Raw genomic sequence first — 115,343 nt, 5'->3', positions numbered from 1 at the left:
ATCTCAATGTTTTCCGTGTTTTTCACACGCTCCTGCATGATGGTGGAGGCCCGCATCTCATCACGGCGCACTATCATGTACACTTTCTTGCACAGGTTGGAAAGGTAAGTCGCCTCTTCCGCAGCCGTATCACCGGCTCCTATGATAGCTACATCCTGCCCACGGTAAAAGAAACCATCGCAAACGGCACAGGCAGAGACGCCGCTACCGTTTAGCCTTGCCTCAGACTCCAGCCCGAGCCATTTGGCGGAAGCACCAGTCGATATGATCACCGTATGCGCTTCAATCACTTTCTGGTCGTCGATGGTTACTTTGTGTGGCTTGGAAGAAAAATCTACCGCTGTGGCAATACCATAACGTATATCGGTACCAAAACGCTCTGCCTGGGATTTGAAGTCTTCCATCATCTGAGGGCCATTAATTCCCTGAGGGTAACCCGGGTAGTTCTCTACGTCGTTGGTGATGGTCAGCTGACCTCCTGGCTGAAGGCCCTGGTATAAAACGGGGTTAAGACCGGCTCTGGAGGCATAGATGGCTGCAGTATATCCTGCAGGCCCGGAACCGATTATCAAACATTTTACTTTTTCTATTTCCATTACGAATATGTTTCAAAAGAAATCAGGATGCAAACATACAAAATTTCTGTGCCTCTGCCTGCATAGCGTCCTGATTTTGCCTTGCTTGTTGGGATAAAAAAAGCCCCGGCATTTGGGCCAGGGCTATTACTTTTCATGTGAACGAGCCTTTAGCCTAAGTAAGGCTTCAATGCTTTGCTCCTGGATGTATGGCGAAGTCTTCTGATGGCCTTTTCTTTAATCTGGCGCACACGCTCGCGTGTCAGGTTAAACTTTTCTCCAATTTCCTCCAGTGTAAGTGAATGCTCTCCATTTAAACCAAAGTACAGGGAAATTACGTCAGCTTCGCGTTTAGTTAAAGTTGAAAGGGCACGCTGTACCTCTTTGCGAAGCGAGTCGTTCATCAGCCCCATATCCGGTGACTCCTCGTCTTCGTTCTCGAGCACGTCCAGCAGGCGGTTTTCCTCACCTTGCACGAAAGGCGCATCCACAGACACATGGCGACCAGATATTTTAAGAGTATCTACGACCTCAGCAGTTGTCAATTCAAGTACCTCGGCGATCTCTTCAGGTGATGGCTCACGCTCGAACTTCTGCTCAAGCTCTGAGAAAGATTTAGAAATCTTGTTAAGGGAACCTACACGGTTAAGCGGAAGGCGCACGATACGCGACTGCTCAGCTAAAGCCTGCAGAATAGACTGGCGGATCCACCAAACAGCATAAGAGATAAATTTAAAGCCTCGTGTTTCATCAAATCGCTTGGCTGCCTTTATCAAACCTAAGTTACCCTCGTTGATAAGGTCGCCCAAAGAAAGGCCCTGGTTCTGATACTGCTTTGCCACCGACACAACAAATCGTAAGTTGGCTTTTGTTAACTTCTCAAGCGCAAACTGATCTCCCTCTCTGATTCTCTGAGCCAGCGACACCTCTTCGTCTGGAGTAAGCAAATCAACTTTACCAATCTCCTGCAGGTATTTATCAAGCGATTGGCTTTCGCGGTTTGTTATCTGTTTGCTTATCTTGAGTTGTCTCATCAGAGTATATTGTTATTGCAAAAATGGTGTGAAAATTAAAAATTAGCTTGGTGTCTGAACACTCGATAATCGCGCAAAGTTCTTTCATCTATTAAATTAAATCAAGATGTGAGGCTTTGGTGACTAAAGAAACTCTTGGCACCATGTACTTAACCAAAGTGAGGCACCAAGAGTTCTGTTATGTGATAATATTACTATTGATTTTATTCAGGAGCACCTGGTTTAGGTATGATAGCCTTACGTGACAGCTTAAACTTGCCGGTCTTCTTATCTACATCAATCAATTTGACTTTCACTTCTTCTCCAATTTCCAGTACACCTTCCATTGTCTCGAGGCGTTCGTGCTTGATCTCAGAAATGTGCAATAAACCGTCTTTACCGGACATAAACTCTACGAAAGCACCGTAAGGCTGAATAGACTTTACTTTACCGATGTAAGTATCACCAATTTCCGGCTGAGCAACGATGGCTTTGATTCTGGAAATCGCATTGCTCATGGCTTCCTCGTCGGTGGCGAAGATATTCACATGGCCTTTCTCATTCTTCTCCTCGATGATGACAGTGGCACCAGTGTCTTTCTGAATCTGCTGTATTACCTTTCCACCTGGTCCGATTACGGCACCAATAAATTCTTTATCAATCACGATGTTGAAAGAACGTGGCGTATGCGGCTTATAGTCAGCATTAGGTTCAGCAAGTGTCTTGGACATCTCGTTCAGGATGTGCGCACGACCTGCATTTGCCTGAGCCAATGCCTGGCTCAGCACCTCGTAAGACAATCCTTGTACCTTGATATCCATTTGGCAGGCGGTGATACCATTTTTAGTACCAGCAACTTTAAAGTCCATGTCTCCTAAATGGTCTTCATCACCTAAGATATCTGACAACACTGCGAATTTGCCTGTCTTCTCATCTGTGATAAGGCCCATCGCGATACCGGAAACGCCGCCCTTCACAGGTATACCGGCATCCATCAGCGCCAGTGAACCAGCACATACAGTAGCCATAGAAGAAGAACCGTTTGACTCCAAGATATCGGAAACAATACGGATTGTGTACGGATTCTGATCTTCCGGCGGAAGCACTTTTTTAAGGGCACGCAAGGCCAGGTTACCGTGGCCTACCTCACGTCGGCCAGGGCCTCTGTTTGGTTTTACCTCACCGGTAGAGTAAGCCGGGAAGTTGTAGTGCAGCAAAAATTTATTTGTACCGGACACCATGGCGCTGTCAATCAGCTGCTCATCCATTTTAGTACCCAGTGTTACTGTAGTCAGAGACTGTGTTTCGCCACGGGTAAAGATTGCAGAACCGTGCGTAGCTGGCAGGTAATTCACCTCCGACCAGATAGGGCGTATTTCATCTAACTGACGGCCATCCAGACGAACACGCTCATTTAGTACCAGGTTGCGTACTGCGTCTTTCTCTGTGTCGTGGAAATAAGTCTTAATCAGACCCATATCATAGGTATGATCCTCTGGCAGAGTAGAAACAAATTCTTCCAGCACTGCAGCAAAGCCTACTTTACGCTCTGATTTGGATACGCCTTTTCTGGCAACATCGTATGCTTTCTGGTAAGTAGCTTCATACATACGCTGGCGCAACTCTTCGTCGTGCGTTTCATGCGAATACTCGCGCTTCACGGTTTTGCCGACCTCTTCAGTTAACTCCATCTGCGCCTGGCACTGCACCTTGATCGCTTCGTGCGCAAATTTGATTGCCTCCAGCATTTCTGCTTCAGACACTTCATTCATTTCTCCCTCAACCATGGCCACGCTGTCGAAAGAGGCACCAACCATCAGGTCGATGTCAGCACGCTGTAGCTGGGTAACAGTTGGGTTAATCACCAGCTGGCCATCTACACGGGCTACGCGCACTTCGGAGATAGGGCCGTTAAAAGGAATGTCAGACACTGCCAGGGCAGCAGAAGCTGCAAGCGCGGCAAGTGCATCCGGCATGATCTCTTTATCAGCAGAGATTAGATTTATCGATACTTGTGTTTCAGAATGGTAGTCAGATGGGAAAATCGGGCGAAGAATACGGTCTACTAGGCGAGACACGAGGATTTCATAGTCAGATAATCGGGCTTCTCTTTTAAGGAAACCTCCTGGAATTTTACCGGATGAGGCAAATTTCTCCTGGTAGTCTACTGAAAGAGGCAAAAAGTCTACTCCTTCACGGGCACCCTGGCTAGAAACAACTGCCGCGAGTAGCATGGTGTTACCCATTCTTACTACTACAGAGCCATCTGCTTGCTTGGCAAGTTTTCCTGTTTCAATTGTTATCTCCCGGCCATCCGGAAGGGTTATGGTTTTGGTTATTGCGTTGTAAGGCATCATCATTTTTTCTTTTACATCAAAAAGACAGGGCTACCCATTGTGGCCGCTGTCGGTACTGGCAATTGAGGAAGGAAGGGGGTGGTATAAAAAAGATTAGGGAATTCCTGTAGAAGAAATTCCCTAACACTCGAAAGCTTACTTACGGATACCTAGTTCCGCAATGATTGCTCTGTATCTTTCAATGTCGTTTTTCTGCAGGTAGTTCAGAAGTCTTCTTCTTTTACCTACAAGTTTTAAAAGTCCCAGGCGTGTGCTGAAATCCTTCTTGTGGATTTTCAGGTGCTCTGTAAGGTCAGCGATGCGTGTAGTGAACAGCGCTATCTGCGACTCGGCAGAACCTGTGTCAGTCTTAGACTTGCTAAAACCATGCTTTTCGAAAATGTCTTGTTTCGCTTCAGTGGTTAATCTCATTGCGTAAATATATCAATCTGTTTTTATCTTGCAAAGACTATTATACAAGCCACAAAGGTATATAATTTACTTATACAAAAAAAACTTTTGTAGCATCTTTATATACCAAACCTGCTATAGTTTATTGCGGCGAAAGCGTGTCATCAGCTTGCGCCAGAAGTCTAGCTCCAGTAAACTGGAGTCGTTGCGCGCCTGGTAGAGGAAGAATAAGCCCATTGGAAGCAAAATAAAATTGCCAGCCCACAAACCTGCTCCTATAGATACCATTCCCTCTCGTGCCCACTTCTCTCCTAGTATCGCCATCACATACATCAAAATAAAGAAGATAATGGATATAAGCACCGGCACGCCAAGCCCCCCTTTCTTGATGATGGCTCCCAAAGGGGCACCAATCAAGAACATGATAATGATGGCGGTGGACTGGGTGTACTTTTTCCAAATCTCAATCTCGTAGTTGTTCGCTTCGCGCAACGTGTTCTTTATGCGCTCCTGATAGCTACTGGTAAAACTCTTCACGTTGCGGGCCTTATTCGTAGCCATACGCAGCACATCAGCGCTTGGTGCTGACAATTCACGGTCAATAGCTTTCCCCTGCAAGCGGTAACCATTCTTCACCTGCCCGGTATCTGCCTTAAAATAAGAGTAAAAAGGATCTACGTTGGGCGCGTAGAAGCTTACTTCCCTTTCACTATACCTTCTTAAAGAATCTGTTACTATGTTTAGCTGCGCGATATTCTTCATCATTTTATTATCAGAAAACAGCTCTTCACGGGTACGGTCTAGGTTAAAAGAAGCCATACTCAGGATAATTTTGCTTTCATCAAACTGCTGACGCACAAACTGATCATTGGAGGCCCGAAAGGAGGCATTGCCCTGCGCCACATAGGTGTTGCCCCTGAACAACTCCATAATCAGGTAGCTGTCGTTGTAGGCCATATACATTTCACCGGAGTCAGCCAGAATCACGGTGGTGTTTGAACCACCTTTGGAGTGGTCGTAAATCATCACGTCGCCCAATGTCTGGCCATCGTTAAACTTTCTGTTCACCTTGATGCTATAGCCCGGTATACCGTTGTAAAACGCCCCCTCCTTAAAGTTCATGGCAGGCTTTTTCTGGCGTATATCCCAGAGCAAGCTATACGCTTTCAGATTGGCTTTAGGCACAATGTTATTATTGAAGAAGAAAGCGCCAATGGTAATAAGTATGACAACTATAAAAACAGGTCGCAAAATGCGGGTGAGGGTAATGCCGGAAGTTTTAATGGCCGTGAGCTCATTATGCTCGCCCAGGGTCCCGAAGGTCATAAGCGACGACAGCAGTACTGCCAGCGGAAGCGCCACAGGCGCCATGTTGATGCTGAAATAGAAAAGAAGCTCCCCAAAAACCTCGGCACCCAAATCTTTACCCACAAGTTCGTCGAGGTACTTGAGCATATACTGTGTGAGCAGAATAAACTCCACCACAGCAAATGTTAATATAAATGGCCCAAAAAAGGCCTTTAGAATAAGCTTGTCTAATTTTTTCATGGGCAACAAAGGGCAAAATGGCTAGGCGCCACAGAGCCCAAGCCTTCTAAAAGGCTCTCAAATATCGTGCAAAGATAAGCAGATGCAGTGGTAAACCTGCTACCCCCCTACTAATTCACGAAGATTTTGCATCAGGTTATCCCACATCTCATCTAGTTCCTCCTGGTCCTCTTCGTCTGAGTAGTCCGTCACTTTTAGAAACTGCTCCTGTGTCAGTTCGCTTGACTCTATTGAAAAATCTACATAGGACGGATCTGCTACATGCATTTTCCTTTCGTTCAGGAAGAGAAAACGAATAGAACGGTTGGAGCGGAAGCCGGTAAGTTCTGCAAAGTGGTTGACACCATCCCAGTAAAAATTGTAAACTTTGTCTTCGTCTACAGTCACATCGTCACAAAACCACTGCGACAAGCCGCTCGGGGTCGATAAATAAGGGTAAAGAAGCTTTGCTGAAGCATTGATCGGGTACTCGCGAACAAATTTAGTCTTCGTAGCTTTGGTCATAATGAATCATATAAGAATCTGAGTAAGTATAAGATTAATTTCCCAATCTACGTATATCTTAAAAATAAAATATTTTTTTTTAGTGAGGCAACTTGCTTAATTAAGAAACAATGCCCTATATTTGCACCACAATTCGGCGGGGTAGCTCAGATGGTTAGAGCGCAGGATTCATAACCCTGAGGTCGGCAGTTCGATTCTGCTCCCCGCTACTAGAAAAGCCGCACTATCTCCTGATGGTGCGGCTTTTTCTGTTTACAGCATTTACAGCAGCAAAAAACTTCAAACCTCCTCTTACTGCTTTCATTTCTCATTTAGTTAGCGGCTGCAGGTCTTACAGGGCTTCTTAACCTGTTATAGATAAAGCTTTATCGGCTTCTTTACTTTTTTTTAAGGAAGGCAAAGTAAATTTTTCTGTTACAGGCGCGTGACTTCATACGCTGCATTTCATGCTGACGGTTTAATAACTTTGCTAAAGTAGAATTCACCTGATCGCTAGCATTAGGTTTGTAACTATTCTCTAAGTAATACCTCCTAAGCAATCCAGTCCTTCTCCCTCTCCTTACATATAGCTGGGCTAATCTTTTTACCTGTTGTTCCGTAAAAACCTGGTATAAAGAAATTAGAATAGCTCTATATAAAGTTTTCCTGAAAAAGATCCTGCTATGCACTTCAAAAGCAAGTTTCCTGTAGCCACCCTTGTGTCGCTGGTGCTAATCATTTTAACAGTGTATCATCCTGGAGAGGCGGAAAAAGTAGCTAGTGTGCTGTTCCCAATTATATGGCCGCTAATATTTATAGCAGGATTTGCTGCCATCGGCACACTCCTTTATAAGAGCAAACAGCTCAAGAGCATTCAAAAAGAAACTGTTAATACTGAAACATACCAGCACTATTCCCGCAGACTTCAGCAAACAAACGAGCCTTCCTAACATCATTATTTTATAGAGCATGTGTCAGCGTAATAAAGCTCTTTTGTAAAATCCCTTCCTCCTGCCCCTGATCTCCGATGCATTATATCCCCTTCCGCTCCGCTTCGTACATACGAAACAGAAAATAAGATATAATCAATTATAATAGATACGCTGAACAATATGGCAAATAAGCAGGAACAAGAGCATTTATGGTGGCACGAGGGTGTTATTTATCAGATATACCCCCGTTCGTTTCAGGACAGTGACGGTGATGGTATAGGCGACCTGAAAGGCATTATCAGCCGGTTAGACTATCTGAAGTGGCTGGGTGTAACCGCTATCTGGGTCTCTCCTATTTACCCCTCGCCCATGGCAGACTTTGGTTATGACATCTCTGACTATTGCGGCATTCATCCTATGTTCGGCACCATGGGTGACTTTGATGACCTGCTGCAGCAGGTGCATACCCGCGACATGAAACTTATACTGGACCTTGTGCCAAACCATACTTCCAATGAGCATCCATGGTTCCAGGAGTCAAAATCGTCGCGCGACAACCCGAAGCGTGACTGGTACATCTGGAAAGACCCGGCAGAAGACGGCAGCGAGCCTAATAACTGGCTGAGTGTGTTTGGCGGCAGCGGCTGGGAGTGGGATGAAAACACACAACAGTACTACTACCATGCCTTCCTGAAAGAGCAGCCAGACCTGAACTGGCGAAACCCGGAGGTGCAGGAAGCCATATTTGATGTGATGCGCTTCTGGTTAGACAAAGGCATAGATGGATTCAGGGTAGATGTGATGTGGCATATGATCAAAGACGACAAGTTCCGCGACAACCCACCTAACCCTGACTACAAGGAGCACATGTCTACCTACGAAAAAGTGGTTCCTGCATACTCTACTGACCAACCGGAAGTACATGACATAGTAGCTAAAATGCGGAAGGTGACAAATGATTATGACGCGCGCGTATTAATCGGAGAGATATACCTGCCAATCCACCGCCTTGTAACTTACTATGGCCACGATAACACAGGAGTACACCTGCCCTTTAACTTTATGCTCGTAAGTGAGGACTGGGATGCCCGGAAATTATCTATGAAAATTGATGAATATGAAGGTGCCATACCTCCCGGAGGCTGGCCGAATTGGGTAATCGGGAACCACGACCAGCCGAGAATATCCAGCCGCGTGGGACATTCGCAGTCGAAAGTGGCTGGTATGCTCCTTCTTACGCTACGGGGTACTCCAACCATGTATTATGGAGACGAGATAGGTATGCGCGATGTACCTATTCCGCCTGAGGAGGTGCAGGACCCACAAGGGCTGAACATGCCGGATAAAGACCTGAGCCGAGACCCGGAGCGCACGCCCATGCAATGGGATAACAGCGAAAATGCAGGCTTTACAGAAGGAAAGCCCTGGCTTCGCCTACCAGATAACTTCCGCCGGGTAAACGTGGAGGTGCAGCGCGACGATAACTTCTCTATGCTTACCTATTATCGCCGGCTGATAAAATTACGCCAGGAAGAGCCTGCACTGCATATCGGAGACTATGCCCCTGTTGTCTCAAAGGATTCACTGCTCTCCTTTATTCGCAAATACGAGGATCGGCAATTCCTTATCATTTTGAACCTGACGCATAAGCCATGCCTCTTCCGGGCTGAACACCATACTTACAAAGGCAAAATCGTGTTGGCAACAGATCCCGAACGCGAAGGCATGCAGATAGAGAAAAATATCAGCATCTCAGGAGATGAGGGCATTGTGGTGTTATTAGACTAGCCTGAGCAGCATCCTACTCTTATATGTGCTCGTTTATCAGAGCATACCTTAACAAACGTTAAGGTTATGGTAATAAATGCAGCAAAGGCCCCGGTGTTTTACTTCGGGGCCTTTGCTGTTCTGTAGTTGAATTAAAATAAAGAATATCTGTATCAACTATAATTACTTTCCTATACTTACTCCGCAATCTTTGTTTCTATTTCCTCTATTTCCAGCATTATTTCTTCCCACTTCTCCTGGGCCACATGTGTTTTCTGCTGTACCGCTTCAAACTTCTGGGTAACTTCCTGGAGCAGGTCTATATTTCCGAAAACTTTTGGATCAGCCAATTGCTTCTCATAGTCATGCTTCTCCCTTTCTAAATCCTGCACTTCTTTCTCTACCTCACTCAGTTGTCGGTTTACCTGCTTTAACTGGTTCGTGAGGAGCAAGAAATCGCTTTTCTCTTTCGGCTGCTTATCCTGCTGCTTTGGCTCCGGATTGGCAGCCTCCACTTTCTTTTGCTCCTTTTCGCGCTTCTCCTGCCATTGTTCGAATTCACGGTAAGTACCCGGGTAGGTTTTCAATTCATAGTCTTCGATGTACCATATTTTTGTGGCCACATTCTCTACAAAGAAGCGGTCGTGCGAGATAATAACAAAGGTACCCTCATACTGATCCAGGGCCTGAATGAGGATGTTCACCGACTGCATGTCCAGGTGGTTGGTCGGCTCATCCAGCATCAGGAAGTTGGCCTCAGAAATAAGTGTTTTGGCCAGGGCTACCCGGCTCTTCTCCCCTCCCGACAACACTTTGATTTTCTTGAAAACGGTTTCACCGGTAAACAGAAAAGAGCCAAGTAAGGTACGCAGTTCTACTTCTGTTTTCTTAGAACCTGCCTGCTGCATTTCCTGCAGAATCTCATTCTCCACGTTCAGCGCTTCCAGCTGGTGCTGCGCATAGAACGCCATGATGACATTATGGCCCAGCTCCCGGTTACCCTTTATAGGCTCTGTACCTGCAATAATACGCAGCAGCGTAGACTTGCCTTTGCCATTAGCCCCTATCAAAGCAATCTTATCGCCCCGCTCAATGTGTGCATGGGTGTCTTTAAATATCACTTTATCACCAAAGCTCTTGCTCATATGCTCCAGCCGGAAAATATGGCGGCCAGGCTGTATGTTAAACTTAAAGCTGAAGTTCACCTTTGCCGCATCTGGAGCCACATCTTCAATGCGGTCCATGCGCTCGAGCTGCTTCATGCGGCTCTGCGCTTGTTTGGCTTTAGAGGCTTTGGCTTTGAAGCGCTCAATAAAGCGTTCTGCCTGTCGTATCTGTGACTGCTGGTTTTCAAAAGCTCCCTTCTGTATTTCATCGCGCAGCACCTTCTCCTCCATATAGAAGCTGTAGTTCCCCGCATACAGATTCAGCTTGCTATTAGAAACCTCTACCGTTAGATTGGTTGTGCGGTCAAGGAATTCCCGGTCGTGAGACACAATCACCACAGCCCCCTCATAGCGTTCCAGGTAGGACTCCAGCCATTTAATGGACGGAAGGTCGAGGTGGTTCGTAGGCTCATCCAGCAAAAGAAGCGAGGGTTTCTGGAGCAGGATTTTCGCCAGCATCACCCGCATGCGCCAGCCTCCTGAGAAAGTAGCGAGCGGCTGCTGCAGTTCTGCAGTACTAAAGCCGAGTCCTTCCAGAATGGCCTCCGCACTGGCTTGCATGGTATAACCACCCAAGGCTTCAAAACGCTCCTGCAGGTGCGCCAGTTTATCTACCAAGTCGTCATGGAAGTTGTTCTCGAACTCCACCAGCACTTTATCAATCTCCTGCTGCAGACTCATGGCCTCTTCAAAAGCCTGCATCGCTACAGACAAAATACTTTCATGCGTCTCATAGCTCAGCAGGTCCTGGTTCAGAAAGCCGATAGTAGTTTCCTTGCTCATCTGTATGCTGCCTCCGTCAGGTGTATACTCCCCGACAATGATGCGCAACAGCGTAGACTTTCCTGTACCGTTTAAACCGATTAGGCCTATTTTGTCTTTTGGTTTTATGTGCAGACTGGCATCCTCGTACATGGGGCGGCTGCCAAAATGGAAACTGAGGTTATTGATCGAAATCATGTGATAGCTTATGCTGAAAAAACAAAGGTACTTAATTTTGTGCTTCTCTGAAAAACACAGCAACGCCTCTGAAGGTGCAATAAGGCTTTGATTCATAAAAAGAAAACCTGAGCGGCAACGTAATGGGGCTGAAACAGAAAGAAGGCACTTTTAGTGAGACGCATCTGAGGCTATTGCAATTACTGAAATAAATAAGTAAATTTTAATCTTCTAAACCATTAACAGGAATGGCTGAAACAATTTGCAACTTATACAGTGACACGGGGGTAATTAAACCTATGCCTCCTGCTGCTCACCCACCGCCACCTAAACAATAATGAATTAGGTACGTTTCATATCTTTGTGCTATGGTACAAGCATCTTTTGCCAATAGTTAGAATGTACTAAAAGCTATACCTTTATGATTGCGATAACTTCGCTCTTAGATAGTGTCACTTCAGCGCGCGTGTCGGAAATGACATCAAAACTGGAGAATAAATTTGGTTTAACTGGTGTAAATATTACGCCTTACCCCCACCTGACAGCACTTACTGCTGAAGTTCCGGACATGGAGGAACTAAAAGAATACCTCGAGTTAACCTGCCTGGAGACACGTAAAATTACCGTCCGGACTACGGGCTTAGGAATTTTCCCTGGGAAGAATCCTGTCATTTTTATACCTGTGCTGCGCACGCCGCCACTAAACGATTTACACAGCCGCCTGCACCGCGATATTGCTGAGATGAGTACAGAAATGGGGGTCTATTATAACCCAAACTTGTGGCTGCCTCATATTACATTAGCACTAGGCGATACGACTCCTGAATTGCTGGGACCTGTTCTTAATTTCCTGGGCGAAAATAATTTCAATTGGGAGATTACGCTGAATAATCTAACTATCATGCAAAAGTGCGGGAATTATTACCTAAAAGATGATGAATTCCAATTTGGCAAAAGAGAGTTGATAAGCTAATTTGCATATTGACTTTTTCTTTATTTTCACACTGGAACCTCAAGAACTTCCTTGAAACAGTTCTGCTCCTTCCTGTTTTGTCCTCCTTATCAAATCAGCATACTAGGCTATATTTTATATACCCCAATGTAGTTTCCAAACTAGGTTAGCACTAATTATTCTATTCCTGTGCCTATACAACATCCAGTATTCACTTCATACCTGTAGGTATTCTGCTTTTTTTGGCATCCTGAATATAGCATAGGAGATAACCAGTGCTTTATTTCTCCTTTCCATTCCTAACTATGCAAAGCTCCTGCTGCTGAACGTGCCTTGTACAAAAAGGAGAAAAACTAATTTGTAATGAAATAGCTATAGCCTTATTTTGATATTGTTTTAATTCAACCTAATTATCAAAGTATCCAACAAACTTCCTTACAAACCCGTAGTTTCATCATACAATTTAGAGTCAAAATCAACCTGGTTGTACGCTATGCCAAATAACGATCAAACCTCACATGTCTTATGACCTAAGAAACAAATTACTATTCCTAATAACCTCCTGACCAAATTAAATCATGAAAGAGCAAGAAAACGAAGGTAAAATGAAAGCATACAAACCCAAAGTAAACCAACATTCTAAGGATAAGCAGTTGGAAGACTTCCGAGAAAATCCGCAGGACCAGTATATGACTACCGACCAGGGGGTTCGTGTAAACCACACGGATGATCATCTCAAGGCAGGTCCACGGGGCCCACTCCTGATGGAGGACTTTCACTTCAGGGAGAAAATGACACACTTTGACCATGAGTCTATACCAGAGCGTGTGGTACATGCCAGAGGTTCGGGTGCACACGGTTACTTTCAGGCTTATGATGATTCGATGAAAGAATTCACGAAGGCGAAGTTCCTGACAGAGCCTAACACCCGTACACCTGTGTTCGTGCGTTTCTCTACCGTAGTAGGCTCCAAAGGCTCTGCTGATACGGTGCGGGATGTGCGGGGCTTTGCCACGAAGTTTTATACAGAAGAAGGAAACTATGACCTGGTAGGAAACAATATACCTGTTTTCTTTATTCAGGATGCTAATAAGTTTGCTGACTTGGTGCATGCTATTAAACCCGACCCGGACAATGAGATGCCACAGGCATCTGCCGCACACGACACCTTCTGGGACTTTGCTTCCCTGATGCCGGAGATTAACCACATGATTATGTGGGTTCTTTCTGACCGTGCGATTCCGCGCAGCTTCCGGATGATGGACGGCTTTGGCGTGCATACCTTCCGCTTTATTAACGAAGCCGGCAAAGCCCGTTTCATAAAGTTCCACTGGAGGTCAAAACTTGGCTCCCACTCCCTTGTGTGGGATGAAGCCCAGAAATTGGCTGGAAAAGACCCTGACTGGCTGCGCCGTGACCTTTGGGAAGCCATTGAAATGGGCGACTTTCCGGAATTCGAACTAAGTGTTCAGATTGTAGAGGAAGAGGATGAGTTTAAGTTTGACTTCGATTTGCTGGACGCCACTAAGATTATACCAGAAGAACTGGTGCCACTGAGGCCAATTGGTAAGATGGTCCTGAACCGCAACCCTGACAACTTCTTTGCCGAAACGGAGCAGGTGGCTTTCCACCCGGGTAACCTGGTGCCAGGTATTGATGTAACGAATGATCCGCTGCTACAAGGCCGCCTCTTCTCATACATTGATACGCAGCTGAACCGATTTAACAGCGCGAACTTTGGAGAGGTGCCGATAAACCGACCTGTCACTACTGTACATAACCACCAGGGAGCTGGCTTTATGCGCCAAACCATCAACAAGGGCAAGGCGAACTACTGGCCAAACTCTATCGGCGGCGGTTGCCCGATGATGGCGCCGGAAAATCAGGGTGCTTACGTGCATTATATGGAGAAAGTGTCAGGGCATAAAATTCGTGCCCGCAGCGAAAGCTTCAACGACCATTACACCCAGGCTACTTTGTTCTGGAATTCCATGACAGAGCCGGAGAAGAATCATATTGTAAAAGCCGCTCACTTTGAGTTAGGTAAAGTGATGTCGAAAGAAATACGCCAGCGCATGGTGGGGCACTTCTCCAAAGTATCCATGGACTTTGCCCAGCGTGTGGCAGAAGGAGTTGGCGTAGAAGTTCCCCAAAATTTCAATCAGGAGTCAACCGGAAACTATGAAGCCGATGATGCTTCGAAGAAAATGAAAAACGGTAAGTCCGTTAAAGAGACGAAATTTGTCAGCATGGAGAAAGACAAAGTCAGAACTGCTAAGTCGAGAATGGTCGGCATATTGATAGAAGATGGGTATGATTACTGCGAATTAATGCAGGTAAAACAGGCGCTAAAAGAAGCCGGAGCTAACGCCAAACTCATTTCTAAATTCCATGGTATGATCAAATCCAGCACGGGAGAAGAGCTGGAAACAGACAAGAGCCATATCACAACAGGCTCTATTATGTACGATGCTATCTACATTCCGGACGGTGCGAAGAGTATAGAAGCGATGATAAAGGAAGGTGATGCCCTGCATTTTATCAATGAAGCCTTTAAACACGGCAAAGCCATTGCCACCTCCGGAGAAGGTATTGCGCTTTTTGAGAAGGCTGATATACCTGGAGTAGACTTTGCTAATAAAACTTCAGGTAAAGTAAAATCTGATAAAGGCGTTGTAACAGCAGGTAATGACGCAGAAGCAAGAGAGTTTGCAACTAAATTCATAGATGCCATTAAAGAGCATCGCCACTGGGACCGCGAAGAGAAAATGATGGTTCCAGCTTAATGATGAACACTATAAATGAAAAGCGGCTGCATTATAACTTGCAGCCGCTTTTCATTTATAGTGCTATCAGATAGGAATTACATATCCAATACAATCGCGAAGATGAGTGGCGCCACAATCGTAGCATCAGACTCAACCATGAATTTCGGAGTGTCTTTCCCTAACTTCCCCCAGGTAATTTTCTCGTTCGGCACAGCGCCAGAATAAGAACCATAGCTGGTAGTGGAGTCAGAGATCTGGGCGAAGTAACCCCAAAGCGGGACTCCCCCACGTTGTAAGTCCTGGTGCAGCATTGGTACTACACAAATCGGGAAGTCACCGGCAATACCACCACCAATCTGGAAGAAACCAATTGTTGATTCTTCTTTGGCAGTTTCTGTATACCAGTCCGCTAGCTGCATCATGTATTGTATACCTGTTTTCATGGTATGCACATTCTTGATGTCACCGCTGATAACATGACCGGCATAAATGTTACCTAAAGTAGAGTCTTCCCAGCCTGGGCAGATGATTGGAAGATTCTTTTTTGCTGCTTCCAGCATCCAGCTGTTCTTCGGGTCGATCTGGTAATACTGCTCCAGATCACCGGATAATAGCATCTGGTAAAAGAATTCGTGCGGGAAATAAGATTCACCAGCCTTATCTGCCTTTTCCCAATACTTCAACACAACGTGCTCCAGGCGGCGCATGGCTTCTTCTTCCGGAATGCAAGTATCAGTTACACGGTTCAGGTGGCGGCTCAAAAGCTCCTCTTCATCGGCAGCAGAAAGCTCTCGGTAATGTGGTACGCGCTCATAAAAGTCGTGCGCCACCAGGTTGAAAATATCTTCTTCGAGGTTAGCACCTGTACAGGAGATGGCATGCACTTTATCCTGCCGAATCATTTCAGCCAGGATTATACCTAATTCAGCTGTAGACATAGCACCTGCCAATGTCACCAGCATTTTACCACCGTTATTCAGGTGTGTTTTATAACCTTCGGCAGCATCAATTAAAGAAGCTGCGTTAAAATGTTTGTAATGTTTCTTTAAAAAATCTGTTACCTGCATAGTTAATTATTTTGCACCAATCTCTGTTCTATTTGGCAGCTTGGCTCGGCAATTTATGAATTATTTAATGATTTATACCTTACGGCATATAAACAGCAGCTGTTCGAACACCAAAGGTATGAGGGTGGAATGATAGCTGGGTTTATAACCTCCGGATTCAGATGCATAACACAAATTGCATAGAAAAATTCATGAAATCTTAAATTTTCCTTCTTTATCAGAAGGTGGTAAAAAAGGATTATTTAGCCGGCTTCTCTACCACCAGGTTGTGGTTAGTATAGATACAAATATCAGCTGCAATGTTCAGCGCTTCGCGCACCATTTCTTCTGCCGATAAATGCGGCGCATGTTTTTTAAGTGCCAAAGCGGCAGCGTGCGCATACATACTCCCAGATCCAATGGCTGCAATCTGGTTATCCGGCTCCAGCACGTCCCCCGTTCCTGAAATAATCAGCAGTTCATCTTTGTTGGCCACCACCATCATGGCTTCCAGTTTTCGCAGGTACTGGTCTTTACGCCAGTCTTTTGCCAACTCAATGGCAGCGCGCTTCATGTTGCTCTGATAGGCGCCTAGCTTCTCTTCAAATCGTTCCAGCAAAGTAAAAGCATCTGCAGTAGAGCCGGCAAAGCCTGTTACTATTTTACCATCCAACAACTTGCGGATTTTCTTTACATTGCTTTTGGCGATGTGCTTGTCCATTGTAGCTTGTCCGTCGGCTCCAAGTGCTACTTCGCCATTGTGGAAAATACCACACACAGTAGTTGATCTTATTTTAGTCATGGTTCTATTTTATGCCAGGATCCCCGCAGGTAGTTCCTGGCGTTGTAGTTCATATTATTAAGCTACGCTGTCATCAAACAAGAAGCCAATGCCATAAAAGCAGCCAAATTGTCTGCCTTTCATATAAATTAGAAGATACTACTGCTACGAACATTCAAATGCAAATAAACGAAAGGCCTATTCACCTTTCTTATCAAAATAATTCATTCCATGATCATGAATATTATTGCTACAACCCAATCAATTTGGACAACTACTACAGATGGAAAGAGAAATGATAAGCAAGGAAGATATCCGATTTTACTAGAAGGATATTACCACTACATCAGTTATTGCTATACGGCCACGACGCGCATCACTTTATTATCAGTGTGACTGGCTTATATTTTTATTTATCTTCTTCGGTGCCAGATTTGGCAGATAAGTCAATCAAGCTAACGTTAACGTTATTAATATGAAGAGTATCAATTTCTTTGCCCATAGCCGATATCTTTTGGTGGATCAGTGAACCAGCTCTGACACCGTCTTCATAGTACCAGTCAGGTTTATTTATAAAGTCCCCGATAGCTATGTTCTTATGGTTGTCGCGTATTACCCAGACACGCCTGCTTTTTGTAATGGTCTCAAAGTCCGGGGCTAACTTTCTGACATAATCATCCGCATTTCTTGAAGCTTTCCTTGCATCACTCCCTACGATTGCATTAAATTTTAAGTCGGACACCTGTTTATAGAACCGGTAAGCATACATAAAATTCCAATACACATACACAGCGTCACCTTCCTGATAATGATCATTTATATAAAGAAGGGCCTCCCTGTAAGCTGCTTTCTTATATCCACCAAAGTCATCTGTATGTATAACCTGTTTTGCGGAACTAGCCAGCGGACTAACAAGCAGCAGCGCAGGAATAACATAGCGCCAAGACGCACGGGAAGGAAAGAAGGAAACAACTCTTTCGCAACCTAGGGCCACAAACAAGACCAGCAAAGGCGCCAGAAACAAAATGAGCCGGTCGTAGAAAGGATACATTTTCAATCCTGATGCAAGCAGGGCCAACAGCAAGGGAAAAGTCAGCACCATCAACACCTTTTTGTCTTTTCTGAAGAAAAGGTAAATGCCAATAACCATCAGCAAGTTGGACAGTGGGGATATCCTTACAATAACATGCCATAACCTGTTGTCGAACTTAACGTCGCTGAAGTAAGACAGGCCTAGCGGGTATTGCTGCAAAGAGCCTATTGCACGGGCAAACCACTTAAGATCAGACAAAGAATCGGGAGGAAAAGGCATGAAACTCTTCATGTGCTGAAAGAAATAAACCAGCCATTCAGAGTGTGCATGTTTATAGGTAAAAAAATAATAATTAACGACAAAGCTGAGCATCCACATAGAGAAGGGCACTAATACCCGGAATAAGAGCGCCCACTTTTTCCTTACAACATAGGAAAGACAAATACCAAAAGCCATCCCCGCCAGTACAAATATAGAAGAGTAGGAGAACCATAAAATAATACTCCCCCATATCCCCCACAGCACCAGAGACCGTAAAGACGACTGCTGATTATATCGTACATAAAGCCACAGAATTACAGCAGTGGTCAGCACTTCAGTGGCATATTGCTTTGCCTCGACTGCATGGTATACCAGGGGTGGTGCAAGTGCCATAATTCCTATCGCAACCACTACCCCTAACGGCCGAAGAAAGTAGCGGGCGACCGGCAGGAAGACGAAGAGCAATAAGATACCGGAAACCAACGGTACCAGCCGGAGCGCCATTTCGTTCTTTCCAAAGAATAGCACAGAAACCTTAGACAGCCAAAGAAAACCAATCGGGGCCTTTTGCTCATAGTCCAGAGGGAGGGTCATCAGATCTGTAAATCCCATTCGTATCAGGCTGCTCGATAAGTACACCTCATCTATCCAAAACGACCTATTATCGAAGTAGTGGAAAAGCCTTAGAAATATGCCTGTTATAATAAGCGCCCAAACAATAACATTCCATACACGATTTTCATCACGATACTGTAACGAAGCAGAATTGCCTTCAAGTTGAGAAGGCACTACTCTGGTAGGTATCATCTGCATATGCTATTGTGAAATGTGGGAGTCATTTTCTTCAGTTTTAGCCAAAAAGTTTAAATTATATTCCTAATAAAAGTTCAGAGCTCAAAACCATTACGGGATTTACAAAAAAAGTTTTTATTGAACTTTTAAACATATATATAAGAGTAAGGCAATACCATAAAAAGGTACTTTAAATTCAAAGTAATATAGCTTAATCATTATTCACCATATATATCTTTTGCCAAATTTATTGAAAAGACTCCTCCACTTCCTGAATAGCAGTTGTAACCATTCATACTTGAAACATGTACCCACTATCTATGTAAGCTGCTCTTAAGGTCAGGCAACCATACCATGCTCAGCAAAAAAAAAATGGGAAAAACTATTAAATTCTTTTTATATAGTTGCTCTACAGCGTTCTGTTCCTGTTTTTCATACATATGCTTAGCAGTTGTAACATTGTGGTTGATGTATTTGAGTTCGGCTTCTAAACTATTCTTATCCCTATCGGCATTATTTTACTCATCATTAACTTTATCGCTAAGATGTTTAGAGGAAGGTAAAACGTCGCCTTTGCAAATGTATCAGTTTGTTGCCTATACAACTGACGAGTACTATGCTGATGGTTTTCTTTTTCCGACTGTTCACGTTTTAAATAAAATACCTAACATATGGGTTTACTGATTCTTTACCTGGCTATCGCGCTGGTTTTCTCTTTTCTATGTTCCTTGCTGGAGGCTTCCCTGCTTAGCATCAACCCCTCACATGCAAGCGTAGTAGGGCAACAGAATCCTTCCCTGGGGAAAGACCTGCAAGATTTCAAAGACAACATTGACCGGCCGCTTGCAGCCATACTCACACTCAACACCTTTGCCCATACAATTGGAGCTGCAGGCGTGGGGGCGCAGGCACAAATCATATGGGGCGAAGAAGCCCTGACCATAATTTCAGTGGTGCTCACTATTATAATCCTCATCCTCACCGAAATAATACCTAAAACACTCGGGGCAAATTACTGGCGCCAACTCACCCCCTTTACCGTACGCACGCTGAAGATCCTGATATACTCCCCGCTTTACCCCATCATCCTCTTCTCCCAGTTCATCACCAAGCGCATGAAGCAGGATAAGGGTAAAAGCGTACTGAGCCGTGCTGACTTCACGGCTATGGCAGAAATAGGAGCAAAAGAGGGTGTTCTGCACCAAAATGAGTCAAGGGTTATAAACAATGTGCTGCGTTTTAATATCATCCTGGCAAGCCATATTATGACGCCCCGTACTGTAATCAGAGCAGCACTGGAAACGGAATCCATTCAGGCGCTTTATGAAGAAACGGAAAACTTACCTTTCTCCAGGATACCTGTCTATGATACCTCTATCGATCATATTACGGGTTATGTTCTTAAAAATGAAGTGCAGCATCACATCATCGAAGGAAAAGGAAATCTAGAACTAACAGCTATTAAGCGCCAGATAAAGGCTGTCAGTGAACACACACCAGTCCCCACCCTATTCACTAACCTGATGGAAAACAAAGAACACATCGCGCTTGTAGTGGACGAATACGGCGGCACAGCAGGTATTGTAACGATGGAAGATATTATAGAGACACTGTTGGGGCTGGAAATAACGGATGAATTTGATACAGTAGAAGACCTCCAGAAATGGGCACGGGATAAGTGGGAAAGTCGGTCCAGCCGATTTGGCATAGATGACAATGACAAGGGTAAGGAAGCATCCACTAATGTTTAAGAGCTACTTGCTGCAAGTATTATTCGGAGTAAATTATTATTTTCTGCTTGTATAGCACACAACAGGTAAAGATTTAAGCCGTACAAATTCGCAAACATCATTGACTTAGCAACAAGTGCTATGCATGGAAAACTAATTAAAGAGGGAGAATACAAATTTTTCTAAACTACAAAATAACATTTAATACTTTTAGTGGATGAAATAGAGTGTTATGCGGTGGTGGAAACAAGCCAAGGTCAGATATTAATGGCGTCTGATTTAGACCAGGAATAAGCAAAAACGGTAGAAAAGGACAAGTACTATATGGCTGATTTTAAGGATGACCAGAATTCAGTGACATGCCCCACCTTTTCCTGAAGGATACAAAATTGCCTTTACATGAAAAAGAACTTTATTAAACGGCTACCTAGCCTTATATTATTATTCATCTCCCTATTACTCGGAGGCTGCGACTATGACGATGATGCTGTTATGCCCCCGAGTTCGTGGGCAGCTATTTTCGTTATTGCAGCCATTCTGCTGTTCTTCTACTACATTAAGATATACAGGAGAAAATAGTAAGGCGCAGCTTAGCCTGATATTTAAAGAACTTTGAAAGACTATTTACTTTAGTAGCAGGCAGGGTTTCAGCAAATATGTGTGCTGCTCTTGCACCACAGGTTGCAGACTTTTATAATTAAATCAAATGCCACAACTGAAGCACTATATCTCCTGAAATTAATCCTGGGTATCATTACGGCTGCTGCCACACGTTTTGAAAACTTTCAGAATAATATCCTAGTGTTTTATAATAATTTAAAAAAATTTTTAATTCAAGTGATAAGGGCCTTTTAACAATTAGTCGCAGCGAATAATAAATTCTTACAGCTACAGGCAGAACAATTTTAAAAAATTTATTATTTATATGTTGCTATACCTATAAAAGAGAAGCCTCTACCGCGTTAGCAGAAGAGGCTTCTCTTTTATAGGTATTTACTTTGTCTTCTATACCAGAATTCGAACCGGGTTCTCCAACAGGTTCTTGAATGTCTGCAGGAAGGCAGAACCAACAGCACCGTCTACTACTCGGTGGTCGCAGGACAAGGTGACTTTCATTACATTGCCAATCTTGATCTCCCCGTTCTTCACAACCGGTACCTGTGAGATACCACCTACAGCCATAATACAAGCATTCGGCGGATTGATGATAGCGGTGAATTCATCAATGCCGAACATACCCAGGTTAGAAATCGAGAATGTGCTGCCTTCCATTTGAGCTGGCTGCAGCTTTTTGCTCTTCGCTTTGCCTCCAAGGTCTTTCACCTCAGCAGAAATAGCAGAAATAGTTTTGAAGTCGGCGTTACGCACCACTGGTACCAGCAGACCTTCTTCTACCGCTACGGCCACACCAATGTTGATGTGCTTGTTGTAACGGATCTTATCTCCTAACCAGGAGGAGTTAACCGCTGGATGCTGGCGCAACGCTGCAGCAGCAGCTTTGATAACTAAGTCGTTGAACGAAATTTTAACCGGAGACACCTCGTTCATGCTAACACGTGCTTCCATCGCATTGTCCATATCAATAGACATGGTCAAAAAGAAATGCGGTGCTGTGAAAAGGCTTTCTGACAGACGACGGGCAATCACTTTGCGCATCTGCGATACATTCACCTCTTCGTATTCCTCTGTTGGAAGACCCGGCATAGCAGCAATTTGTGGAGCAGCAGCTTTGTCTTTCGAGGCAGCTTCCTGCGGCGCAGCAGATTGGCTATAGTTCTCAATGTCGCGCATTACAATGCGGCCACCTTCGCCTGTTCCTTTTATCTGGGATATTTTGTAACCTTTTTCCTCTGCCATTTTCTTGGCAAGCGGAGAAGCTTTGATACGTCCATTTTCAGAGGAGGCATCGTCTTCTGACGGTGCAGCAGACTCCGGGCCTGGTACTTGAGTTTCTTCTACCTTATCTGAAGTTACAGCGTCTGCACGGGCTTCAGTGTCTTCTTCCGTTTTTGCATTCTCTTCGCGCGACTGGTTGTTTGAAGAAGCCGCTTCCAGTAAAGCTTTAAAGTTGGCACCTTCTTCACCTATGATGGCGATAATGGCATCTACAGCTACTGATTCACCTTCTTTTACACCTGTATAGAGCAGGGTGCCGTCTTCGTAAGATTCCAGTTCCATCGTAGCTTTGTCGGTTTCTACCTCAGCTAATATATCACCGGACTTTACTTTATCACCTTGTTTTTTCTGCCAGCTCACAAGCACACCTTCAGTCATGGTGTCGCTCATTTTAGGCATTCTGATGATGTTTGCTTTAATGCTGCTGACATCTACAGCGGGCTTGGCAGGAGCTTCTTCTTTAGAGGCAGCAGGCTTTGTTTCAACCGGCTTCTCCTCCTTCTCATCCTTTGGTTGCTCCTCTTTTGCTGCAGGCTTACCACCACCTTTTATTTCTTCAAGCAAGTCTGAGATATCCTCACCGTCTTTGCCAATGACAGCGAGCACCCCATCCACTGGTATAGTGTCTCCTTTTTTTGGCCCTATATAAAGCAGGGTGCCATCTTCGTAAGACTCCAGCTCCATCGTTGCCTTGTCTGTTTCAACCTCGGCCAGGATGTCGCCGGAGCTTACCTTATCGCCTTCTTTCTTAAGCCAAGATGCAATCACCCCCTCAGTCATCGTGTCACTCATCTTGGGCATTCTTATAACTTCAGCCATAAATTTTGTCTTATATTATTCGCCCAGTTGGTCTGTTTGTCTGTATATATCAGCCCAAATTTAGATTTAAAAATATTTTATTCAAACTATATGCTTCTTATTTGTTAAAAGCCTTTAAACAGGTTGCTCCTCCACCAGATGCGACACATCACAATGCTTCTTTACAGTGAACATAGTACCTGTATATTCAAGTTGGTATAGGCACAGGTTTAGGTGCTCAAACTGGTCCATGCAACGCAGCGGGTAGCGCAGCAGGTTGCATAACATAATACGCATCGCGCGCCCGTGCATACAGATAAGAATTGTTTTTTCCTCCGGCCGGCTAAGCATTAGGTCAATAAATGGCTTCTGCCTTGCTGCCACCACCTCAGGGCTCTCCCCTCCTTCTATACATACATCGCAGTTCCCCTCGCGCCAGGTCAGCAGCATATCGGCATAGTAATGATCTTCTTCCGGTGTCATACGTGTACCCTCACGGGTGCCCCAGTGAATCTCGTTCAGGCCGGCGTGCTGCTCGTGCGGCAGGCCCAGATCCAGAAAACCCTGCACCGACTGAATGGTGCGCTGTAAGGTGGAGGTATACACCTTGTCAAAAGGAATGTCTTTATACTTCTGATAAAACAGCCTGGCCTGCGCTTGTCCTGTCTCGTTAAGAGAGGAGTTAATGCCACTACCCTGCACAATACTTTTCAGGTTATAATCCGTCTGTCCGTGACGAATAATGTATACTTTCTTAATACTCAAAATTCTTCTACTTTTGCCTTTTATACATATGAAGCCCTAATTTAGGCATACATGTCTACACACGAAAATTATAGTACGTTAGAACAGGTAAAGCAGTGGTGCAAAAATACAATGATGGAATATCTTGGCATCGAAATAACAGAAGTAGGCGATGACTACATCTGTGGGAAAATGCCGGTAGACCACCGCACACACCAGCCAATGGGGCTCTTACACGGGGGAGCGTCCGTGGTACTGGCCGAGTCGCTGGCAAGTATGGGAGCCGCCCTTCAGGTAGATCTAACAAAGAAGGCCTGTGTCGGTTTAGAAATTAATGCAAACCACATCAGGGGTGTGCGTGAAGGCTGGGTTTATGCCAAAGCCACGGCCATACATAACGGGCGCAGCACCCAGATATGGGAAACAAAAATCATAAACGAAGCAGGCGATCTGCTTTGCATCAGCCGCATGACAGTGGCCGTAATCGATAAGAAATAATAAAAATGGAACAAGCTACTGCTTCAGAAAGTGATGCAACTGGTGCAGAGGCATATAGCAACACCTTAGCTCCTGTTATTTATACGGCTATCAGGAAGAGTAAAGCAGTAGCAGCCTGGCGGTTGCCTCATTCACATGAAGCACATGTCGCTGTGTCGCTTCAGGATAGCTTTACGCCAACGCCACCGGCACTGGAAAACAGCCCTTTCGGCTTCCTCTTCTGCCCTTTTCAGGAAAGCGAGCCAACACCAAATCTTTTTATCAAATCAGATCTGTATGTTACCCAGGCAACAGGTAAACTTACGGCGGCAGCTGATGCGCCCGCACCCGAGGTGGCTGATTTTATGCAAGCCCTGGAACCTGGTGCAGACCTACCACACAGGAGTTGGCATACTTCAAATGCTGGTATACAACAACAGCAGCAGTCGGATCTGCATTTTCAGAATGCAGTAGCAGCGGCTGTAGCCGCAATAAAGGAGGAGCAAATGGAGAAGGTGGTACTATCCCGCAACAGCGTCCTTTCATTGCCTTTGCACCTAGACCTGGCAGCTGTATTTGAAATGATGTGCCAGAAGCACCCACGTGCATTTGTTTCGGTGGTTTCAATTCCGGGCGTGGGAACATGGGCTGGAGCCTCTCCTGAGATACTGGTAAGTATAAATGAGCAACAGGTTTTCCATACAGTGGCGCTGGCAGGCACACAGCCTGCTACCGAGAGTGTAGCTGACGCTATCTGGCGACAAAAAGAAATCGAAGAGCAAGCCATGGTGGAACGCTATATTCTGCTCTGCTTCAAAAGCCTGCGCTTACGCGAGTATACTGAAATAGGTCCTCGCACGGTGGTGGCAGGCAACCTGATGCACCTGCGCACGGATTTCAAAGTTGATCTGAAAGAGGTAGACTTTCCGACCTTGGGAACAGACATGCTGCGCTTGCTGCACCCTACTTCTGCTGTTTGCGGATTACCCAAAGCACCCGCACTGCAGTTTATACTGGAGCACGAGGATTATAACCGTGGTTACTACAGCGGGTTCTTGGGTCCTGTAAACAGCAAAGCAGGTACTCATTTATTCGTGAACCTGCGCTGCATGCAATTATTAAAAGACAAAGCCATCATCTACGCTGGCGCTGGCATTACTGCTGAGTCTGACCCGGTAAAAGAATGGATGGAAACGCAGCACAAAATGGTTGCCATGCAGCGGATTCTTCAACAATTCTAATTAGGTTGTTTGTTATTAGTTGCTGGACTAAAATCAATATGTCTGCAAGATGAGAAAGGCTGTATGCCGAATGGATATCAAATCAATTCTTCATCAAGTACTTTAGTTTCTGAAAAATTGCGGCTTTAGGTAAAACTGCAACCATCAACGAATAACAAATAGCGATGATAATTCAACCTGTCGTAAACATAGCGGAGATTTGTGCCCGCAAAGGCGTAGAACAAGTGATCCTCTCCCCTGGCTCCCGCTGCGCACCGCTTACAATTGCTTTTGCCCGCCACCCGAAACTGACAGTGCGCACGGTAAGCGATGAGCGTGCAGCGGCTTTCATTGCCATAGGTATGGCAATGACAACAGGTAAGCCTACAGTATTGGTATGCACCTCTGGCACGGCAGCTTTAAATTATGCGCCTGCAGTAGCAGAAGCTTTCTTTCAGCAGGTACCGCTGCTGGTGCTCACCGCCGATCGGCCTCCTGAATGGATTGATCAGTTAGACGGTCAAACTATCCGGCAGCAGAACATATATGAACAACACATCAAGCAGAGCTATACCTTTCCCGCAGACTTTTCTCATCCCGATGCTGTGTGGCACAGCGAACGCATGGTTTCGGACGCACTGAACACGGCCGTTGCCTTCCCGGCAGGACCAGTACACATTAATGTGCCGCTACGCGAGCCGTTTTATCCTGCCCCGGATGAAAAAGTAACCTTCAGTGACAGGCTTAAGGTAATTGAGGAAGAGCACAATGCCTTTGAGCTAAACCATCAACAGGCACAGCGACTGCAGAAGGAATTGCAGCAGCATCAGCGTGTGCTCATAGTGGCAGGCCAGGATACCTATGACCTACAACTGCTGCAAAGCCTGGAAGCGTTTGTTAGAAAAAGAGGTGCTGTTGTAGTTGGAGACATAATCAGTAATGTGCAGCAAAGTAAAGAGGTGGTTCGTTACCAGGATGCCATCTTCTCCTGCCCTAATGAGGAGAAGCTTAAAGCCTTGCAACCAGACCTGCTGATTACACTTGGAAAGTCCATCATTTCGAAAAGTCTGAAGCTTTACCTCCGGAAATATAAGCCACAGGCACACTGGCACCTGCAGGCAGCAGGAGATGTGGCAGACACCTTTCAAACTTTAACCAGAATCATACGCTGTAAACCTGCTCATTTCTTCACTAGTCTGGCTGGTGCCGAAGAAACAGGTGCTACTGTTTTTGCCAGAGTGTGGCAAAACATGAATGAAATGGCCGGAAAATTTATACAGCAGCATGTTTCTGAAGCAAACTATGGCGAATTGGCTGTAGTGGCACGAGTACTGCAGCACTTACCGCAACAGAGCAACCTCCATCTGGCAAACAGCATGTCGGTGCGCTATGCCAACATACTGGCGCTGCACCCAGCGCAAAATGTACAGGTATATGCCAACCGCGGCACAAGTGGCATCGATGGCAGCACCAGCACCGCTGTAGGCTGCGCCCTCGTCAGTTCCGGTATCACCACCCTGCTCACCGGCGACCTAGCTTTCTTCTACGACCGGAATGGGCTGTGGCACAATTACCTTCCCCAGAACCTGCGCATCGTGCTGCTTAACAACCACGCCGGCGGCATCTTCAGGTTGATTGATGGCCCAAAACAGCAGCCGGAACTGGAGCCTTATTTTGAAACACATCAGGCACTCAATGCGGAAAATACGGCGCGGGATTTCAACATGGGTTATACTCCTGTACATAGTATAAAAGAGCTGGAAGAAGTGCTTCCAGCCTTCTTCTCGATAGAAGCAGGAGCTGGTATACTGGAGGTTTTCACGGATAGCCCCGCCAATGCAGAGGCATTTACCCGGTACCGTCAGGCTATCAGAAAGGTTATTTACTAAATAAATCAAGGCTGAAAAAATTTGAGATGATTTGAAAGCTTTTTCAGTATTATGATACCATAAAGCTGAAGCATTCTAATCTTATGGGTGCTGCCTTTTTATGGCAGGACTCCATCTGAAAATCAACTCTTTAGCTGCACAACCAGTTAGGAGGCAGGAGACGTATATATAAATATAGCACCTGTTATATTAAATTTCTGCCCATGAGTTTAACACAGGAGGTAAACAGTTCTGCCCGCGTAAATAGCGCCAACAATCCTATCTGGATGGATGGTTTGCGCATTCTACTGGGTCTATTTTTATTCTTCAAAGGAATTATGTTCCTGGAGCATACCAGTGATGTATTCTATATCTTCAGCCAAAGTCAGGATATTCTTGATATAAAAAAAGCTTCCATACTAACCAGTGTAGTGCATATAGTGGGAGGATTGATGATAGCCTTTGGTTGCTTAACCCGTCTTGCCCTGCTTTGCCAGTTCCCCATCCTGATTGGCGCTGTACTTATTGTAAATCCACAGCGCGGTGTTCAGGTAGGAAACACGGAACTTTGGTTATCTATACTAGTAACGTGCCTGCTCCTGTTCTTTATGATTGTAGGCCCTGGCCGCTATTCTGTAGACAACAAGCTCCTGCGTCAGAAGTACCCAGAGCCGGATGATGCAGAATAGAGTCCCCGAAGTGTAAACCGTTGTAGCAGTAGATGCTTTTTTGCTCCGAATTCATGTAGCAGCATTTGCTTACCCATGATGGTATGAAAATAAGGCGCTTCCCATTTCCCGCTCTTTCTATGTCCCGAAGCCTGTATTTAGAATCACTAAAACTGGCTTTGTCCAAAAAATAACAGAAATCGTTTAAGTAATTATAAACCAATTGTTTACTTAAACACTTACTGACATGAACCTAACACAAAACATGTATCGTATGGAGCGCTGGTCAGACACACACCACCCGCTCTGGCTCGACTTTATCCGCGTAGGGCTCGGAGTTTTCCTGTTTATCAAGGGCGTCATGTTTATACAGGACACAGAAGCCTTGATGAGTATTCTTCAGAAAAGCGAGTTTCCCTGGGTTTCTGTAGGTCTGGCACATTATGTTGCCATGGCGCATTTAGCAGGTGGGGTACTTATTGCTATAGGACTTATCACACGCGCCGCCATTCTTTTCCAGCTTCCAATTCTGATAGGTGCCGTCTTCTTTATAAACCCTGATAGGGGCTTTTACTCTGAAAATACAGAATTATGGTCTTCAATCATAGTGCTCCTCCTACTTGTTTTCTTCCTGGTTTTTGGCTCAGGACGCTTTTCAGTAGACCATTTGATACGGGAAAAGAAAAAAGACACCGTTGACTGATAAACTCAGGTTACGAGTTGAATTCATACTTATTTTATCACCCAATAAGCTTATCAAAAATCTGATTAAAGTATAAAGACTTAAATCAGATTTTATTCCTATTTATTTCTAATTTATAATCCAAATCGAGAAAACAAGCAGAGCAGGCAAAGCATTATTTCTTTGCCTGCTCTGCTTGTTTTAAAGCTGCTTAACGTTCATTTTTGTAAGGAAATGTAATCATTGAAATAATGATTCTCCTCACCAATCATCAACTTTGTATACTGTTAATTGACTGATACATGAACGAAAAATATCTTCTGCTTAACGGCAGAAAATTCTATTACGACGAAATAGCAGCCTATTCTTTCCGGAACAGCATACCCCTGGACGGCTACGAGAGCAAAACGCTTGAATTCTGCCGCAATTGGTTAACCGGTGTACAGGAATTTCCTATCATGACCTCTGGCTCTACGGGAGTTCCCAAAACTATTTACCTGACGCGCCAGCAAATGGAGGCCAGTGCACGCAGAACAATTAAGCTGCTGCGCCTGGAAAAAGGAGACTGTGCTTTAGTGTGTCTGAACACGGAATATATTGCTGGTATGATGATGCTGGTCAGGGCTTTCAAGGCTGATTTGAACATCATTATTGTAGACCCTGTCAGCAACCCGCTTTCGCTCGTGAACCGGGAAGAGCAGCTGGACTTTGCCTCCTTTGTACCTCTGCAGCTGCAAACTATTTTGCAGGAAATGCCGGAGGCCCTGCCGCAGCTTAACCGAATGAAGGGAATTCTGGTGGGCGGTGCCCCAATATCCGCTACCTTGCAAAGGGAGCTTCAGCAAATAAAACCACCTGTCTGCCTCACTTACGGCATGACAGAAACAGCATCGCATATAGCCATTCGCCGCCTGAACGGTTCTGAAGCCACAGATTATTATCAGGTGCTGGATGATATCCAGATAGGGATAGATAAACGCGGCTGCCTGACCATAAAAGGGGATATAACAAACAATGAGTTGCTTGTAACAAACGATATCGTCGAGCTCCTCACCCCAAGTCGCTTCCGCTGGATAGGGCGCGCTGACAACACCATCAACACAGGGGGCGTGAAAGTACAGGTTGAGAGTGTAGAAACAGCAATTTCAGAAGCCTTAGCAGGTATTGAGAACGCTCCACGCTTTTTTGTAGCAGCGCAACCCGATGAACTGCTTGGTGATAAAATTGTGCTGCTATTGGAAGGGAAACCTTTAAGTGAGGCTGCGGAAAAGGAACTGTTCAGCCGCCTTCAGATGCGCCTTAAAAAGTATGAAGTACCGAAAGAAATCATCTACAGTCCAACATTTTCAGGTACAGCCACAGGTAAAGTTTCGCGTCAGAATACCCTGCGGAAGCTTGGCTTACACTCAGACTAATGCTCATTTTTACAACAGCAGGAAATTAGAACCGTAAAATATATAAATCAACAATATTATATATTATGCGAATTTTACTTCAGAATGCATTTTTTGTTTTCCTGCTCGTGGGCCTTAACAGTTGTATCGGCAGGCTATTTTCGTCCGGGGCTCCAGTAGAACTGGAGCAGGCTTGGGCCTCTGATAATACTTTGCGTACTCCGGAATCGGTTGTACACGACCCGGTGCGTAACACCATATATGTTTCTAATATTAACAAACAATCAGGTACCCGCAAAGACGGAGATGGCTTTATCTCCCGCCTGAGCACAACCGGGCAAATAGAAGAATTGTACTGGGTGTCCGGACTAAATGACCCTAAAGGCACTGCCTTGCATAATAATGTGCTGTATGTAGCCGATGTAGATGAAATTGTAGCAATTTCTACGCAAACTGGCTCAGTACTTGGAAAGTACAAAGCCGAAAACGCCCGGAATTTGAATGGTATAACCGTGGATAACAATGGCACCGTGTTTGTCACAGACTCAGACCAGAAACGTATTTATCAGCTCAATAATGGCCGCGTGAGCGTTTGGGTAGATAACACCAGGCGTGATAACCCTAATGGCATCTACAAAGAAGGCAACCGCATGATAGTAGCTTTTAAGAACAGCGGTAAGATTAGATTTTTAGATCCGGAAACAAAAAATTTTACTGACTGGACCGATGGTATAGACGCTGCGGACGGTATTGCGGAAGCAGGAGATGGGAATTACCTCATTTCGAGCTGGGACGGTGAAATATACTATGTAAATAGCAATGGCAAGAACTGGAGTGTTTTGAATACGAAAGGCCAGAACATGAACACCGCTGACATCAGCTACGCTGAAAGATTGGGGCTTTTATTAGTACCCACATTTAAAGATAACAGAGTGGTGGCTTACAGAGTCAAACAACAATAAGCCATTACTAACATAACGTTGAAAATTAAAAAGGCAGCTGCACGAATGGTGTTAGCTGGCTTTTTAAATATTGCTATAGGAAAGTAAAATTAAGATAGCATGAAAAAGCTACCCACCTTACATATCATCAATGGTGATGCCTCTCTTACAGCCTTTGAAGCTGCCAAGTTACCTGGGCAGGTACTGGTATGGCGTGAAATTCTTTCAGAAGGGCCTACTGTAGCAAGCCTGCCTGAGCACGCGTTCTGGCAGAAGCGACAGGAGTACATAACTAAGACTTATAAGGAAACAGCAGCTGACTATAAAAAGAAAGTATTGGATGAGCTGCCAAAATTAAGTGCGGCTAGCGGTTTCTTTGAGGTAGTGCTTTGGTTTGATGCTGACCTCATGTGCCAGGTAAACCTCCTGTACCTGCTGCACCGCATGTACCTGCTTCAGCCAACCTCTGTTTCTATCTGCACACCTCCCCCGCCTGAAAATATTGCCCTTTTTAAACTAGAAGAACTGCAACAGCTTTTCGAGACGCGGCAAAGACAGATTATTTCTCAGCTACAAGAAGCCAACAAGATCTGGCATTTATATGCAGGCCCGGATCCCATGAAGCTACAGCTCTATTTACAGCAGCATCAAGAAGTTCAACCATCGCTTCGTAAGGCCATGTCGCTGCATCTGAGTCGCTTTCCAAGTTGTGAAACCGGCTTAGGCCACCCTGAACGTGCACTGCTGGAGCTTATACAGCAAGGCGCTGATACAATGGAGCAACTTATGCAACAGTTTTGGCATCACCATCTGGGCTATGGCTTTGGCGATTGGCAGCTACAGCAACTAATTCAGCGCCTGCAGCCACAACTTGTACACGATAACGGAGTTCTAACCATAAGCTCATTGGGGAAACTGGTATTACAAGGCCATGCCACTGTTACACCCGAAGACTACTGGCTTGGAGGCCTCAAAATAAAAGGCGCTACTAACAACCTGTGCTACAACTCTCTACTTCAGGAGTTGAAAATTTCTTCTTCACTATAGAATAAGTTTATACATTCTGGCCTCAAATATGTATACTTCCTGCTGTACCTATACTTTTCCCAAAGAGAAATATGAAGACGAAGCAAAAGTATACCCTAGCGCTTGCCACTGCGTTACCACTGGCAACTGCTCTTTGCTTGAGCACCAACGCACAGAGCCCTAAAACAGTATTACCAGCACAACAGCACCAGCATGTACTGGTAAGTACTGCGAATAATAGCAGCAATAATTACGAATCGCTTACAGGTATAAACCTCTATCATACCGGCAAGGGCACCTATCAACTGGATTTCTCTCAGCATCTTAAAGAGAACGCAGTACTAAGCATTAAGAATATTGCCCAAAAAGTGGTTTACCAGAAGCCGGTAAGTATAAAAAATAATAGCTCTTCCTGGCGCTATAAATTAGGCAAAATGAAACCAGGTATCTATCTGGTAGAAGTAATTACAAGCGATACTACATACTGGACTAAATTCAAAATAGGGCGTTAAGAGAAAATAAGCCACACAGACTCTTCAATCTGTGCGGCTTATTTTCTATATAATAATGCAGCCGTGCCATACGGAGCTAATAGCACTTCAGGCAGTTATACATTAGCCCATTCGCTTACGGCATGATACAGCAATGCTGCGCCAAGTTTAGCGGTACGGTTATCGGAGTCAAAAGCAGGGTTAAGCTCCGCCACATCGAGGCTCAGCAACTTACCACTTGCTATTACCTGCTGTAGCAGTTGCAGCACGACTCCGGGTTGCAGCCCCAACGCATTTACAGCACTTACTCCGGGAGCATAGGCAGCAGAAAATACATCCATGTCAATTGTCAGGTATATAGCTTCTACCTGATCTATCCATACCTGCAACTGCTCCTGCAGAACAGGCAATGTATGCCCCTGCACTTGTTCCGCGAACGTATACTGTACCTGTAGCTTTTCCGCTATATGGAAGAGGATACGCGTATTGCCCTGCTGCTGTATTCCAATGCAATTGTATATAAATTCTCTTTCCTGTGCATGCAGCTTATCAGCTATTTGTAAGAAGGGAGTACCTGAACTTGAGTGCCGGGCATAAGAACGCAAATCAAAATGCGCATCGAAGTTAAGAATGCCGAGTTTTTGCTTTACGGTTGCCCGATCCAACCCTAAAAAATGACCAAAGGCAATCTCGTGTCCGCCACCCAGCACCAGTGGCTTGTATCCCTGCTGCAACAAAACCGCCACTTTTCTTCCTAATTGTTCCTGTGCCTCCTCCAGGTTCTGATTCGTGCACAGCACATCTCCGGCATCGTAAAGCATGACATTGGACGATAGGTGATGCGCAAAAGGTGCCATAGCGCTACGCAGGCTTGAAGGACCGTCAACGGCCCCTGTTCTGCCCTGGTTCCGGCGCACCCCTTCGTCACAGCAGAAACCTAAAAAAACAAAAGCAACTTCTCCGTCAGGTACGGGAGTTACTTCTCCTGACAAATCCAGAAATTTGATTACCTGATGCCACCGAAACTCCAGTTCATCATCATGTGCGTCAGTCCTGCCCTTCCAGGCTTGTTTAGAAGCGGGTTTATACATGTGACTAGTTGCTATTGATAAATCATTTGATACTTATATTAAGGCCTGAGTTTTCTATCTCTTTAGAAAAGGTAGCGCAGAATTTTTAATAGAAATGTATGCTTTATATGACTTTTTCATTAGCTAACCCGAACACCGTTCTTCCAAATGATAGCAGGTTTTAGCTTACCTTGCTGGTACAGAATTTCTCTGTAATCTGCTGTTGGGAACGCAATCATGTCAGCTAAACATCCTTTTCCCACTTCGCCCCTGTCAGATAATTTCAGGGCTTGAGCGGCACGGGTTGTGATTGCGGCAAATGTTTCGGCAGTTGAAAGTTTTTCAGCAGCTCCTAAAAGAGCCGCCTGCGTTAGCAAATCCCCCATCGGCGCTGAACCCGGGTTCCAGTCGGTGGCAATGGCAAGGCATAGGCCACTATCTAGCATCCTCCGTGCCGGGGCATAGCTCATCCCTAGGCCGAGAGAAGCACCCGGTAATACGGTAGCCACTACTCCTGCTTCCTTCAGAAGCGCGACTGAAGCCTCGTCACTGGCTTCTAAATGATCGGCACTTAGTGCTCCTGCCTCAGCTGCCACTCTGCTTCCACCGGTACTGAACTGGTCTGCATGTACCGTGATTTCGAACCCCATCTCCTTCGCTTTCAACAGGTATTCAAGAGATTCGTGCTCAGAAAAAGCAGATTCTTCTACAAAAATATCAATTCGGCTGGCCAGTCCCTGTTCCTGCACCTGTGGCAATAACTTGGCCAGCAGATACTGCAGATAGAGACCTGAATCTGTGAATTCCGGTGGTCGGGTGTGGGCAGCCAGGCAGGTTGGTACCAGGTCCAGCGTATGATGCTTGTGCACGAGCGCTATCGTCTCCAGCATCTTCAGTTCATCATCCACCGTAAGGCCGTAACCACTTTTCACTTCACAAGTTGTTACTCCCTCAGATAAGTGCCGGTCGCAGCGCTTTTTTAGCAGGTCTACCAATTCAATGAGCGTGGCATCCCTAGTTTTGCGCACCGTATCCAGAATGCCGCCGCCACTGTGTGCTATCTCCAAATACGATTTGCCGGCCAGACGGAGCGCATAATCATTCGCGCGGGAGCCGGCGAAGCAAAGGTGGGTATGCGCATCAATCAGACCTGGTAACAGTACCATCGGCTGCGATATCTTTTCAACATGATATGCTTTGGCCTTCGCCTCCTGTTTCAACTTCTGGTAAGCATCCACCTTTACAATCTGCTCTCCCTGTACCAGCACACCGGCATTATTTAGCACCTGCAGCTGCGCATCTTTGATAGGACCTGCCTTGGGCAAACCTGTCATAGGTAAGAGCTGACTGAAAGGGCCGATTAAAGTAATTTCAGAATGACTTGATTTCATTGATAAGATTGTGTTTGCTGTATGGCACTGCAATTATTCCGCACTAATGCTTCAACCTCTTGAGGTTTGTACTATAAAGTTAACCCAAACTTCTCCGCATTATCCTGCGCTGTTCCATACCCTGCATCTGCGTGGCGGAAAATCCCCAAGGCCGGATCATTGTATAGCACACGGCGCAGGCAACGTTCAGCTCTATCAGTACCATCCGCTACTATAACCATACCTGCATGCTGCGAATAGCCGATACCTACGCCGCCGCCGTGATGGAACGATACCCAGGTGGCGCCCCCGCCGGTGTTGGCCATCAGGTTAAGCAGTGGCCAGTCAGAAACGGCATCTGAGCCATCTTTCATGCCCTCCGTCTCACGGTATGGCGAAGCAACAGAACCGCAATCAAGGTGATCCCGCCCTATCACCAGAGGTGCTTTCACTTTCCCTTCCCGCACAAGCTGATTAAACAGGATTCCAGCCTTTTCCCGCTCGCCCATTCCCAACCAGCAGATGCGGCAGGGCAACCCCTGAAAAGCCACCTTTTCTTCTGCCTCATTCAACCAGTGAATCATATGCTTATTCTCAGGAAACAGTGCTTTTAATGCTTCATCGGTCACGCGTATATCTTCCCGGTCTCCTGACAACGCCGCCCAGCGGAACGGACCTTTGCCCTCGCAAAAAAGCGGACGGATATACTCCGGTACAAAGCCCGGAATTTGAAAGGCATTTGTTTCGCCGCCTTGCTGCGCAAATTCACGGAGGTTATTGCCATAGTCAAACACTTTGCTGCCGCGGTTTTGCATCTCCAGCATAAAACGCACATGGCGGGCCATGCTTTTCAATGAGTGCACTTTGTACGTATCAGGAGCAGTTACACGAAGTGCTTGCGCCTCTTTCAAAGTGAAGCCATCAGGCACGTAGCCATTCAGCGGATCATGAGCGGAGGTTTGGTCTGTGAGTATATCGGGGATGATATTGTCCTGCAGAAGGCGCTCCAAAACATCTCCTATGTTGCCGACTAATCCAACTGAAACAGCTTCGCCCTTGTTCTTTGCCTCCAGCACCCACTGCTTTGCCTCTTCGTAATTATCCGTCATTTTGTGAAGATAGCGGGTTTCCAGGCGCTTCCGTATACGCTCCGGGTCAACATCCACACCCAAAAAAGTAGCTCCAGCCATGGTTGCAGCCAAAGGCTGCGCGCCACCCATTCCGCCTAAACCTCCAGTTACCAGCAGCCTGTGGCGCAGGTCCCCATTGAAATACTTTTTCCCGCAGGCCACAAAAGTTTCATAAGTGCCCTGTAGAATACCCTGCGTTCCGATGTAGATCCAGCTGCCAGCCGTCATTTGGCCATACATCATCAGGCCACGCTTGCGAAGGTCATTGAAATGCTCCCACGTGGCCCAGTGTGGCACCAGGTTACTGTTAGCAATCATTACCCGTGGCGCCTCCGGATGGGTGCGCACCTTCCCTACCGGCTTCCCTGATTGCACAAGCAAGCTCTCATCCTCCTCCAGTTCCAGCAGGACTTCTATTATTTTCCGGGCATCTTCCGGGGTGCGTGCTGCCTGCCCTGTTCCGCCATATACAACCAACTCAGCGGGTGCTTCCGCTACTTCATCTGTCAGGTTATTAAGAAACATACGAAGCGCCGCCTCTGCCTGCCAGTTCTTAGCGTTAAGCTCAGGTCCGCGTGGAGGATTGTAGGTAGGATGGTTCGCATATTTCTTCAGGAATTGTGCTGTTGTGAGTCCTGAATTTTGTGGAGATGCTGGTGCAGGAATTGAATTCATAGTTTGTAGGTTTAAACAAGCGTCTATTCAATTATGCGAATTTTTTTCAAAAAGTATAGTGAATGTGTTTTAAATTGAGCGGGAAAACATTTTCAATTCGCCTTATGAACGTGCCTGCTATTGCTACTCTACCCGCTATTTTTGGCAACATAGATGTTTACCTGTTCGACCAGCTCCTGAAGGGCCGCATCAGGGAGGGTATGACAGTATTTGACGCAGGTTGTGGAGCCGGAAGAAACATAGAATACTTACTAAAGGCAGGTGTAACGGTGTACGGAGCTGATATTTCAGAAGAAGCCATAGCTAGCGTGCAGCAACTAGCGGAGCAAGCAAAACAGGAAAGAAACCATCAGAATTTTGTAGTTTCTGACTTAGTAAATTTACCTTATTCAGATGGAAAATTTGATGTGGTGCTATGCAGCGCGGTACTACACTTTGCTAAAGATGAGCAGCATTTCAAAAGTATGGTGCAGGAACTTTGGCGCGTACTAAAACCAGGCGGTATGTTTTTTAGTCGTTTTAGTACGACAATTGGTATGGCAGGAAAGCTGCAACAGGTAAGTGGACGCCAGTACCAGATGCCACATGGGCCGGTGTGGTTTCTGGCCGATGAGGCACTGCTGCGGGAACAGGCAGTATCCTTAGGAGCCATATCTCTGGAGCCTCTGAAGACTGTCTTAGTCGAACAGGATAGAAGTATGACGACGTGGGTGCTTCAAAAGGTATGAGAACTTTCTTGATTGACGATATAAGAAAAATGCATCCTCCTCTCGAGTAACGCTCAAGGGAAGGATGCATTTTGTATTGATACTCACAAAAGCTATAAAATTTTATTGCTGTAATAAGGTATCCGCAACATAGTCGTAGCTCTGATTGATGCTGTTATAAGGATCCATCCCTTCAGCAAAATTTTCCTGCTCCACAAAGATATGCTCTGGCTCAGGGGCATTAGCGAAAAGTGTTTTATAGTCAATACTGCCGCTTCCTATTTCCGTGTTTAATGCCTGGTTGTTTTTGTCCATGTCCTTTACATGCCACATAATAAAACGGCCCGGATTTTCTTTCATCATGGCGACAGGATCTTTGCCGGCTCTATAAGCCCAGTAAAGGTCTAATTCCATTTTCACGAGCTCCGGATCTGTTTCTTCTAAAAGTATTTGGTATCCAGTTGTGTCACCCAATTCTTTGAATTCAAAGTCGTGGTTGTGATAGGCCAGTTTTAGCCCCTCCTGATTTACGGTTTTAGCGGCCTCGTTAATACGTTGCGTCAACTTTCGGTAGCTGTCAGCATCCTGTCGCAGCTTGTCTCCCAGGTATGGAATAGTTATGTAAGTCTGGCCTGTTGCTTTCGCGGCGTCAATGTAAGACTGAAGCAGTTCCTCATTGCCACCTTCCAGGTAAGGATCTAAACCATAATGGCCACTTGGAGTCGTCAGGTTATTCGCCTTCAGCAATTCGCTGAATTCATTCGCGTCCAGACCAAAGAAGCCATTCTCCTTGGAGTAGCCGAAGGTCTCCACCTCCTTGTAACCTGCTGCTGCAATTTTAGGAATAACCGCTTCTATCCCCTCGCTCTGTATCTGCTCACGCAAAGAGTACAGCTGAATGCCGATAGGTGTGTCGGTTGCAGTGGCAGGAAGCGTTGCATCATCAACTACTGCCGTTGTGTCTTCAGCCACTTCGTTGTTAGAGTTGCACGAGATGATGGCGGGAGTCATGAAAACTCCGGCTGATAGTAAACCCGCGTATCGCAGGAAAGCTCTTCTTTTGTTCATTATGCTCTTTTAAAAGTATAAGTGGATGGTTAAATTTCTGATATTAAATAATTTTTAGACATCACATATTTGAATTGCCTTCTGTAGTGAGGCTAGCTTGTCTTCCTGCTCTGGAATAAACTCCTGCGCCACATACCCCATAAATCCTGTTTCTTTGATGGCTCTCATGATCGCAGGATAATAAAGTTCCTGCGAATCATCAATTTCGTGCCTGCCCGGAACGCCTGCAGTATGGTAATGTGCAATGTAAGGATGGCTGTCTCTGATGGTTCGAATAACATCTCCCTCATCAATCTGCATATGGTAGATGTCGTAGAGCAGTTTAAAGTTTTCTGAACCCGTTCTTTTGGCTAGTTCCACCCCCCAGGCGGTGTGGTCGCACATATAATCTTTATGGTCTATTTTGCTGTTCAGTAGCTCCATTACCAGCACCACCTTGTGCTTTTCAGCCAGAGGCATTATATTTATCAGACCCTCGGCACAATTTTTAAGTCCTGTCTCATTATCCATTCCCTTTCTGTTGCCGCTAAAACAAATAAGATTGGTATAGCCTGCCTTGGCAACACGAGGAATCATCTCAGAATAATTCTTTATCAAAGTAGCATGGTACTGCGGGTCGTTCCATCCTTCAGACAGACCAATTTCTGCTCCGTTGCACATTGTAGAATGTAATCCGTGCTTTTGCAGTGTAGGCCAGTCGTTCGGTCCTACAAGGTCTATGCCCTTAATTCCCATTCCTTTTGCTGCAACACATAGCTCTTCCAACGACAACCCGCCGTAGGTCCAGCGACACACGGCGTGGTTAATATTACCTTTCAGTGGTAAAGATTGTAGACTATCAGCTCGTGCCAGTAATGGACTCATCATACCAGTAGCGGTTAAAGCGGCAGTACCTGCCAATACATTTTTAATTGCGGTTCTACGGTTAGGGTGCTGTGACATAGAATGAGGTTAAAGTTTAAAGTATCGCTAAGATAAGCTTTTTGCTTTTGTTTGACCGGAAGCAGTATTCAGATGCTCTGTAGCCTCCTTGCATGCTTTCCTGTCTCTGAACAGCAGCAGGAAAAGAATCAGTACAGCAGCAGCAATGCCAGCCGGTATCAGCCAAACAGACTGCCAGTCGTGGCCTCCCCCTGACGTTTGAAAAGCATCTACAATCACACCAGATAAGAGGGAGCCAATCAACATTCCCACACCATAGGTAGCCAGTGTAATCATGCCCTGTGCTGCACTTTTAAAGCGTGGCCCGGCAAGGTTATCAGTGTAAATCTGGCCGGTTACAAAAAAGAAGTCATAGCAAATGCCATGTAAGACAATCCCTCCTATCAGCATCCAGTAATTGGCATCTATATCACCAAAAGCGAAAAACACATACCGCACAACCCAGGCTAACATACCGATGGCCAGCATCTTCTTTACACCCAGCCTGACAAAGAACAAGGGCATCAGGAGCAAAAACAGCAGCTCAGACATCTGTCCCATTGCTTGTTTTCCTGCAGCAGAATCCATCCCTAGCTCGTTCAGGAACGGATTAGTAAAATTGTAGTAAAATGCCAGTGGTATACAAATGGCAACAGATGCCAGGAAGAAAGTCAGGTAGGAACGGTTCTTTAATAAACCAATCGCCTCCACACCTAGCATATCACCTATTGTAGCCTTACCTGCACCTTTCACTGGTGGCGTATGCGGCAAAGTAAAGCTGAAAAGACCCAGTACAGCAGAAGCAATAGATGCCATTCGAAAAGTAAGGCCAAGGTTTCCATTCTGTTCCCAGTTCAGCCAGCCGATTGTTAAGCCAGCAACAATCCAGCCCAGCGTCCCTAGCACTCTAATTGGGGGAAACTCTTTGCTTGGATCCTGCATCTGCCGGAAAGAAATTGAGTTCACCAACGCCAGCGTAGGCATATACAGCACCATGTACACCAGAATGGCAGGATAAAATGAATCAAAATCCGTAGCGACGGAGGCATACCACAATAAAGCAGCCCCTAACAGGTGCAGCACACCAAGTATGCGTTGCGCGGGGAAAAAACGATCTGCAACTAAACCAATGATAAAGGGTGCTACAATTGCCCCAATAGACTGCGTTAAAAAAGCAACCCCCACCTGTGTGGCGGAGGTTGACAGTTCTGATAGTAAATATGTACCCAGTGTAACAAACCAAGCCCCCCAGATAAAGAACTCCAGGAACATCATGAAAGACAACTTTACACGGGTAACCGGATGCATGGTTTCTTAAGTTTAATTTGAAATCCCTTTAAGTAACGTTAGCAGCTTACCAAAAAGCATTATGCTCTGATTGGTTTAAATATTTTCTAATAATCTGTTTATTAGATTTTTAAGCACTAAAAGTTAAAGTAAAGTACTAAAGTTCTTTGATCATAATATTTCTGTACCAGACTTCATCCCCGTGATCCTGCAGCGCAATTTTCCCTGATTTGAATGTTCCCCAGTCCGGCATATCCGCAAACTTGCTTCCGGCTATCATCGCTTTCCAGTTGTCATCCCACAGCATGGTATCTACTACCTGTGTTCCGTTCTGGATTAGCTTCAGCCTTCCATCCTTGCTGATGATCTCTGCCTGGTTCCACTCTCCGGCAGGTTTTACATTCTCAGGGATACCAGTCACCAAATCATAAAGGTCGCCGGCGCGGTGCTTCTCAATTTTTGCGTCGGGATGTCCTTCGTTATCCAGCACCTGCATTTCGAGTCCTGAATTGTAGGTATTTTGATACTTAGCAGGGTCTTCCTTTACATAAAAGATGATACCGCTGTTTCCATTCTGTGCCACCTTCCAATCCAGTTTCAGGTGAAAGTCATCGTATTCTTCATCCGTCACAATGTCGCCCCTACTTCCCTCAGCCGCTTTTGGATCCAAGTACAATGTACCGTCTTCAGCCTTCCAGGCCTCGCCAGCTGTAGTTTTACCGTAAGTGTGCCAGCCACTCGTGGTCTGGCCATCAAATAATGGCTCCCAGTCACCATCTTCATTTTCTGAAGTGGCCGGTGAAGTTTCTGTATCCATAGCCGTTTCGTTTTCTGTTTGATTTGACTGACAGGATAGGAGTACTGCCGACAATAATACTGCGGAGAAGAAAGTACGAATCATATATTTATTTCTTTAGTGACAACACATACTTAGCCATTTCTCTGGCATCTTCACGGCTTAAATCCGGATGAGGCGACATCGGTATCTGCCCCCAAACACCAGCCCCGCCTTCTATTATCTTGCCGGCAAGGTAGTCAACATTCTTATCGTTAAATTCATACTTTTCGGCAACCTCTACATAACCCGGTCCTACCAATCTCGCTTCCACCTGATGGCACGCAAGGCAGTCAGAGGTAGCAATCAGATTTTTACCTTTATCGAAGTTCTCCTGAGCAACTGGCTTAGCGGCAGTGGTTTTTGCAGCATCCGTGCTGGTATTTGCTGTAGCAGCATCAGTAGTAGTGGCTGGAGCAGTAGCCACCTCAGGCGATCTGTCTGTTCCGATTTGATTTATACTTGTGTCAACTTCAGATTGTCTGGTGGCTGCACTTAATTCAGCATCTGAATTAGCATCACTGTAAACAGGTGTTTCCTCGGTATTATCTCTGTTATAGTATTCTTCACCTTCTGTGGTTTCTGAACTACCACATGCTGCCATAAACGTACAGCAGCTAATCACCATCCATATTTTTTTCATGAGTTTTTTCCTTAGTTTGAAATTATAAGCCTAATATAGTGCGGTTTTTTTCTTCATCTACTCCAGAAGCGGCAAAATCGTCAAAAGCCTTTTCTGTTACGCGAATAATATGATCTTGTATGAACATGGCTCCCTCACGGGCACCATCTTCCGGGTGCTTTAAGGCACACTCCCACTCCAGCACCGCCCAGCCTTTAAAGTCATACGCTGTCAACTTACTGAATACGGAACCGAAGTCAACCTGGCCATCGCCAAGAGAACGGAAGCGCCCGGCTCTGTTAACCCAGCTTTGGTAACCTCCATAAACGCCCTGCTTACCAGTAGGATTAAATTCCGCATCTTTTACATGGAACATCCTGATTCGTTCATGGTAATGGTCAATGTAAGAAAGATAATCCATAGCCTGTAGCACAAAATGCGACGGGTCGTAAAGCAGACACGCTCTCGGATGGTTGTTCACCTCTTCCAGGAACATCTCATACGTTACGCCATCATGCAAATCCTCACCCGGGTGAATCTCATAGCAAACATCCACACCTGCTTCATCAAACGCGTTCAGAATGGGCGTCCAGCGGTTTGCCAGTTCTTTGAAGCCGGCTTCTACCAGTCCTGCAGGGCGCTGAGGCCAAGGGTATACCGTTTGCCAAAGTAAAGCTCCACTAAAGGTACCATGGGCATTCAACCCTAAATTCTGAGATGCTTTCGCTGCGTTCTTTAGTTGCTGTACTGCCCATTCGGTTCGAGCTTTCGGATTATTGCGGTACTGTTCCGGAGCAAAGCCATCAAACAGGGTATCGTAAGCGGGGTTAACAGCAATCAACTGCCCGTGCAGGTGACTAGATAGTTCAGTTATTTTCAGGCCCTGTCCCTCCACAATTCCCTTGATCTCATCAGCGTACGTCTTGCTTTCCGCGGCCTTTTGAACATCAAAATATTTGGAGTCCCAAGTTGGAATTTGCACGCCTTCATACCCAAGCCCTTTAGCCCAACGGCAGATAGATTCCAGGTTGTCGAACGGTGGCTGATCGCCTAAAAATTGTGCTAAGAATATTGCTGGTCCTTGTATAGTCGTCATAGTTTATCTTAAATAGTGAAGTCAATCCATTTCTTATCCGATTTACCGGAGGCAATTACATTTTCAATGAAGGCCATGCCACGCACGCCATCTTCCACACCAGGGAAATCCTGCCATTCCGGTTGCGGCTCCTCTCCATTGTTGTAAGCCTTCACACACAGCGCGAAATTGCGGTATAGGTTGGCAAATGCCTCGAGGTAGCCTTCCGGGTGGCCGCCAGGGGTGCGGGAATTGTGCTGGGCATAAGAGGAAAGGTACTCACCACCGGCCGTGCGGTAAATTTCAGTCGGTCGGTCGAGCCATTTCAGCTTCAGCGTATTTTCATCCTCCTGCTGCCACTCCAAACCACCTTTCTCACCATATACCCGTATTTTCACGTTGTTTTCTTCACCGGCAGCAACCTGTGTGGCAAAAAGAACTCCGCTTGCCCCGTTCTTGAATTTCAGCAAGGCAGCTCCGTCATCATCAAGTTGACGCCCTTCGACAACTACATTAATATCCGCATTGATCTGCGTTACCTCTAAGCCACTTACATACTCAGCCAGGTTGAAAGCATGCGTACCAATGTCTCCCATAGCACCGGCAATACCGCTCTGCTTTGGGTCTGTTCTCCAGGATGCCTGCTTGAGTTGCTTATTATCGCTGCCTTCCTTAAAGGTGCTCAACCAGCCCTGAGGATACTCCACATATACCTTGCGTATTTTTCCTAACTTACCGGAGGCTATGATTTGCTTCGCCTCTTTCACCATTGGATACCCGGTGTAGGTATGCGTCAGGCAAAACAGTTTCCCGGTACGTGCTACTACCTCTCGCAGTTCTAGGGCTTCTGCCAAAGAAAAGGTCATGGGCTTATCCAGAATAACATGGAAGCCACTTTCCAAAGCCAGCTTAGCTGGTTCAAAATGCACATGGTTCGGTGTTACGATGCTGATTACCTGCACCCGCTCGTTCTCCGGAAGTTGCTTCTCCTTTTCGAACAGTTCCTGGTAAGTAGCATACACCCTGTCTGGTGATAAGCCCAACTCATCACCGCTCGCCTTCGATTTCTCGGCGTTGCTGCTGAAGGCTCCGCAAACTAAATCATATTGATTATCTATCTGAGCTGCAATGCGGTGTACAGCGCCAATAAAAGCCCCCTGGCCGCCGCCGATCATTCCTAATCTTAATTTCTGATGCATCAAAAGACTTTTTAAATTAATTATTTCTTTATTTAGATATAGTTAATGAGTTGCATATAAAACGTTTATCCTCTACGCATTCATCAGGCGCAAAGGATAAACGTTTAGTATAAATGGGCGCAGCACTTAGGTTGCCCAGGCTCTGTCGCCTTTGTTGTAAGGGATGCAGGCGTCATACCGCCCGGGAACTGCTACGTATCGTAAGGCCTGTGTGGCGCCTACCTCTGAGGTAAAGTAACCAAGCAGGGTCAACTCTTTCATCATCCTGAAATAATGATTCGGCGCACCTTCTGCTTTAGAGAGCATATGCTCCTGCTGCTCCTTATCCAATGCTCTTACCAGAGTAATTCGCTGCTCCGGAGTTAACTGATTAAAACTTTTACCAAACTCTTTGTCGCTGGCCTCATTTAATTTAGTGATACCCTCCAGAAATATCTTCTGATCTTCAGGTGCATAGCAGTCCTGCACCATAACAGCCATAAACTCACCCACGTTAGCCGCTTTGGCTCCAGGAGTGCTAGTGGCAGGCAGAATGGTGTCTCCTACTTCGTTTAAAAGCGCCACCTGATCCTGCTTAAATAAATCGCCTACCTCCAGTTTTCTGGATGTACAGGAAACCAAGAGGTCAGCACTTATCAAGGTACCACCCATTAACCAGGCTACTGCTGATATAGCTTCTCGTCTGTTCATGTTATTTTAAATGACAGCGTTATCAAATTATTTTCTTTCTCTGTACCGGTGCCCTCTCAATCGGGCACCAATATTTTCATTTTTCAAGCACCAAGTGTCCAGCCACTTCTGTAGTCGCGCTTCACAAATTGGTTTACCTCATCAAAATTGGTAATGCGCATGTTCTGGTTATCCCACAGTAGCTTTACGGACCGACCTGGGTAATCATACCCTTCTCCGGAAGCTTTTGGCTTTCTGATATCGTATCCCCTGATGGCGAGGTTCGCCATGAGCAGAGCTTCTGTTAACGGACCGGAAATTTCAAAAGGTGCACTTAGTTCTTTTTTACCGTACCCAGCAATGCAGCCTTCCACCCATTGGGCATAATGGCCATCGGCACCACCTTGCACGCGTGGTATAGTTTGCTTCACCTTCACCTCTTCATTTCTAGAGAGCGGCAGCAGGCGTGGATTTGCGGCGTAGGTACTGGACATCATTTTACCTTTGGTACCTACGAATAAAGTCCCGTTTCCACCGTCGCCGAAAAGTTCGTTTGGACCTAGTTCCTCTGGTCTTACCGGCTGTATACCGCCATCCATCCAATGAAGTTTTATAGGTCCCTGTGTTTTAGCTGTCTTCGGGAAAGTGAGGGTAACATGGCTGGAGGGTGGGCAGCTCTCAGGGAAATATCCACGCTTAAACTCATCCACGTACACACTGCCCACACTTGCCTGTACATCAGTAGCATATTGCAGGCCCAAAACACTAAAAGGAGCTTCAATGAGATGGCAGCCCATGTCGCCCAGAGCGCCGGTACCATAATCCCACCAGCCACGCCAGTTAAAGGGTACCAGCTTTTCTACATAGTCTTGATAAGGGGCAGTGCCCAGCCACAGATTCCAATCTAATCCCGGGGGTACTTCCCCTTTTCCTGTGGGCCAGGAAATGCCTTGCGGCCACACAGGTCTGTCGGTCCAGGCATAGATGGTATGCACATCGCCGATAACACCGGCATCAAACCATTCGCGCAACTGCCGCACACCATCGCCGGAAGCTCCCTGATTTCCCATCTGCGTCACCACTTTATAACGTTTGGCAGCATCGGTTAAGGCGCGGGCCTCATAAATATCATGTGTTAAAGGCTTCTGGACGTAAACATGCTTGCCCAGTTGCATGGCGGCCATTGCCTGCACCGCATGGTTATGGTCTGGTGTGGATATGGATACGGCATCAAAGTTTTTAGACTCCTTGTCCAGCATTTCCCGGTAATCTTTGTAGTACTTTGCCTTCGGGAAACTGGCCCTTGACTTGGCAGCTCTTCTGTCATCCACATCGCAGAGGTAAGCAATATCAGCCTTGCCACTCTTATAGAAACTGGCCAGATCGCTTTCGCCCTTACCACCAACGCCTATACCGGCAATCACAAGTTTGTCGCTAGGTGCCACAAAACCGGGGCCTCCCAACACATGACGCGGCACAATCATGAAGCCGGCTGCTGCAACGGCACCCGCTTTCAAGAAGCTTCTTCTTGAACTACTTGCGGCAGAATCAGCTGTTTCCTTTTTAGACATTACCTTCCAGTTAATAAGTGATTGAATGATTGAACACTATACCAGCTAACTCAACAAATTGATTAGATATTCTGTCGCTTTAACTCATTCACGGCATGGTCTACTGCTCTTGCGGTAAGTGCCATATAAGTGAGTGAAGGGTTCTGGTTACCAGCAGAGGTCATACAGGCACCATCCGTTATGTAAACGTTAGGCGCATCCCATATCTGGTTGTTAGCATTCAGCACAGAGGATTTTGGGTCTCTACCCATGCGGGCTGTTCCCATCTCATGAATGCCCTGCCCGAAGCCATAGCCTGCATCGTAAGTTTTCACGTTCTTGAGCCCAGCCGCCTCCAGCATCTCTGCAGCGTCCGCACTCATGTCCTTACGCATTTTTCGCTCGTTTTCCTTTATTTCAGCATCAATGGCCAGCACCGGAAGCCCCCACTTGTCTTTCACATTTTTATCCAGGCTGATCTTATTATCGTGATAAGGCAGTGTTTCACCGAAGCCGTTGATACCCATTGTCCATTGGCCTGGTTCTGTCAGGGCGTCTTTAAATTCCCCTCCCACATTCATTTCGGCAATTTCGCGGCTCCACCCTTCACGGCCTGCGCTGCCCTGGTAACCGAAGCCTCGGATATAATCACGCTTTTCGTCTCCGAGGTTTCGATAGCGCGGAATGTAGATACCATTAGGCCGTCGGCCATAATAGTACTTATCTTCATAGCCTTCTACTGTACCGTTGGCTCCTGTACGGAAGTGGTGGTCCATCAGGTTATGACCTAATTCACCGCTGCTGCTGCCAAGGCCTTCCGGCCAAACATCGGTAGCTGAATTCATCAGCACCCAAGTTGAGTTTAGCGCAGAGGCATTTAGGAACACCACTTTGGCCAGGTACTCATATGTCTGGTTTGTCTCAGCGTCCAGCACTTCCACTCCCCTCGCTTTCTTCGTGTCTTTATCATAAAGTACACGTGTAACAATAGAGAAAGGACGCAAAGTTAAATTTCCGGTAGCCATGGCAGCCGGCAAAGTGGCAGATTGAGTGCTAAAATAGGCTCCAAAAGGGCATCCTAACCAGCAGGCGTTACGGTACTGGCAGTTGGTTCTGTCATGATGTGCAGCCGTTAGGTTTGCAACACGACCAATAATCATGTGCCGGTTATTGTTATAATGTTGCTTGATGCGCGCAGCCACATCCTTTTCCACGCAGTTCATCTCCATTGGAGGCAGGAACTCGCCATCAGGCAGGTGTGGGATATTTTCTTTCGAGCCACTAATACCGGCAAAACGCTCAGCATGGCTATACCAGGGGGCGATGTCGGCGTATCGGATAGGCCAGTCCACCGCAATGCCATCTTTAGCATTCGCTTCAAAGTCCAGGTCGCTCAGGCGATAGCTCTGCCGCCCCCACGTCAGGGATCTGCCACCCACTTGGTAACCACGGTACCAGTCAAAGCGTTTTATTTCGACATAAGGGCTTTCTTTTTCGTTCACCCAGTAATCCAGATTTCGTTCGTTCAGCACGTAGTCCCGCTTCAGCACAGGGTAGTTCTCGATCATTTTCTGGGTACGGCCACCACGGTGCTCAAACTCCCATGGAGCCTTAGTTGCGTTTACATAATCTTTTACGTGTTCTATGTTCCGCCCACGCTCCAGCATAATGGTTTTAAGACCTTTCTCAGTAAGTTCTTTGGCAGCCCAGCCGCCAGAAATTCCAGAACCTACTACAATTGCATCATAAACATTTTCAGCCATAATTTCAGAGTGATTCTCTTTAAAAGTCTAATAAGGTTAACATTCTCATGATGGAGGAAGACATTCCAAAAGGCTAAGCCAGAACTGCAGCACGATAAATGAACGAATAAGTATAAAATTTAAATCAAACAAATGCAAGTTCTATGCCGAAATACTACTGCTTGTACCTGAGTACTCACTGCTATATAGAAGTCAGAATATAGGAATATTATAATCTGGAGGAGAGACTTCCTGCTCTGTCCCTTTAGGTTAGCTATACCCGAAATATGGAAACACAAAGGGTACATAGAAACCTCGAATTTTTCTTTTGCTACATTCACATTTGTATCAAAGTAAAGAGCTGAAAGCCTTTCTCAGGTGAGCGCATCACTGTGGTTGAACTTAACTGCCCCCCCCACTTACTTTTGCTCTCATTAATCCACTTTTCCAGTTACCTTTTAAATCTTATCTTTCCTGTTCTAATCATTAGCACTATAAGTAAAACATGAGAAACACTTTTCGCAAACTCAGGCTACTGCTGCTGTTACTGCCATTCATGGTAAATATGGCCATAGCTCAGAAGTTGCCCAGTATTGCTTCCAAAACGGAAGGCATGAAACGTTACCCCGGCTACTTTACCTTTTACTGGGATGAAGCCGAAGGCAAAGTGTGGCTTGAAATCAACCGCTTTGACACTGACTTTTTGTATGTAAACTCCCTAGCCGCCGGACTGGGCTCCAATGATATTGGTCTAGACCGTGGGCAACTGGGAGGCGATCGGGTGGTCTATTTCCGGAAAATTGGGCCGAAGGTAATGCTGGTGCAACCGAATCTGAATTACCGCGCCACTACCAATAACCGCAATGAAGCCCGCGCGGTGGAAGAGTCCTTCGCTCAGTCCATCTTGTGGGGATTCAAAGTTGAGGCTGAAGAGTCTGGCCGCGTTTTGGTAGACGCCACCGATTTCCTGCTCCGCGATGCACATGATGTTATCGGAAGCCTGAAAGGCAGCAGACAGGGGAGCTACCGCCTCGACGCCAGCCGTTCTGCCTTATACCTGCCACGTACTAAGAACTTCCCGAAGAACACGGAGTTTGAGGCCATGCTTACATTTACCGGGGGCGAAGATGCCGGACCTTATGTGCGTGAGGTGGCCCCGGATGTGCAGGCCCTTACCATGCGCCAGCACCACTCCTTTATACAGTTGCCTGACGGGAATTATGAAACCCGAAATATGGACCCTCGGGCGGGCTTCTTCGGCATAACATACTATGATTATGCTACCCCCGTGGGCGAAGACATTGAGAAGCGCTTTATTGCCCGGCACCGGCTGCAGAAAAAGAATCCGGGTGCTGCCCGTTCAGAGGCAGTGGACCCTATCATATATTATGTAGACAATGGAGCACCGGAGCCTATCCGGACAGCCTTACTGGAAGGAGCTCGATGGTGGAATCAAGCTTTTGAAGCGGCTGGCTACCAGGATGCCCTTAAGGTAGAAGTGCTGCCCGATTCAGCTGACCCAATGGATGTGCGCTATAACGTGATTCAATGGGTGCACCGCAGCACACGCGGATGGTCCTATGGCGCTACCGTAACAGACCCGCGCACCGGTGAAATTATCAAAGGGCATGTATCTTTGGGTTCCCTGCGGGTGCGCCAGGATTACCTGATTGCCGAGGGATTGCTGGCGCCATACCAGGAAGGCAAACCGGAATCAGAGGAAATGATGCTGATGGCGCTGGCACGCATTCGGCAGCTTTCGGCACATGAACTGGGCCATACACTGGGCATTATGCACAATTATGCCGCCAGCGTAAGCGACCGCGCTTCTGTAATGGATTATCCGCACCCGCTGGTGCAGTTAGACAAAAGGGGAAACCTGGACCTCTCTAACGCCTATGCCACAGGCATCGGAGAATGGGACAAGCTAGCTATAACCTACGGATACCAGGATTTTCCGGAGGAAGTGAACGAAGAGCAGGCTTTAAACAAGCTGTTGCTGTCCGGCATCGACCGCGGTCTGCAGTTTATCTCCGACCGCGACGCAAGAGCGACAGGTGGCGCACACCCGCAGGCGCACCTATGGGACAATGGCCCTGATGCAGCTGAAGAGCTAAGAAACGTGCTGGCCGTGCGCCAGAAAGCGCTTCAGAACTTTTCGCCGAATAATATTAAACCCGGAATGCCTTACGCGCTGTTAGAAGATGTACTGGTGCCGGTATATAACTACCATCGCTACCAGACAGAAGCAACCTCCAAATTAGTGGGCGGTGTAAATTATACCTATGCTGTGCGGGGAGACAGGCAGACAGTAACAGCGCCCTTAGACAAAAAGACACAGCAGCAGGCGTTGGACGCTATGCTGGCCACACTACAGCCGGACGTGCTTACGGTGCCGGAACATATCATCAAGTTGATTCCGCCGCGCCCGCCAGGCTACCGCGCTTCAAGGGAGCTGTTTGAAAAGCGCACAGGCCTTACCTTTGACCCCATGGCCGCTGCCGAAGCCTCTGCTGATTTCACGATAAGCCTGCTGCTTCACCCGGAGCGCGCAGCAAGACTGATAGAACTACAGGCTCGCAACAACAGCCTTGGGTTGAGCGACGTGACAGACCAACTGGTGAAGAGTACTTTTAAAGCACCTCGTAAAAAAGGCTTGGAAGAACAGGTGCAGCAGCAAACAGAGCAAGTGGTGTTAACGCACCTGCTGGCGCTAGCCAACAACGAAAACACCTCATACCAGGCGCGCGCCGTAGCTAACCTGACCCTGAACAACCTGAAAGAATACATTCAGCGACAGACCCGCCGCATGGGCGACAGTCCGTATAAAGCCCACCTGATTTATGCCATGGAGCGAATAGAAAACCCAGGGATGGAGACCGTGAAGCTCCCGCAGCACAAAGACCTTCCTCCTGGCGCTCCGATTGGCAGTGGCGTTATAGGATGTGATTAAAATTTAATTGAAGATCTAAAAGCGGCCTTGCCAGACATACCTGGCAGGGCCGCTTTTAATTTGTTTGAGAATAAATAAGGGTATTAATTACTATACCCTCCTATACCTTATTCATGCCAACTACCCATTTTCCCAGCCTGGTAGTCGCGGAAGGCTTCCTGTATTTCCTGCTCTGAGTTCATCACAAAAGGCCCCTGGGCCACAACCGGTTCATTAAACGGAAGGGCGTGGCCAAAGAGCAGCACCGCATCTTCCAATGCCTCTACTTTTATTTGATCTCCTACCTGCTCAAACTCCACAAGGTGTAGCTTCTCTACCGGCTCATTGTTTACGTTCACCGTTCCGCGCACTACATAAAAGAAGATGTTGCGTTCTGCTGCCACTTTGGTGGTAAAGGTGCCACCATTCTGAAGCTCAATGCTACTCATATCGATACCTCCTAAAGAGTCTATTGGCCCCTGCACCTCACCCCATTTCCCTGAAATCACATTCACCTTTACTTTGCCATTATCTTCAGTAGCTGTTGGTATCTGGTCCTGCTGCAGGCCAATATAATTTGGCTTTACCATTTTATGTTTGGCAGGCAGGTTAAACCATAACTGCAGAATTTCAAGAGGACCTCCCTCCTTCTTGAATTTATCAGAGGAGATTTCAGCATGAATTAAGCCTGAACCAGCTGTCATCCATTGCACTCCCCCTTTTTCAATCACGCTTTTGCCGCCTCCGGTATCCTGGTGCATGATGTCGCCCTCCAGGATAAATGTCAGTGTTTCGAAGCCCCGGTGCGGGTGCGGTCCGAATGGCAAACCGTTGTTGTTCGGCTTGTATGTTTGGGGTCCGTGGTGGTTCAAAAACAGAAATGGATCAATATACTCCACTTCACGCGTTGGAAGGGCTCTGTAAGTTATCAGGTCACTAATGGGAGCACTAACGGCTTTATATTTCTTTTTTATCTTTCTCATAGTTATATATAGTTCGTGTAATTTTGGCCACTAATTAATGTATGTACATTTAAAATAGCAAATGGTTTAGACTTTAATGTTACTGCTAACTATAGATATAGTATAAAGTCTACTTTAAATATTTTCTCCTTCCTGTGTTCTCATGCTGATTTATGCAGCGCAAATAAACTTCTATAGCAGGATGGCATTGAAATACATCCACTTCCTTCACCGTACACTTTTCACTACGAAGGTTTGGCAGCTCGCGTATAGACTGAATGCCTCAGGCAAAAACAAAGAAGCCGGAAATGCAGCTGATTAAGCATGTCCGGCTCCAGTTAAATTTTATTAGATCTACTTTGCTGTTGCCTAAGCGAATAGGTCAGAGGAAAGGTAGCGATCCCCCCGGTCGCAAATGATGCACACCACAACCCCTTCCTCCAGTTCTTCTATCAGTTTTGTAGCGGCAAATACTGCGCCGCCGCTGCTCATACCTGCAAACACGCCTTCTTCTTTGGCAAGTCGCCTTGTCATGGCAGTGGCTTCTGCCTGCGACACATCAATGGTGATATCTACGCGTTCTTTTTCAAAGATTTTGGGCAGGTACTCCTGTGGCCAGCGGCGTATACCGGGTATCTGCGAACCTTCTACTGGCTGTGTGCCTACAATCTTCACGTTGCTGTTCTGCTCCTTCAAATAACGTGACACACCCATGATCGTACCCGTAGTTCCCATAGAAGAAACAAAATGCGTCACCTCTCCATTAGTATCCCGCCATACTTCAGGTCCGGTTGACTGGTAATGCGCAATATAGTTATCCGGGTTGGCAAACTGGTTCAGCAAGAGGTAGCCTCCCTGCGCCACTTTATCGTTCACATAATCAATAGCTCCCTCCATAGAGCTTTCAGCGGGTGTGAGTGTTACTGTGGCGCCATAAGCTTCCATCGTCAGCACTCGTTCCTGGGTGGCATTGGCTGGCATCACGAGCTCTATCTCCACACCAAAAAGACGCGCTATCATGGCAAGTGCAATGCCGGTATTTCCACTGGTTGCTTCAATCAATTTCATACCAGGCTTCAGTTCGCCTCGGTCCAGGGCGCCTTTTATCATGCCATACGCGGCACGATCTTTCACACTACCGCCAGGGTTATTTCCTTCAAGCTTAGCGTATAATATAACACCGGGTTTTGTGTTTATCTGCTGCAGCTCCACCATGGGGGTGTTGCCGATCAAGTCAAGTAGAGTAGCCATTTGTGTTGCTTATGTTATGTGCTATTGTCCTTAACCACAAAAGTAAGGGGTTTGTTGGAAAACGGGTAAAGAAAAACGCATACCTTCTGCACTTTTAACTATGGGAAAAATTCAGCTCCTTAACTTAAAACCCCACCTGGAAATTTAATAGCGGGTGGGGTTTTAAGTTAAGAACTATGTCAGAAAGAGGCTATATTGTCATCAGTTTGAGCAGTTCTTCAGCTGCCCCTTCTGAAGAAGCAGGATTCTGACCTGTAATCAGGATGCCATCGCGCACTATGTGCGGCTGCCAGTCTTCTACCTTCGAGTAGTTGCCTCCCAGCTCTTTCAGCTTATCCTCCAGTAAAAACGGTACTACGTCCGTCAGTTTCACAGCCTCTTCTTCTGTGTTGGTAAACCCGGTCACATTTTTTCCTTTTACCAAAGGCTCTCCGTCTCCCCCTTTCACTTTTGCAAATACAGCCGGTGCATGACACACCGCAGCAATTGGTTTCTTCTGCTTCGCAAAGGATTCAATAAGCCGAATAGAATCTTCATTATTTGTCAGGTCCCAAAGAGGCCCATGTCCTCCAGGGTAAAAAACAGCATCAAAATCATCTGCCTTCACTTCGCTGAGCTTCACTGTTTTTGAAAGTTTCTCCTGTAAATCCTTATCGTCATTAAATCGGTTCGTAGCCTCCGTCTGTGCTCCGGGTGCCTCGCTGCTTGGGTCAACCGGGGGCTTCCCTCCTGCCGGTGATGCCAACGTGATGTCTATGTCTGCATCGGATAGTACATAATATGGAGCGGCAAATTCTTCAATCCAGAAACCGGTTTTATGTCCTGTATCTCCGAGTTTATCATGGGATGTTAATACAAAAAGTACTTTCATAGCTTTATTCATTTAAAGGTTAATCTCTTGTTTTTTGTATGGTATACGGTGGCACTGCCTACTGTTTATAAGCCGGCTAGTAAAATGGCCATTATTTGTAACTTTGCTACTTAAACTGACATCTTGAGTCAAGCAATTCGAAAGATAATTCATGTGGACATGGACGCTTTTTTTGCGTCGGTGGAGCAGCGCGACAATCCTGAACTGCGCGGAAAGCCTGTGGCGGTGGGTGGTTCGAGAGAGCGTGGTGTGGTGGCAGCAGCCAGTTACGAGGCCCGCAGGTTCGGCGTGCATTCAGCGCTGGCTTCTAAGATAGCAGCACAACGTTGCCCGCAGCTCATTTTTGTAAAGCCCCGGTTCGAGGTATACAGTAAGGTGTCTCGGCAGATCAGGGAAATCTTCTTTTCCTATACCGACCTGGTGGAGCCGCTGTCGCTGGATGAAGCGTACCTGGACGTGACGGAAAACAAAATTGGCATGCCCTCTGCCAGCATCATCGCCAAAGAGATAAAAGCGCGTATTGCAGAGGTAACCGGGTTAACTGCTTCAGCAGGTGTCTCCTACAATAAATTTCTGGCCAAACTGGCTTCCGACATGGACAAGCCAAACGGTTTCACTCTTATCACACCTGATAAAGCCGAAGAAATTGTTGCAGGCCTGTCCATCGATAAGTTTCATGGCATAGGCAAAGTGACAGCGGCCAAAATGCAAAGCATGGGGATTGTAACGGGTGCCGATCTGCGGCAGCGTTCGGAGGAAGAACTGGTGCGCAACTTCGGCAAAGTGGGGCGCTACTACTACCGTATTTCCCGCGCCCATGACGAGCGTGAGGTGCAGCCACACCGTGTCCGCAAATCAATTGGTTCGGAGCGTACGTTTGATGCCGACCTGACGGAAGAGTCCGACATGTTGGAGCGCCTGCAATACCTGGCAGAGGAAGTTGCCCATGATATGGCGCGCCTGAAAGCCACAGCCAAAACGGTAACAGTTAAAATTAAGTATTTTGATTTTACCCTGAACACCCGCAGCAAAACCTACCTCAGCGAGTTCAGTTCAGCTGATGCCATCTTTACCATTGCACGTGACCTGCTGCGTACCCCGCAACTCCCGGCTTACCCGGTGCGCCTGCTTGGTATAGCCGTGTCGTCTCTCCTTTACCAGCACGATAAACAGGAGGGCTATCAACTAACAATAGAGTTCTAGCACAAGCAAATCCGTGGCTGCATGTGCCTAAGCAACACCAGCTTATTGTCCATATTTCAGACAAAAACAGTTATATATAAACCTCTATTAAACCTTCTTCCCAGTCTGCAGTCTTAAGAAAAGCTGCACCTGCTGTAGAAGTTTCAGTACAAATCTCTATTTTCGAAAAACTTTACCTATCAAACCTGTTTAATTTAACCTGATGCAAAAAAAACTACACTATGCGCCCATAGTGGCCTTGCTGCTGACGGGTTGTACACTAGCCTCACCGGCCACAGCCCAGAAAGACAAGAAAAAAAACAAAGCCAAGCAAGAGGCTACTGCGGCTTCACCCACTAAAAAAGATGACGGTTCTCCAAAGGCCTATGTCGAGGTGATAACAGCCAAAGCGGTCACTGATGATGGCCTCTTTAAGGTACACCATATCGATGAAAAGTATTTTTATGAAATACCTGACACGCTCCTGAACCGCGACATGCTGATGGTGAGCCGCATTGCCAAAACGGCAAATAACGTTGGCTACGGCGGTGAAGAACTGAACACACAGATGCTGCGCTGGGAGAAAAAAGGAAACCGTGTGCTGCTCCGGGTTATCTCGACAGAAAATGTTGCCGCTGACACCCTTGAAATTTTCCGTTCTGTACAGAACTCAAACTTAGCCCCTGTGGTACAGGCGTTTGATATTAAAGCCTTTGGTGAGGGAACGCAAGTGGTAGAGGTGACAGACTTCTTTTCTAAAGATGTACCTGCCCTTGGTCTGGATAAAGACACGCGTGAAAAGTATAAAGTAAAGAAACTTGATGACAAGCGTTCCTTTATAGAAAGCGTAAAAAGCTTCCCGCTGAACATTGAGGCGCGTTCTCTGATGACGTATGACGCAACGGATGCTCCATCAAACTCTTCAACCGGAACTATATCAGTGGAACTGAACCACTCGATGGTGTTGCTACCCGAGACTCCGATGGCTGCCCGTAAATTTGATCAGCGTGTCGGGTTTTTTACTATTTCCCAGACAGACTATGGTACGGACGAGCAGCGTGCCGCTGCCCGCAAGTATATTGTGCGCTGGAGACTGGAGCCAAAAGACGAGGCTGCCTATGCCCGTGGCGAACTGGTAGAGCCGAAGAAGCAGATTGTATACTATATCGATCCGGCCACCCCAATGAAATGGCGCCCATACCTGAAGCAGGGGGTGCAGGACTGGAACAGAGCTTTTGAGGCAGCAGGCTTCAAAAATGCGATTGTGGCTAAAGACCCGCCTTCTTATGAGGAAGACCCGGAGTTCAGCCCGGAAGATGTGCGTTACTCCGTTATCCGCTATTTCTCTTCTGAGACGCAGAACGCCTATGGCCCTAATGTGCATGATCCCCGTTCCGGTGAAATCCTGGAAAGCGACATCGGCTGGTACCACAACGTGATGAACCTGCTCCGCAACTGGTATTTTATTCAGACAGCTGCCGTTAACCCTGATGCACGTGGTGTGAAGTTTAAGGATGAAGTAATGGGTGAGTTAATCCGATTTGTGGCCGCACACGAGGTAGGCCATACATTAGGTTTGCCACACAACATGGGCTCCAGTGCCGCCTACCCGGTAGAAAAGCTGCGTGACGCTGAGTTTACTAAAACAATGGGCACGGCCCCTTCCATTATGGACTATGCCCGCTTTAACTATGTGGCGCAGCCGGAAGACAAAGGTGTTGCCCTGATGCCTGCCATTGGCGTGTATGATAAATATGCCGTGAAATGGGGGTACTCCTATTTCCCAGAAAAGAATGGCTCAGATAACACTGAAAAACTAGCCTCCTGGATTAAGGCACATGAAAATGACCCAATGTACCGCTTTGGCCGCCAGATGGGCCGCCCAACTGACCCTTCTTCGCAGACAGAAGACCTGAGTGACGATGCGATGAAGGCCAGCACCTATGGCATTGCCAACCTGAAGCGCATCGTGCCGAACCTGATTACTTGGACAGCGGAGGATAATAAAGACTATGCTGACCTGCAGGAAATGTACCTGCAGGTGCTGGGCCAGTGGAACCGTTATATGGGGCATGTGACCAGCAACATCGGCGGGGTGTATGAAAATTATAAGACCTACGACCAGAAAGGCGATGTATACAGTACGGTGCCAAAGGAAAAGCAGCAGCGCGCTATGAAGTTCCTGAATGAGCAGAGCTTCGCGACTCCAATCTGGATGCTGGATGAAAACATCCTGCGTAAGATCGAATCTGCCGGCACAGTAGACCGTGTGCGGAATGCACAGGTGAGTGTGCTCAACAATGTGCTGGAACCGGGCCGAATGGCGCGTGTACTCGAAGCGCAGGCAATGTTAGGTGACAAAACCTATACCCTTCCAGAGATGATGGCTGATTTGCGCTCCGGCATCTGGTCAGAAATTGCCTCAGGCAAGGCAATCGACATGTATCGCCGCAACTTGCAGCGTGGCTATATCGAGCGCATGGAGTACCTGATGAAAGAAGAGCCGACTGCAGTAACAGGCAGAGCACGTGCATTTATGGGTGCTACGCCTATCAACGTGTCACAATCTGATATACGTCCGATGGTACGGGGCGAACTGAACCTGCTGCGTAACCAGATAAAAGGTTCTATCGCTAAGACCAAAGACACCATGACGAAGTATCACCTGCAGGATGCGCTTGTACGCATCGACGCGATTCTCGACCCAAAGAGTTAAGCACATACTAATTTAAGAGTCATAAAAAGAATAGCCCCGACCAGATTGACCGGGGCTATTCTTTTTATATAAGGTTTGGAACTGACTCTGAAATTATCAATTGATTCTGCAAGTGCTTGCATTCGCAGCAGCAGCTGCGTTTTTTCTAAAGTATACTGATCAAAAGAAACAACAGAGCGGCTTCAATAAAATCTTTAAAATGAACTCTCAGGGCATCTGTTCTGGTAAAGCAGCACTAAGTATATGTGTATGAGCTCTATGAAGTCTAATACTGTCTTTTTTTCTTGTAAACGTATTTTCTAGCGTCTGGTGTGTAAAAAACTTTAATCGAGGCATTAATAAAGTGATCGTTTTTCCCAAAAGCACCAACCTCATCAGGCATGTTATCAAGATAATCCGTAGAAGTTAAATTAAATGATACTTCCGGCGAGACACTAATGGCGCTGGAAAAGCGAAAATCCAAACCTGCTCCTACAGGTACAACAGCAGCAAGAGCAGGATAACCCCTTAAATTGGAGAGCTTAATTTCTTTACCTCCATCGCCAACCAGAAAAGACGAAGCTGAATAACTTGCTGCGCCAAAACCAGCTTTTATGTAAGGAATCACTAGCTTCGCACTTCTGCCACTGTAACGGTTAACCAGGTTTACAACCACAGATCCAGAAGCGATGTAAGCTTGTGATCTGAAAGCAACATTATATGATTCGTCAGTATCCATCCCTTCAGCGGCTTTAAACCCATGATAATCCAAACTGCCAAGCAAGCTTATCATAGGAGACATTCTATACATAATACCTAGGTTGTAATTTTGCCCCAAGCCATTGTTCCTGAGCGGGCCTAATCCTTCTCCCTGAAAATCATGCACTCTGTTGTCGCTGTTTAAGACTGATACACCGGCACCGGCCACCAGCACTACTCCTGTATCGGACCTTCGTTTGTAGCTGCTTCGTTTAGATTTAGAAGAGTATGTCTGTGCCTCCACATGAATTGCTGTAAGCAAAACAGAAAAGACGAGCGCTGTTAAAAATTTTGTTTTGGAAAACATAGACAAGCGAACGATTTAAATAAGGCTTAATGATAATAAGTACGAATTGATATTAACAGATGTAAATATATAGATTAATTGATGGTAACAAAAATATACAAAATATATTTCCGTAATCATCGGGAAACAACCAACATAGCAACAAGCGGCATCTTAAATATATAATTTTTAATATATATTTAAGATGCCGCTTTAATAGCATAAAAGTGCTTGAATATTAACAAAGATATCCTAAGGGGCGGCGACATCTGTTAGCTTATCTTCAGGATAATCAAATTATTACAGTACCTTTGCAGTCCATAAGACTTACCCTAACTTATGGCTACTAAATATATATTCGTTACAGGCGGTGTTACGTCCTCTCTTGGCAAAGGCATTATTTCTGCCTCTCTGGCTAAATTGCTTCAGGCAAGAGGCTTCGCTGTAACTATTCAGAAATTTGACCCTTACATCAACATCGATCCGGGCACGCTGAACCCTTACGAGCACGGTGAGTGCTTTGTAACGGAAGACGGCGCTGAAACCGATCTGGACCTTGGGCACTATGAGCGCTTCCTGAATGCCCCTACGTCACAGGCTAACAACGTGACCACCGGGCGCATTTACAACCACGTGATTACGCGGGAGCGTGAAGGAGCCTACTTAGGCAAAACAGTACAGGTTATACCGCATATCACAGATGAGATTAAGCGCCGCATGCTGTTGTTAGGGCAGACGGGGGAGTTTGACATTGTGATTACTGAAATAGGCGGTTGTGTGGGTGACATCGAGTCACTGCCGTTTATTGAGGCCTTGCGCCAGTTGCGCTGGGAATTGGGTGTGCACGAGACAGCCGTCATTCACCTGACACTGGTACCTTACCTGCGGGCAGCTGGCGAGTTAAAAACCAAGCCGACACAGCACTCTGTGCGGACGCTGTCGGAGGCTGGTGTGCAGCCGGACATACTGGTGTGCCGCTCAGAGCACCCTATACCGGCTGAAATGCGCAAAAAGATCGCTTTGTTCTGTAACGTGAAGACCAACTCTGTGATTGAGTCTCTGGATGCTGAAACCATTTACGACGTGCCTTTGCTGATGCGCAAGGAAAAGCTGGATGAACGTGTTATCAGCAAACTGAAGCTGCCACACAGAATAGAGCCAAACCTTGACAGTTGGAAAGAGTTTTTAGGCCGTTTAAAAAACCCTACCGCAGAGGTAAATGTTGCTTTGGTAGGTAAATATGTAGAGTTACCGGATGCCTACAAGTCTATTATTGAGTCTTTTGTGCATGCCGGATCTGCCAATGAGTGCAAAGTGACCATTAAGTGGTTCCAGTCTGAGAACCTCAATTGCGACAATGTTGCCTCTTTGCTAAAAGACATGGATGCCGTATTGGTGGCTCCCGGCTTTGGAGAGCGTGGTTTTGCAGGAAAGTTAGAGGCTATCCGTTTTGTGCGGGAAAACAATATCCCGTTTATGGGTATTTGCCTGGGTATGCAGTGCGCCGCTGTGGAGTTTGCCAGAAACGTGTTAGGCTTGGAGGGTGCCGCCTCTACCGAGATGTTTCCGGACACACCGCATCCGATTATCGACATGATGGAAGACCAGAAACAGGTAACGCAGATGGGGGGAACGATGCGCTTAGGAGCCTATACCTGTGAACTAAAAAGAGGTTCTAAGGCTTATTCTATTTATGGGAAGGCAAAAGTAACAGAGCGCCATAGGCACCGTTATGAATTCAACAACAGGTACTTAGAGGCATTTGAGCAGGCTGGTATGATTGCTTCTGGCATCAACCCGGACACAGGCCTGGTGGAGGTAATTGAACTGCAGCATCACCCTTGGTTTGTGGCAGCACAGTATCATCCGGAATTAAAAAGCACCGCGCTGACCCCTCACCCGCTTTTTGTTAAGTTTGTAAAAGCGGCTATTAATTACGCTAAATCTAAATAAGCACAAATAACACTTCAAATTACAGTAAATGGATAGAAATCAAGCAATTGGCTTTGGATTGATTGCCGTGCTGCTGCTGGCTTACTCGTTCTTCTTCTCGAGTCCGGATCCGGAACAGCAGGCAGTGGTCATTCAGGACACAGCCAAGGTAGAACAACTGCAACAGACAGCAGTTGTGGAAGACGACTCTCTGGTTCAGGCTCGCAGAGCATCTGCTCTGGGTGCTTTTGGCGCTGCCGCAACCGGCGAGGCAAACACTGTATCCGTAGAGAACCAGAACATTCAGGTTACTTTCAACACAAAAGGCGGGCAGGTAGAAGAAGTGCTGCTGAAAAACTATAAGTCATACCTTGGCGACACGCTGGTGCTCTTTGATAGCGAAAGCAGCAGTACAGATCTTGCCTTCACCACCACCGATGGTAAAACTGTTCAGCTTTCAGATCTTTACTTTACAGCCACTGATGTAAGAGAGGTTCAGGGCGAAGACAACATATCTGGCAAGACGATAACTTTTAGGGCAGATCTAGGCAAAGGGCAGTATATTGAGCAGGTGTATACGCTGTACGACGAGAACTTCATGATGGGCTACAAGCTCAACTTTGAGGGGCTGGATAACGTGGTTAGCGGCAACACCATGACCTTTACCTGGAGTGACAGACTAAAGCAGTTGGAGCATGACCTGAAGCAGAACCGGGCCAAGTCTACCATAAACTTTGCGACAACAGAAGACGGTTACGATTACCTTTCTATTTCTGAGGAAACAGAAACTATGACTGTTGAGGAGCCGCTGAAATGGGTAGCCAACAAGCAGAACTTCTTTACGGCCGGTATCATTGCAGGCAATCAGTTTGCCGGCGCAAAGCTGGAAACTTCTGTAGACGTAGCTGACACCACTGTTGTAAAAACACTGGCTTCCCAAATTCTGATACCTACAGAGGATGTATTGTCAGGTGAGGGGGAATTTATGTTCTACTTCGGCCCTAATGACTATAACATCCTGAAGGAAATCGGCTACGATTTCGACAAAAATCTTGACTTGGGCTGGGGTATTTTCTCTTATGTGAATAAATGGCTGATTATACCTGCCTTTGACTTCCTGGAGAACTATATCACCAACTACGGTATTATTATTATGCTGCTGGTGCTTTACATTAAAACTATCCTCTTCCCGCTTACATATAAGTCATATGTGTCGATGGCGAAGATGAAGGTGCTGAAGCCAGAGATCGACGCCATCAAAGAACGCAATGAAGGTGACATGCAGAAGACGCAGATGGATACTATGAAGCTCTACCAGGAGATGGGCGTGAATCCGATGAGTGGCTGTATCCCGATGGTGCTGCAGATTCCTATCCTGTTCGCGATGTTTAACTTCTTTCCAAACTCAATCGAACTGCGCCAAGAATCATTCCTGTGGGCAAATGACCTTTCAACTTACGATGTTTTTGCCAGACTGCCGTTCACGATTCCGTTCTATGGCGACCACGTAAGTATGTTTACGCTCCTGATGACGGCTTCTACCATTCTGTATACCTGGTCAAACAACCAGGTGAACACCATGCAGGGCCCGATGAAGTTTTACTCCTACCTGATGCCGGTCATCTTCATGTTCGTGCTGAACTCCTTCCCTGCCGGTCTGTCATTCTACTACTTTGTTTCTAACATTGTAACCTTTGGTCAGCAGGCTGCCATTCGTAAGTTTGTGGATGAGGGTAAAGTGAGAGCGAAACTGGAAGAGAATAAGGAGAAGAACAAGGATAAGAAAAAATCAGGTCCTTCTTTTGCAGAACGCATGCAGGAAGCAATGCGCCAGTCTGAAGAAAAAAAGCAGCTGAAACGCAAAGCAAAAAAATAGAACTCATTTTATGAATACAGGTAAAAAAGCCTTTCCGGAATCGGAGAGGCTTTTTTATTGGCTATACATGTACATAGCACGTATGAAGGAATATCATGAAGAAAACACTATATAACCTGGCAAAATCTGTCCTATTGCTCTGTGCCCTTACTGTTTTCAGTTGTCAGTCAAGTACAGAAGAAGGCACTATTGCCAGCACGCATCCTGAGCTAGCCGAACAGTTAGCAGAAGACTCCGTTACCATGCCTATTTCTGAAAACCAAAACCCTGACCTCTACCAGCGCTACCAGATTACTGAGGAAGAGTATACGCGCAGCGGACAGTTTGATGTAGGTGATATGTATAGGGGCCAAATGGCTCCTTTGGATGAAAGCAGCCATACCGATATCCGTACCTATCGCACCGCCCTGAATAAAGGGCTGGAGGAAGGCGTCAATTTTGCAGGTAGGTATACTGTGGTAACTGTTGGCTGTGGCACCAACTGCCAGCAACATTATGTGGTAGATAGAGAGACCGGCAAAGTGCTGGACAAACTTCAAAGCAACATTGGAGCAAAGTATGCCTCCAATAGCCGCTTATTTATCATCAACCCGCCAGACTCTACTGCCGTGTATGGTGAATGCCGCGATTGTACACCAGAAGCTTATGAATTCGAAAATAACCAGTTCCGGAAACTGCCAGCGGCGGAGTGAGCGGCAAAACAGACAAAGGAATTTATACATGAAAAGACATATTTTACTATCACTGATAACATGCCTATGGCTACTGATGAATGGATGCAATGCAAGTCAGGCACTATCTAATTCAGAAGCAGGACAAGCAAATCAGCCTCTTTTGCTTTTTCAGAAATCACCCTGCCTTGGAACATGCCCTGCCTACAATGCAACCATATACCAAGATGGCAGCATCAGCTTTGTAGAATTCAGGAATGCCCTGGCTCAGGACACCATACAACTGCAGCTGTCAGAGGAGGAGCTCCAGCAACTGAAACAGGAACTTGAGAGGTTAAATTACAAAGACCTGCAAGACAGCTACCTCACAAACTGGAGCGATATATCCACCACCTACCTTACCTTTTACGAGGCCGGCAAGGAGGTAAAGCAGGTGAGGCACGAGGAAGGTGGTCCTCAGGAGCTTATTCAGTTTCAGGAGTGGCTCCATACACTTATATGGCAACGGGCAGAAGAGAAAAAAAGGCCTACGTATTAATACCAACCGTTCCCTGTGTATGAGTGACAACGTTTTTTTGCACTACATTATGCTTCATCACGTCCGGATGTCATTTCGCACCTCCTCAACACCCTCGTCTCGGTTGTAAATTCAATGGCTAAGCATTGTACTAACCGCTAAACAAAGCCTCCCCATAGGCTGCTAAGTAAAAACCAGTTTTGTACATTATTCTGCATCAAAAGGGATAAATTACCTCTTCCCACTACTGCTGCTATTTGGACTGATTCAGTATTTTTCCCAACAATTTCTACTTACCACCGTATAAAAATATAGACTGTTTAATGATAGCAATCACGGCAAAGCTATATTTTAATATGGACATACATAAGTAGAATGAAGGAATCATCAGATAAAATGCAATCAGAGTTTGAGGAGAAGCTCAGGCAAAGTGAATCAGCAAAAAACAACGCTAAACCTGTTGTTGATGAGCGTAGAACTATTGCTAATGAGACTGCCAAAACTCCTGAAACGGCAGAAATAAATACAACTGCCGACCAGCAGCCTAGGGTGATTCCGGTTGTTGAGGAACAGATAAGGGTACATAAGAAAACAGTGGAGACTGGCAGTGTACATGTTTCTAAAGACGTACATGAGGAGGAAGTGACAGTAGATGTTCCGACTGTGCATGAAGAAGTAAATGTAGAGCGAATTGCTATTAACAAATACGTTGACTCACCCCCACCTCCTGTTCGCCATGAAGGGGACGTGATGATCATTTCTGTACTGGAAGAAGAGGTAGTCGTTACAAAACGACTAAAACTGGTAGAGGAAGTTCATGTGACGAAACGGAAGCACGAAACAAAAGAAAACCAACATATAACACTTCGTAAAGAAGAAGTGAAAGTTAACCGGGTTGACTTAAACAATGAAAACCCAAACAAAGTCTGAAAATCAGGCTTTACGACGTATAATACAACCAAATATAAAACACAAACTATGAAAGGACAAACAGTAATAGGAATATTCGATTATGGAGTAGATGCACAAATGGCCGCACAACAGTTAATGTCGAACGGAATACCTGAAAGCAAAATAGACATTGCCGTAAGAGGTGCAAAAGATAAAAGTGGTAGTACAGCTAACACAGCTAACACGACCTCTAACCCAGCGGCAGACAGGCCAAATCCTACAGCATCTAAAACAGCAAATCCAAATGCAACAGCTGCAAACAAGTCTGATTCTGATAACGACAGTAACTTCTTTAGCAACCTGTTTACAGATGATAATGACAGGAACAAATATGCAGAAGTTGCCCAACACGGTTCTATCGTAACTGTACATGCAGAGTCTAAGGACCAAGCACAGCGTGCAGCTGAACTGTTGGATAAATTCGGTGCTATTGATGTAGACGAGCGTGCAGAGAAATATAAATCAATGCCTCGTGAGAAGAGAGCCCAATGGATAAACTCTTCCATACCAGTAGTACAGGAAGAAATGAAAGTAGGAAAGCGTGAAGTGGAAACTGGTGGCGTTCGCTTAAGAAGCCGTGTTATTGAAAAACCGGTTGAAGAGCATCTGCGCCTGCGTGAAGAGCACGTACGGGTAGAGCGCAACGCTGTAAACCGTCCTGCAAGCGAGAAAGACTTAGCTACCTTCAAGCAAGGTGATAAAGAGTTTATTGAGCATGCAGAGGTACCTATGGTTGAAAAACAAGCCCGTGTGGTAGAGGAAGTAAACGTAGGAAAACAAACCAGTACACGCGAAGAAACTATACGCGACACTGTGAAAAAGCAGGACGTAGAGGTAGATAAGATAAAACCAAAAAACGACCATAAAACAGGTCCTGCTACTAAATAAGTTTTGTAACAATACGCAAAACCAGTAATCTGGAAAGGGCAGCTGATTAATTTCAGCTGCCCTTTCTTTGTTTTTACCTTTTAGCCAGATCTTCTTCTATATACCTAATCAGAAAGATTGAAGCGCCTTTTAGAAATACCTTTAAGTACACTACAATGTGCTAAGTTAGCATGAGAAGCAACAGCTTAGAGCATTTAGGTAGTTCTAACATTATCTGAAACCAGCTACATTATAGCGCAAGCATACTATACCGAAATCCTTCTTTATCCGTTTCCATATAAAGTCCCTGGCACATGAAAGGGAGAACCCGGCTTTTGTTTAAAAAATGTACTGCGGGTTCGGAATTGCATCGGTCTTTGTAGGTAAAAAACTGTATCTTTGCGCAAAATTAAGCTATCTTGCATAGCTATAAGAAAACACTAAAACAGCTGCATTATGAATATTACGTACTTCGGGCAGTCATGCTTCTTATTTGAAATCGGGGACAACCGCATCTTGTTTGATCCTTTTATCTCTCCTAATGAACTTGCCTCTTCAATAGACGTGAATGACATAAAAGCAGATTATATCCTGCTCTCGCACGGCCATCAGGACCATGTGCACGACGCAGAGCAAATTGCCAATAATAACAAGGCGACCATCATAGCCATTCATGAAATTGCGACCTGGTACGGCAACAAAGGAGTAGAGAACACGCACCCGATGAACATTGGTGGTAAGGTTACCCTTCCTTTTGGAACTGTTAAAATGGTAAGTGCCGTACACTCCAGTTCATTGCCAGACGGCTCAAACGGTGGGGTTGCTGCAGGTTTTGTTGTGGAAACTGAAACTCAGACCTTTTACTTTGCCGGTGATACGGCCTTAACTTACGACATGAAGCTCATTCCTGAGCAGTTTGATCTGGATTTTGCCCTGCTGCCCATCGGCGATAACTTTACCATGGATATACATGATGCCATGGTTGCCGCAGACTTTGTGCAGGTAGATACCGTTATTGGGATGCATTACGATACCTTCCCGTACATTGAAATAGATAAAGAGCAGGTGAAGGAAGTTGCGAAAATGGTAGACAAGAAACTTATTCTGATGGAGATAGGTCAAACTATAAATCTCTAATTTTATAATGGGAAAAATAATCGCGGTTGCAAACCAAAAAGGTGGGGTTGGCAAAACTACTACCGCCATTAACCTGGCGGCGAGTTTGGCAGCTCTGGAGTTCAAGACTTTACTCGTTGATGCAGATCCACAGGCAAATGCTACTTCCGGTCTGGGCTTTGATCCGGCTACCATCACCAGCAGCATCTATGAGTGCATGGTAGAGGATGTAAAGGTGGAGGAAATCATCCTGCAGTCGCCTAACATCGACTTCCTCGACCTCATTCCATCACATATAGACCTGGTGGGTGCTGAAGTAGAAATGATCAACGTGCCCAACCGCGAGGAAAAGATGCGGGAGGCGCTGAAGAGCCTGAAGCAGCACTACGACTTTATCATCATCGACTGCTCTCCTTCTTTGGGTTTGATTACGGTAAACTCCTTAACCGCCGCAGATTCTGTGGTTATCCCGGTGCAGTGCGAGTACTTTGCTTTGGAGGGTTTAGGCAAGCTCCTGAACACAATCAAAATCATCCAGTCGCGCCTGAACACTGATTTGGCTATCGAAGGCATTCTGCTGACGATGTATGATGTGCGCCTGCGCCTGAGTAACCAGGTGGTGGAAGAGGTGAAAACGCACTTTCAGCAGATGGTGTTTGACACCATTATCCCAAGAAACGTTAAGTTGAGCGAGTCTCCAAGCTTTGGTATACCTGCCCTGCTGCATGATGCGGAAAGCAAGGGAGCCTTAAGCTACCTTAACTTAGCCCGCGAAATTGCAGAGAAGAACAGCGTTGAGCTGGCGAAATAACCACACCATTACCCATTACATGTCTGACAACAAAAAACCAGCAGTTAAACGCACAGGCGGCCTCGGAAGAGGTCTTGGCTCTCTTTTAGAGGGTAACAAGTACACTGGGAAAACCGAATCTTCCACTATAAACGAAGTCAATACCATCGCAGATATAGCCATAGATCAGATCCAGACGAACCCATTCCAGCCGCGTACCCATTTCGACCAAACTGCGCTGGAGGAATTGGCGGAGTCTATTAAAGTACAAGGTATAATCCAGCCAATTACTGTTCGGCAACTCGACCAGAACAGCTATCAGCTAATTTCAGGGGAACGCCGCTACCAGGCTTCTAAAATTGCCGGATTAACTGTTATTCCAGCTTATATCCGCAAAGCAGACGACCAGCAGATGCTGGAGATGGCGCTTATTGAGAACATTCAGCGCGAAAACCTGAATGCCATTGAGATCGCCCTCTCCTATCAGCGCCTGCTGTCGGAGTGTAGCCTGAAGCAAGAGGAACTGGGAGACCGTGTCGGTAAAAAGCGTACCACCGTCACCAATTACCTGCGCTTGCTCAAACTGCCACCAGATATCCAGATTGCCCTGCGCGACAATATTATCAGCATGGGTCATGCCCGCGCGCTCATTAATATTGATACAATAGAGAAGCAGCTGGACGTGTTTAAGGAGGTAGTTGCCAAAGAGTTATCCGTGAGAAAGGTGGAAGAACTGGTACGGAACCTTCAGAACGCTAACAAAAAGCCTAACAATCAGCAAAAGCTACAGTTTAACAAATACGATGGGGAACTGAAAGGCGTAGAAACACGCCTGTCTTCTCAGTTCGGCACGAAGATACAGGTAAAGGCAAACAACGAAGGCAAAGGAGAAATCAAGATTCCTTTCCTGTCAGTGGATGAACTGAATCGTATTTTAGATATCCTAAACTACTAAGAAAGCTACATGAGGCTGTACACCGGGTTTGCAGTACTGCTGCTGAGTATACTGTTCTTGTATACTTCTGCAAACGCGCAGGTCATAACCGTTGGTCCAGACTCCGTAATGGTTATTCCTCCAGACACGCTGGCTGATAGTGGTGGCTTTTTTTTAAGCAAGCTGAAGGAATTGGACGAGCCAGCCAAGGCAGCATTGTACTCGGCAATTTTACCCGGAGCCGGCCAGTTCTACAACAGGGCTTATTGGAAGATACCTATCGTTTATGCAACTGGTGCCGTACTGGGTTACTTCCTGATAGACAACCACACTAATTACCAAAGCTACAGAATTGCATTGAACACACGCTTAAGTGAGGGCGTGGCATCGACTGATGAGTATGCGGACCACCCTTTCTTAGGAGTAAGTAACGGCGTAACAATCGGAAGTCAAGCTTACAATAACCTCAAATACCGCCGGGATTATTACCGCCGCAACCGGGATCTGACCGTTCTGCTTTCTATTGGCGCGCATGTGCTGCAAATTGCAGAGGCGTATGTACATGGTCACCTGAAGGAGTTTGATGTGAGTGATGACCTGGCACTGCGTATTCAGCCAGGTATTATACCTGTTGCCGGTCCTTTAAATTCCGTGTCACCTGGTTTAACTTTTACTTTATACACCCGATCGAAATGAAGATTCTCCTGATAGGCTATGGCAAAATGGGTAAAACCATTGAGCAGACGGCTTTGGCGAAAGGCCATGAAATCATAGGCAAAATAGACCATGATAATGCCCAAGAATTAAAAAACTATACTTCTGACAATACTGATGTAGCCATTGAGTTCACGCACCCTGAATCTGCCTTCGGTAATGTATCCTACTGCCTGGTGCATGGCATACCGGTTGTGTCTGGCTCTACGGGTTGGTTAGATAAATTTGAAGAGGCTGTTGCCTTGTGCCTTAAGAAGAAAGGAGCCTTCTTCTATGCGTCTAATTATAGTGTGGGAGTAAATCTGTTCTTTCACTTCAATGAATACATTGCCAGCAAGATGCAGACATATAAGGCTTACGATGTTTCCATTAGAGAGGTGCACCATTTGCAGAAAGTAGACAAACCTAGTGGCACCGGCATAACAGCGGCAGAGGGCATTCTATCAAGCTACATAAATTTAGAAGGCTGGGTGGCTGATAATCCGGAAGAAAAAAGTAAATTAAACATCACTTCTGAGCGTGAACCTGATGTGGTTGGTACGCACATTGTTACCTATGCCTCTGAAGTTGACAAAATAGAACTTGGCCATATTGCCCATAGCCGCACAGGTTTTGCCGAAGGTGCCGTAATGGCAGCTGAGTGGCTTATAGACCGCGAAGGCGTATACGGCATGAAGGACATGCTAAACCTGTAACCATAGCTATTGCAGATGAAAGTGAAATTCTGGGAAAAGAAACCAGTAACAAAGGCGCCGAAAAAAAAGAAGAGTTTTGCCCGTGAATGGGGCGATGCTATCATCTTCGCGGTGGTGGCAGCCAGTTTGATCCGCTGGGCAACATTTGAGGCTTATACTATTCCTACTCCGTCTATGGAGAAGTCGTTGCTGGTTGGTGATTTCCTATTTGTAAGCAAGTTGCATTACGGGCCCCGCACCCCCATCACGCCGCTACAGGTTCCTTTAACACACCAGACGATCTGGGGAACCAACATCCCCTCCTATTCTGATGCTATTCAACTGGAGCCTCACCGCCTGCCAGGCTTTTCGAAGGTAAAACACAATGATGTAGTTGTATTTAATTATCCGCCGGAAGAAGAGCACCCCGCTGACTTGCGCACCAATTATATTAAGCGTGCCATTGGCTTACCCGGAGATTCGCTTGAGGTAAGAGACATGCAGGTGTTCATCAACGGCAATGCGGTTGATGCGCCCGACGGCCTGCAGTATAAGTACCTGCTGGTGCCTAATACACAACTGTCAGAGAAGTTCTTCCAGGACCGCAATATAAACTTGCGCGATGTAATACCTTATGAAAACGGCTATGTAGTAGATGCATCTCCGGAGCTGGCCGCGCAAATGGCACAGTTGAATTTTATCACAGATGTTATTCTGCTGAAGGACCTGCCTGGCAAAGCTGATCCGGAAGTATTCCCACAAGTGCCAAGCAGGTATGAGTGGAACAAAGATAATTACGGCCCTATTTATATTCCCCAAGAAGGTGCCACAGTGGCTATTACACCGGAAACGCTGCCTTTTTACGAAAAAGTTATCTTGGAGTATGAGCGCAATGAAAATGTGGACATACGTGATGGAAAGTTATTTATAGACGGTGCTGAAGTGAACGAGTATACCTTTAAGCAGAACTATTACTTCATGATGGGTGATAACCGCCATAACTCTCTTGACTCCCGCTACTGGGGCTATGTACCCGAAGACCACTTAGTTGGTAAAGCCGTCATGATTTGGATGTCTACTAATCCGGAAGGCAGCTTCTTTGACAGAATTCGCTGGAGCCGCTTATTCAAGACAATCGAATAAAGTTCAAACCTCACAAATTGAAAAGCCAGACATGACAGGTCTGGCTTTTTTTGTTTCCGTTTCGTTGAATCTATACTTGCCGCTTCATCAAGTGCATGGATAATACTAAAAGCGTCTCAGGTTCCTTACAGCAACTCCTGCACATTCTCTGGCGGACGTCCTAACACGGCTTTATCTTCTTTCACGACAATAGGCCGCTCTATTAACACGGGGTGGTCAACCATCGCCTGTATCCACTCTTGGTCCGTCATCCTTTTACCCTTATATGCCTCTTTATAAAGGGCCTCGTTCTTCCGCAGTAATTGCTCTGGCTTCATGTTCAGTTTCTGCAGTACGTCCTGCAGTTCGGCGGCAGTTAGTGGTGTTTTCAGGTATTCGACAACCTCTACCTCCTGTCCTGAATCTTTAATCAATTCCAGTGTTTGGCGGCTTTTACTGCAACGGTTATTATGGTATATCTTTAGCATTGTATCAGTGTTTCTATAACATATCCCTTTACTCACGGAAAAGCTTAAGTATGTACTTTAGAGGGTAGCTACCACTCTATTGGCTCTTTACCATGCTCCTGTAAGTATTTATTAGCTTTGCTGAAGTGGTGGCTCCCGAAAAAGCCCCGATCAGCAGCAAAAGGGGAAGGATGTGCCGCTTTTAGCACAAGATGTCTCTCTTCATTTATAAAGGCACCCTTTTTCTGCGCATAAGCTCCCCACAACATAAATACCACATTTTCCTTCAGATCATTCACTTTCTGCACCACGGCATCTGTAAATTCTTCCCAACCCTTCTTCTGATGTGACCCCGCTTTTCCGGCCTGTACAGTAAGGGTAGCGTTTAACAGTAACACCCCCTGCTCTGCCCAGCGCTCCAGGTTGCCGGTGGTGGGCATATCTTTGCCTAGGTCATTTTTGATTTCCTTAAAAATGTTAAGCAAGGATGGCGGCACACGTACCTTGTCGCTCACAGAAAAAGCGAGACCATTTGCCTGGTTGGGGCCATGGTAGGGGTCCTGCCCCAGGATCACCACCTTCACCTCATCAAAAGGGCATTTCTGGAAAGCATTAAATATTTGATTGCCCACGGGATAAACTTTTTGAGTGGTGTATTCGTCTTTAACAAAAGAAACAAGATTTTTGAAATAAGGCTTTTCAAATTCATCTTGCAATACATTCTGCCAGCTTTCTTCTATCTTTACATTCATGCGTTACTAAGCTTGAGGGTTAGGTTAAGAGAGTAAATTCCACTGAAGCAGCCTGCAGCTACTGCACTGGTTGTTAAGTATACAAAAAACATTGGAACATGGATACAAAAACAACTGAAGGAGTAAAGATCACGGTTACGGCCAACTATCTGCCAGACTACTCCAGTCCGGTGCAGCAGCACTTTGTTTTTGCGTATAAAATAAAAATCGAAAACCACAGCGAGTTCACTGTTAAGCTGTTGCGACGCCACTGGCACATACACGATGCAACAGGTGTGGTGCGTGAGGTAGAAGGAGAAGGAGTTGTAGGGCAGCAACCGGTGCTGGAGCCAAGCGAGATGCATGAGTATGTATCTGGTTGCAACCTGAAAACAGGTATTGGCAAAATGCGCGGCACATACCTGATGGAGCGGTTAATTGACGGCCGCCAGTTTCACGTCACCATTCCAGAGTTTACCTTAGTTGTACCTTATAAACTGAATTAAAATAACAAGGAACGGGTATAGCACGATTACCTGCGCCAGCATGTAAAGCAAAGCAGTACTCGTTTCGCTTCTCCTGTATTCTGCCTCCCAAACCACGACCTGTGTCTTCTCTTCAACTAGCTGCTGACTACCTGCTGTACCGGAAACGTGCGTTTAATTTGCACGGTGTCCACTCCCCTTTCATTTTCGACCTGTACCACAACGTTTTAATGCACGACGGTCATTTCCTGGCTTATGATCGGGTAGAGACGCTTCGTGAGACAATGTTGCAGGACAACCGCCTGTTACAGGTAACGGATTTAGGAGCAGGATCGAAAATGCTAAAACAGCAGCAACGGAAGGTAAAAGCAATTGCCCGATCTTCAGCTAAAACCGCTAAATATGGGCAATTGCTTTTCCGGCTGGTTAACTACTTGCAGCCGCAAACAATTTTTGACTTAGGCACATCACTTGGCATTACCACCTCCTATTTAGGTGAGGCACGCAAAGAGGCAGCAATTTATACTTTTGAAGGATGCCCTAACATAGCCAAAGTAGCCTGCGAAAACTTCAGCCAGCTAGGGCTAAAACAAGTGCAGCTTATTATGGGCAACCTGAGCGACACATTAGAAGAACAGCTGCAGCAGATACCGCAACTGGACTTCGCCTTCTTCGACGGGAACCATCGCTATACCCCCACCATGCAGTATTTTAACACCTGCCTCAAAAAAAAGCAAGAGTACAGCCTGTTTGTGATAGATGATATCTATTGGTCAGGAGAAATGAAGCGTGCCTGGCAAGAAATAAAACAACATCCGCAAGTCATGCAGACAGTGGACCTTTACCATATAGGCCTCGTCTTTTTCAGGACCACGCAACCCAAAGAGCATTTTACTTTAAATTTTTAAGTACTGAATTCAAACGAAGGGTAAAGGACAAAAGACCAGTATTATCATGAAGTATTTTGTCCTTTGTCTTCATTCCATGCTTATGCTACTGCCTGGCGAATGCGGATAAGCTTTTTAAGCAGGTTTTCTAACTGGTCCAGCGGCAGCATGTTAGCACCATCAGACTTAGCTATACCTGGCTGCGGATGCGTTTCTATGAACAGGCCATCAGCCCCAACTGCAATGGCCGCCTTAGCGATTGTTTCAATCAAAGCAGGTTTGCCTCCTGTTACACCTGAACTTTGGTTTGGCTGCTGCAAAGAGTGTGTTACATCCATCACCACAGGTGCCCCTAAGGCTTTCATTTCAGGCAGATTCCGGAAATCCACCACCAGGTCTGAATAACCGAAAGAATTTCCTCTATCGGTCAGAATCACTTTCTTGTTACCAGAATCGTGTATTTTCTCAACGGCAAAGCGCATGGCAGCACCAGACAGGAACTGCCCCTTCTTGATATTGACTACTTTACCTGTATTGGCAGCTGCAACTAATAAATCGGTTTGGCGGCAGAGGAAAGCAGGTATCTGCAGCACATCCACATACTCGGCAGCCATGGCAGCCTCTGTTGTTTCATGTATATCTGTTACCGTTGGCACATCAAACTCCCTGCTCACCTTCTGCAGAATCCGGAGTGCTTTTTCATCTCCTATTCCGGTAAAAGAGTCAAGGCGCGAACGGTTGGCTTTACGGTAAGAGCCCTTAAAAATCAGCGGAACCTGCAGCGAATCAGTTAAGCTTTTCAGACGCTCAGCAATCTGCATGGCTATTTCCTCTCCTTCGATGGCACATGGGCCGGCCATTAAAAAAAAGTTGCCACTATCGGTGTGTTTTAGTTTTGGTATTTCAAACATGGTTCTTTTGTTTTTATGCGCAAAGGCATTGCAAAGGTACTATATCAAATAAGAATTACGAGTAATGCATTGAGTATTGTTCTGAGCCATATAGTAAGCCTTACTTCTAATTCAGAAATGCCGTTGAGCTTCGTATCACTTCTTCTGCAACAGCATAAACACCTCCCGTCCCTGCCGTGGCTGAATGGAATTATAAGCTGTATCATAGTGCCTAAAATGAAAATATGGCTCAAAGTACGTTCTGTACTCCTCTCGGTTACCTCCAAAGGGAGGTCCTTCGTGTGTGAAATCAGTATCGAAGAGCAGTCCCATCAGTTTTCCTCCCTGTCTGAGCAAATGTGCGCATTGGCGGGCATAGTCCAACCTTAAAGAAGGTTCAAAGGCGCAGAAGAATGTCTGTTCCACTATCAAATCGTACTCCCCTTCCAGCGAGAAGAAATCCTGTTGCAGCAGTTGTTCCTTCGAGAAGCCAGGCACGCGGCGCGCAAAATTATGAAGTGGTGCTTCCGCTATGTCTACAAGGTATACCTTCTCAAAACCCTGCTTAAACAGGTATTCAGCTTCATACCCACTGCCGCTGCCTGGGATCAGGATACGGATTGTTTTGTTTTGCAACTGATCAAAATAATTTTTTAGCGGCGTCGTTACATCCCCAACATCCCAACCTGTTTGGTTTAACTGGTAACGGTGCTGCCAATATGCTTCATCAAATTGTTGCCCCATCAAAGTAGATTAATAAATCAAAAATATTATATTTGATGCTTGCTAAGACTGAGCTATTAGTTTTATTTAAAATAAAGCTTAAATTAACATAAACAATAAACTAAAACCACATATGTCAGCTAACACACCTGAAAAACGAAGCAACAGGAAGCTTTTAATTGGTGGCCTGCTCGTCGTCCTGATCAGCATTAATGGTATTCTGATTTACATGAATTACCAGAAAAAAGAGAAAACGGAAGAGCAAGCCGAAGTTATCCGGGTTAAGAACAATGAACTGGAGAACCAGATTAAGGTTTACGAAGCCCTTAAAGCGGACTTCGAGCGCCAAAGCCAGGAACTACAGGCAATGGGCCTGGAAAACGACTCTCTGGAAACCCAGATTGCAGCTATTGGTGCTGACCTGGACGAACTGCGTGGCTTCAGAAAGCGCAGTTATAGTTTAGCTGATCAGCGCCGTTTCCGCGACAGAGCCTCGGCTTTTGAGCAACAACTGAAGCAGAAAGATGAGGAGATTGTGCAGCTGCAGGCAGACAATGAAGTGTTATTCACAGAAAACACTGAACTGAAGACAACTCAAAACCAGCTGTCAGATAGCCTGGTAACGTTTAAAACCAGCAACCGTGATCTGAACGAGAAAGTGAAGCTAGCTTCTAAACTAGAGGCGCAGAACATGAATGTGAATATCATTAACCAGCGTGGTAAAGAAAAAGAAGACAATGATAATGAGTTCCGGGCAAGGCGAGTAGACAAAATTCGTGTTGTCTTCAACCTCGCTAAGAATGATGTAGCTGCTAAAGAGCCTAAGACTGTATACATGCGTTTGATTGAGCCTGACGGAGCAGCACTCTATAACTTGGCTACAGGCTCTGGTTCCTTCCAGATAGACGGAGAAAACATGTACTTTACTGCCAAGCGCGATTTCGTTTTCGATAACACGCAACAGCAACTAAGCTTTACTTACGACAAAAATGCCGAGTATAAAAAAGGCCAGCACGTAGTAGAGCTTTATACAGACGGCTTTATGATCGGAAAGTCATCTTTTGTTTTAAAATAGATTATTCACCAGCACTACAAATAAAAAGGCCACTGCCATACGGTAGGGGCCTTTTTATTTGTAGGTTGATTCTAGAATTATACCATATTAGTTCATCATGTCACTCGGTGAGCACTCTTCTATCCTGTATCACTTTAAAGCTCTCCACCATTTTTACAGCCTCCTGAATATCCTCAGTAAAGATGGTAATAATCGATCCGGCCTCAGCATGCTCCAGTGCATAAGCAATTGCCCGCATCTCCTCTGGTATAAGCTTTGGCTTTTTATCGGGAGCGCTGTCTTCAATGCCCCGCAAAAGAGGGCCGGTTATCTCTTCTGCCTTTTTACCGCGCAGATCAGCATCCAGGCGTATGATGACGTCATCAAAAATCTGCCCCGCTACCTGTCCCAGCGCAAACAAGTCTTCCTGCCTGCGGTCTCCTACACCGGCTACTATGCCAACTTTTTTAGAAGCATCCAGACTATTAATAAATTCTCCAACCGCTTTTAGCCCCCCAACATTGTGCGCATAATCCACCAGCACATCATAATCAGGAAACTTGAAGAGATTCATTCTTCCCGGTGTTTTGCCCGGTGAGGGTGTAAATGTCCGGAGGGAAGTTTTGATGTTTTCCTTGTCAAAGTGAGAAATGTAGCCTGCCAGCAAAGCAGCCAGGGTGTTTTCTATGTTGAAACGGGCTTTACCACCAAAAGTAAGTGGTATCTCTGCCACGCGGTCTATTCTTATTTTATAGCTGTTTTTAAACAGGGAAATGTAGCCGTTTTCGTAAACAGCAGCCAGGCCTCCCGCTGCAATGTGTTGCAGTACACGCGGGTTGTCCTCATCCATACTGAAGAAAGCTATTTTACAGTCTAAACCTTCAGCCATAGCATATACCAGGTCATCATCTGCATTTAAAACAGCATACCCATCCTTGCTCACACTCTTTGGTATTACTGCTTTCACCTGCGCCAACTCCTCCAGGGTATGAATGTCGCGCAACCCCAGATGATCAGAACTTACGTTGGTGACTATACCGATATCGCATTGCTGAAAGCCGAGACCAGAGCGTAAGAGGCCGCCACGGGCACATTCTAAAACGGCAAAGTTCACTGTAGGGTCTTTCAGCACGAACTCAGCACTGTAAGGGCCGGTGGTATCTCCCTTCTCCAGCAGTTTATCCTGGATATAAATGCCATCTGTGGTGGTATAACCTACCTGGTAGCCATTTGCCTTAACCATGTGCGCAATAAGGCGGGTGGTCGTGGTTTTACCGTTGGTGCCTGTTATGGCTATTATTGGTATGCGTGACGGCTGATTGTGCGGGAACAGCATATCAATAACAGGCTCTGCCACATTGCGTGGAAGGCCATATGCCGGTGAGACATGCATTCTAAAGCCTGGAGCAGCATTTACCTCCAGCACGGCACCGCGCGTTTCGTTTAATGGTATGGCAATGTCGGTCGTCATCACGTCTATGCCACATATATCAAGCCCTACAAGGCCAGCGATGCGCTCAGCCATCAGAATGTTGTAAGGGTCCACCAGGTCTGTCACATCAGTTGCTGTGCCACCCGTACTGATATTGGCTGTGCTCTTAAGGTAAAGGGTCTCACCTTCCTGCAAAACAGCATCAGTGGTCAGGTTCCTGCTCTTAAGGATGCTCCTGGAGTGCTTGTCAAATTTGATTTTGGTGAGAGACTTCTCGTGCCCGACTCCCCGCTTCGGGTCCATGTTCTCTTTGTTGATTAACTGTTTGATGGTGGAGGTGCCGTCGCCGATCACCCTAGCAGGTGTGCGCATGGCAGCCGCTACAAACCGACCGTTAATGACGAGAAGCCTGAAGTCAGAGCCCTCGATGTATTGCTCCACAATTATACCAGCGGAAAATTTGCGGGCTTCAGCAAAACCACTCAGGGCATCTTTAAGATTAGTTACATTGATAGAGGCTCCTTTCCCGTGGTTACCATCAAGCGGCTTTATCACCACCGGAAAACCCAGCCAGTCAATCGCTCGCTTCAGTTCCTCCTCGTCGTAAACGGTAGAGCCTTTGGGCACCTGTATACCTGACTCACTAAGTATCGCCTTTGTCGCTCTTTTGTCTCCGGCTATTTCTACAGCAAAACAAGCTGTTTTACAGGTCAAGGTAGCCTGTATGCGCTTCTGATACTTTCCGTATCCCAACTGGATAAGTGAATGGCTGTTAAGGCGAATATAAGGTATACCCCTGCTCAGAGCTTCTGAAACAATAGAATAAGTACTCGGCCCAAAAAACTCGTCTTCCCGGATTTGGTGTAAGCGGTTAACATCATCACTCACCTTATACTTTTCACCTTTCACAAGGGCCTTGGTGATACGCAAAGCGGCATAAGCAGCATACTCCCCTGCCCGCTCCTCTTGGTACGAGAACACAACCACCATATGCCCTTCCTCATGCGCGGGATAGCACCGACCATAGCCACACTCCATTCCCGCCATTGTCTGAAGCTCCAGCGCCACGTGCTGCACGACATGTGCGAAAGTGGTACCGGCATCCACAGTCTTGAAAAAACCACCCTCCACTCCCTCTACAGAGCGATGCTTCAGCAAACCAGGAAGCTTTTTCTTTAATCCTGGAAGAACACCCGGGATGTCGTTTGTTAGTTTGTGGCTGAGGGATTCCAGCTCCAGTTTAAGGACAATAATCTTGGGATGCTTAACTGACCAGTAGTTTGGTCCGCGCATGACGCGCAAATCTACAATGTTCATGAGTTGTATGGCTGGGTGAGCGTAACATGTATAAGTTTAAACCATGGCAGATTAAGCACTTGCTTCTTTGTTCGCTGAACTCAGTTATATACATCTAAAGCTGTACAAATCTGTACCAGCAATCCAGAAGGAATGATGTTTCTCAGCTACAATTGACCAGAATAATAACTAATTTTTGCCGTAGGTCATTTAAAAGTTGAGTACGGGAGTAAGTGCCAAAAGATTAAATAGCATTGAAATTATGTTTGCGTGGCATAAATGAACGCAACTATATAGGATGTTAGATAAAAAAGCAAAAGGATAGAAAACAAAAAACCCTGCTATGCAATAGCAGGGTTTTGAGGTAACGAGCGGATTCGAACCGCTGTAGCAGCTTTTGCAGAGCTGAGCCTAGCCACTCGGCCACGTTACCGTGTTGGTGAATGGGAGTGCAAACATACATAGAAAAACATACTTGTCAAACTCCGTCGGTACTTTTTTAGTTATAAAAACAAAAAAGCCCCGGGTAAACCGGGGCTTTTCTATCAATGAATGTTATTAAATCTTAAGCATTCGTCTCATCATCAGCAGCTTCCTCGTTGCCTTCTGTCTCACCAGACTTCTTAGCAGCAGCAGCTTCTAATTTCTTAACACCAGCTTCTTTTTCATTCTCCAGCATCTGGTTCTTCAAAGCAGAAAGTGCATCCAGGTCACCAAGTGTTGACTTGTCTACATCAACCTTTGCTTTTGGAGCAGCAGCTTTCTTCTCTCCGGCAGGAGCTGCACCAGGAGTAGCTTTCTTCGTAGCTCTGGCAGTTCTCGCAGCATCCACCTCTGAGTGAGAGGCAGTGTGAGAAAGAATGATTTTACGGTCTTCCTTAGAGAATTCAGTTACTCTGAAGTCAAGGCTCTCACCTGCTTCAACAGTAGAACCGTCTTCTTTAGTCAAACCTTTCGGGAAAGCGAAACCTTCGATACCGTATGGCAACTCTAATGTAGCGCCTCTGTCTGATTTCTCAAGTACAGTAGCTCTGTGTACAGAACCGATGTTGAATACAGACTCAAACGTATCCCAAGGGTTCTCCTCCAGTTGCTTATGGCCCAGGGCAAGTCTTCTGTTAGGAACATCAAGTTCCAGAACAACTACATCCAGGTTCTCACCAACTTTCACAAACTCCGATGGGTGCTTGATTTTCTTTGTCCAGCTCAGGTCAGATACGTGAACCAGGCCATCTACACCTTCTTCAAGCTCCAGGAACAGACCGAAATTAGTCAGGTTACGAACGATACCAGTGTGCTTGGTGCCAACTGCATATTTCGTAATCACATCTTCTTTTGTCCAAGGGTCTTCGGTAAGCTGCTTGATACCTAATGACATTTTACGCTCTTGTCTGTCCAACGTCAATACAACTGCCTGAACCACGTCGCCTTGCTTTATAAAGTCTTGTGGGTTACGCAGGTGCTGTGACCAGGACATTTCAGACACGTGAATTAGTCCTTCCACGCCTGGCATCAGTTCAAGGAATGCACCGTAATCAGCTACGTTTACAATCTTGCCTTCTACTTTGGAGCCAACCTCGATTTCAGCAGGAAGAGCATCCCATGGGTGCGGCGTAAGCTGCTTCATACCAAGGGAGATACGCTTCTTGTCTTCATCAAAGTCAAGAACTACAACATTTACTTTCTGATCAAGGTTTAGTACTTCTTCCGGGTGGTTGATACGTCCCCATGAAATATCTGTGATGTGAAGCAAACCGTCAACACCACCAAGGTCGATGAACACACCGAAGTTTGTCATGTTCTTGATGATACCTTCCAGTACCTGACCTTTTTCAAGGTTGTTCAGGATGGCGGCACGCTGCAGTTCCAGGTCTTTCTCGATAAGTACTTTATGCGATACAACCACGTTGTCGAAAGCGGCGTTGATTTTCACAACTTTCACTTCCATTTTCTTGCCTACAAACACGTCGAAGTCACGGATTGGCTTCACGTCAATCTGAGAACCTGGCAAGAAAGCTTCCACACCATGGATGTCCATGATAAGACCACCTTTTGTTCTTCTCTTCACAACACCGTCCAGAATGTTGTCATTCTCAAGCGCGTCGTAGATACGAGCCCAGGCGCTAACGATTTTTGCTTTCTTGCGGGACAAGATAAGCTGACCGTTTGGATCTTCCTGGTCTTCGATAAATACTTCTACCTCGTCACCTACTTTCAGGTCAGGAAGGTCCCTGAATTCTGAAACTGGAACCAAGCCATCAGATTTGAAACCAATGTTCAGGATCACGTCACGATCAGTGATACCTACCACGATTCCTTTAACAACCTCCTGCTCCTGTACGGTAGTCAGGGTGTCGTCATACATTTGTTCCATTTCGGCTTTCTCAGATTTGCTGTAACCTGAGCCGAAACCTTGGGACTCAATCTTGTCCCAATCAAAATTGTCTGGAGAATTACTCATATTATTTGTAGTGCCCTGAAGTAGCCATCAGCATAGAGCAATCTGCTGATTTGGTTTAGTTTAACATCTCCCAGGTATAAACCTGAGGTCCATTCATTTGAATGAACTGCAAAAGTAATAAATAAACATGATAATTACTATATCGTTCCATATTGTTACCAGATTTTGGTGAGGTTTTTAGCGTGTGTAACCTAACTGATTGCTAAGTGCAGGAATAGTGTGTAATATGGTCGCCGTGAATAGCTTATAGCTATAGCTCCTCCCCTGTGTTTGCAGCGATCTAACAGTGAGATACCCGCAGCAGGACCTTCAGATACTGAACACTATAGAGTAGCTATAGTCTGTGCTGCGCCAGAGAAATAACGGCTGAAACAAAATCGTACAGGATGAAAAATTTCTACAATTACATTCTACAATTATATAAAGAACAGGCAATTTAGGAATCAGGAAGCATCAGTGGATCGCATTGATTCTTCTTTCATACCAAGGTATGTGCTCCAATCCTGGTTTGATTGAGTCAGGTGTAGTTGCAGAAAATTAAGAAGAGAAGGCCTTTTGGGTTGGGTTTTAAGTTTTAGCCCTGCTTCTTCCGGTGTACGGTTACCTTTACGGGAGTTGCAACGCGAACAGGCGGTCACCAGGTTCTGCCATGCTGTTTCTCCCCCTCTTGAACGGGGCAGCAGGTGATCCAGTGTCAGGTTTTTGGCTGTGCCGCAGTACTGGCAGTTGTAGTTGTCGCGGCGCATCACGTTGTGGCGGCTCAGGGCAATGCCATAGTATGGCACACGCACATAACGCTGCAAGCGGATAACAGAGGGAATGGGATAGACAGTACTGACGGTGTGTAGAAAATGACCTTCCGCCTTAGAAATCATTTCGGCTTTTTCAAGGTATACGAGCAGGAATGCCCGCTGCACAGAGCAGATGGCAATGGCGCTGAAGTCCTGGTTAAGGATGAGTACTTTGTCTTTCATGGCCGCACTTAAAGAGCTTATGCTCAACTTGTACGGCATAATTTACCTAATAATTGGCTAGCTTTACAAAAAATGAAAGCATTTTAAAGTAATATTCTTTTAATGATGCGCAATTGATGCGTATATCGCTTAAGATCCTGATTGTAGATACCAGTATGATCGAGGGTATCAATACGCACTTCTCCGTGTGCGTGCATGATTCTCTGCCCCTCCAGCATCATGCCTACATGTGTGATGCGGCCTTCAGTATTAGAAAAAAATGCTAGGTCGCCAGGCTGCGTCTGCTCCACAAAATGCACCTCCTGTCCATGTGTCACCTGCTGGTAAGCGTCACGGGGCAACTGATAGCCGCAGATGCCAAACACCTGCTGCGTGAACCCGGAGCAATCTATACCAAACACAGATTTCCCACCCCATAAGTATGGGAATTTTAGAAAGTTAGATGCTACTGCTGCAAGTTGTACTTGTGTTAACTTTTCATCATTAGTAGAGGCACGGCCGGCATAGGTATAACGTTCCTCATTTACTCGTATACTGCTATCATCATAGAAAGGCAGGTAGCTGCCAACACCTATTGGAATTTGAGTTGACTTAATATGAATCAACTGCACCAGATCCAGCGCTCTGGCGTGAGATGTAGTCTTCCACTCGTCGAAGTATTCAGGTGTAACGGCAGTATGTTGCTTGAAATCAATCCAGCCCCGGTAGCCGTCGGTGGCCAGCTGTAGCTGCAGCCAGTTTCCATCGGTGTTTACTACCTCATAGCATTCGCCAAAAATAAGCTGCGTTACCAGCTCTGCTCTGTCAGATGTCTCGGCACGCATCGGCACCAGACTCAGCATGCAAATTCCGTGTTCCACTTTTTTGAATTATAAATTAGAAATTATGAATGGCTGTTAGCTGGACTGGTTAAGCGGTTTTTATAAGTTAAAGCTTGTAATAGTAAACAAATAAGATACGCCTAAGAACTACACCTCCTGAACCCATTCATAATTCAGCATTCGTAATTCAAAACTGCGCGCCAGCGCCTAATATCCGCTTCGGGCCATTTCGCGTTTTACGTCTTTCTCCTTGATATCCTGCCGCTTGTCGTACAGCTTCTTACCACGTGCAAGTGCTATCTCTACTTTAGCAAAGCCGCGATCGCTGATAAACACGCGAACAGGTATAATAGTAACTCCTTGCTCCTGTGCCCCGCTCTCCAGTTTGCGCAACTCTCTCTTGTTGAGCAACAACTTGCGTGCGCGGGTGGGTTCATGGTTATAGTGTGTTCCTTCCGTGTAGGTAGAGATATGCACGTTGTGCAGCCACAACTCGCCTCGCTGAAAAACGCAATACCCCTCTCCCATGTTTACCTTGCCTTCCCGAATCGATTTGATTTCAGTTCCCATCAGCATAACACCGGCAGTATACTTCTCGATAAACTGATATTCGAAGGAAGCCTTTCGATTAACAATGTTAACGTGCTTCTTTATTCGCTCTTTATCTTTCGCCATTTATTTAATCTTATCTTGGTAGCCATTTAATCCGGCCCGTTGTTCTTTGTTCTGTCTGAACACATTTAAAGTTACTTTATCATACGAATCTTAAACCCTGCCAATCCTTTTATACTTTGAATTCTGTTCAGATTTTCAGTCTTGGCTCAGGGCTCACGTATTGCGTGGCAAAATCTTCTTTAAGGTATTGAAAATGAGCTGCCATTGCTATCATACCTGCATTATCAGTGCAATACTGAAAGGCTGGTATATACACATTCCAGTTATACTTTTTGGCATAGTCCTGCAGCGTTTGGCGCAAACCAGAGTTTGCCGATACACCACCAGCAATAGCAACCTCTTTTATACCTAGGTCTTTGGTAGCCTGTACTACCTTCTTTAGCAGCGTCTTGATAAGCGTCTTCTGCACGCTGGCACAAATATCCGCCAGGTTTTCCTGCACGAAATCAGGTTGCTCCTTCGTTTTATCGCGCAGGAAGTAGAGCACTGCTGTTTTGATGCCGCTGAAAGAATAGTTGTAGCCAGGCATATTGCCTACCGGGAAAGAAAAGGCATCCGGATTGCCTCTGGCAGCGGTTTTATCCAGCATCGGTCCTCCCGGGTAGGGCAAACCCAACATTTTGGCTGTTTTGTCAAAGGCCTCTCCTACGGCATCATCTGTCGTCTGACCGATGATTTCCATGTCCAGGTGGTTTTTTACAAGCACTATTTGCGTATGGCCACCGCTCACGGTTAAACACAGGAACGGAAATTGCGGTGTAGGTTCATCGATGAAGTGCGCCAGGATGTGCGCCTGCATGTGGTTTACCTCTATTAGCGGAATATTGAGCCCCAGCGCAAAAGATTTGGCAAATGAGCAGCCAACCAGCAGCGCCCCCAGAAGTCCGGGGCCACGGGTAAAGGCAACTGCATTTAGGTCACTTTTTGTTACATTTGCCGTACGCAAAGCCTGTGTAACGACTGGTATAATGTTTTGCTGGTGAGCTCTTGAGGCTAACTCCGGAACTACACCGCCATATAGCTCATGCACGGCTTGTGTGGCAACTATGTTTGAGAGCACCTTTCCTCCGCGTATTACCGCTGCGGAAGTCTCATCGCAGGAAGATTCTATTGCTAAAATTATAGGTTCAAGCATCTTTTGGAAAAAGAACAGTCAACAAATTACCCCAAAGTTATAGGAAAAGCTATTCTAAAAATAGTTTTAGGCCTTATCCTGTTCCTTTTGTTGCTGTTTGCGGTTGTTTTTGTGGCCATTCGTTTTCCGGGTGTTCAGACAAGAGTCGCGCAGCGGGTTGCTGCTTATATTTCAGAAACGGTAGACCATGAAGTTACTATTGGGCGGGTAGATATCAGCTTCTTCAGTAACGTGGTGCTGGAAAAAGTAAGGGTACTGGATTATCTTGACAACGAGCTTCTATACATTGGCAGAGCCGAAGCGGACATAGATGCCTTTTCTATTTTCAACCCGAATAGCCTTACTATAAATACACTGGAGCTAGAGCAGCCACGAGCTAACTTAGTTGTATATGAAGGAACTGACTCGCTAAACCTGAACACATTCTTTAATGCGCTGGGGAATCTTTTCACTAAAGACACAACGCAGCAAACATCAGAGCCATTCAACTTTGCATTAAACGAATTAATCGTGAAGAACGGGCGCTTCACGTATGATGATTTTAACGAACCGCGCGCTGATTATGGCATAGACTATGCTCATATGACCTTCGATAAGGTTTCCGGCAGATTCAGCCAGATACAACTGGAGGATACTATCCAGGTACGCATTCAAGATTTAACCGCCATTGAAACACGGTCAAACACGCAGCTGCACAACCTCGACACCCGCATGACCTATGCCCCTACCTTCTGGGAGTGGGACGATCTGGATCTGCAGTTAAACCAGAGCAACCTACAGCACTATGTGCGCTTCGACTATAACGAGATCGGAGACTTTAGTAATTTCATTGACAGCGTAACCATAACCGGAAACCTGCAGGACACCCGCATTTACTCAAAGGACATCGCCACTTTTGCCCCGCAGCTGCAGGAATACAATGAAAATCTGCTGGTTAACTCGCTTGAGCTAAAGGGGAAAGTGAACAACTTCTCAGCCACCAACGTGGACCTGGAGTATGGGGAGAACACGCATATTGTAGGAAGCATCAGTGCAGATGGTCTGCCCAATTTTGAAGAGACATTTGCCAACCTGCGCCTGCAAACCTCTACCATCAATGCCAGTGACATCAGGCAATTTCTACCACAGGACACTTATGAAGTAGCCGCCCGTTTAGGCACAGTTAGCCTGGAAGGCCGTTTCCTAGGATTTTATAACGACTTTGTAGCAAACGGAGATTTTAGAACAGCTTTAGGCAACCTGAAATCCGACATCAACCTGAAAATTGACGACAACACCCGTTCCTCCTCCTACAATGGTTATGTAACAACAAACGGTTTCAATATCGGCCGCTTGTTAGATGCCGAAGATCAGATTCGTAGAATCTCTATGAGTGGCCGATTAGAAGGTTCGGGCTTTACCATGCAGGATGCCATCCTGAAAGTGAATGCTACCATAAACCAAGTGCAGCTGTTAGATTACAACTACCAGAATCTTACAGCAAACGGCACGCTCCGCAACCAGACATTTGTGGGGCAGGTAGCTGTGAACGACCCCAATCTGGTTTTGCAGGCAGATGGTGAGGTGAACCTTGCCAGCGGACAAAGGTCCTTTAACATGCTGGCTGACCTGGAACGCGTGGATCTCCAGGCACTTAACCTGTCACCGGAACCTCTGGTAATCAGTGCCCGTGCAAACCTGGATTTCCAGGGCTTAAGCCTGGATACATTTGAGGGAACAGCACGCTTCGATAGCGCCCAGATAGCCTATAAAGAAAACCAACTCGCCCTAGACTCGGTGCTGATTCAGTCAGATATTGCAGAAGGCACGAGAAGCCTATTCCTGAACTCTGACCTGCTGGCGCTGCTCGTAACCGGCAACTTTGACTATACGACACTGACCAAAGATTTGGAAAACATGATACAGGAGTACCATCTGAACTTTGAAAGCGACGATGCTGCGACTGCTACTTATTACAGTCGCAAGTCAACTGATGGCTCAAACGAGTATGCTTTGACGTATAATCTGAACCTGAAGGAGGCAAATCCTATCCTCGACTTGTTTCTGCCGGAACTGGAAATTTCAGATAACGCTACCGTTGAGGGTTCCTTCCGGCATGGCCCCACTGTCATTTTTGAGATGTATGCCGACATAGACACCATGCTGTACAATGACTATGCCCTCTATGGGAACAGCATAGAATTAAACACCTCAAAGCTTCAGCAAAACTTCGATGTGTTGGCGGCAGCCTTGTTCACGTCTCAAAGGCAGGAGCTGCCAGGGGCTGGTACAACGGAAGATTTTTTTGTGGAGGGCATCTGGAACGAGCGCACCATTGATTTCTCAACTGCCATCCGGCAGCCAGAGCAAAACAACCTTGCAGTGATAACGGGAGACCTGAACTTCCTGCAGAACCAGATCCAGATAGTCTTTGATCAGTCAAATATTACGCTACAGCAAAACGCCTGGGCGTTCGTGCCAGGAAACACCCTCTATATAAGCGAAGGAGGCCGACAGCTGGAGTTTGAGAATTTTGCGCTTACAAATCAGGAACAGGTTATAAGGGCCGAGGGGGCAATCTCAGATGACCCGGAAAGCAGGCTCTTGCTGAACGTAGAGAACTTCCAGCTAAACAACCTGAACCCGCTAATTTCCATGCAGTTAGCAGGAGAGCTAACTGCAGAAGTGGTGGCGCAGGATATATATAACCGTTCTTTGTTAGCAGCTGACATGCATGTTGACTCCTTTTACCTTGACCAGGTGTACATTGGCAACATAGTTGGCAACACCAATTGGAGCAATGCTTTGCAAAGGGCCGAAGTTGATATAGGAATTCAGCGTGATAATAAAAAAGTGCTGTCCGTAACAGGCAACTATAACCCGCAGGCACCGGAAGACCAGTTGGATTTATTAGCCGTAATGGATCAGGCAAACCTGAAACTGGTAGAACCTGTGCTCAATACGCTGCTTTCTGACCTGGAGGGTACCATGGAGGGGCGCATCAGGATTTTAGGCTCACTCGATTATCCTGTTTTAAAAGGTTCTGTCATGGTCAGTAACGGGCATTTCACCTTCGACTACCTGAACACGACCTACCGCTTTACTGACAGAATCTATTTTGGACCAAACAGCATCAGCTTCCGGAATGCGCAGCTGCGGGATATATACGGCAACAGCGCAACGGTAACAGGTGGTATCGCCCACGATGGCTTTACCAACATGGTGATTGACCTGAACGCGCGCTACACCAATTTTATGGTACTGAACACCAGCGAGGCGCAGAACGAGCTCTTCTATGGTACTGCCTTTGCCACAGGCACGGCCACTGTGCTGGGCCCGGTAGAGAACCTAGATATCAACGTGAACGCGCGCAGCGAAGAGAACACACGTATCGTGCTGCCCCTAGACTATCAAACGGATGTGGCCCGAAAAGACTTTATCAGGTTTGTGAACAAGGCAGCTTCCGACAGTGCCAGTGTGAATATAGAAACTGAAGAACAGGGTGTTAACCTCTCTGGCATCAACATGAACTTTGAGCTTGATGTAACCGATGACGCTTACTTCGAGATTATTATTGACCGCACCACCGGGGATGTTATCCGTGGCTCAGGCAATGGCGAGATCCGTATGACGATTGACACACGGGGGGAATTTCATATGTATGGCGGCTTCGAAATTACAGAAGGCGCTTACAACCTGAAACTGCTGGAAGGTTTGGTTACAAAAGAGTTTGCGGTAGTGCCAGGTGGCACGATTACCTGGAACGGGGACCCAGTGAACGGTGTAATGGATATTACAGCGCATTACACCCAGATGGCCTCCCTCAGTAGCCTCGCAACTTCTACAATGGATAACTCTGCAATGGTGGGGCGTTACCCTGTGATCGCCGTAATTGAACTGACTGGGCCGCTGCTGTCACCGGAGATTGACCTCGACCTGAGCTTTGATGAGGTGCCCCAGAATATTCTGGCCCAACCCGAGCTTCTAGGTACAGTCAATGCCATAAAAAATGACCCAAGTGAATTGAACCGCCAGGTATTCAGTCTGCTCGTCCTGCAAAGGCTGTCGCCTACAGGGGCTTTGGCTTTTGATGGTGGTGTTGGCGCTGGTGCCGTTGGGGGTAGTCTGGGAAGTTTACTTTCAGGCCAGCTGAACAACCTGCTTAGCACCATCGACAGTAACCTTCAAATAGACATCGGTCTGGATGGTATTGGGCAGAGCCAGCTTGCTTCTTTACAGTTGCGACTGAGTTACTCTTTCTTTAACGGGCGCCTGCGCCTGACAAATGAAACAGGTATCGGCGGAGTCCGGGATGAAGCAGGAGGAGGCAGTACCGCTTATATCGGCGACTGGACACTGGATTACTACATCTCGCAAAGCGGGGAGCTAAGGGCAAGGCTTGAATATAGCACCACGCCCGACATTACCGGCCGTATCAGGAAAAGCCAGAGCGTGAGTGTGCTGCATACCAAGCGCTTTAATAGCCTCAGCGAACTGTTTGGCAGTAACAGGCGGGAGCGGCGCCTGCGTGAACAGGAAATGGAGCGCGACCGCATTATACTTGATTCTGACCCCAGACTGGAGCTATAACACAAAAGCCACCAATTAATTTGGCGGCTTTTGTGTTTACAGGTTCTAAACTACCTGCATATTTCAATTATATTTCTAATTTTGCGATGGAAGGCTTCAGGTATGGCAACAAAAGTAAAACACGTCAAGAAAAAGAAATTAGGCAATTACCCGCACACCATGGTGGTGTTCAGTATTTCGCTTGCCCTGTTTGTCATCGGTTTGTTTGGCTTGTTACTCATACACGCGGGCAAGCTGTCAGAGCGGGTGAAAGAAAGCATCGAGATGCAGGTGTATTTAGACCGCAACCTGACAGAGGTACAGTTGGTGCGCTTACAAAAAACGTTTGCTGCCAAAGAATACATCGCCTACCAGAATGATACGGCCCAGGTGCGTTTTATATCGAAGGAAGAAGGCGCAAAAGCTTTCTTAGACGAAACAGGAGAAGACTTTATGGAGTTTCTGGGAGACAACCCGCTTCGTGATGCCTATGTACTGCGTATTGATGCTGAAAGCTCCAGTTCCCCTGCACTGAAAAGCATTAAACTGGACCTGGAGGATATAGAGGGTGTTTACGAAGTGCAGTACGTCGAAAGCCTGATAGAATCCATCAACAGCAACATTCAGAAAATTAGCATCGTGTTGCTATCCTTCGCTGCTATTCTGGTGCTGGTAGTTATAATTTTGATCAATAATACGATTAAGCTGGCGCTTTATTCGCAGCGGTTCCTGATAAGGAGCATGCAGTTGGTGGGTGCAACATCATATTTTATTCAGCGTCCGTTTCTGAACCGGGCCATTTGGCAGGGCATTATGAGCGGCATTATAGCTTCGGCACTGCTGTTTGCCCTGATGCAGTATGCGTACCATGAGGTTGCCGAACTGCAGCTGCTACGTGATGAGGAACAGACATATATTTTGATGGGAGCCCTGGTAATCATAGGTTTGATTATCGGCTTTATGAGCTCTTACAGAGCGGTGCGCAGATACCTGCGCCTTACATTAGACGAACTATATTGAGAAATGGAAGAAAACAAACCTCTCCTTGCCTTTGGCAGTAAAAATTACATCCTGATGCTCGTGGGTATTGCCCTGCTGGTAATCGGCTTTTTTGTGATGACATTAGACACCGAACCCTATGGGCTTGGCTTCTTAGGCATTACACTGGGGCCAATGATTGTTTTGGCAGGCTTCGCAGTTGAATTGTTTGCCATCATGGCTAAGGATAAAGCACAGAAATAAATGAGTATTTGGCAGGCTATTATTTTAGCCATTGTTGAAGGTCTTACCGAATTCTTACCAATTTCTTCTACGGGGCACATGATCATCGCCTCCAGCCTGATGGGTATAAATGAACTCCCAATTACCAAGATCTTCGAAATAAACATTCAGTTTGGAGCTATACTGTCAGTGGTAGTGCTGTACTGGCGCCGTTTCCTCCAGAACTTTGTCTTTTACAAGAAATTGCTGCTTGCCTTTTTGCCTGCAGCAGTTATTGGCTTTGCTCTGAACAATGTAATCGATGCCATGCTTGAGAGCGTTGTTTTAACAGCAATTATGCTGGTGTTGGGTGGCATTGTGCTTCTGTACGTAGACAAATGGTTCAAGTACGCTGTTGATAATACCGTTACTTATAAAAGCGCCCTTATCATCGGCTTTTTCCAGTGCATCGCCATGATTCCTGGTGTATCAAGGTCGGCGGCCTCTATTATAGGCGGTATGTCACAGGGCATCAACCGTAAGGCTGCCGCTGAATTCTCGTTCTTCCTGGCTGTTCCCACCATGCTTGCCGCTGCTTCTTATAAGTTCGTCACTGACCTGCTGGGGCTGGAACTATCAGACTTTATTAAGCTCGACTTCGTAAAGATTCAGAGCAGCTTTGCGGTGATACAGCCTAATGATGTGAAGCTCCTGTTAATTGGCAACTTTGTAGCCTTTGTTGTGGCGATGCTGGCTATCCGCTTTTTTATCAGCTTCCTGACAAAGTACGGCTTCAAGATGTTTGGCTATTACCGTATTGCTCTGGGTGTGGTGCTGTTGACACTACTGGCAATGGGTTTTGATTTAAAAGTATAAAAATGGAATACGATTTTGCCGCTGGCGAAATACTGCTTATAAACAAGCCACTGGACTGGACATCATTCGATGTGGTGAAGAAAGTGCGGAACACGATACGGGTGAAGAAGGTGGGCCACGCTGGCACGCTGGATCCCCTCGCCTCCGGCTTGCTCATACTTTGCACCGGCAAATACACCAAGCGCATTGATGAGATACAAGGGCAGGAAAAAGAATATACCGGCACTATACGTTTAGGTGAGATAACCCCCTCTTACGACCAGGAAACGGAAGTAACGGAAACAAAAGACATCAGCCACATTACAGAAGAGTCAGTTAAAGCAGCTGCTGCAGAATTTGTAGGTACCATTGAACAGGTGCCTCCCATTTATTCTGCTGTGCAGGTAAACGGCAAAAGAGCGTATGATTTGGCGCGGCAAGGAAAATCAGCTGAACTGAAGCCACGTACCATCACTATTAAAGCTTTTAATGTTACAGCCATGGAAGGTGCAGAAGTACAATTCCGGGTTATATGCAGCAAAGGAACATACATCAGAAGCCTTGCGCACGATCTGGGGCAGAACTTAGGCTGCGGTGCCCATCTATCATCTCTCGTCCGCACCCGTATAGGAGATTACCTTCTGAAAGACGCCTTAACAATCGAAGACATACAGGAAATCAGGAAAAAGCAAATAGCAGCGGATGAAAGTAATTCGTGAAATAAACGATTTCCCGCAACTTAGCTATCCTGTTGTAACCAGCGGCACTTTTGATGGCGTGCATATTGGCCATCAGAAAATCCTGAAACGCGTACAGGAGTGTGCCCGCCAGAATAACGGAAAGAGTGTAGTCATAACCTACTGGCCACACCCACGCCTCGTGCTTTTTCCAGAGGATAACGACCTGATGCTGCTTTCCACTATTGAGGAGCGCATAGAACATCTTCGCGATTTCGGCATCGATTATTTACTCATCGTGCCATTCACCAAAGAATTCGCCCGTACCAGTTCCCGTAAATTCATCACAGACGTGCTCGTGCGGACTATCAACACCAAAGTACTGGTGATAGGATACGATCATCGTTTTGGTAAAAACCGAGAAGGAAGCTTCGAAAATCTAAAGGCGCGCTCCGCACAGTATGGGTTTGAGGTAGAGGAAATTCCACGCCAGGATATAGATGACATCGGCGTAAGCTCCACTAAAATACGACGGGCTTTAGAGGATGGCGACGTAGAGACAGCGAACCGTTATTTAGGCCGCTACTACACACTTACTTCTGCGGTGGTGGAAGGTAATAAACTGGGTCGCACCATTGGCTACCCTACCGCTAACTTAGCACATCCCGCAAACCACAAGCTCATACCAGCCAACGGCGTTTATGCTGTATGGGTAAGATTAGGGGAGGCAACGTATGGTGGCATGATGAATATCGGCCTCCGCCCTACTGTAGACGGAAAGCAGATGACATTAGAGGTGCACATCCTTGAATTTGACCAGGAGATTTATGGTCAGTCTTTAACTGTGGAATTTGTAAAGCTGCTGCGCAAAGAGCAGAAGTTTGACGGTTTGGATGCACTGAAGGCACAGTTGGTAAAAGATAAAGAAGAGATACAGCAGGTACTACGGCTTCAGTAGTAAAAACATAAGTTGACGTATAACAGAGGGCGGCCACATAGATGGTTGCCCTTTTTTTGTGCATAGCACAATAAAAGGGTTAAATAGATCAACTGAAAACAGCATAGCAGCCGTATAGAAATATTTTTCATGTTGCCGCTGTGGCAAGATTACATGTGGCAGCCGCAGCCGGAAACTACATAGAACAGCATCTCGCAGCAAGGACGTGAAAAAAGTAAAATTATCATCAAACCTTGCATGAAGGACACACTACTTCTTTACGACCCGCAGGAGCAGCAAATTGTTGACGATAGAATTATACCTGAACTGGGAGCCTTTGCCCTGAAAGTCGTGCCATACAGTCAGAACTTGGCCAGTGTTGCCTCAGGGAGCAACATCATCATCTATCTGAGCGATGAACAGTTAGGAGAACTGGTTCCAGGTATAGTGGGAAGTAACTGCACCCTGGCCTTCCTCCCTCATCCTGGTATGAAAGAGGCACGGCAGGGCTACGGCATCTCCGACAGTTTGCAGCAGGCCATAGAGGACATTGAAAACAAAAAGAAAGGAATAAAGGCTGACTTGCTGCTATGCAATGGTCGTCCTGTCTTTAACCGGGTAATCATAGGCAATAGCCTGAGCCTGATGTCTGGCAGCGTCTCTAAAAACAGCTTCAAATCTTTTTTTGAAAAACTGGCAGGTACTTTAAAAGGAAGTAAAGCCCTTATTCCGCTCCCATTTACTATTATCACAACAGATAAACCGCCTCTTACAACAGCAGCTATTGGCATTATAGCGGTTTTACATAGCAAAAACACACTCCTCTCCCGTAAACTCTTCAGCCGTTCTTTTATCAATGACGGCAGCATGCATGTCCTTATTTTAGCACCGAGAAGCGCCATTGGGTTACTGCGGTTTTATATAAAGTCGCTGTTTGAAAGTAAAAATAAACAAAAACTACCTTCCTTTATCGGCCACATAAAAACAAACACTATTACAATTAATGTCTCTGAACCAGTAGATTTCTCGTTGGACAATAGCCTTATGAGTGCAAAAGGAATTGAGCTTCTGGTAAGCGAAGAAGCCTTTATGGTGATTCCAGGGCGTAATCTGAACGTGGATGAGCATGCAGGAGAACCCAGTGAAATGTACCGCATTAACCTTCTGCCTAAAGGAGAAGCCTATCTTCAGGAAATAGTTGGTAAGCCCTTATCACTGCTATACCATGCATCCACTGAAGAATTCAAGGACTTGTTTAAGGTGCTCCGTGATAATTCGAAAGTGAGCAGCTCTTTTTTAACATTGATGGTTTTATCAACATTGCTGGCTACTTTAGGGCTTTTTTCTAATTCCTCACCCGTAATAATTGGCGCTATGATTCTTGCTCCTTTAATGGCACCTATCATCTCTCTGTCGATGGGGGTGTTGCGTCAGGAGAAAAAGTTAATGATAAACAGTGTAAAAACAATTGGCTATGGACTGTTGCTGAGTTACCTGGCAGCAATTTTTCTCACGTTGCTCACCCCATTGCACACGCTAAACGAAGAAATAACGGCTCGCATAAGGCCTAACCTGCTGGACCTTGGAGTAGCTATTATTTCAGGTATAGCCGGTGCTTACGCACATGCCCGTGAGGAAGTAGCCAAAACACTCGCAGGGGTTGCCATTGCAGTAGCACTGGTTCCGCCGCTGGCAGTGTCTGGCATTGGCATAGGCTGGGGCGAATGGCAGGTTTTCTTTGGTGCTATGCTACTGTTCCTAACTAACTTGGCAGGTATAGTGTTAGCCGGCGCTGTCACTTTCATGCTACTAGGTTTCAGCCCTTTTCAACTGGCCCGTAAAGGACTGTTTGTATCCTTGATACTGGTGGCCCTAATCAGCTTTCCGTTAGGTCTTGGTTTTAACAGCATGGTGCGGGAGCGCCAGATTGCACAAGCCCTGACTCAATACAAGGTAGGTGATATCACTATTAAAGACGTTACGGTGATACGGGGCGCAAAACCAATGTTGATCAGTGTAAAACTAGTGGCGAAGGAACCTGTTACAACTGAAGACCTGGAGAGGGTGAAACAAGCTATTCAGAGCAGAATAAACCAGGAGGAAGTTCAACTTGAAATACTCGTAAGTATTCGCCGCTAAGTACAGCAGCAGAAAGTGATACATGAAATAGCCTGAGCTACTTTACAGCTACATTCTTCAGTCTCCATATTCATCCTTGTGCGATGCAAACAGAGATTTCACCTGATACAAAACCTATTTCACCCAAAAAACGAAGTATTATATGTTTCATATGGCTTTTTTTATATATAAATTACCTTCAACAACCACTGCTCTTAAACTATGATAAATAAAACAGTAGCAAATGCGCAGCAGGCGCTGCAAGGCGTGCAGGATGGGATGACGCTCATGCTAGGCGGCTTTGGCCTTTGTGGCATTCCTGAAAACTCAATTCAGGAGTTGCTCCGCCTGGGTATAAAAAACCTTACCTGTATTTCTAATAATGCCGGTGTAGATGATTTCGGCATAGGTCTTTTGCTCCAGCAGCACCAGGTTAAAAAGATGATATCAAGCTATGTCGGCGAGAATGCCGAGTTCGAACGGCAGCTTTTATCTGGCGAACTGGAGGTTGATCTGATCCCACAGGGTACACTGGCAGAACGTATTCGTGCCGGTGGTGCTGGTATTCCTGCTTTCTTCACTCCTGCTGGCTTCGGCACAGAGGTAGGCGAAGGCAAAGAAACAAGGGAGTTTAATGGCAAAATGTACCTGATGGAGAGTTGGCTGCGGTCAGATTTCTCTTTTGTAAAAGCTTGGAAAGGGGATACTGCCGGTAATCTCATCTATAAAGGTACAGCCCGCAACTTTAACCCTATGATGGCCACCGCCGGCAAAATAACAGTGGCAGAAGTAGAGGAACTGGTACCCGCGGGCGAACTTGATCCAAACATGATTCACACCCCCGGCATCTTTGTACAGCGCATCTTCGAGGGCAAGGATTATGAGAAACGCATTGAACAACGTACAGTCAGAACTGCTTAATCAGAAAGAAAATTATGGGTTTAGATAAACACGGAATAGCGAAACGCATTGCAAAAGAAGTAAAAAACGGCATGTACGTAAACTTGGGCATTGGTATACCAACGCTTGTGGCCAATTATCTGCCTGAAGGCATTGAAGTTGTGCTGCAGTCAGAGAATGGGTTACTGGGCATGGGGCCCTTCCCTACTGAAGAGCAGGTGGATGCAGATATGATTAACGCTGGGAAACAAACTATCACCACCCTGCCCGGATCAGCTATCTTCAATTCGGCAGAAAGCTTTGCCATGATACGTGGTGAACACGTAGATTTGACTATTCTTGGAGCCATGGAGGTATCAGAAAAAGGCGATATTGCCAACTGGAAAATACCGGGAAAGATGGTGAAAGGCATGGGCGGGGCCATGGACCTGGTGGCATCGGCCAAAAATATTATCGTGGCCATGCAGCATACTGCCCGCGACGGCTCCTCCAAGCTTCTGAAAGAGTGTACGCTGCCGATAACCGGGGTAGACTGTGTAAAGAAAATAGTGACCGATTTAGCCGTTTTAGAAGTAGTAGATGGTGGTTTTAAACTGCTGGAGCGCGCGCCGGGTGTGAGCGTGGAAGACATCAAAGCTGCCACAGCCGGTAACCTCATTGTAGAGGGCGATGTTCCGGAGATACAGGTATAGTAAACCACTACAGAAGCAGTACATTAAAAAGCGCAGCCAGAACCTGCGCTTTTTTGTTTAATTTTACATGCCGGTCTATTGCACTATAAATTGCTCCGGTTATATTATATCAAAACAATACTTGCTGCACGTATACAGGTACAACAAGTAAAAGAGACATAATCCCACACATGAGCGAAAAAAACGAAACAAGTTCAGAACATAGATTGCTACTCCGCCAGTTGGAGCTAAAAGATTACAAAGAAGTTAAAGAAATCATGAACCTGGTTTACCGCAACATAGACGGAGCCTGGACACGCAAAGAGTTCTCTAACCTGTTAAAGCAGTTTCCGGACGGACAGATATGTATTGAAGATAACGGAACTGTTGTAGCAGCAGCCCTAAGTCTAATTATTGATTATGACAAGTACGGCGACAAACACACCTATGAGCAAATCATAGACAACGGCACATTTAAATCACATGACCCAGATGGTGCTACGCTCTACGGCATTGACGTATTTGTGCACCCTGAATACCGGAACCTGCGTTTAGGCCGTCGTTTGTATGATGCCCGGAAAGAAATATGCGAGAACCTGAACCTGCGCGGTATCATAGCCGGAGGCCGCATTCCAGGTTATAAAGACTATGCTGATAAGCTGACGCCCGCCAAGTACATCGAGATGGTGCGCAATAAAGAGCTCTCTGACCCGGTACTTTCTTTCCAGCTCAGCAACGGCTTTCACGTGCGTAAGATTCTGAAAAACTACCTGCCTGACGACAAAGAATCACGTTCATATGCCACTCTGTTAGAGTGGATTAACGTGTATTACGAGGAAAAGGAAGAGATTATAGGTGGCCGGAAAACCGTGGTGCGCATCGGTATTGTGCAGTGGCAGATGCGCGCTGTGAAAGACCTGGAAGATTTTATGCAGCAGGTAGAGTTCTTCGTTGATACTGTGAGTTCCTATAAATCTGACATCGTGGTATTTCCTGAGTTCTTCAACGCGCCGCTAATGGCACTCACAAATGAGGAATCTCCTTCTGAGGCTATTCGAAGTATGGCGGAATATACTGAAGAAATTCGCGAACGGATGATTCATCTTGCACTTTCTTATAACATTAACATCATTGCCGGCAGTATGCCGGAGTATTACGATAACAAGCTGTACAATGTAAGCTACCTCTGCCGCCGCGACGGCACTTATGATGCTCAATATAAGCTACACGTCACGCCGGATGAATCACATTACTGGGGTATGCGCGGAGGCCATAAGCTCAAGATTTTTGATACAGACATCGGTAAAATCGGAATCTTAATCTGCTATGATGTTGAGTTCCCTGAGTTGGCCCGCATGCTATCTGACATGGACATGAAAATCCTTTTTGTTCCCTTCTGGACGGATACGAAGAACGCTTACCTACGGGTGCGCCTCTGTTCCCAAGCTCGTGCTATCGAAAACGAGTGCTATGTAGCCATTACGGGTAGCGTGGGTAACCTTCCAAAAGTTGAGAACATGGATATCCAGTACTCCCAGTCAGCCGTTTTCTCCCCTTCAGATTTCGCTTTTCCACACGATGCAGTGATAGCTGAGGCGACTCCAAACACAGAGATGACGCTAATAGCTGATCTGGACCTGGACCTGCTGAAAGACCTGAATGCCGCCGGTAGCGTCCGCAACCTGAAAGACCGCCGCAAGGATTTGTATAACCTGAGCTGGGTGACAAGGAAGGAGGAATAAAAGAGCCATTATCATAACCAAAGAAGCCGCTGTTATAAGACAGCGGCTTCTTTGGTTATGATATTATTTATCAATTTACTATGCGTTAATAAGACAATCTGCTTCTTTTACGTTCTTCCAGAACAAGGGCAACTATAACACCTAGTACAAAAGCAAGCAATCCGCCAATAATAAGAAACCTTTGCAAGACAGGTCCGGTAGGCCTAAATCGAGGTGTAAACCCATTCACCACCTCAATATTATCTAACTGATCTAATTCAGCTTCTAATTCAACCTGACGTTCATACATTGTTAAACTCTCACGATATAAGGTGGTAGGATCGATTGGCTGGCCGTAAACGAATCCATTAACAGGACCACTTGGCGATGCAACAGTAGTTTTAACGCTATCGATAGATTCTATCTGGTCTTTAAGTTTAGATATCAAACTCTCAATTTCTCTTTGTCTGATACGCTTTTGCTTTGAGAAATAGCGATTATTCTCCAGATAATTTGTCAACGCTGGTTCCATAGTCTCAAATAACGAATTATCATAAAGTGAAAGCTCTATTTTAAATGGTGAACCGGTTAAAATACTGTCTTCTGCTATTCTATCCTCATCCAAGTTATGAAACCTCATTTCAATAATTTCATTGGCTGCATCAGGATCTATGTTCAGTTGTTCCGAGACGGCAACAATATTGCCTTCATTTATCATGTCGGATAAATTATTCAGCTGGTTCTCAACAAACTCATTCCTGATTTCAGACAAGACAAGCGTCATGGAAGAGATATAATACGGCTTTGTAAGATAAAAAGCAGCATATCCCAACACCAATCCTAAGGCTGTAAAAGATAACACCAAAATTGATCTTTTGAGTAAAACACTAAGCATATAAGAAATACTATTCCTAATTTGCTTAAAAGCGACTCCTATTTGCTTAAAAATAACTCTTAAGTCAATTTCATCCTGAGCATTATTCATTCTCTTTTGCTCTTGTTCCTTCAGGTGATACATATTGGCAATTTTTTACAAATATACTAGCTTTACCAAAGCTTTAGTAATATTGAATAGATATAAAGTTGTTTGCAATATTTCACTATTTTTGCCCGCAAACCAAATAAAACCATTGCTACTATTTATCTATAATTAAGAAAACGGGCGCACCCTATGAAAACTCAAATGGTTGACCTTCGTCGTCAATATAACAGATTAAAAGAAGATATAGACCAAGCAATTGCAGAGGTACTAGATACCACAGCCTTTATAAATGGGCCTGCAGTTACACTTTTAGCAAACGAACTAGCGGCGTATAACAATGTAAATCATGTTGTTACCTGTGCAAACGGTACAGATGCATTGCAATTAGCCATGATGGCTCTGGAGCTAGAACCTGGAGATGAAGTCATTGTTCCTGCCTTTACCTATGTTGCCACGGCCGAAGTAATTGCACTTCTTGGACTGGTTCCGGTCTTTGTAGATGTACATCCTGACACGTTCATGATTTCTGTTGAAGCCATACACCATGCAATTACTTCCAAGACAAAAGCAATAGTACCTGTACATCTTTTCGGCCAGTGTGCGGACATGGAGGCTATTATGTCAATCGCAGAAAGACATAACATTTTCGTGATAGAGGACACTGCACAAGCCATCGGTGCTACTTATACATTTCCGGATGGAACAGTAAAAAAAGCTGGCACGATGGGGCAAATAGGCACAACCTCGTTCTTCCCATCTAAAAATCTGGGGTGTTTCGGAGACGGTGGAGCTATGTTCGTTAATGATGACAACCTCGCCAAGAAGCTCAAGATGATAGCTAACCACGGCCAGAGCGTTAAGTACTACCATGACATTGTTGGCGTAAACTCCAGACTAGACACGCTGCAGGCTGCTGTACTTCGCGCTAAGCTGCCTCATTTAGATGACTTTTCCATCAGGAGAAACAAATCTGCAGCATATTACGATTCTGTTTTAGGCAAACTCAGCTCTCTTTCCATACCTAAGCGGGCAGAGCAGTCAAACCATGTCTTTCATCAGTACACAATAAAATGCCTGGGCTTTAGAAGAGAGGAGCTACAGGCACACCTTCAGGAAAAGGGCATTCCAACTATGGTTTATTATCCTGTTCCGCTGCACCTTCAGAAAGCTTATATCCACTATGGTTACAGAGAGGGAAGCTTACCGGTATCTGAAAAGCTATCTTCACAAGTACTCTCGCTTCCGATTCATACAGAACAGGATGAGGAGCAACTCTTCTTCATCACCAGCAATATCAAAGAGTTTCTTGAACTTAAAGGCCTAGCGTAATGAGTTATTTTAGCCACGAGACAGCCGTCATAGACAATGGATGTGCTATAGGAGACGGCACCAAAATCTGGCACTTTTCTCATATAATGCCAGATTGCCGCATTGGCAACAGTTGCAATATCGGTCAGAATGTTGTTATTTCCCCACAGGTGGTGCTTGGCAACAATGTCAAGGTACAGAATAATGTATCGATATACACAGGCGTAACATGCGATGATGATGTCTTTCTAGGACCGTCGATAGTTTTCACAAATGTGATAAACCCGCGTAGTGCCGTTAACCGCCGTGACCAGTATGCCACAACACATGTTGGTAAGGGAGCAAGCATTGGCGCTAACGCCACAATAGTATGCGGTCATGACATTGGAGAGTATGCCTTTATTGGCGCAGGAGCGGTTGTAACAAAGAATATACCTGCATATGCCCTGGTAGTTGGTAATCCATCCAGGCAGATTGGCTGGATGAGCGAGTATGGTCATAAGTTACAGTTTAATAAAGATGGTGAGGCAACTTGTCCGGAAAGCGGCCAGGTTTACAAATTAATAGATAAGCAGGTTAAAAGAATAAGTTAAAAAGAATGCCTTTTCAAGATAAAAAAATAAAGTTTGCTGTAGTAGGGTGTGGCCATATCGGGAAACGACATGCAGAAATGATTGCCAGAAACCCTGAAGCAGAGTTGGTCGCACTTGTAGATACAAAAGAAAAGAGTTCTCTCAATATAGAAGAGTACCAATTGCCTTTCTTTCATTCCCTGGAGGAGCTCCTCGCCAGTGGCATCGAAGTAGATGTCATAAACATAGCCACTCCTAATGGCTATCATGCGCAGCAGTCTATGAAATGCCTGGAGGCCAGAAAACATATTGTGGTAGAGAAGCCAATGGCTTTGACGAAACAAGATGCTGAAAATGTAATTTTTAAGGCTTTACATGTGCATAAGCACCTTTTTGCCGTTATGCAGAACAGGTACTCCCCCCCTTCCGTCTGGATAAAAGAACTTATTGAAGGTGGCGTACTTGGAAAAGTGTTCATGGTGCAGCTGAATTGCTACTGGAACAGAGATGACCGCTACTATAAGCCTGACAGCTGGCACGGGAAGAGAGACCTTGACGGAGGTACGCTGTTCACACAGTTCTCTCACTTTGTTGACATCATGTACTGGCTCTTCGGAGACATTACTAACATCAATGCCAAGCTTGGCGATTTCAACCACCAGCATCTGACTGATTTTGAAGATTCAGGGTTTGTAAGCTTTGACTTTGTGAACGGAGGAATGGGCTCCATCAACTACTCTACCTCTGTATGGAACCAGAACCTGGAGAGCAGCATGACCATTATAGCTGAGAATGGCTCTGTAAAGATAGGTGGGCAGTACATGAATGAAGTAGAATATTGCCACATCAAGAACTACCAGATGCCCGAGCTGGCACCAACCAACCCTGGCAACGACTACGGCGCCTACAAAGGTTCAGCACAGAACCATCACTACGTGATAGAAAATGTGGTGGATGTTCTGAAAAACAGATCAGCCATAACAACTAATGCCCTTGAAGGCCTGAAAGTTGTTGATATGATTGAAAGAATTTATTCTGCAAAAAATAATTAAAGAGAGATTCTTTATATAAGTTTATACTCTATTGTTTACACTCCTTTTCAGAGTAAATGAACTACTTAGTGAAGTTAAAGCCAAAATCTGATTTTAAAAGGAATGTTATTACACTATTAACAGGAACCACTATAGCCCAAATAATTCCCATTGCTGTTTCTCCAATATTAACACGATTATATTCTCCAGAAGATTTTGGTGTGTTGGCTTTGTTTACAAGTTTAGTAACAATAGTAGGTATAATATCTACAGGCTTATATGAATCTGCCATAGTCTTACCCAAACGCAAAAAAGATGCCGTCAATATACTAGGCTTGTGCCACATAATTGTGTTCAGCTTCAGTTTGATACTTTTCCCTATACTATGGTTTGGGGAAAGTATTATTGCCAACTTCATAAATGATGAGGCTATCCTAGACTGGCTTTATTTTATACCATTGGCTACATTATTTATGGGTCTTATTCAAACGTATACTAACTGGAGCATTCGTAACAGCAGTTATAAACGTCTTGCAACTAATAGAATTGCACAAAATATAACATTGGCAGCAACTAATGTTAGTGCAGGTTTTCTTGGCTTTGGGGTAAGTGGTTTGATAGCTGGTTTCTTTGGTAGTCAGTTGGTTTCCAGCGTACTACTTTTTTTAAAAGTTAAGTTTGAAGACTCAATAAATCTAAAAAGTATAAGTTGGGAAAGAATTAAACTTAATGCTCACAGATATCAGGACTTTCCTAAAATAAATTTGTTTCAGGTTTTAGTAGACACTCTACAGGCTAGTTTGATAGTGTTTTCTATTAAGGGAATATGGGGTGTTGCAATTTTAGGATTATATGCTTTTATGATGCGAATTTTGAGAGCTCCTCTTAACATAATTGGAAGTTCAATTTCTCAGGTTTTTTACCAAAAAGCATCACAAGCATTCAATAACAAGGAAAACTTGTTTTCTATACTACTGAAAACCATGCTAACTCTTGCTTTACTAGGTGTGGTTCCCTTCACAATTTTACTTTTCTTTGCACCAGAGCTTTTCTCTTTTGCTTTTGGTCAGGAGTGGCAGGAGGCAGGCGTATATGCTCAATTATTAACACCTTGGTTATTTTTCAATTTCATTTATTCTCCATTATCGCAAGTTCCATTAATATTGAATAAACAAAAAAAGTCTTTTGTGCTCGGTCTCATATATAATTTAATAATATTCGGGATTATATATTTTATGGGAGCAAATGGATTTAGTCCCCATACAACTTTCATTACGCTTTCCATAGCTATTTCTATTTATTTAGTCTTTATGTTAATGTGGTTGTTAAGCATTACAAAATATTCAAATACTAACTAAAATATTTAAACATGCAATTCAATAAAGAATTAGAACCATATTTAGATTCAACGAAATTTTCAAATGGTTTAAAAGTAAAACTAGAGTCGAATGGGGCTCCTATGCAAACCAGAATGGATTACATAGAGTCTATAGTAAATGGGAAAAAGATTATACACTTAGGATGTACAGATCATATACCTTTAATTAAAGCGAAAATAAGCAATAACCAATGGTTCCATAAACGTCTGACAGAGAAAGCTAGCAGATGCCTAGGAGTTGATATCAACGAAGAAGCCCTTTCATATGTTAAAAATGAATTGGGATATAATGACTTAATTCTCCATAACGTTGTTACCGATGCACCTCATCCAAGTATTTTAGAGACTAAGTGGGATTATCTCATATTGGGAGAAATACTAGAGCATGTAAACAATCCCACTTTATTGTTACAGACAATACAAGAAAAATATGGTTCATGTATAGAAAAAATGATTATTACAGTACCTAATGCTTTTGATTATAAAAACTTTTACTACTCTCTAAGCAATATTGAACTGATCAACACAGATCACCGCTTCTGGTTTACTCCTTATACCTTAGCAAAAATAGCTGTTGAAGCAGGCTTGAAAGTCGATAATTTTGAATATTGCCTTCCCGGTGAATTAGGTAAAAGAGAATATTTTAAAAAGTTCTTTCTGGAGAGATACCCTGCATTTAGAGAGACGTTGTTGATGACGCTGAAATTTTAAGAATCGAATATGTCAGGTGCTTCAAATTTAATTGTCTTTACTTATTCTTATCCATACGGTTTTGGAGAAGAATGGAAATACAATGAATTCAATGTACTTTCTGGGCATTTTACTCATATTATAATACAACCTTACACATACGGTAACAACAAAGAAATCCAAAGAGAGCTACCGCTAAATGTAACAGTAAATGAGCCTCTTATTTCTGATCCGCTCAACTCCATAGGGCTTATATCTAAAGGTTTTTTTAATTTAAGTCCAGTTAAATTCGCTTTAGCTGATTTAGTTGAAAGGAAGCTGTACTTTCGTCCAAAGCAGTTTAAATTCTGGTTAAATAGTACTTTACATGTCAGACATCTTTCATCACATCCTTTTATTCAGAAGTTAGTTAGCACAAAGAGCCCTAAAACAGTTCTGTATTTTTATTGGGGAACTGGCCCAGCTCTTATGATTCCGCTTTTTAAACAGAAAAATTTTTCTAAAATCGTAGCTAAATTTCATGGCGGTGATTTGTATGAGGAACGAAGCAATGGCTATTTACCATTTCGTAAAAGCATTTTTCAGACCTTAACTAATGCTTTATTTATATCAGAACAAGGCTTAAATTACGCTTCTAAGAAATATAGAATAAACAATGGCTTAGTTTTTCGTTTGGGAGTAAAAACATATGGATTTGCAAAACATAGCCAAGACGATACATTTAGAATAGTGACCTGCTCATCTGCTATACCGATAAAGAGATTATCTTTATTAATAGAGGCGCTATTCCATGTGCAGTTTCCAGTTATATGGACACACATTGGAGATGGACCTCTATTACCTACATTACAAAAAACAGCTTCTACACTTCCTAATCAAATTAAAGCAAATTTTTTAGGATTTGTACCAGCACATAAAGTACAAGAATTTTACACAGAAGATACAGTTGATTTATTTATTAATGTAAGTGAGACTGAAGGTGTACCTGTTTCTATTATGGAGGCACTTTCAGCAGGCATACCTGTTGTTGCTACAGATGTAGGTGGAACGCACGAAATAGTAAATGCAGAAAATGGCAAACTTATAGCACCAGATATTAGTGCATCTGAGTTAGCAGGAGAGATAAGCTGCTTTTATAATTTACCTTTGACACAGAAAAAAAGATTAAGAGAAGGGGCTTTTCAAATGTTTGAAAAGAAATCCAATGCAGATAATTTATATGAAAGTCTGGCTCAATTCCTAGTAAAAGATTGATTCAATAAGAAAGTAATGATCACTATAATCGATTACGGATTGGGTAATTTGGGTTCCATCTTAAACATGCTTAAGAAAATTGGCGCTCAAGCAAAGATAAGCACTTCTAAACTTGATATTGAAAAAGCAGATAAGTTGATATTGCCTGGAGTTGGTGCCTTTGATAATGGTATGAATCAGCTTCGGGAGCGGGAGTTAATGGATGTTCTGAACTACAAGGCCATGGAAGAAAAAGTACCTACCTTGGGTATATGCCTTGGTATGCAGCTTTTGGGAAACTCTAGTGAGGAAGGCACTGAAAAAGGATTGGGGTGGATTGATGCAGCTACATTAAAATTCAAATTTGATGAGCAAAACCTGCATCTTAAAGTACCACATATGGGATGGAATTTAGTGAATGAGAAGAAGGGCAGTGTGTTGAGTAAGGAGATGTACGAGGAGCCACGCTTCTATTTTGTGCACTCCTACCATTTTGTATGCAAAAACCCACAGGATGAATTATTCCGCTCCAATTACGGCTTTGAGTTTACTTCGGCAGTTGAAAAAGATAACATCATGGGAGTCCAGTTCCACCCGGAGAAAAGTCATAAGTTTGGCATGAGATTATTGAGTAACTTTGCAGCTATTTAATCAAGTATGTTAAAAACAAGAGTAATTCCCTGCTTACTTTTGAAAGGCCAGGGACTGGTTAAGACTACAAAGTTCAAGGATCCTAAATATGTAGGAGATCCTCTTAATGCTGTGAGAATCTTCAACGATAAAGAAGTTGACGAATTGGTATTTCTGGATATCACAGCAACGATCAATAAAAAAGAACCAAATTTCAAACTCATTGCTGAGATCTCCACAGAATGTTTTATGCCTTTCGGATATGGGGGTGGTATAACCAACACAAAACAAATTGATAAATTAATAAATCTAGGAGTCGAAAAAGTTATTCTTAACTCGGCTCTACATCAGACACCTTCGCTGATTGAAGATGCAGCAAAGCTGTGCGGAAGCCAAAGCATTGTTGTCTCCATCGATGTGAAACGAAATTTTTTTGGCAAACCAGAAGTTTATACACAAGGCGGACAAACCAAAGTAAAAGCTTCGGCAGAAGAAGTAGCTAAGCTTGCTGAGTCATTAGGAGCTGGTGAAATCTTCATTAACTCTATTGACAAAGATGGCACGCTGAATGGATTTGACATTGATCTAATCAAGAGAGTGTCGTCCGCTGTGAATGTACCAGTTGTTGCTTGCGGCGGCGCCGGTAAAATTTCAGACTTTGTAAGTGCAGTGAAAGATGGTGGAGCTTCGGCTGTGTCTGCAGGCAGTATGTTTGTATTTCATGGCAAACATAAAGCGGTTTTAATAACTTACCCTAATTATGGAGAACTAGAATCTTTTCTAAAATAATGACCAATACAAACTTAATGAAAAGAGAATATCAAATTTGCACCAGGTGTATCATGGATACATCTGATCCAGAAATAGAATTCAACTCTCAAGGTGTATGTAATCACTGTCTTAGTTATGATGACACTGCAAAGAAGGTCCTGTTAACAGATGAAGAGAAGAAGCCACAGCTAACAAAAATTGTTGCAGAGATAAAAGAAGCCGGAAAAAACAAGGAATATGACTGTATCATAGGGTTAAGTGGCGGTGTAGATAGCTCCTATCTTGCTTATTGTGTCAAAGATCTGGGATTACGACCTCTTGCTGTACATTTAGACAATGGGTGGAATTCTGAACTGGCTGTAAAAAATATCGAGAATATAGTTAAAATACTTGATATTGACCTCTATACATATGTTATTGATTGGGAAGAATTTAAAGATCTTCAAATAGCCTTTTTAAAAGCATCAGTTGTTGATATAGAGATGTTAACTGATAGTGCTATCATTGTTGCTATTGATAGAATCGCAAAAGAAAAGAATATCAGCTATTTCTTAAGTGGATCTAACTTCGCGACAGAGAATATTATGCCTCAGTCCTGGTTTTATTCTATAAAGCATGATAGCCTGAACATCCGCGCAATATCAAAGCGGTTTGGCTCAGTGGGGAAACTGAAGAGTTATCCGATGTTTAACTTCTTTGAGTTCTGGAGATACACGTACTTCAACAAAGTAAAAACAATCCCTCTTCTAAATTTCCTGCCTTACAACAAATCAGAAGCCATGCAGTTTCTGATTGAGAAATTGAACTGGAGGGATTATGGCGGAAAACATTGGGAATCAAAATTCACTCAGTTTTATCAGGTATACATTCTGCCGCGTAAATTTGGAATAGATAAAAGAAGGGCTCATCTTTCCAGTTTAATTGTTTCAGGCCAGTTACCTCGTGAGCAAGGTTTGAAGTTGATTTCAGAAAATATTTATAACGAGAGGCTTCTTCAAGAGGATAAAGAATACCTCTTAAAGAAGTTTGAACTTTCAGAAAGTGAATTTGATCGCCTCATGCAGGCTGATCCTCTTCCACATGATTTTTATCCATCTTATGTTTCCTATATAAAGATACTCAGGAAATTCAAGCGGTTATTAACACGTAAAAAAGCCCATGTCTAAGAGAAAGAAAGCTCTCTTCGTGACACATGATGTTAGCTTATACGGTGCTTCCCGAAGCCTGCAAACGCTGCTTACAAACCTGGAGGACGTCGATGTTGATCTTGTTGTAAAGAAACGATTAAAAGGAAAATGGGATCTTAATGAAATAAACGCTTTTTTTAATAAGAAAGCGAAACTTATCAAAGAGTTTCACTTGCCTCATCCTGGTATTTATAAAGGTAGTGAATGGAAAGACTACAGAATTAAACTCAACGATTTGCTTTGGAAAAGTAATTCGAAGGCATTTTATAAATTTATCCAAGCAAATGACTATGATTTTATCCATTTAAACTCTATTGTACTTCATCAATTAATTAGAAAAGAATTACCTGCGTTCATACATATCAGGGAGATCTTTAATGGAAGCCAGACCTCTGTTTTTGATTCATTAAGAAATGCACGAGGAGTTATTTTTATAGATGAAGCGACAGAAGAACCTTTTAAGGATTTAAAACTTCAAAACAGTACAATTCTGAATAATCCATTTGACATGCGCCACCTGCATGAGGTGGTTAACTCAGATTTAATTCAGAAACATTCCTTAGAAGGTAAAACAGTATTTTCAATAATAGGAAGTGTCGCCCCTGTTAAAGGAGTAGAACTTGCTATAAGAGCTTTCAAAGAAGTAAAATGTGAAAATGCAGTTCTGTTGATAGTAGGAAAAAGTAACAATGAAGCTTATATAAAACTTTGTAAAGAACTCGCTGGCAATGATTTACGTATCATCTTTTACGGTGAGGAGGCCGATATAGGTAAAATTTATGCTATGAGCGATTACATTATCAGGTGTGACCCTCAATTTTGTGTAGGGAGAACAGTTTATGAAGGATTATACGCCGGTTGCCACGTAATACTGCCAGGGCATGAACACAACAGAGAAGCACTTTTCGATTTAGATAGATTTACTGACAGCATTACATTATATCCTCCGCAGGATACAGATATCCTGGCTAAGGTAATTGAAAAGAAGAGCCACCAGAAAATCTTTGACAGGAACTTTAGCACGAATATTCCTTCACATTTGCAACAGTTCAACCAGTTTATATCTGAGAAACTATAAAAGTTGAATGTATCGTTATATAACTCGATTGATTTACTGCAGCCTGATACTTATTTCAATTCAAATTGCCGGTAATTACAAAACAGCTTCCCCCTCTCCTACTTGAACGGTTCTGTTCATCCACTATCGCATATAGAGCTATTCCAAACACCAAATCACACTAAAAATTATATAGTTTTCAACGACAACTATTGTTAAATTTGTCTTCTAACATAGGTTTTATCATACCGTTAGAATGAATTAGTTGATTTATGAGAATTGTTCATATAGTAGAGTGTTTTGCGGCAGGAACAGCACACTTTATAAACTTACTTACACAATATACCTCCTGCGAACATATTGTGATTCATGGGGAGCGGTCTGATGAGATCAAAGCAGAGGCTGTCAAAGCTAAATTTCCGAATGGAGTGACCTTCATTCGGTGGAAAAGTGTGCAGAGAGAGCTTAAGCCTATGAGAGACCTAAAAGCTCTCATTGAACTACATAATATTCTTAGTAAAATTGACAATATAGATGTCATACATTTACATTCATCTAAAGCAGGTTTTTTGGGTAGAATTACTTGCTTCCTGATGCGCAGGCAAAATGTTATCTATACTCCTAATGGTGCTTCATTTTCTAGAGCTGATATTTCTGCCACAAAGAAGTCTCTTTTTATAGCCTTGGAAAGAATAGCAGACAAACTCTCTGGACGAGTGGTTTGCTGTTCCAGTTCAGAATCTAAGAGTTTCAATGAGATTGGCATTAAGTCCACCTACATCAACAATGGCACCTCTATACCTGCCTTACTTCCAGAAAAGCCAAATACCTCAAAGATGGGTTCAGATAGTGAAACCTTTACAATTGTTACAGTTGGTAGAGTAACAGAGCAGAAGAACCCTACCCTCTTCAATAAAATAGCTAATTTCTTTGTTGAACAAAAAAACATACAATTTATTTGGGTAGGTGAAGGAGAAGCAAAACAGAAGAAGCTATTAGAAGCAGAAAATATCAGGTTAACAGGGTGGCTACCTAAAGAAGAAGTCGATAACATAGTGCATCATGCTGATGTCTACCTGTCTACATCTTTGTGGGAAGGGTTGCCTTTCTCTGTATTGGAGGCTATAAGTATAGGAAAATGTGTTTTATTATCTGATTGTGTTGGAAATGTTGATTTAGTGAAGGATGGCTTCAATGGTTTCATTTTTGATACAGCAGAAAAGGCTATCACTAAAATTCAATGGCTAACTGAAAATAAAGAGAATATACCGCTTATGGAAAATAACTCTCGAGAATGGAGTATGAGAGATTTTGATATTAAAGTAGTTTCCAAAAAGTATGAAGAATTGTATAGTTCTCTGGTTTCAGCAAACACGCCATATGTAGTTAGTTCATCTGTCTAAATAAACATTCATGAACCAGATTGTTTTAAAGTATCTACTTTCGCATTAACGCAGCTTTCAAACCTTTAGCAGTTATTCTATACGTTCTACACTTTAAATTAGCTACGGCAACACATGACGAATCGCATTTTGGAGGGAGGATATTGCTTGAACCGAAATTGTGAGAGAGTAAAAGGAGATGAAATATTGGTCTCTGTAATAACTGTTGTATATAACGGAGAAAAATATCTGGAACATACCATTCAAAGTGTACTTGACCAAACATACAAAAACGTAGAATATATCATTGTAGATGGCGGTTCTTCTGATGGTACTTTAGATATTATCAGGAAGTATGATAGCCAAATTGCGTACTGGAAGAGTGAGCCAGACCGGGGAATAAGTGACGCCTTCAATAAAGGTATCGCCTTAGCTACAGGAGAAGTTATAGGAATTTTAAATGCTGATGATTGGTATGAACAAGATGCTGTAGCGCTTATAGTTGCGAAATATGAACCTGACAGCATTGTTCATGGTAATATACAATACTGGAATGAAAACGGCAGCAAAGGAGCCCAGACAAGACCAAATCTAAAGATGTTGCCACTGGAAATGAGCCTGAACCACCCTACTACATTCGTGAGCAAAAGTCTATATAGTAAGTACGGCGTTTTCAGTCTAGACTATAAACTTACTATGGACTACCATCTATTACTTAAACTTTATAAGGCTGGCGCAAAATTTATTTTCGTAGATCATGTTCTTACAAACATGAGGTATGGTGGTGCCTCAGCTAATATAGTGGCCTGTTATCAAGAAGTACTTAAAGCGAAAAACGAAATTTTAGGAAATGAGAACAGCAACAGGCTTTACTATTACTGGACAATTATCAGGCACACTACTTCTAAGTTACTATCTGGTACTCCCTTATCATTTATAAACAAAGCGTATAGAACTTATATCTCTCCAATTAAGAAGCAGTACTAGCACATCTGTTTTTACTTTATGTTATTGCAGCTATGTTAATAAAAGCACCTAAGCTGATTGAGATCCTGTAATGCGACTAACAATTAACTACTTCAGTTTATTTCTTGTTCTGTTCTTCCTGTTCCTGAACCTGCAGACACTTGCTTTAACAGGTTGGATAATGAATGAAGAATCTTCCATTAAATTTTATCATTTCTTTTCGCTATTTTTCGTTCCCTGTGTTCTAATAAGGTTTCGGTATAGCTTGCCCAAAATTCCACCCTTTGTATTGGAATACTTTGTTGGTATTTCAATCATTTCTCTTCTGCTATTCATTGTCTATCCTTTTAACAGGATATTGATCAACCATTTATTTGCATTTTATGCTTTTTACATTGGTTATTACATCACAGGAATATATTCTCCAGAGCAACTTATAGGACTTCTTCAAAAAGCCGCTGTTGTTATTTTTGTTATTATAACTGGTAAGCTTCTATTTCATATTCCTGAAATAATAAGATTTATGAAGGCTCCTGATGGCCATCCCGATATTTATACCATCTTTGGTGGTGGCGTTAATTTGGAAGCCACCTGGATAGGGCTTCATACAGCCTTGTTTATCAACAGGAAAAAGTTGTTCTATTTTTTCTTGTTAACCACACTGATCATCAGTGTATTGTATGCCTCCCGAGTAGGTATTGTGATAGCACTACTTGTAGCAGGCTTTAAATTTCTATCTTCAGCTACGTCAAAAAAAGAAAGAAGGGCCATTATTGCATTGGCTTTACTGGCAGTGTTCTGTTTTGTGATTTTTATTGATTTTGAAAATTTAGCAAACAATGTATATGCTTTGAGGCGATTTGTTGAATTCGGGGGTAGCACTGATAAAGGAATGGAGGGAAGATTTGCAATGTGGCGCTATTATGCCACAGCCCTTTGGGAGAGCTACTTTTTAGGTTATGGTGCTGGCAACGGTATGTATGCCATTGAGGCCGTGTCAGGAAAAGACTACCCCGAAGATAACCTACATAATCTATACTTGCAGATTCTGATAGAGTTTGGTTTTATTGGCTTTTTACTTTATATGTTAGTAGTATATAATTTAAGTATAAAGGCTTTCAAATCAAGGCTTAGCAATCCTATAGCAATCGTCATACTGGTTTACTTTATAGCTTCACTCATACAATTCAGAGGTACAGATGCTATAATCTGGTTATACATTGGTATGTTTATAAGAATTGAGTCAAAAAAAATAGCACTGAATGAATAGCGATATAGTTATCCTGATTCCGCACTTTAATAACCTGGCTGGATTAAAAAAATCATTAAACTCAATTCACTTCTCTTCTAAACTTGATGTGCTTATTGTTGATGATGGAAGTATCGTTAAACCGACTCTAGAGGAACTACAGAAAGATTTCTCCGGTATGCTTCATTTGCATTTATTATTCAATGATCAAAACCAGGGCATAGAAAAGACACTGAATAAAGGTTTAGCTTATATTCAAAGCAATATGTCTTGTAAATATATTGCCAGGTTAGACTGCGGTGATATTTGTGATTCAAACAGATTCGTAAAGCAAAAGCATTTTTTAGATACGAATGAAGAAGTATACCTGCTTGGTTCTTGGGTAGAGTTTTTCTATAAAGATGAAGCTATTTATACTTATAGAGCCCCTGCAAAGCATAAAGACATAGTCCAAAATATGTACTTAAAGTGTAGTTTCATACATCCTTCTGTTATGTTCAGGACGAAAGCTCTTAGGAAAATTGGCGTTTACCCATTGAACTATAAAGCTGCGGAAGATTATGCTTTCTTCTTCAAGTTTGTAAAAAACTACAAAACTCATATTCTACCCGAAGTCTTGACTTTCTGCGAGCTTAACCCAGGTGGCATTTCTCGCACCAAACGTACAATTCAACAGAAAAGTAAAATCAAGGTTATTAAAGACAATAGTTCACTTTCTCCTTATTTTGTGATTGGTTTGATAAGAAACTATACGCTACTTTTACTGCCTTATCATGTTGTAGCGAAAGCAAAGGCATTGTTCTTAAGATGAACGCAACAGTCAAGTTCATACATAACAAAAGTTTATCACAGAAGGCTTATTTACTCAGCCTTCTGCTATTTTGCGTTTCTATTTTTCTGCCGATGCAATTGGCAACGAATAGTGCCATAGCTCTTCTCATTGTTATATGGTTAGCCGAAGGTAAATTCGCTTATAAGCTTTCAAAGATAAAATCATCGCCTCTTGCTGCATTCAGCATCATTTTATTTCTGCTTTATTTAATTGGGATGCTATACACTCAAAATGTACAAGCCGGGTGGAAGTATCTGGAAACAAAAGCATCTTTACTCATATTCCCATTGGTGTTAACTTCGGCTATCATTCCAAAAGAAGACTTACATAAAACCTTGCGTTCTTTCTCTTGGCTTTGTGTCTTTTTCAGCCTGATAGCATTACTTTATCAAATAAAAGTTGTAGAAGAGAGAAATGATATCAACTATTTATTTAGCGATGGGCTGGTTTTGATATATAGGAAGCAAGCTATCTACTATGCATTATATGTTGCTCTTTCCATACTAGTGTTTTTCGATAGATTATGGTTTGATAACGTTCGGATTAGTAAAACTGAGAGGATTATAAATGTTATAGCAATCAGCTTCCTCCTTCTAATCCTATTTTTATTAGCTTCACGAACTTCTTTACTTGTCCTGATATTGATACTTTTCACAA

98 protein-coding genes and 2 tRNA genes (2 of these 100 cut by a window edge) are annotated in these 115,343 nt (G+C 44.9%); 59 read left to right on the top strand and 41 right to left on the bottom strand.

Annotated elements, in window-relative coordinates; translation table 11 throughout:
* From trxB to E1919_RS06175, 6 genes are all read right to left on the bottom strand, one after another.
* Window positions 1-596 carry the 5' portion of a thioredoxin-disulfide reductase gene (gene trxB / locus E1919_RS06200; RefSeq protein WP_162052482.1) on the bottom strand. Its footprint begins 343 nt before the window's first position, so the window shows 596 of its 939 coding nt (coding positions 1-596); its start codon is at window positions 594-596; its stop codon lies beyond the left edge, outside the window.
* Window positions 597-745: 149 nt separating this feature from the next.
* Entirely contained in the window at window positions 746-1,609 is an 864-nt protein-coding gene (locus tag E1919_RS06195) for a sigma-70 family RNA polymerase sigma factor (protein ID WP_115565947.1), read from the bottom strand.
* Between the two features lie 203 nt (window positions 1,610-1,812).
* Window positions 1,813-3,945, bottom strand: a complete 2,133-nt coding sequence (gene pnp, locus E1919_RS06190; RefSeq protein ID WP_162052508.1) for a polyribonucleotide nucleotidyltransferase — start codon at window positions 3,943-3,945, stop codon at window positions 1,813-1,815.
* Window positions 3,946-4,080: 135 nt separating this feature from the next.
* The gene (gene rpsO / locus E1919_RS06185) at window positions 4,081-4,356 is read right to left on the bottom strand and encodes a 30S ribosomal protein S15 (protein ID WP_115565948.1); all 276 of its coding nucleotides are present in this window, start codon (window positions 4,354-4,356) and stop codon (window positions 4,081-4,083) included.
* A gap of 114 nt (window positions 4,357-4,470) precedes the next feature.
* Entirely contained in the window at window positions 4,471-5,883 is a 1,413-nt protein-coding gene (locus E1919_RS06180) for an LptF/LptG family permease (protein WP_162052481.1), read from the bottom strand.
* 99 nt (window positions 5,884-5,982) lie between these two features.
* Window positions 5,983-6,387, bottom strand: coding sequence for an START-like domain-containing protein (locus E1919_RS06175; RefSeq protein WP_162052480.1), 405 nt, complete (start codon window positions 6,385-6,387; stop codon window positions 5,983-5,985).
* 135 nt (window positions 6,388-6,522) lie between these two features.
* Here E1919_RS06175 and E1919_RS06170 point away from each other — a divergent pair.
* The 3 genes from E1919_RS06170 to E1919_RS06160 all read left to right on the top strand — a co-directional run bounded on the left by E1919_RS06170 (window position 6,523) and on the right by E1919_RS06160 (window position 9,086).
* Window positions 6,523-6,596, top strand: a tRNA-Met gene (locus E1919_RS06170).
* A gap of 453 nt (window positions 6,597-7,049) precedes the next feature.
* A complete protein-coding gene (locus tag E1919_RS06165; RefSeq protein ID WP_162052479.1) occupies window positions 7,050-7,316 on the top strand; it encodes a hypothetical protein in 267 nt (88 codons plus the stop codon).
* A gap of 162 nt (window positions 7,317-7,478) precedes the next feature.
* Window positions 7,479-9,086 (top strand): alpha-amylase family glycosyl hydrolase, encoded by a 1,608-nt coding sequence (locus E1919_RS06160; protein ID WP_162052478.1) that lies wholly within the window; start codon window positions 7,479-7,481, stop codon window positions 9,084-9,086.
* A 176-nt stretch (window positions 9,087-9,262) separates the two neighbouring features.
* On the opposite strand, the gene abc-f is transcribed toward E1919_RS06160, so the two are convergent.
* Window positions 9,263-11,191 (bottom strand): ribosomal protection-like ABC-F family protein, encoded by a 1,929-nt coding sequence (gene abc-f, locus E1919_RS06155; RefSeq protein ID WP_162052477.1) that lies wholly within the window; start codon window positions 11,189-11,191, stop codon window positions 9,263-9,265.
* 400 nt (window positions 11,192-11,591) lie between these two features.
* Here abc-f and E1919_RS06150 point away from each other — a divergent pair, with 400 nt between their 5' ends.
* A complete protein-coding gene (locus E1919_RS06150; protein ID WP_162052476.1) occupies window positions 11,592-12,143 on the top strand; it encodes a 2'-5' RNA ligase family protein in 552 nt (183 codons plus the stop codon).
* A 557-nt stretch (window positions 12,144-12,700) separates the two neighbouring features.
* Entirely contained in the window at window positions 12,701-14,908 is a 2,208-nt protein-coding gene (locus tag E1919_RS06145) for a catalase (protein WP_162052475.1), read from the top strand.
* A gap of 77 nt (window positions 14,909-14,985) precedes the next feature.
* On the opposite strand, the gene E1919_RS06140 is transcribed toward E1919_RS06145, so the two are convergent.
* The 3 genes from E1919_RS06140 to E1919_RS06130 all read right to left on the bottom strand — a co-directional run bounded on the left by E1919_RS06140 (window position 14,986) and on the right by E1919_RS06130 (window position 18,623).
* Complete coding sequence (locus tag E1919_RS06140) at window positions 14,986-15,957, bottom strand: deoxyhypusine synthase family protein (protein ID WP_162052474.1); 972 nt, start codon at window positions 15,955-15,957, stop codon at window positions 14,986-14,988.
* Between the two features lie 238 nt (window positions 15,958-16,195).
* Window positions 16,196-16,738, bottom strand: a complete 543-nt coding sequence (gene hslV, locus E1919_RS06135) for an ATP-dependent protease subunit HslV (protein ID WP_162052473.1) — start codon at window positions 16,736-16,738, stop codon at window positions 16,196-16,198.
* Between the two features lie 388 nt (window positions 16,739-17,126).
* Window positions 17,127-18,623: a glycosyltransferase family 39 protein gene (locus tag E1919_RS06130; RefSeq protein WP_162052472.1), complete on the bottom strand. Its 1,497-nt coding sequence runs from the start codon at window positions 18,621-18,623 to the stop codon at window positions 17,127-17,129.
* An 851-nt stretch (window positions 18,624-19,474) separates the two neighbouring features.
* Here E1919_RS06130 and E1919_RS06125 point away from each other — a divergent pair.
* Entirely contained in the window at window positions 19,475-20,554 is a 1,080-nt protein-coding gene (locus E1919_RS06125) for a CNNM domain-containing protein (RefSeq protein ID WP_162052471.1), read from the top strand.
* Between the two features lie 984 nt (window positions 20,555-21,538).
* Here E1919_RS06125 and E1919_RS06120 read toward each other — a convergent pair.
* Together E1919_RS06120 and E1919_RS06115 are read right to left on the bottom strand one after the other, a co-directional pair.
* Window positions 21,539-23,248, bottom strand: a complete 1,710-nt coding sequence (locus E1919_RS06120) for a pyruvate dehydrogenase complex dihydrolipoamide acetyltransferase (protein ID WP_162052470.1) — start codon at window positions 23,246-23,248, stop codon at window positions 21,539-21,541.
* 114 nt (window positions 23,249-23,362) lie between these two features.
* Window positions 23,363-23,992: a histidine phosphatase family protein gene (locus E1919_RS06115; RefSeq protein WP_162052469.1), complete on the bottom strand. Its 630-nt coding sequence runs from the start codon at window positions 23,990-23,992 to the stop codon at window positions 23,363-23,365.
* A 111-nt stretch (window positions 23,993-24,103) separates the two neighbouring features.
* Between E1919_RS06115 and E1919_RS06110 the strand changes: the two genes are divergently transcribed.
* The 9 genes from E1919_RS06110 (at window position 24,104) to E1919_RS06070 (ending at window position 32,759) form a co-directional block, all read left to right on the top strand.
* Window positions 24,104-24,469 carry a hotdog fold thioesterase gene (locus E1919_RS06110; protein WP_317168195.1) on the top strand — a complete coding sequence of 122 codons (366 nt, stop codon included), beginning with the start codon at window positions 24,104-24,106 and terminating at the stop codon, window positions 24,467-24,469.
* A 5-nt stretch (window positions 24,470-24,474) separates the two neighbouring features.
* Window positions 24,475-25,689 carry a chorismate-binding protein gene (locus E1919_RS06105; RefSeq protein WP_162052467.1) on the top strand — a complete coding sequence of 405 codons (1,215 nt, stop codon included), beginning with the start codon at window positions 24,475-24,477 and terminating at the stop codon, window positions 25,687-25,689.
* Between the two features lie 164 nt (window positions 25,690-25,853).
* A complete protein-coding gene (menD, locus tag E1919_RS06100) occupies window positions 25,854-27,557 on the top strand; it encodes a 2-succinyl-5-enolpyruvyl-6-hydroxy-3-cyclohexene-1-carboxylic-acid synthase (RefSeq protein ID WP_162052466.1) in 1,704 nt (567 codons plus the stop codon).
* A gap of 203 nt (window positions 27,558-27,760) precedes the next feature.
* Window positions 27,761-28,225 carry a DoxX family protein gene (locus tag E1919_RS06095; RefSeq protein ID WP_162052465.1) on the top strand — a complete coding sequence of 155 codons (465 nt, stop codon included), beginning with the start codon at window positions 27,761-27,763 and terminating at the stop codon, window positions 28,223-28,225.
* 226 nt (window positions 28,226-28,451) lie between these two features.
* Complete coding sequence (locus E1919_RS06090; protein ID WP_162052464.1) at window positions 28,452-28,907, top strand: DoxX family protein; 456 nt, start codon at window positions 28,452-28,454, stop codon at window positions 28,905-28,907.
* A gap of 281 nt (window positions 28,908-29,188) precedes the next feature.
* On the top strand, window positions 29,189-30,301 hold the full coding sequence (locus tag E1919_RS06085) for an AMP-binding protein (RefSeq protein WP_162052463.1): 1,113 nt from the start codon (window positions 29,189-29,191) through the stop codon (window positions 30,299-30,301).
* A 65-nt stretch (window positions 30,302-30,366) separates the two neighbouring features.
* Entirely contained in the window at window positions 30,367-31,242 is an 876-nt protein-coding gene (locus E1919_RS06080) for an SMP-30/gluconolactonase/LRE family protein (RefSeq protein WP_162052462.1), read from the top strand.
* Between the two features lie 99 nt (window positions 31,243-31,341).
* Window positions 31,342-32,268: a DUF1835 domain-containing protein gene (locus E1919_RS06075; RefSeq protein ID WP_162052461.1), complete on the top strand. Its 927-nt coding sequence runs from the start codon at window positions 31,342-31,344 to the stop codon at window positions 32,266-32,268.
* Between the two features lie 71 nt (window positions 32,269-32,339).
* Window positions 32,340-32,759 carry a hypothetical protein gene (locus E1919_RS06070; RefSeq protein WP_162052460.1) on the top strand — a complete coding sequence of 140 codons (420 nt, stop codon included), beginning with the start codon at window positions 32,340-32,342 and terminating at the stop codon, window positions 32,757-32,759.
* Window positions 32,760-32,854: 95 nt separating this feature from the next.
* Here E1919_RS06070 and hutG read toward each other — a convergent pair whose 3' ends face one another.
* The 3 genes from hutG to hutU all read right to left on the bottom strand — a co-directional run bounded on the left by hutG (window position 32,855) and on the right by hutU (window position 36,983).
* Window positions 32,855-33,829, bottom strand: a complete 975-nt coding sequence (gene hutG / locus E1919_RS06065) for a formimidoylglutamase (RefSeq protein WP_162052459.1) — start codon at window positions 33,827-33,829, stop codon at window positions 32,855-32,857.
* Window positions 33,830-33,948: 119 nt separating this feature from the next.
* Window positions 33,949-35,199, bottom strand: a complete 1,251-nt coding sequence (hutI, locus tag E1919_RS06060; protein ID WP_162052458.1) for an imidazolonepropionase — start codon at window positions 35,197-35,199, stop codon at window positions 33,949-33,951.
* A 71-nt stretch (window positions 35,200-35,270) separates the two neighbouring features.
* Window positions 35,271-36,983: a urocanate hydratase gene (hutU, locus tag E1919_RS06055; RefSeq protein WP_162052457.1), complete on the bottom strand. Its 1,713-nt coding sequence runs from the start codon at window positions 36,981-36,983 to the stop codon at window positions 35,271-35,273.
* A 104-nt stretch (window positions 36,984-37,087) separates the two neighbouring features.
* On the opposite strand from hutU, the gene E1919_RS06050 reads away from it, so the two are divergent.
* Window positions 37,088-37,711: a class I SAM-dependent methyltransferase gene (locus E1919_RS06050; protein ID WP_237144040.1), complete on the top strand. Its 624-nt coding sequence runs from the start codon at window positions 37,088-37,090 to the stop codon at window positions 37,709-37,711.
* A gap of 102 nt (window positions 37,712-37,813) precedes the next feature.
* On the opposite strand, the gene E1919_RS06045 is transcribed toward E1919_RS06050, so the two are convergent.
* The 10 genes from E1919_RS06045 to E1919_RS06000 form a co-directional block, all read right to left on the bottom strand.
* Complete coding sequence (locus E1919_RS06045; RefSeq protein WP_162052455.1) at window positions 37,814-38,758, bottom strand: sugar phosphate isomerase/epimerase family protein; 945 nt, start codon at window positions 38,756-38,758, stop codon at window positions 37,814-37,816.
* A gap of 54 nt (window positions 38,759-38,812) precedes the next feature.
* Window positions 38,813-39,700 carry a hydroxypyruvate isomerase family protein gene (locus E1919_RS06040; protein WP_162052454.1) on the bottom strand — a complete coding sequence of 296 codons (888 nt, stop codon included), beginning with the start codon at window positions 39,698-39,700 and terminating at the stop codon, window positions 38,813-38,815.
* A gap of 27 nt (window positions 39,701-39,727) precedes the next feature.
* Complete coding sequence (locus E1919_RS06035) at window positions 39,728-40,987, bottom strand: nucleoside permease (RefSeq protein ID WP_162052453.1); 1,260 nt, start codon at window positions 40,985-40,987, stop codon at window positions 39,728-39,730.
* Between the two features lie 136 nt (window positions 40,988-41,123).
* The gene (locus E1919_RS06030; RefSeq protein ID WP_162052452.1) at window positions 41,124-41,783 is read right to left on the bottom strand and encodes a 3-keto-disaccharide hydrolase; all 660 of its coding nucleotides are present in this window, start codon (window positions 41,781-41,783) and stop codon (window positions 41,124-41,126) included.
* A gap of 88 nt (window positions 41,784-41,871) precedes the next feature.
* Window positions 41,872-42,444: a c-type cytochrome gene (locus E1919_RS06025; RefSeq protein WP_162052451.1), complete on the bottom strand. Its 573-nt coding sequence runs from the start codon at window positions 42,442-42,444 to the stop codon at window positions 41,872-41,874.
* Between the two features lie 22 nt (window positions 42,445-42,466).
* Window positions 42,467-43,519: a sugar phosphate isomerase/epimerase family protein gene (locus tag E1919_RS06020; protein WP_162052450.1), complete on the bottom strand. Its 1,053-nt coding sequence runs from the start codon at window positions 43,517-43,519 to the stop codon at window positions 42,467-42,469.
* 8 nt (window positions 43,520-43,527) lie between these two features.
* Window positions 43,528-44,697 (bottom strand): Gfo/Idh/MocA family protein, encoded by a 1,170-nt coding sequence (locus E1919_RS06015; RefSeq protein WP_202915859.1) that lies wholly within the window; start codon window positions 44,695-44,697, stop codon window positions 43,528-43,530.
* A 126-nt stretch (window positions 44,698-44,823) separates the two neighbouring features.
* On the bottom strand, window positions 44,824-45,387 hold the full coding sequence (locus tag E1919_RS06010) for a gluconate 2-dehydrogenase subunit 3 family protein (protein WP_162052449.1): 564 nt from the start codon (window positions 45,385-45,387) through the stop codon (window positions 44,824-44,826).
* Window positions 45,388-45,470: 83 nt separating this feature from the next.
* Window positions 45,471-46,937 carry a Gfo/Idh/MocA family protein gene (locus E1919_RS06005; protein ID WP_162052448.1) on the bottom strand — a complete coding sequence of 489 codons (1,467 nt, stop codon included), beginning with the start codon at window positions 46,935-46,937 and terminating at the stop codon, window positions 45,471-45,473.
* A 62-nt stretch (window positions 46,938-46,999) separates the two neighbouring features.
* The gene (locus E1919_RS06000) at window positions 47,000-48,679 is read right to left on the bottom strand and encodes a GMC oxidoreductase (protein ID WP_162052447.1); all 1,680 of its coding nucleotides are present in this window, start codon (window positions 48,677-48,679) and stop codon (window positions 47,000-47,002) included.
* 484 nt (window positions 48,680-49,163) lie between these two features.
* Between E1919_RS06000 and E1919_RS05995 the strand changes: the two genes are divergently transcribed.
* A complete protein-coding gene (locus tag E1919_RS05995; RefSeq protein WP_162052446.1) occupies window positions 49,164-51,611 on the top strand; it encodes a zinc-dependent metalloprotease in 2,448 nt (815 codons plus the stop codon).
* Window positions 51,612-51,718: 107 nt separating this feature from the next.
* On the opposite strand, the gene E1919_RS05990 is transcribed toward E1919_RS05995, so the two are convergent.
* The 3 genes from E1919_RS05990 to E1919_RS05980 all read right to left on the bottom strand — a co-directional run bounded on the left by E1919_RS05990 (window position 51,719) and on the right by E1919_RS05980 (window position 54,674).
* Window positions 51,719-52,573 (bottom strand): pirin family protein, encoded by an 855-nt coding sequence (locus E1919_RS05990; RefSeq protein ID WP_162052445.1) that lies wholly within the window; start codon window positions 52,571-52,573, stop codon window positions 51,719-51,721.
* Between the two features lie 348 nt (window positions 52,574-52,921).
* Window positions 52,922-53,803 carry a cysteine synthase CysM gene (cysM, locus tag E1919_RS05985; protein WP_162052444.1) on the bottom strand — a complete coding sequence of 294 codons (882 nt, stop codon included), beginning with the start codon at window positions 53,801-53,803 and terminating at the stop codon, window positions 52,922-52,924.
* 190 nt (window positions 53,804-53,993) lie between these two features.
* Complete coding sequence (locus E1919_RS05980; RefSeq protein ID WP_162052443.1) at window positions 53,994-54,674, bottom strand: type 1 glutamine amidotransferase domain-containing protein; 681 nt, start codon at window positions 54,672-54,674, stop codon at window positions 53,994-53,996.
* Window positions 54,675-54,794: 120 nt separating this feature from the next.
* On the opposite strand from E1919_RS05980, the gene dinB reads away from it, so the two are divergent.
* Together dinB and E1919_RS05970 are read left to right on the top strand one after the other, a co-directional pair.
* The gene (gene dinB / locus E1919_RS05975) at window positions 54,795-55,877 is read left to right on the top strand and encodes a DNA polymerase IV (protein ID WP_162052506.1); all 1,083 of its coding nucleotides are present in this window, start codon (window positions 54,795-54,797) and stop codon (window positions 55,875-55,877) included.
* A gap of 202 nt (window positions 55,878-56,079) precedes the next feature.
* Window positions 56,080-58,572 carry a zinc-dependent metalloprotease gene (locus tag E1919_RS05970; protein WP_162052442.1) on the top strand — a complete coding sequence of 831 codons (2,493 nt, stop codon included), beginning with the start codon at window positions 56,080-56,082 and terminating at the stop codon, window positions 58,570-58,572.
* A 265-nt stretch (window positions 58,573-58,837) separates the two neighbouring features.
* On the opposite strand, the gene E1919_RS05965 is transcribed toward E1919_RS05970, so the two are convergent.
* Window positions 58,838-59,617, bottom strand: a complete 780-nt coding sequence (locus E1919_RS05965; protein ID WP_162052441.1) for a hypothetical protein — start codon at window positions 59,615-59,617, stop codon at window positions 58,838-58,840.
* Window positions 59,618-59,935: 318 nt separating this feature from the next.
* Here E1919_RS05965 and E1919_RS05960 point away from each other — a divergent pair, with 318 nt between their 5' ends.
* The 12 genes from E1919_RS05960 to lepB all read left to right on the top strand — a co-directional run bounded on the left by E1919_RS05960 (window position 59,936) and on the right by lepB (window position 71,781).
* Complete coding sequence (locus E1919_RS05960) at window positions 59,936-61,549, top strand: CTP synthase (RefSeq protein ID WP_162052440.1); 1,614 nt, start codon at window positions 59,936-59,938, stop codon at window positions 61,547-61,549.
* Between the two features lie 28 nt (window positions 61,550-61,577).
* Window positions 61,578-63,404: a membrane protein insertase YidC gene (gene yidC / locus E1919_RS05955; protein ID WP_162052439.1), complete on the top strand. Its 1,827-nt coding sequence runs from the start codon at window positions 61,578-61,580 to the stop codon at window positions 63,402-63,404.
* 95 nt (window positions 63,405-63,499) lie between these two features.
* Window positions 63,500-64,096: a hypothetical protein gene (locus tag E1919_RS05950; RefSeq protein ID WP_162052438.1), complete on the top strand. Its 597-nt coding sequence runs from the start codon at window positions 63,500-63,502 to the stop codon at window positions 64,094-64,096.
* A gap of 142 nt (window positions 64,097-64,238) precedes the next feature.
* Window positions 64,239-64,613 carry a DUF6438 domain-containing protein gene (locus E1919_RS05945; RefSeq protein WP_237144038.1) on the top strand — a complete coding sequence of 125 codons (375 nt, stop codon included), beginning with the start codon at window positions 64,239-64,241 and terminating at the stop codon, window positions 64,611-64,613.
* A 354-nt stretch (window positions 64,614-64,967) separates the two neighbouring features.
* Complete coding sequence (locus tag E1919_RS05940) at window positions 64,968-65,522, top strand: YsnF/AvaK domain-containing protein (protein WP_237144036.1); 555 nt, start codon at window positions 64,968-64,970, stop codon at window positions 65,520-65,522.
* Between the two features lie 48 nt (window positions 65,523-65,570).
* Window positions 65,571-66,431 carry a YsnF/AvaK domain-containing protein gene (locus E1919_RS05935; RefSeq protein ID WP_162052436.1) on the top strand — a complete coding sequence of 287 codons (861 nt, stop codon included), beginning with the start codon at window positions 65,571-65,573 and terminating at the stop codon, window positions 66,429-66,431.
* A 435-nt stretch (window positions 66,432-66,866) separates the two neighbouring features.
* The gene (locus E1919_RS05930; protein ID WP_162052435.1) at window positions 66,867-67,547 is read left to right on the top strand and encodes a metal-dependent hydrolase; all 681 of its coding nucleotides are present in this window, start codon (window positions 66,867-66,869) and stop codon (window positions 67,545-67,547) included.
* Window positions 67,548-67,554: 7 nt separating this feature from the next.
* The gene (locus E1919_RS05925) at window positions 67,555-68,337 is read left to right on the top strand and encodes a ParA family protein (RefSeq protein WP_162052434.1); all 783 of its coding nucleotides are present in this window, start codon (window positions 67,555-67,557) and stop codon (window positions 68,335-68,337) included.
* A gap of 19 nt (window positions 68,338-68,356) precedes the next feature.
* Entirely contained in the window at window positions 68,357-69,271 is a 915-nt protein-coding gene (locus tag E1919_RS05920) for a ParB/RepB/Spo0J family partition protein (protein WP_162052433.1), read from the top strand.
* A 9-nt stretch (window positions 69,272-69,280) separates the two neighbouring features.
* Complete coding sequence (locus tag E1919_RS05915) at window positions 69,281-69,946, top strand: DUF5683 domain-containing protein (protein ID WP_162052432.1); 666 nt, start codon at window positions 69,281-69,283, stop codon at window positions 69,944-69,946.
* Window positions 69,943-70,659: a 4-hydroxy-tetrahydrodipicolinate reductase gene (gene dapB / locus E1919_RS05910; protein WP_162052431.1), complete on the top strand. Its 717-nt coding sequence runs from the start codon at window positions 69,943-69,945 to the stop codon at window positions 70,657-70,659. The genes E1919_RS05915 and dapB overlap by 4 nt, the downstream gene beginning before the upstream one ends.
* 15 nt (window positions 70,660-70,674) lie before the next feature.
* The gene (gene lepB / locus E1919_RS05905) at window positions 70,675-71,781 is read left to right on the top strand and encodes a signal peptidase I (RefSeq protein ID WP_162052430.1); all 1,107 of its coding nucleotides are present in this window, start codon (window positions 70,675-70,677) and stop codon (window positions 71,779-71,781) included.
* A gap of 125 nt (window positions 71,782-71,906) precedes the next feature.
* Here the strand turns inward: lepB and arsC are convergent, their stop codons facing one another.
* Window positions 71,907-72,248 carry an arsenate reductase (glutaredoxin) gene (arsC, locus tag E1919_RS05900; protein WP_162052429.1) on the bottom strand — a complete coding sequence of 114 codons (342 nt, stop codon included), beginning with the start codon at window positions 72,246-72,248 and terminating at the stop codon, window positions 71,907-71,909.
* A gap of 68 nt (window positions 72,249-72,316) precedes the next feature.
* Window positions 72,317-72,979, bottom strand: coding sequence for a uracil-DNA glycosylase (gene ung / locus E1919_RS05895; RefSeq protein WP_162052428.1), 663 nt, complete (start codon window positions 72,977-72,979; stop codon window positions 72,317-72,319).
* Window positions 72,980-73,077: 98 nt separating this feature from the next.
* Here ung and apaG point away from each other — a divergent pair, with 98 nt between their 5' ends.
* Both apaG and E1919_RS05885 read left to right on the top strand, forming a co-directional pair.
* A complete protein-coding gene (apaG, locus tag E1919_RS05890) occupies window positions 73,078-73,464 on the top strand; it encodes a Co2+/Mg2+ efflux protein ApaG (RefSeq protein ID WP_115564272.1) in 387 nt (128 codons plus the stop codon).
* A 101-nt stretch (window positions 73,465-73,565) separates the two neighbouring features.
* Window positions 73,566-74,351 (top strand): O-methyltransferase, encoded by a 786-nt coding sequence (locus tag E1919_RS05885; RefSeq protein ID WP_162052427.1) that lies wholly within the window; start codon window positions 73,566-73,568, stop codon window positions 74,349-74,351.
* 80 nt (window positions 74,352-74,431) lie between these two features.
* Here E1919_RS05885 and kdsA read toward each other — a convergent pair whose 3' ends face one another.
* The gene (gene kdsA, locus E1919_RS05880; RefSeq protein ID WP_162052426.1) at window positions 74,432-75,241 is read right to left on the bottom strand and encodes a 3-deoxy-8-phosphooctulonate synthase; all 810 of its coding nucleotides are present in this window, start codon (window positions 75,239-75,241) and stop codon (window positions 74,432-74,434) included.
* Window positions 75,242-75,376: 135 nt separating this feature from the next.
* Window positions 75,377-75,964: a methyltransferase domain-containing protein gene (locus E1919_RS05875; RefSeq protein ID WP_162052425.1), complete on the bottom strand. Its 588-nt coding sequence runs from the start codon at window positions 75,962-75,964 to the stop codon at window positions 75,377-75,379.
* A 112-nt stretch (window positions 75,965-76,076) separates the two neighbouring features.
* Between E1919_RS05875 and E1919_RS05870 the strand changes: the two genes are divergently transcribed.
* Complete coding sequence (locus tag E1919_RS05870) at window positions 76,077-77,018, top strand: hypothetical protein (protein WP_162052424.1); 942 nt, start codon at window positions 76,077-76,079, stop codon at window positions 77,016-77,018.
* A gap of 100 nt (window positions 77,019-77,118) precedes the next feature.
* On the opposite strand, the gene cphA is transcribed toward E1919_RS05870, so the two are convergent.
* The 7 genes from cphA to tsaD all read right to left on the bottom strand — a co-directional run bounded on the left by cphA (window position 77,119) and on the right by tsaD (window position 85,791).
* Complete coding sequence (cphA, locus tag E1919_RS05865) at window positions 77,119-79,746, bottom strand: cyanophycin synthetase (protein WP_162052423.1); 2,628 nt, start codon at window positions 79,744-79,746, stop codon at window positions 77,119-77,121.
* A gap of 341 nt (window positions 79,747-80,087) precedes the next feature.
* Window positions 80,088-80,158, bottom strand: a tRNA-Cys gene (locus tag E1919_RS05860).
* 132 nt (window positions 80,159-80,290) lie between these two features.
* Window positions 80,291-82,186, bottom strand: coding sequence for a 30S ribosomal protein S1 (rpsA, locus tag E1919_RS05855; protein WP_162052422.1), 1,896 nt, complete (start codon window positions 82,184-82,186; stop codon window positions 80,291-80,293).
* A gap of 443 nt (window positions 82,187-82,629) precedes the next feature.
* Complete coding sequence (locus E1919_RS05850; protein WP_162052421.1) at window positions 82,630-83,160, bottom strand: HNH endonuclease; 531 nt, start codon at window positions 83,158-83,160, stop codon at window positions 82,630-82,632.
* A gap of 83 nt (window positions 83,161-83,243) precedes the next feature.
* A complete protein-coding gene (locus tag E1919_RS05845; protein ID WP_237144035.1) occupies window positions 83,244-84,020 on the bottom strand; it encodes a C40 family peptidase in 777 nt (258 codons plus the stop codon).
* Between the two features lie 168 nt (window positions 84,021-84,188).
* Entirely contained in the window at window positions 84,189-84,656 is a 468-nt protein-coding gene (smpB, locus tag E1919_RS05840) for an SsrA-binding protein SmpB (protein ID WP_162052420.1), read from the bottom strand.
* Between the two features lie 127 nt (window positions 84,657-84,783).
* Window positions 84,784-85,791 carry a tRNA (adenosine(37)-N6)-threonylcarbamoyltransferase complex transferase subunit TsaD gene (gene tsaD, locus E1919_RS05835; RefSeq protein WP_162052419.1) on the bottom strand — a complete coding sequence of 336 codons (1,008 nt, stop codon included), beginning with the start codon at window positions 85,789-85,791 and terminating at the stop codon, window positions 84,784-84,786.
* A 3-nt stretch (window positions 85,792-85,794) separates the two neighbouring features.
* Between tsaD and E1919_RS05830 the strand changes: the two genes are divergently transcribed.
* The 10 genes from E1919_RS05830 (at window position 85,795) to E1919_RS05785 (ending at window position 99,439) form a co-directional block, all read left to right on the top strand.
* Window positions 85,795-90,360 carry a translocation/assembly module TamB domain-containing protein gene (locus tag E1919_RS05830; RefSeq protein ID WP_162052418.1) on the top strand — a complete coding sequence of 1,522 codons (4,566 nt, stop codon included), beginning with the start codon at window positions 85,795-85,797 and terminating at the stop codon, window positions 90,358-90,360.
* Between the two features lie 102 nt (window positions 90,361-90,462).
* Window positions 90,463-91,359, top strand: coding sequence for a cell division protein FtsX (locus tag E1919_RS05825; protein ID WP_162052417.1), 897 nt, complete (start codon window positions 90,463-90,465; stop codon window positions 91,357-91,359).
* Between the two features lie 3 nt (window positions 91,360-91,362).
* Window positions 91,363-91,581 (top strand): DUF3098 domain-containing protein, encoded by a 219-nt coding sequence (locus E1919_RS05820; RefSeq protein WP_162052416.1) that lies wholly within the window; start codon window positions 91,363-91,365, stop codon window positions 91,579-91,581.
* Window positions 91,582-92,415, top strand: a complete 834-nt coding sequence (locus tag E1919_RS05815) for an undecaprenyl-diphosphate phosphatase (RefSeq protein ID WP_162052415.1) — start codon at window positions 91,582-91,584, stop codon at window positions 92,413-92,415. It begins immediately after the preceding gene.
* Window positions 92,416-92,417: 2 nt separating this feature from the next.
* Window positions 92,418-93,113 (top strand): tRNA pseudouridine(55) synthase TruB, encoded by a 696-nt coding sequence (truB, locus tag E1919_RS05810; protein ID WP_162052414.1) that lies wholly within the window; start codon window positions 92,418-92,420, stop codon window positions 93,111-93,113.
* Complete coding sequence (locus tag E1919_RS05805; protein WP_162052413.1) at window positions 93,097-94,029, top strand: bifunctional riboflavin kinase/FAD synthetase; 933 nt, start codon at window positions 93,097-93,099, stop codon at window positions 94,027-94,029. Before truB ends, E1919_RS05805 begins: the two co-directional genes overlap by 17 nt.
* 237 nt (window positions 94,030-94,266) lie before the next feature.
* Window positions 94,267-96,147, top strand: coding sequence for a TIGR00341 family protein (locus tag E1919_RS05800; protein ID WP_162052412.1), 1,881 nt, complete (start codon window positions 94,267-94,269; stop codon window positions 96,145-96,147).
* Window positions 96,148-96,348: 201 nt separating this feature from the next.
* A complete protein-coding gene (locus tag E1919_RS05795) occupies window positions 96,349-97,047 on the top strand; it encodes a CoA transferase subunit A (RefSeq protein ID WP_162052411.1) in 699 nt (232 codons plus the stop codon).
* A 14-nt stretch (window positions 97,048-97,061) separates the two neighbouring features.
* Window positions 97,062-97,718 carry a 3-oxoacid CoA-transferase subunit B gene (locus E1919_RS05790; RefSeq protein ID WP_162052410.1) on the top strand — a complete coding sequence of 219 codons (657 nt, stop codon included), beginning with the start codon at window positions 97,062-97,064 and terminating at the stop codon, window positions 97,716-97,718.
* 170 nt (window positions 97,719-97,888) lie between these two features.
* On the top strand, window positions 97,889-99,439 hold the full coding sequence (locus tag E1919_RS05785) for a bifunctional GNAT family N-acetyltransferase/carbon-nitrogen hydrolase family protein (RefSeq protein WP_162052409.1): 1,551 nt from the start codon (window positions 97,889-97,891) through the stop codon (window positions 99,437-99,439).
* 85 nt (window positions 99,440-99,524) lie between these two features.
* On the opposite strand, the gene E1919_RS05780 is transcribed toward E1919_RS05785, so the two are convergent.
* Window positions 99,525-100,436 (bottom strand): chain length determinant protein, encoded by a 912-nt coding sequence (locus tag E1919_RS05780; RefSeq protein WP_162052408.1) that lies wholly within the window; start codon window positions 100,434-100,436, stop codon window positions 99,525-99,527.
* 153 nt (window positions 100,437-100,589) lie between these two features.
* Here E1919_RS05780 and E1919_RS05775 point away from each other — a divergent pair, with 153 nt between their 5' ends.
* The 15 genes from E1919_RS05775 to E1919_RS05705 form a co-directional block, all read left to right on the top strand.
* Window positions 100,590-101,729, top strand: a complete 1,140-nt coding sequence (locus E1919_RS05775) for a DegT/DnrJ/EryC1/StrS family aminotransferase (RefSeq protein WP_162052407.1) — start codon at window positions 100,590-100,592, stop codon at window positions 101,727-101,729.
* Complete coding sequence (locus E1919_RS05770) at window positions 101,729-102,301, top strand: acyltransferase (protein WP_162052406.1); 573 nt, start codon at window positions 101,729-101,731, stop codon at window positions 102,299-102,301. Before E1919_RS05775 ends, E1919_RS05770 begins: the two co-directional genes overlap by 1 nt.
* 5 nt (window positions 102,302-102,306) lie before the next feature.
* The gene (locus tag E1919_RS05765) at window positions 102,307-103,332 is read left to right on the top strand and encodes a Gfo/Idh/MocA family protein (protein ID WP_162052405.1); all 1,026 of its coding nucleotides are present in this window, start codon (window positions 102,307-102,309) and stop codon (window positions 103,330-103,332) included.
* Window positions 103,333-103,388: 56 nt separating this feature from the next.
* On the top strand, window positions 103,389-104,669 hold the full coding sequence (locus E1919_RS05760; protein WP_162052404.1) for an oligosaccharide flippase family protein: 1,281 nt from the start codon (window positions 103,389-103,391) through the stop codon (window positions 104,667-104,669).
* An 11-nt stretch (window positions 104,670-104,680) separates the two neighbouring features.
* Window positions 104,681-105,400 carry a methyltransferase domain-containing protein gene (locus tag E1919_RS05755; RefSeq protein ID WP_162052403.1) on the top strand — a complete coding sequence of 240 codons (720 nt, stop codon included), beginning with the start codon at window positions 104,681-104,683 and terminating at the stop codon, window positions 105,398-105,400.
* Between the two features lie 9 nt (window positions 105,401-105,409).
* Window positions 105,410-106,633: a glycosyltransferase gene (locus tag E1919_RS05750; RefSeq protein WP_162052402.1), complete on the top strand. Its 1,224-nt coding sequence runs from the start codon at window positions 105,410-105,412 to the stop codon at window positions 106,631-106,633.
* A 15-nt stretch (window positions 106,634-106,648) separates the two neighbouring features.
* Window positions 106,649-107,263, top strand: coding sequence for an imidazole glycerol phosphate synthase subunit HisH (gene hisH / locus E1919_RS05745; protein WP_162052401.1), 615 nt, complete (start codon window positions 106,649-106,651; stop codon window positions 107,261-107,263).
* Window positions 107,264-107,269: 6 nt separating this feature from the next.
* Complete coding sequence (locus E1919_RS05740; protein WP_162052400.1) at window positions 107,270-108,031, top strand: AglZ/HisF2 family acetamidino modification protein; 762 nt, start codon at window positions 107,270-107,272, stop codon at window positions 108,029-108,031.
* Window positions 108,031-109,179, top strand: coding sequence for an N-acetyl sugar amidotransferase (locus tag E1919_RS05735; protein WP_317168193.1), 1,149 nt, complete (start codon window positions 108,031-108,033; stop codon window positions 109,177-109,179). Before E1919_RS05740 ends, E1919_RS05735 begins: the two co-directional genes overlap by 1 nt.
* Window positions 109,172-110,278, top strand: a complete 1,107-nt coding sequence (locus tag E1919_RS05730) for a glycosyltransferase (protein WP_162052398.1) — start codon at window positions 109,172-109,174, stop codon at window positions 110,276-110,278. Before E1919_RS05735 ends, E1919_RS05730 begins: the two co-directional genes overlap by 8 nt.
* A 251-nt stretch (window positions 110,279-110,529) precedes the next feature.
* Window positions 110,530-111,660 carry a glycosyltransferase gene (locus tag E1919_RS05725; RefSeq protein WP_162052397.1) on the top strand — a complete coding sequence of 377 codons (1,131 nt, stop codon included), beginning with the start codon at window positions 110,530-110,532 and terminating at the stop codon, window positions 111,658-111,660.
* Window positions 111,661-111,774: 114 nt separating this feature from the next.
* A complete protein-coding gene (locus tag E1919_RS05720; protein WP_162052396.1) occupies window positions 111,775-112,626 on the top strand; it encodes a glycosyltransferase family 2 protein in 852 nt (283 codons plus the stop codon).
* 244 nt (window positions 112,627-112,870) lie between these two features.
* Window positions 112,871-113,875: an O-antigen ligase family protein gene (locus E1919_RS05715; protein WP_237144033.1), complete on the top strand. Its 1,005-nt coding sequence runs from the start codon at window positions 112,871-112,873 to the stop codon at window positions 113,873-113,875.
* Window positions 113,868-114,665 carry a glycosyltransferase gene (locus E1919_RS05710; RefSeq protein ID WP_162052394.1) on the top strand — a complete coding sequence of 266 codons (798 nt, stop codon included), beginning with the start codon at window positions 113,868-113,870 and terminating at the stop codon, window positions 114,663-114,665. Before E1919_RS05715 ends, E1919_RS05710 begins: the two co-directional genes overlap by 8 nt.
* On the top strand, window positions 114,662-115,343 hold the 5' portion of the coding sequence (locus E1919_RS05705) for an O-antigen ligase family protein (protein ID WP_162052393.1). Its footprint extends 623 nt past the window's final position; 682 of the gene's 1,305 nt are visible here — the first part of the coding sequence; it begins with the start codon at window positions 114,662-114,664; its stop codon lies beyond the right edge, outside the window. The genes E1919_RS05710 and E1919_RS05705 overlap by 4 nt, the downstream gene beginning before the upstream one ends.

Source organism: Pontibacter pamirensis (assembly GCF_010015475.1).
Lineage (GTDB): Bacteria > Bacteroidota > Bacteroidia > Cytophagales > Hymenobacteraceae > Pontibacter > Pontibacter pamirensis.
The sequence above is the reverse complement of the archived record's forward strand: the minus strand, read 5'-3'. Positions and strand labels throughout refer to the sequence as shown.

What these genes read in the sequence shown, in the direction of transcription:
- abc-f (WP_162052477.1), bottom strand. Translation starts at nt 11,191, where the DNA reads ATGATTTCGATCAATAACCTCAGTTTCCATTTTGGCAGCCGCCCCATG.
- E1919_RS05940 (WP_237144036.1), top strand. Translation starts at nt 64,968, where the DNA reads ATGAAGGAATCATCAGATAAAATGCAATCAGAGTTTGAGGAGAAGCTC.
- E1919_RS06045 (WP_162052455.1), bottom strand. Translation starts at nt 38,758, where the DNA reads ATGAACAAAAGAAGAGCTTTCCTGCGATACGCGGGTTTACTATCAGCC.
- lepB (WP_162052430.1), top strand. Translation starts at nt 70,675, where the DNA reads ATGAAAGTGAAATTCTGGGAAAAGAAACCAGTAACAAAGGCGCCGAAA.
- rpsA (WP_162052422.1), bottom strand. Translation starts at nt 82,186, where the DNA reads ATGAGTAATTCTCCAGACAATTTTGATTGGGACAAGATTGAGTCCCAA.
- smpB (WP_162052420.1), bottom strand. Translation starts at nt 84,656, where the DNA reads ATGGCGAAAGATAAAGAGCGAATAAAGAAGCACGTTAACATTGTTAAT.
- E1919_RS05965 (WP_162052441.1), bottom strand. Translation starts at nt 59,617, where the DNA reads ATGTTTTCCAAAACAAAATTTTTAACAGCGCTCGTCTTTTCTGTTTTG.
- E1919_RS05795 (WP_162052411.1), top strand. Translation starts at nt 96,349, where the DNA reads ATGATAAATAAAACAGTAGCAAATGCGCAGCAGGCGCTGCAAGGCGTG.
- E1919_RS06165 (WP_162052479.1), top strand. Translation starts at nt 7,050, where the DNA reads ATGCACTTCAAAAGCAAGTTTCCTGTAGCCACCCTTGTGTCGCTGGTG.
- E1919_RS05990 (WP_162052445.1), bottom strand. Translation starts at nt 52,573, where the DNA reads ATGAGAAAGATAAAAAAGAAATATAAAGCCGTTAGTGCTCCCATTAGT.
- yidC (WP_162052439.1), top strand. Translation starts at nt 61,578, where the DNA reads ATGGATAGAAATCAAGCAATTGGCTTTGGATTGATTGCCGTGCTGCTG.
- E1919_RS06140 (WP_162052474.1), bottom strand. Translation starts at nt 15,957, where the DNA reads ATGCAGGTAACAGATTTTTTAAAGAAACATTACAAACATTTTAACGCA.
- hutI (WP_162052458.1), bottom strand. Translation starts at nt 35,199, where the DNA reads ATGAAATCAAGTCATTCTGAAATTACTTTAATCGGCCCTTTCAGTCAG.
- E1919_RS05780 (WP_162052408.1), bottom strand. Translation starts at nt 100,436, where the DNA reads ATGTATCACCTGAAGGAACAAGAGCAAAAGAGAATGAATAATGCTCAG.
- E1919_RS06120 (WP_162052470.1), bottom strand. Translation starts at nt 23,248, where the DNA reads ATGGCTGAAGTTATAAGAATGCCCAAGATGAGTGACACGATGACTGAG.
- E1919_RS06030 (WP_162052452.1), bottom strand. Translation starts at nt 41,783, where the DNA reads ATGGATACAGAAACTTCACCGGCCACTTCAGAAAATGAAGATGGTGAC.
- E1919_RS05725 (WP_162052397.1), top strand. Translation starts at nt 110,530, where the DNA reads ATGAGAATTGTTCATATAGTAGAGTGTTTTGCGGCAGGAACAGCACAC.
- E1919_RS05775 (WP_162052407.1), top strand. Translation starts at nt 100,590, where the DNA reads ATGAAAACTCAAATGGTTGACCTTCGTCGTCAATATAACAGATTAAAA.
- E1919_RS05800 (WP_162052412.1), top strand. Translation starts at nt 94,267, where the DNA reads ATGAAGGACACACTACTTCTTTACGACCCGCAGGAGCAGCAAATTGTT.
- tsaD (WP_162052419.1), bottom strand. Translation starts at nt 85,791, where the DNA reads ATGCTTGAACCTATAATTTTAGCAATAGAATCTTCCTGCGATGAGACT.
- E1919_RS06050 (WP_237144040.1), top strand. Translation starts at nt 37,088, where the DNA reads ATGAACGTGCCTGCTATTGCTACTCTACCCGCTATTTTTGGCAACATA.
- E1919_RS05755 (WP_162052403.1), top strand. Translation starts at nt 104,681, where the DNA reads ATGCAATTCAATAAAGAATTAGAACCATATTTAGATTCAACGAAATTT.
- hisH (WP_162052401.1), top strand. Translation starts at nt 106,649, where the DNA reads ATGATCACTATAATCGATTACGGATTGGGTAATTTGGGTTCCATCTTA.
- E1919_RS05995 (WP_162052446.1), top strand. Translation starts at nt 49,164, where the DNA reads ATGAGAAACACTTTTCGCAAACTCAGGCTACTGCTGCTGTTACTGCCA.
- E1919_RS06035 (WP_162052453.1), bottom strand. Translation starts at nt 40,987, where the DNA reads ATGCATCCGGTTACCCGTGTAAAGTTGTCTTTCATGATGTTCCTGGAG.
- menD (WP_162052466.1), top strand. Translation starts at nt 25,854, where the DNA reads ATGATAATTCAACCTGTCGTAAACATAGCGGAGATTTGTGCCCGCAAA.
- apaG (WP_115564272.1), top strand. Translation starts at nt 73,078, where the DNA reads ATGGATACAAAAACAACTGAAGGAGTAAAGATCACGGTTACGGCCAAC.
- E1919_RS05870 (WP_162052424.1), top strand. Translation starts at nt 76,077, where the DNA reads ATGTCAGCTAACACACCTGAAAAACGAAGCAACAGGAAGCTTTTAATT.
- E1919_RS06085 (WP_162052463.1), top strand. Translation starts at nt 29,189, where the DNA reads ATGAACGAAAAATATCTTCTGCTTAACGGCAGAAAATTCTATTACGAC.
- cphA (WP_162052423.1), bottom strand. Translation starts at nt 79,746, where the DNA reads ATGAACATTGTAGATTTGCGCGTCATGCGCGGACCAAACTACTGGTCA.
- E1919_RS05850 (WP_162052421.1), bottom strand. Translation starts at nt 83,160, where the DNA reads ATGAAAGACAAAGTACTCATCCTTAACCAGGACTTCAGCGCCATTGCC.
- cysM (WP_162052444.1), bottom strand. Translation starts at nt 53,803, where the DNA reads ATGGCTACTCTACTTGACTTGATCGGCAACACCCCCATGGTGGAGCTG.
- dapB (WP_162052431.1), top strand. Translation starts at nt 69,943, where the DNA reads ATGAAGATTCTCCTGATAGGCTATGGCAAAATGGGTAAAACCATTGAG.
- E1919_RS05950 (WP_162052438.1), top strand. Translation starts at nt 63,500, where the DNA reads ATGAAGAAAACACTATATAACCTGGCAAAATCTGTCCTATTGCTCTGT.
- hslV (WP_162052473.1), bottom strand. Translation starts at nt 16,738, where the DNA reads ATGACTAAAATAAGATCAACTACTGTGTGTGGTATTTTCCACAATGGC.
- E1919_RS05825 (WP_162052417.1), top strand. Translation starts at nt 90,463, where the DNA reads ATGGCAACAAAAGTAAAACACGTCAAGAAAAAGAAATTAGGCAATTAC.
- E1919_RS05750 (WP_162052402.1), top strand. Translation starts at nt 105,410, where the DNA reads ATGTCAGGTGCTTCAAATTTAATTGTCTTTACTTATTCTTATCCATAC.
- E1919_RS05770 (WP_162052406.1), top strand. Translation starts at nt 101,729, where the DNA reads ATGAGTTATTTTAGCCACGAGACAGCCGTCATAGACAATGGATGTGCT.
- E1919_RS06095 (WP_162052465.1), top strand. Translation starts at nt 27,761, where the DNA reads ATGAGTTTAACACAGGAGGTAAACAGTTCTGCCCGCGTAAATAGCGCC.
- E1919_RS06070 (WP_162052460.1), top strand. Translation starts at nt 32,340, where the DNA reads ATGAAGACGAAGCAAAAGTATACCCTAGCGCTTGCCACTGCGTTACCA.
- rpsO (WP_115565948.1), bottom strand. Translation starts at nt 4,356, where the DNA reads ATGAGATTAACCACTGAAGCGAAACAAGACATTTTCGAAAAGCATGGT.
- E1919_RS06105 (WP_162052467.1), top strand. Translation starts at nt 24,475, where the DNA reads ATGGAACAAGCTACTGCTTCAGAAAGTGATGCAACTGGTGCAGAGGCA.
- E1919_RS06125 (WP_162052471.1), top strand. Translation starts at nt 19,475, where the DNA reads ATGGGTTTACTGATTCTTTACCTGGCTATCGCGCTGGTTTTCTCTTTT.
- E1919_RS06020 (WP_162052450.1), bottom strand. Translation starts at nt 43,519, where the DNA reads ATGACGACTATACAAGGACCAGCAATATTCTTAGCACAATTTTTAGGC.
- E1919_RS06145 (WP_162052475.1), top strand. Translation starts at nt 12,701, where the DNA reads ATGAAAGAGCAAGAAAACGAAGGTAAAATGAAAGCATACAAACCCAAA.
- E1919_RS06005 (WP_162052448.1), bottom strand. Translation starts at nt 46,937, where the DNA reads ATGTCTAAAAAGGAAACAGCTGATTCTGCCGCAAGTAGTTCAAGAAGA.
- E1919_RS05710 (WP_162052394.1), top strand. Translation starts at nt 113,868, where the DNA reads ATGAATAGCGATATAGTTATCCTGATTCCGCACTTTAATAACCTGGCT.
- hutU (WP_162052457.1), bottom strand. Translation starts at nt 36,983, where the DNA reads ATGAATTCAATTCCTGCACCAGCATCTCCACAAAATTCAGGACTCACA.
- E1919_RS06075 (WP_162052461.1), top strand. Translation starts at nt 31,342, where the DNA reads ATGAAAAAGCTACCCACCTTACATATCATCAATGGTGATGCCTCTCTT.
- E1919_RS06015 (WP_202915859.1), bottom strand. Translation starts at nt 44,697, where the DNA reads ATGCATCAGAAATTAAGATTAGGAATGATCGGCGGCGGCCAGGGGGCT.
- E1919_RS05820 (WP_162052416.1), top strand. Translation starts at nt 91,363, where the DNA reads ATGGAAGAAAACAAACCTCTCCTTGCCTTTGGCAGTAAAAATTACATC.
- E1919_RS06000 (WP_162052447.1), bottom strand. Translation starts at nt 48,679, where the DNA reads ATGGCTGAAAATGTTTATGATGCAATTGTAGTAGGTTCTGGAATTTCT.
- E1919_RS06010 (WP_162052449.1), bottom strand. Translation starts at nt 45,387, where the DNA reads ATGAACAGACGAGAAGCTATATCAGCAGTAGCCTGGTTAATGGGTGGT.
- arsC (WP_162052429.1), bottom strand. Translation starts at nt 72,248, where the DNA reads ATGCTAAAGATATACCATAATAACCGTTGCAGTAAAAGCCGCCAAACA.
- E1919_RS06195 (WP_115565947.1), bottom strand. Translation starts at nt 1,609, where the DNA reads ATGAGACAACTCAAGATAAGCAAACAGATAACAAACCGCGAAAGCCAA.
- E1919_RS06040 (WP_162052454.1), bottom strand. Translation starts at nt 39,700, where the DNA reads ATGTCACAGCACCCTAACCGTAGAACCGCAATTAAAAATGTATTGGCA.
- E1919_RS06150 (WP_162052476.1), top strand. Translation starts at nt 11,592, where the DNA reads ATGATTGCGATAACTTCGCTCTTAGATAGTGTCACTTCAGCGCGCGTG.
- truB (WP_162052414.1), top strand. Translation starts at nt 92,418, where the DNA reads ATGGAATACGATTTTGCCGCTGGCGAAATACTGCTTATAAACAAGCCA.
- E1919_RS06110 (WP_317168195.1), top strand. Translation starts at nt 24,104, where the DNA reads ATGATGGAATATCTTGGCATCGAAATAACAGAAGTAGGCGATGACTAC.
- E1919_RS06180 (WP_162052481.1), bottom strand. Translation starts at nt 5,883, where the DNA reads ATGAAAAAATTAGACAAGCTTATTCTAAAGGCCTTTTTTGGGCCATTT.
- E1919_RS06090 (WP_162052464.1), top strand. Translation starts at nt 28,452, where the DNA reads ATGAACCTAACACAAAACATGTATCGTATGGAGCGCTGGTCAGACACA.
- E1919_RS05875 (WP_162052425.1), bottom strand. Translation starts at nt 75,964, where the DNA reads ATGGGGCAACAATTTGATGAAGCATATTGGCAGCACCGTTACCAGTTA.
- E1919_RS05785 (WP_162052409.1), top strand. Translation starts at nt 97,889, where the DNA reads ATGAGCGAAAAAAACGAAACAAGTTCAGAACATAGATTGCTACTCCGC.
- hutG (WP_162052459.1), bottom strand. Translation starts at nt 33,829, where the DNA reads ATGTATAAACCCGCTTCTAAACAAGCCTGGAAGGGCAGGACTGACGCA.
- E1919_RS05760 (WP_162052404.1), top strand. Translation starts at nt 103,389, where the DNA reads ATGAACTACTTAGTGAAGTTAAAGCCAAAATCTGATTTTAAAAGGAAT.
- E1919_RS05730 (WP_162052398.1), top strand. Translation starts at nt 109,172, where the DNA reads ATGTCTAAGAGAAAGAAAGCTCTCTTCGTGACACATGATGTTAGCTTA.
- E1919_RS05720 (WP_162052396.1), top strand. Translation starts at nt 111,775, where the DNA reads ATGACGAATCGCATTTTGGAGGGAGGATATTGCTTGAACCGAAATTGT.
- E1919_RS05740 (WP_162052400.1), top strand. Translation starts at nt 107,270, where the DNA reads ATGTTAAAAACAAGAGTAATTCCCTGCTTACTTTTGAAAGGCCAGGGA.
- pnp (WP_162052508.1), bottom strand. Translation starts at nt 3,945, where the DNA reads ATGATGCCTTACAACGCAATAACCAAAACCATAACCCTTCCGGATGGC.
- kdsA (WP_162052426.1), bottom strand. Translation starts at nt 75,241, where the DNA reads ATGTTTGAAATACCAAAACTAAAACACACCGATAGTGGCAACTTTTTT.
- E1919_RS06130 (WP_162052472.1), bottom strand. Translation starts at nt 18,623, where the DNA reads ATGGGATTTACAGATCTGATGACCCTCCCTCTGGACTATGAGCAAAAG.
- E1919_RS05815 (WP_162052415.1), top strand. Translation starts at nt 91,582, where the DNA reads ATGAGTATTTGGCAGGCTATTATTTTAGCCATTGTTGAAGGTCTTACC.
- E1919_RS06160 (WP_162052478.1), top strand. Translation starts at nt 7,479, where the DNA reads ATGGCAAATAAGCAGGAACAAGAGCATTTATGGTGGCACGAGGGTGTT.
- E1919_RS05980 (WP_162052443.1), bottom strand. Translation starts at nt 54,674, where the DNA reads ATGAAAGTACTTTTTGTATTAACATCCCATGATAAACTCGGAGATACA.
- E1919_RS05735 (WP_317168193.1), top strand. Translation starts at nt 108,031, where the DNA reads ATGACCAATACAAACTTAATGAAAAGAGAATATCAAATTTGCACCAGG.
- E1919_RS05790 (WP_162052410.1), top strand. Translation starts at nt 97,062, where the DNA reads ATGGGTTTAGATAAACACGGAATAGCGAAACGCATTGCAAAAGAAGTA.
- E1919_RS05920 (WP_162052433.1), top strand. Translation starts at nt 68,357, where the DNA reads ATGTCTGACAACAAAAAACCAGCAGTTAAACGCACAGGCGGCCTCGGA.
- E1919_RS05930 (WP_162052435.1), top strand. Translation starts at nt 66,867, where the DNA reads ATGAATATTACGTACTTCGGGCAGTCATGCTTCTTATTTGAAATCGGG.
- E1919_RS05935 (WP_162052436.1), top strand. Translation starts at nt 65,571, where the DNA reads ATGAAAGGACAAACAGTAATAGGAATATTCGATTATGGAGTAGATGCA.
- E1919_RS05915 (WP_162052432.1), top strand. Translation starts at nt 69,281, where the DNA reads ATGAGGCTGTACACCGGGTTTGCAGTACTGCTGCTGAGTATACTGTTC.
- E1919_RS06025 (WP_162052451.1), bottom strand. Translation starts at nt 42,444, where the DNA reads ATGAAAAAAATATGGATGGTGATTAGCTGCTGTACGTTTATGGCAGCA.
- ung (WP_162052428.1), bottom strand. Translation starts at nt 72,979, where the DNA reads ATGAATGTAAAGATAGAAGAAAGCTGGCAGAATGTATTGCAAGATGAA.
- E1919_RS06080 (WP_162052462.1), top strand. Translation starts at nt 30,367, where the DNA reads ATGCGAATTTTACTTCAGAATGCATTTTTTGTTTTCCTGCTCGTGGGC.
- E1919_RS05765 (WP_162052405.1), top strand. Translation starts at nt 102,307, where the DNA reads ATGCCTTTTCAAGATAAAAAAATAAAGTTTGCTGTAGTAGGGTGTGGC.
- E1919_RS06175 (WP_162052480.1), bottom strand. Translation starts at nt 6,387, where the DNA reads ATGACCAAAGCTACGAAGACTAAATTTGTTCGCGAGTACCCGATCAAT.
- E1919_RS05970 (WP_162052442.1), top strand. Translation starts at nt 56,080, where the DNA reads ATGCAAAAAAAACTACACTATGCGCCCATAGTGGCCTTGCTGCTGACG.
- E1919_RS05805 (WP_162052413.1), top strand. Translation starts at nt 93,097, where the DNA reads ATGAAAGTAATTCGTGAAATAAACGATTTCCCGCAACTTAGCTATCCT.
- E1919_RS05925 (WP_162052434.1), top strand. Translation starts at nt 67,555, where the DNA reads ATGGGAAAAATAATCGCGGTTGCAAACCAAAAAGGTGGGGTTGGCAAA.
- E1919_RS05960 (WP_162052440.1), top strand. Translation starts at nt 59,936, where the DNA reads ATGGCTACTAAATATATATTCGTTACAGGCGGTGTTACGTCCTCTCTT.